At 61.0% G+C, this 115,343-nt stretch carries 80 protein-coding genes (2 of these 80 running past the window's edge); 33 read left to right on the top strand and 47 right to left on the bottom strand.

The window, feature by feature from the left end:
• The 16 genes from rlmF to J4D99_RS03485 all read right to left on the bottom strand — a co-directional run.
• Window positions 1-949, bottom strand: partial view of a 23S rRNA (adenine(1618)-N(6))-methyltransferase RlmF gene (rlmF, locus tag J4D99_RS03560; protein ID WP_208130335.1) — the 5' portion only. Its footprint begins 11 nt before the window's first position; the window shows 949 of its 960 coding nt (coding positions 1-949); the start codon lies at window positions 947-949; its stop codon lies off the left edge, out of view.
• Between the two features lie 119 nt (window positions 950-1,068).
• The gene (locus tag J4D99_RS03555; protein ID WP_208130334.1) at window positions 1,069-1,446 is read right to left on the bottom strand and encodes a heavy-metal-associated domain-containing protein; all 378 of its coding nucleotides are present in this window, start codon (window positions 1,444-1,446) and stop codon (window positions 1,069-1,071) included.
• A gap of 90 nt (window positions 1,447-1,536) precedes the next feature.
• Window positions 1,537-3,858, bottom strand: a complete 2,322-nt coding sequence (locus J4D99_RS03550) for a TonB-dependent receptor (RefSeq protein ID WP_208130333.1) — start codon at window positions 3,856-3,858, stop codon at window positions 1,537-1,539.
• A 76-nt stretch (window positions 3,859-3,934) separates the two neighbouring features.
• Window positions 3,935-4,408, bottom strand: a complete 474-nt coding sequence (locus tag J4D99_RS03545; RefSeq protein WP_208130332.1) for a hypothetical protein — start codon at window positions 4,406-4,408, stop codon at window positions 3,935-3,937.
• A gap of 149 nt (window positions 4,409-4,557) precedes the next feature.
• On the bottom strand, window positions 4,558-5,511 hold the full coding sequence (locus J4D99_RS03540; protein WP_208130331.1) for an SGNH/GDSL hydrolase family protein: 954 nt from the start codon (window positions 5,509-5,511) through the stop codon (window positions 4,558-4,560).
• A gap of 24 nt (window positions 5,512-5,535) precedes the next feature.
• Window positions 5,536-6,231 carry a hypothetical protein gene (locus J4D99_RS03535; RefSeq protein WP_208130330.1) on the bottom strand — a complete coding sequence of 232 codons (696 nt, stop codon included), beginning with the start codon at window positions 6,229-6,231 and terminating at the stop codon, window positions 5,536-5,538.
• Window positions 6,232-6,257: 26 nt separating this feature from the next.
• Window positions 6,258-7,313, bottom strand: coding sequence for an alpha/beta hydrolase (locus J4D99_RS03530; protein WP_208130329.1), 1,056 nt, complete (start codon window positions 7,311-7,313; stop codon window positions 6,258-6,260).
• 135 nt (window positions 7,314-7,448) lie between these two features.
• Window positions 7,449-8,756, bottom strand: a complete 1,308-nt coding sequence (locus J4D99_RS03525) for a glycoside hydrolase family 5 protein (RefSeq protein ID WP_208130328.1) — start codon at window positions 8,754-8,756, stop codon at window positions 7,449-7,451.
• A gap of 181 nt (window positions 8,757-8,937) precedes the next feature.
• Complete coding sequence (locus tag J4D99_RS03520; RefSeq protein WP_208130327.1) at window positions 8,938-10,398, bottom strand: glycoside hydrolase family 30 protein; 1,461 nt, start codon at window positions 10,396-10,398, stop codon at window positions 8,938-8,940.
• A 46-nt stretch (window positions 10,399-10,444) separates the two neighbouring features.
• Window positions 10,445-11,917 carry a glycoside hydrolase family 30 protein gene (locus J4D99_RS03515; protein WP_208130326.1) on the bottom strand — a complete coding sequence of 491 codons (1,473 nt, stop codon included), beginning with the start codon at window positions 11,915-11,917 and terminating at the stop codon, window positions 10,445-10,447.
• Between the two features lie 32 nt (window positions 11,918-11,949).
• Window positions 11,950-13,317, bottom strand: a complete 1,368-nt coding sequence (locus J4D99_RS03510; protein WP_370551399.1) for a glycoside hydrolase family 30 protein — start codon at window positions 13,315-13,317, stop codon at window positions 11,950-11,952.
• Window positions 13,318-13,690: 373 nt separating this feature from the next.
• Window positions 13,691-15,172, bottom strand: a complete 1,482-nt coding sequence (locus J4D99_RS03505; RefSeq protein WP_208130324.1) for a RagB/SusD family nutrient uptake outer membrane protein — start codon at window positions 15,170-15,172, stop codon at window positions 13,691-13,693.
• Between the two features lie 23 nt (window positions 15,173-15,195).
• Window positions 15,196-18,660 (bottom strand): SusC/RagA family TonB-linked outer membrane protein, encoded by a 3,465-nt coding sequence (locus J4D99_RS03500; protein WP_208130323.1) that lies wholly within the window; start codon window positions 18,658-18,660, stop codon window positions 15,196-15,198.
• Window positions 18,661-18,686: 26 nt separating this feature from the next.
• Window positions 18,687-19,691 carry a FecR family protein gene (locus J4D99_RS03495; protein WP_208130322.1) on the bottom strand — a complete coding sequence of 335 codons (1,005 nt, stop codon included), beginning with the start codon at window positions 19,689-19,691 and terminating at the stop codon, window positions 18,687-18,689.
• A gap of 125 nt (window positions 19,692-19,816) precedes the next feature.
• The gene (locus J4D99_RS03490; RefSeq protein WP_208130321.1) at window positions 19,817-21,202 is read right to left on the bottom strand and encodes an SGNH/GDSL hydrolase family protein; all 1,386 of its coding nucleotides are present in this window, start codon (window positions 21,200-21,202) and stop codon (window positions 19,817-19,819) included.
• Between the two features lie 96 nt (window positions 21,203-21,298).
• Complete coding sequence (locus J4D99_RS03485) at window positions 21,299-21,889, bottom strand: RNA polymerase sigma-70 factor (protein WP_208130320.1); 591 nt, start codon at window positions 21,887-21,889, stop codon at window positions 21,299-21,301.
• Window positions 21,890-22,319: 430 nt separating this feature from the next.
• On the opposite strand from J4D99_RS03485, the gene mraZ reads away from it, so the two are divergent.
• The 13 genes from mraZ (at window position 22,320) to ftsZ (ending at window position 39,235) form a co-directional block, all read left to right on the top strand.
• Entirely contained in the window at window positions 22,320-22,790 is a 471-nt protein-coding gene (mraZ, locus tag J4D99_RS03480; protein WP_208130319.1) for a division/cell wall cluster transcriptional repressor MraZ, read from the top strand.
• Window positions 22,787-23,728 carry a 16S rRNA (cytosine(1402)-N(4))-methyltransferase RsmH gene (gene rsmH, locus J4D99_RS03475; protein ID WP_236018514.1) on the top strand — a complete coding sequence of 314 codons (942 nt, stop codon included), beginning with the start codon at window positions 22,787-22,789 and terminating at the stop codon, window positions 23,726-23,728. The genes mraZ and rsmH overlap by 4 nt, the downstream gene beginning before the upstream one ends.
• A gap of 4 nt (window positions 23,729-23,732) precedes the next feature.
• Complete coding sequence (locus J4D99_RS03470) at window positions 23,733-24,695, top strand: FtsL-like putative cell division protein (protein ID WP_208130318.1); 963 nt, start codon at window positions 23,733-23,735, stop codon at window positions 24,693-24,695.
• Window positions 24,679-27,219, top strand: a complete 2,541-nt coding sequence (locus J4D99_RS03465; protein ID WP_208130317.1) for a penicillin-binding transpeptidase domain-containing protein — start codon at window positions 24,679-24,681, stop codon at window positions 27,217-27,219. The genes J4D99_RS03470 and J4D99_RS03465 overlap by 17 nt, the downstream gene beginning before the upstream one ends.
• On the top strand, window positions 27,216-28,697 hold the full coding sequence (locus J4D99_RS03460) for a UDP-N-acetylmuramoyl-L-alanyl-D-glutamate--2,6-diaminopimelate ligase (RefSeq protein WP_208130316.1): 1,482 nt from the start codon (window positions 27,216-27,218) through the stop codon (window positions 28,695-28,697). The genes J4D99_RS03465 and J4D99_RS03460 overlap by 4 nt, the downstream gene beginning before the upstream one ends.
• A 75-nt stretch (window positions 28,698-28,772) precedes the next feature.
• Window positions 28,773-29,993, top strand: coding sequence for a phospho-N-acetylmuramoyl-pentapeptide-transferase (gene mraY, locus J4D99_RS03455; RefSeq protein ID WP_208130315.1), 1,221 nt, complete (start codon window positions 28,773-28,775; stop codon window positions 29,991-29,993).
• 3 nt (window positions 29,994-29,996) lie between these two features.
• Window positions 29,997-31,388: a UDP-N-acetylmuramoyl-L-alanine--D-glutamate ligase gene (gene murD, locus J4D99_RS03450; RefSeq protein ID WP_208130314.1), complete on the top strand. Its 1,392-nt coding sequence runs from the start codon at window positions 29,997-29,999 to the stop codon at window positions 31,386-31,388.
• 21 nt (window positions 31,389-31,409) lie between these two features.
• Complete coding sequence (locus J4D99_RS03445) at window positions 31,410-32,606, top strand: FtsW/RodA/SpoVE family cell cycle protein (RefSeq protein ID WP_208130313.1); 1,197 nt, start codon at window positions 31,410-31,412, stop codon at window positions 32,604-32,606.
• A 105-nt stretch (window positions 32,607-32,711) separates the two neighbouring features.
• Complete coding sequence (gene murG, locus J4D99_RS03440) at window positions 32,712-33,809, top strand: undecaprenyldiphospho-muramoylpentapeptide beta-N-acetylglucosaminyltransferase (RefSeq protein WP_208130312.1); 1,098 nt, start codon at window positions 32,712-32,714, stop codon at window positions 33,807-33,809.
• 50 nt (window positions 33,810-33,859) lie between these two features.
• Window positions 33,860-35,272 (top strand): UDP-N-acetylmuramate--L-alanine ligase, encoded by a 1,413-nt coding sequence (gene murC, locus J4D99_RS03435; RefSeq protein ID WP_208130311.1) that lies wholly within the window; start codon window positions 33,860-33,862, stop codon window positions 35,270-35,272.
• 65 nt (window positions 35,273-35,337) lie between these two features.
• Window positions 35,338-36,096: a cell division protein FtsQ/DivIB gene (locus tag J4D99_RS03430; RefSeq protein ID WP_208130310.1), complete on the top strand. Its 759-nt coding sequence runs from the start codon at window positions 35,338-35,340 to the stop codon at window positions 36,094-36,096.
• A gap of 85 nt (window positions 36,097-36,181) precedes the next feature.
• Entirely contained in the window at window positions 36,182-37,600 is a 1,419-nt protein-coding gene (gene ftsA / locus J4D99_RS03425; protein ID WP_208130309.1) for a cell division protein FtsA, read from the top strand.
• A 108-nt stretch (window positions 37,601-37,708) separates the two neighbouring features.
• Window positions 37,709-39,235, top strand: a complete 1,527-nt coding sequence (ftsZ, locus tag J4D99_RS03420) for a cell division protein FtsZ (RefSeq protein WP_208130308.1) — start codon at window positions 37,709-37,711, stop codon at window positions 39,233-39,235.
• 161 nt (window positions 39,236-39,396) lie between these two features.
• On the opposite strand, the gene J4D99_RS03415 is transcribed toward ftsZ, so the two are convergent.
• The 7 genes from J4D99_RS03415 to J4D99_RS03385 form a co-directional block, all read right to left on the bottom strand.
• Window positions 39,397-40,527 (bottom strand): cytochrome-c peroxidase, encoded by a 1,131-nt coding sequence (locus tag J4D99_RS03415; protein WP_208130307.1) that lies wholly within the window; start codon window positions 40,525-40,527, stop codon window positions 39,397-39,399.
• A 158-nt stretch (window positions 40,528-40,685) separates the two neighbouring features.
• Window positions 40,686-41,777: a cytochrome-c peroxidase gene (locus tag J4D99_RS03410; RefSeq protein ID WP_208130306.1), complete on the bottom strand. Its 1,092-nt coding sequence runs from the start codon at window positions 41,775-41,777 to the stop codon at window positions 40,686-40,688.
• Between the two features lie 9 nt (window positions 41,778-41,786).
• Entirely contained in the window at window positions 41,787-42,566 is a 780-nt protein-coding gene (locus J4D99_RS03405; RefSeq protein ID WP_208130305.1) for an MbnP family protein, read from the bottom strand.
• A gap of 273 nt (window positions 42,567-42,839) precedes the next feature.
• Window positions 42,840-43,367 (bottom strand): NADPH-dependent FMN reductase, encoded by a 528-nt coding sequence (locus tag J4D99_RS03400; protein ID WP_208130304.1) that lies wholly within the window; start codon window positions 43,365-43,367, stop codon window positions 42,840-42,842.
• Between the two features lie 87 nt (window positions 43,368-43,454).
• The gene (locus J4D99_RS03395) at window positions 43,455-44,246 is read right to left on the bottom strand and encodes an SDR family oxidoreductase (RefSeq protein WP_208130303.1); all 792 of its coding nucleotides are present in this window, start codon (window positions 44,244-44,246) and stop codon (window positions 43,455-43,457) included.
• A 37-nt stretch (window positions 44,247-44,283) separates the two neighbouring features.
• Window positions 44,284-44,658, bottom strand: coding sequence for a cupin domain-containing protein (locus J4D99_RS03390; protein WP_208130302.1), 375 nt, complete (start codon window positions 44,656-44,658; stop codon window positions 44,284-44,286).
• A 47-nt stretch (window positions 44,659-44,705) separates the two neighbouring features.
• Window positions 44,706-45,314, bottom strand: a complete 609-nt coding sequence (locus J4D99_RS03385; RefSeq protein ID WP_208130301.1) for a pentapeptide repeat-containing protein — start codon at window positions 45,312-45,314, stop codon at window positions 44,706-44,708.
• A gap of 117 nt (window positions 45,315-45,431) precedes the next feature.
• Here J4D99_RS03385 and J4D99_RS03380 point away from each other — a divergent pair, with 117 nt between their 5' ends.
• Window positions 45,432-45,848, top strand: a complete 417-nt coding sequence (locus tag J4D99_RS03380; protein ID WP_208130300.1) for a hypothetical protein — start codon at window positions 45,432-45,434, stop codon at window positions 45,846-45,848.
• Window positions 45,849-45,950: 102 nt separating this feature from the next.
• Here the strand turns inward: J4D99_RS03380 and lysA are convergent, their stop codons facing one another.
• Together lysA and J4D99_RS03370 are read right to left on the bottom strand one after the other, a co-directional pair.
• Window positions 45,951-47,165, bottom strand: a complete 1,215-nt coding sequence (gene lysA / locus J4D99_RS03375) for a diaminopimelate decarboxylase (RefSeq protein WP_208130299.1) — start codon at window positions 47,163-47,165, stop codon at window positions 45,951-45,953.
• A 73-nt stretch (window positions 47,166-47,238) separates the two neighbouring features.
• Window positions 47,239-50,922, bottom strand: a complete 3,684-nt coding sequence (locus J4D99_RS03370) for a T9SS type B sorting domain-containing protein (protein WP_208130298.1) — start codon at window positions 50,920-50,922, stop codon at window positions 47,239-47,241.
• Window positions 50,923-51,333: 411 nt separating this feature from the next.
• Between J4D99_RS03370 and J4D99_RS03365 the strand changes: the two genes are divergently transcribed.
• Complete coding sequence (locus tag J4D99_RS03365) at window positions 51,334-51,846, top strand: DinB family protein (RefSeq protein WP_208130297.1); 513 nt, start codon at window positions 51,334-51,336, stop codon at window positions 51,844-51,846.
• A 109-nt stretch (window positions 51,847-51,955) separates the two neighbouring features.
• Window positions 51,956-52,975, top strand: a complete 1,020-nt coding sequence (locus tag J4D99_RS03360; protein WP_208130296.1) for a glycosylasparaginase — start codon at window positions 51,956-51,958, stop codon at window positions 52,973-52,975.
• A gap of 150 nt (window positions 52,976-53,125) precedes the next feature.
• Here the strand turns inward: J4D99_RS03360 and J4D99_RS03355 are convergent, their stop codons facing one another.
• Window positions 53,126-54,577: a Gfo/Idh/MocA family protein gene (locus J4D99_RS03355; RefSeq protein ID WP_208130295.1), complete on the bottom strand. Its 1,452-nt coding sequence runs from the start codon at window positions 54,575-54,577 to the stop codon at window positions 53,126-53,128.
• A gap of 385 nt (window positions 54,578-54,962) precedes the next feature.
• Here J4D99_RS03355 and J4D99_RS03350 point away from each other — a divergent pair, with 385 nt between their 5' ends.
• The gene (locus J4D99_RS03350; protein ID WP_208130294.1) at window positions 54,963-56,522 is read left to right on the top strand and encodes a dienelactone hydrolase family protein; all 1,560 of its coding nucleotides are present in this window, start codon (window positions 54,963-54,965) and stop codon (window positions 56,520-56,522) included.
• A 25-nt stretch (window positions 56,523-56,547) separates the two neighbouring features.
• Here the strand turns inward: J4D99_RS03350 and J4D99_RS03345 are convergent, their stop codons facing one another.
• The gene (locus J4D99_RS03345; RefSeq protein ID WP_208130293.1) at window positions 56,548-57,624 is read right to left on the bottom strand and encodes an NADH:flavin oxidoreductase/NADH oxidase; all 1,077 of its coding nucleotides are present in this window, start codon (window positions 57,622-57,624) and stop codon (window positions 56,548-56,550) included.
• 169 nt (window positions 57,625-57,793) lie between these two features.
• Between J4D99_RS03345 and J4D99_RS03340 the strand changes: the two genes are divergently transcribed.
• From J4D99_RS03340 to J4D99_RS03310, 7 genes are all read left to right on the top strand, one after another.
• Window positions 57,794-59,155, top strand: a complete 1,362-nt coding sequence (locus tag J4D99_RS03340) for a Gfo/Idh/MocA family protein (protein WP_208130292.1) — start codon at window positions 57,794-57,796, stop codon at window positions 59,153-59,155.
• Between the two features lie 200 nt (window positions 59,156-59,355).
• A complete protein-coding gene (locus J4D99_RS03335; protein ID WP_208130291.1) occupies window positions 59,356-60,642 on the top strand; it encodes a glycoside hydrolase family 2 TIM barrel-domain containing protein in 1,287 nt (428 codons plus the stop codon).
• Between the two features lie 240 nt (window positions 60,643-60,882).
• Window positions 60,883-61,761, top strand: a complete 879-nt coding sequence (locus J4D99_RS03330; protein WP_208130290.1) for a prephenate dehydratase — start codon at window positions 60,883-60,885, stop codon at window positions 61,759-61,761.
• Between the two features lie 127 nt (window positions 61,762-61,888).
• Window positions 61,889-63,055, top strand: a complete 1,167-nt coding sequence (locus tag J4D99_RS03325; RefSeq protein ID WP_208130289.1) for a pyridoxal phosphate-dependent aminotransferase — start codon at window positions 61,889-61,891, stop codon at window positions 63,053-63,055.
• Between the two features lie 4 nt (window positions 63,056-63,059).
• Window positions 63,060-63,908: a prephenate dehydrogenase gene (locus J4D99_RS03320; RefSeq protein ID WP_208130288.1), complete on the top strand. Its 849-nt coding sequence runs from the start codon at window positions 63,060-63,062 to the stop codon at window positions 63,906-63,908.
• Window positions 63,909-63,984: 76 nt separating this feature from the next.
• The gene (locus tag J4D99_RS03315) at window positions 63,985-65,055 is read left to right on the top strand and encodes a chorismate mutase (protein ID WP_208130287.1); all 1,071 of its coding nucleotides are present in this window, start codon (window positions 63,985-63,987) and stop codon (window positions 65,053-65,055) included.
• 145 nt (window positions 65,056-65,200) lie between these two features.
• Complete coding sequence (locus tag J4D99_RS03310) at window positions 65,201-66,238, top strand: acetamidase/formamidase family protein (protein WP_208130286.1); 1,038 nt, start codon at window positions 65,201-65,203, stop codon at window positions 66,236-66,238.
• A gap of 140 nt (window positions 66,239-66,378) precedes the next feature.
• On the opposite strand, the gene J4D99_RS03305 is transcribed toward J4D99_RS03310, so the two are convergent.
• From J4D99_RS03305 to J4D99_RS03280, 6 genes are all read right to left on the bottom strand, one after another.
• A complete protein-coding gene (locus J4D99_RS03305) occupies window positions 66,379-67,473 on the bottom strand; it encodes an alpha/beta fold hydrolase (protein ID WP_208130285.1) in 1,095 nt (364 codons plus the stop codon).
• Between the two features lie 48 nt (window positions 67,474-67,521).
• A complete protein-coding gene (locus J4D99_RS03300) occupies window positions 67,522-68,523 on the bottom strand; it encodes a DUF1028 domain-containing protein (protein WP_208130284.1) in 1,002 nt (333 codons plus the stop codon).
• Window positions 68,524-68,664: 141 nt separating this feature from the next.
• Window positions 68,665-70,659 carry an endo-1,4-beta-xylanase gene (locus tag J4D99_RS03295; RefSeq protein WP_208130283.1) on the bottom strand — a complete coding sequence of 665 codons (1,995 nt, stop codon included), beginning with the start codon at window positions 70,657-70,659 and terminating at the stop codon, window positions 68,665-68,667.
• A gap of 304 nt (window positions 70,660-70,963) precedes the next feature.
• A complete protein-coding gene (locus J4D99_RS03290; protein WP_208130282.1) occupies window positions 70,964-73,072 on the bottom strand; it encodes a M13 family metallopeptidase in 2,109 nt (702 codons plus the stop codon).
• A gap of 253 nt (window positions 73,073-73,325) precedes the next feature.
• Window positions 73,326-75,668, bottom strand: coding sequence for a translocation and assembly module lipoprotein TamL (tamL, locus tag J4D99_RS03285; RefSeq protein WP_208130281.1), 2,343 nt, complete (start codon window positions 75,666-75,668; stop codon window positions 73,326-73,328).
• Between the two features lie 144 nt (window positions 75,669-75,812).
• Window positions 75,813-81,038: a translocation/assembly module TamB domain-containing protein gene (locus tag J4D99_RS03280; RefSeq protein ID WP_208130280.1), complete on the bottom strand. Its 5,226-nt coding sequence runs from the start codon at window positions 81,036-81,038 to the stop codon at window positions 75,813-75,815.
• Window positions 81,039-81,247: 209 nt separating this feature from the next.
• Between J4D99_RS03280 and J4D99_RS03275 the strand changes: the two genes are divergently transcribed.
• Together J4D99_RS03275 and J4D99_RS03270 are read left to right on the top strand one after the other, a co-directional pair.
• The gene (locus J4D99_RS03275; RefSeq protein WP_208130279.1) at window positions 81,248-82,222 is read left to right on the top strand and encodes an AAA family ATPase; all 975 of its coding nucleotides are present in this window, start codon (window positions 81,248-81,250) and stop codon (window positions 82,220-82,222) included.
• Between the two features lie 175 nt (window positions 82,223-82,397).
• The gene (locus J4D99_RS03270; protein WP_208130278.1) at window positions 82,398-82,673 is read left to right on the top strand and encodes a hypothetical protein; all 276 of its coding nucleotides are present in this window, start codon (window positions 82,398-82,400) and stop codon (window positions 82,671-82,673) included.
• 69 nt (window positions 82,674-82,742) lie between these two features.
• On the opposite strand, the gene J4D99_RS03265 is transcribed toward J4D99_RS03270, so the two are convergent.
• Together J4D99_RS03265 and gldB are read right to left on the bottom strand one after the other, a co-directional pair.
• Window positions 82,743-83,945, bottom strand: coding sequence for a glycosyltransferase family 4 protein (locus tag J4D99_RS03265; RefSeq protein WP_208130277.1), 1,203 nt, complete (start codon window positions 83,943-83,945; stop codon window positions 82,743-82,745).
• An 11-nt stretch (window positions 83,946-83,956) separates the two neighbouring features.
• The gene (gene gldB / locus J4D99_RS03260) at window positions 83,957-84,970 is read right to left on the bottom strand and encodes a gliding motility lipoprotein GldB (protein ID WP_208130276.1); all 1,014 of its coding nucleotides are present in this window, start codon (window positions 84,968-84,970) and stop codon (window positions 83,957-83,959) included.
• 82 nt (window positions 84,971-85,052) lie between these two features.
• Here gldB and J4D99_RS03255 point away from each other — a divergent pair, with 82 nt between their 5' ends.
• Complete coding sequence (locus J4D99_RS03255; RefSeq protein ID WP_208130275.1) at window positions 85,053-85,745, top strand: porin family protein; 693 nt, start codon at window positions 85,053-85,055, stop codon at window positions 85,743-85,745.
• Between the two features lie 181 nt (window positions 85,746-85,926).
• Here J4D99_RS03255 and J4D99_RS03250 read toward each other — a convergent pair whose 3' ends face one another.
• The 3 genes from J4D99_RS03250 to J4D99_RS03240 form a co-directional block, all read right to left on the bottom strand.
• Complete coding sequence (locus J4D99_RS03250; protein ID WP_208130274.1) at window positions 85,927-87,537, bottom strand: Rne/Rng family ribonuclease; 1,611 nt, start codon at window positions 87,535-87,537, stop codon at window positions 85,927-85,929.
• A gap of 443 nt (window positions 87,538-87,980) precedes the next feature.
• Window positions 87,981-88,919, bottom strand: a complete 939-nt coding sequence (locus tag J4D99_RS03245; RefSeq protein ID WP_208130273.1) for a tetratricopeptide repeat protein — start codon at window positions 88,917-88,919, stop codon at window positions 87,981-87,983.
• Window positions 88,920-89,038: 119 nt separating this feature from the next.
• On the bottom strand, window positions 89,039-89,377 hold the full coding sequence (locus tag J4D99_RS03240; protein WP_208130272.1) for an HU family DNA-binding protein: 339 nt from the start codon (window positions 89,375-89,377) through the stop codon (window positions 89,039-89,041).
• 235 nt (window positions 89,378-89,612) lie between these two features.
• Between J4D99_RS03240 and mutY the strand changes: the two genes are divergently transcribed.
• The 4 genes from mutY to recG all read left to right on the top strand — a co-directional run bounded on the left by mutY (window position 89,613) and on the right by recG (window position 94,295).
• On the top strand, window positions 89,613-90,671 hold the full coding sequence (gene mutY / locus J4D99_RS03235; protein ID WP_236018513.1) for an A/G-specific adenine glycosylase: 1,059 nt from the start codon (window positions 89,613-89,615) through the stop codon (window positions 90,669-90,671).
• A 136-nt stretch (window positions 90,672-90,807) separates the two neighbouring features.
• Window positions 90,808-91,230 (top strand): single-stranded DNA-binding protein, encoded by a 423-nt coding sequence (locus J4D99_RS03230; RefSeq protein WP_208130270.1) that lies wholly within the window; start codon window positions 90,808-90,810, stop codon window positions 91,228-91,230.
• A 209-nt stretch (window positions 91,231-91,439) separates the two neighbouring features.
• Window positions 91,440-92,039, top strand: a complete 600-nt coding sequence (gldD, locus tag J4D99_RS03225; RefSeq protein ID WP_208130269.1) for a gliding motility lipoprotein GldD — start codon at window positions 91,440-91,442, stop codon at window positions 92,037-92,039.
• 159 nt (window positions 92,040-92,198) lie between these two features.
• Entirely contained in the window at window positions 92,199-94,295 is a 2,097-nt protein-coding gene (gene recG / locus J4D99_RS03220; RefSeq protein ID WP_208130268.1) for an ATP-dependent DNA helicase RecG, read from the top strand.
• Between the two features lie 54 nt (window positions 94,296-94,349).
• On the opposite strand, the gene J4D99_RS03215 is transcribed toward recG, so the two are convergent.
• Window positions 94,350-94,580, bottom strand: coding sequence for a hypothetical protein (locus tag J4D99_RS03215; RefSeq protein WP_208130267.1), 231 nt, complete (start codon window positions 94,578-94,580; stop codon window positions 94,350-94,352).
• Window positions 94,581-94,924: 344 nt separating this feature from the next.
• Between J4D99_RS03215 and J4D99_RS03210 the strand changes: the two genes are divergently transcribed.
• Window positions 94,925-96,394: a hypothetical protein gene (locus tag J4D99_RS03210; RefSeq protein WP_208130266.1), complete on the top strand. Its 1,470-nt coding sequence runs from the start codon at window positions 94,925-94,927 to the stop codon at window positions 96,392-96,394.
• Between the two features lie 204 nt (window positions 96,395-96,598).
• On the opposite strand, the gene J4D99_RS03205 is transcribed toward J4D99_RS03210, so the two are convergent.
• From J4D99_RS03205 to J4D99_RS03170, 8 genes are all read right to left on the bottom strand, one after another.
• Window positions 96,599-98,386 carry an acyl-CoA dehydrogenase FadE gene (locus J4D99_RS03205; protein WP_208130265.1) on the bottom strand — a complete coding sequence of 596 codons (1,788 nt, stop codon included), beginning with the start codon at window positions 98,384-98,386 and terminating at the stop codon, window positions 96,599-96,601.
• 373 nt (window positions 98,387-98,759) lie between these two features.
• Window positions 98,760-101,180, bottom strand: coding sequence for a glycoside hydrolase family 2 TIM barrel-domain containing protein (locus tag J4D99_RS03200; RefSeq protein WP_208130264.1), 2,421 nt, complete (start codon window positions 101,178-101,180; stop codon window positions 98,760-98,762).
• Between the two features lie 3 nt (window positions 101,181-101,183).
• Window positions 101,184-102,197 (bottom strand): glycoside hydrolase family 43 protein, encoded by a 1,014-nt coding sequence (locus tag J4D99_RS03195; protein WP_370551395.1) that lies wholly within the window; start codon window positions 102,195-102,197, stop codon window positions 101,184-101,186.
• A 36-nt stretch (window positions 102,198-102,233) separates the two neighbouring features.
• Window positions 102,234-103,799 carry a glycoside hydrolase gene (locus J4D99_RS03190; RefSeq protein ID WP_208130263.1) on the bottom strand — a complete coding sequence of 522 codons (1,566 nt, stop codon included), beginning with the start codon at window positions 103,797-103,799 and terminating at the stop codon, window positions 102,234-102,236.
• Window positions 103,800-103,848: 49 nt separating this feature from the next.
• Window positions 103,849-105,330, bottom strand: a complete 1,482-nt coding sequence (locus J4D99_RS03185; RefSeq protein WP_208130262.1) for an RICIN domain-containing protein — start codon at window positions 105,328-105,330, stop codon at window positions 103,849-103,851.
• A gap of 188 nt (window positions 105,331-105,518) precedes the next feature.
• Window positions 105,519-107,063 carry a RagB/SusD family nutrient uptake outer membrane protein gene (locus J4D99_RS03180; protein WP_208130261.1) on the bottom strand — a complete coding sequence of 515 codons (1,545 nt, stop codon included), beginning with the start codon at window positions 107,061-107,063 and terminating at the stop codon, window positions 105,519-105,521.
• Window positions 107,064-107,084: 21 nt separating this feature from the next.
• On the bottom strand, window positions 107,085-110,204 hold the full coding sequence (locus tag J4D99_RS03175) for a SusC/RagA family TonB-linked outer membrane protein (RefSeq protein WP_208130260.1): 3,120 nt from the start codon (window positions 110,202-110,204) through the stop codon (window positions 107,085-107,087).
• A 284-nt stretch (window positions 110,205-110,488) separates the two neighbouring features.
• Entirely contained in the window at window positions 110,489-112,396 is a 1,908-nt protein-coding gene (locus tag J4D99_RS03170; protein WP_208130259.1) for a glycoside hydrolase family 35 protein, read from the bottom strand.
• A gap of 230 nt (window positions 112,397-112,626) precedes the next feature.
• Here J4D99_RS03170 and J4D99_RS03165 point away from each other — a divergent pair, with 230 nt between their 5' ends.
• On the top strand, window positions 112,627-115,343 hold the 5' portion of the coding sequence (locus J4D99_RS03165) for a hybrid sensor histidine kinase/response regulator transcription factor (protein WP_208130258.1). 1,603 nt of this gene lie beyond the right edge of the window; 2,717 of the gene's 4,320 nt are visible here — the first part of the coding sequence; it begins with the start codon at window positions 112,627-112,629; the stop codon falls past the right edge of the window.

Here is a 115,343-nt window from a genome sequence, read left to right as displayed (position 1 = left end):
CTAGCCGGGCCGTTATTTCCTCCTCGGTGAGAAAGGACCAGGCTACGAAACGACTTTTCTTTTGACCCTGCGCCATCTCGATGGTTTTGACCTGCAACGCCTCGGCCTGCTTGAGAAAGTAGTGGGCGCTGATTAGCGACGCTTTTTTAGACACGAGTGAGGTATACCACGTGCTAGCCCGTGGCAATTGCTTGCTCTCGGCAATAAGCTGGCGCAGAAAGGCTTCTTCGCCGCCGGGGTACCATAGCTCATTGCTTTGCCCACCAAAATTGAGGTTGGGCGCCGCCCGGCGGTTGCCGCTGAGGTTGGCCGTTTTGCGCTGGGTGGCCGCCGCCGCTTCTGCGGCCGAGCCGTGGAAGGGTGGGTTGCAAATAGTCGCGTCGAAGACCTCGCCGGACTTCATGACGCCTACCAGCATGTGCTTGGGGTCGGCCTGTAGGCGGCAGTCGATGGCGCCGGTTAGGCCTGAGTTGGCAGCCACTAGCTGCTTAGCGGCGTTCAGAGCTACGGGGTCGGTATCGGCGCCCACAAAGCGCCAGCCGTACTCGCGGTGCCCCAGGATGGGGTAGATGCAGTTGGCGCCCACGCCGATATCGAGCACGCGCACGGTGCGGCCGGTGGGTATTTTGCCGCCGTTGTTCTCGGCCAGCAAGTCGGCCAGGTAGTGCAGGTAATCGGCCCGGCCGGGGATGGGTGGGCACAGGTAGCCCGCCGGAATATCCCAGGTATCGACCCCGTAGAACTCCCGCAACAATGCCTGGTTGAGCGCCTTCACGGCGGCCGGGTCGGCAAAGTCGATGGAGGTATCGCCAAACTCGTTGGTCCGCACAAAGGGGGCTAGCGCGGGGCTGCTTTGCACGAGCTGCGCAAAATCGTAGCGGCCGCGGTGGCGGTTGCGCGGGTGCAGCTGGTCTTTGTCGGCGGGCGAGGCGGGAGGTGTTTTTTTCATGGGATAAGCAAAAAAGCAAGCAGGCCGCCTGGGTGGGCGGCCTGCTAGGGGTAGCAGCCGGCAGCGGTGCCAGCTACAAAAGTCGGTATGAAACGGCTAGGTTGCGCCTAACGCAACGGCTAGTGGGTGCCGGTCGTTTTTTTGCAGCACTCGGGCAGGCGGTCGTAGGCGCGGGCATCGGCCGTCACGTTGTCGGCGTCATAGCCAGTTTTCTGTACGGCGGTGCGCAGCACTTCGGCGCTGGTTTTGGCCGGGTTGTAGGTCACGGTGAGGACTTTGCTAGGCACGTCGAGGGTGGCAGCCTGTACGCCTTTTTCGTAGGCCAGGCTCTTTTCGAGGCGCGCCTTGCACATGTCGCACACAGCCGACGTCTTAAACTGCACCATTTCGGTGCCTTTTTTGGCGGGGCTAGCGGCGGCTACGGGGGCAGTCTGTGCCTGGGCAGCGGTGCCAGCAAAGCTCAACAGCGTGAGCAGAGAAAATGCAAAAGCTTTCATAAGATTGAAAATGAATTAAACGGAAAATAAGTTGCGAAAAAGAGTAGCGCGAAGCTTCTGCTTCGTGCGCGAGCGAAGCAAGCAGGTGGTCTAGTCGATGCGGTAGCGCAGGCCGGCATAGGTGAGGCGGCCATACACGGGGCCCCACACCATGGCCGCATCAAAGCCCGAGCTGAAGGGCGTAGCGGCGTTTTGGATGGGGTCGGGCTGGCGGTAGTTGGTGAGGTTTTCGACGCCCACGTACACCTCCAGGCGCTTAAAGGCGCGGGTGAGCTGGGCGTTGAGCGCCGCGTAGCGCGGGGCGTATTCGAGGCCGGCGGTGCCGGTGCCGTGCGCGTGGCCACCACCCACGCCATCGGCGGGCAGGTGGGCTAGCGGGCGCTCGCCGTACCACTGCACCGTGAGGTCGGCGCGCCACTTATCGAAGGCCGAGGCGTAGCCCAGGTTCAGGAAGGCGCGGTTTTGGGGCGTGAGGGGCTTGGGCAAGAGCTGACCGGCGTAGGTGCTTTGCACATCGAGCCACTTGTAGGCAGCTTTTACTTGCAGGCCTTTGAGGGGCTCGGCCTGTACCTCGGCCTGCGCGCTACGGGCGAAGGAGCGGGTGCCTGGCGTCAGGTTATCCAGAATAATGTACTGCGGCGTGGTGTACATATCGGCCACCAACTGGTTCTGAAAGATGGTGTTGTAGTAGTCGACCACCAGCGTAGCAGGCCGGCCCAGCACCTGGAAATACTGCGTGAGTGAGCCGCCCAGGTTCCATGCCTTTTCGGGCTGAATATTTTGCGCGATGTAGTACTGCCGGGCGCTGGCTAGCATGGCCGCGTTGTCGGCAATGGGGTTGGGCACCCGGAAGCCGCGGCCGGCCGACAATCGCAGCGAGGTAGCCGGGCGCACGTCATACTTGAGGTTGAAGCGCGGCGTGACCTGCCAGCCATAGAGGTTGTGGTAGTCGGTGCGCAGGCCAGCTACCACCGTCAGGTTGCGGGTGTTGGCGTAGGTGTACTCGGCAAAGGCGCCGGGCACGCGCTCGGTGCGCAGCAGGTGCGTGCTGGCGGCCAGCAGTGCCGGCGTGTCGCCGTTGCTGAGCTGCTCGCGGTAGTCGTCGTACAAGAAGCTCAGGCCCGTGCGGTAGGTGTGCCGGGTGTCGCCAATCACGCTTTGGAAAAGCAGCGTGGCCTGGCCGGTATTCTGATGGCCGTTGTAGAGGCGCGGGCCGCTGTCCTGGCGAAAAGAATACGTAGAGGTAAAGTCGTGGCTCGTGCCATTCACCAGCAAGCCCAGGCTTTGGAAGGGCCGGCCGGGCCAGGTGTAGGAGGTGCGCGCCTGGGCCGTGTAGCGGTTGGTGGTTTGGGTGGTGCCGTAGGCCGTGCGGTAGGCGTCGGCCTCGTTTTCGCGGAAGTTCAGCTGGCCGCCCTGGCGCGTTTCGTGGATGGCGCCCACGCCCAATTCGGCCACCAGGCCGGTGCCCGACTTGTACTTCAGCTTGTCGTAGCCGTTGAACTGGGTGGCTAGGGGCAGGTCGAGGAAGCCATCGCCGTTGCGGTCCACGCGGTTGCTGAGGTGGTCGTTGTGGAGCAGCAGCACATTGCTCCACTTCTTGTTGAAGCGCTGCGAGGCCACGGCGTTGAGGTCAAATTTGCCGAGGTCATTCACGTAGGCATTCAGCAAGAGCTGGTCGGTGAGGTCGGGCTCCTTGAGCTGCACGTTCACCTGGCCCGAGATGCCTTCGTAGCCATTCACCACCGAGCCAGTGCCCTTAATGATGTCGATGCTGCCAATCCAGGGGCCCGCCAGGTACCCTAGCCGGTAGGGCGCCGACAGCCCACGCAGGGCCGGCTGGTTGTCAATGGTAAGCAGCGAATACGCCCCGTCGAGCCCTAGTAGCTGAATCTGCTTGGCGCCGCTCACGGCGTCGGCGGTGCTCACCTCCACGGCGGCGTTGGTCTCGAAGCTCTCGGCCAGGTTGCAGCAGGCCGACTTAGTAAGGTCGCGGGCGCTGATGGTTTGCAGGCTGCTCACCGACTTGGCCGAATACGAGAGGGCTTTCGCCGTTACGGTCACTTCGTTCAGTGCCGTGCCGCCGCGCAGGCTCACGCGCAGGTAGGGCGTGCCGGTGGTGGGCACGGCCAGCGTATCGGCGGTGTAGCCCACGGCGCTCACAACGAGGCGCGGTTTGGCCTGGGCCGGGAAGGGGAGGGTGAAGACGCCGGCCCCGTCGGTGGTAGTGGTGGGGCCGCTAGCTCCGCCTGGCAACAGCCAGCGCACGACGGCGCCGGGCACGGGGCTAGCCGAGCCGCCGGTTTCGCGTACCTCGCCGCGCACAGCGGCGCCACTTTGAGCGCGGGCCAGCAGCGGCAAGCTGCCGAGAAGTAACAGGATGAAGCGCGGGCTAATCCCGCTAGGTAAGCTCATGGTGTCTGATAATTAGCTTTTTCGGGAAAACATACGGCCAGGCTTCGCCGCCCGGACTTGCGGTTTTCAGAAAAAGCTAGACTACCAGCGTGCAGTGCCGCGTGAGCAGCACGCGCCCCGCCCGCGGCACGCCGGGCGGCGACGAATTGGCGGCTGTGCCTATGGCCACGCTGGCCGCCAGGGGTGCCAACGCCGGGAAGCCTGCCCACACCGGCTCGGGCAGCAAAGCGGGCGGCAGGTGCGCGGGCGGCTCAGGCAGCCACTTGGCTAGCCCTGCGTCGGCGCTTTGGGCGCTGAGCTTGTGGTGCAGGTGGCTGACATCGCAGCAGCCATCAGCGCGGCGCTTTCCGCAAGGGCGGCCGGGCTTGGTGGAGCTAGTCGCAGCTTCCTCGTCGTGGCTAGCCAGCCCGGGCAGGCTAAGGGCTATGGTGCTGCGCCCACTGATGCGGCAGCGGTGCCGCTCGGCCGTGAGGCCCACCGACGTAGCCAGCACCAGCAGGGCCAGCAAGGCACTCAGCAAACGGTGACGGTAGGGGAGGGGGTGTGGCATAGCTCCACAAAGATACGGCCCGCCGACTTGCTACTTGCGTGCAAATCAGCGGGCCGCAGGGTGTAGGATTTCGCTGTATCGCGGACTTTCCGTCCGCAAACGCCTGCCTAGCTATTGAATCGTTCGCATTCGCGGACTGAAAGTCCGCGCTACTTCTTGGCGGCCTTAACTTGCTCGTAGGCGACTTTTTGGAGCTTTACGGCTACTTCTGGCGCGATGCCGAGGCTAGCGGCGGCTTGCTCTTTGGCGCCGAGCTTGCGGGGGTCGTAGCCGGTTACTTCGGCCAGCACCACACAGGCGTTGAGGTAGGCACCGTAGGCGCTAGGGTGGTAGTGGTCGCGGCCCCAGAGGTCTACTTTGCCGGGCTCGGCGGTGTCGTAAGGGTTAGGGTCAGCTACGCCTTGGCGCACGGCACGCAGCCAGGCATCGCCGGCTGGGGCCACGCCCGCGAAGTTTTTGTCCTGCGCGACTTCCTGGTAGTAGGCGCGGTGCAGGTCGGTGGTCATCGAGTCGAGGGGCAGGCCGGTGTAGGCTTTGTCGGTTGGGTAGGTAAGGTCGGCCCGCGCCCAAGTCTGGTAGAGGTACACCTTGGCGTGGGGGCTAGCGGTGTGCACGGCCTGCTCGAGCTTAGTGGCGTACTCGAAAAAACGCGCTGGCTGGCCGCTATGGCGCGCCGGCACCGGCCCAGTGCTGTAGTCGTGCAGTATCACCTTATCCCACTTCGGCTGCTGAATAACGGCCAGCGCGCTGTCGTAGTGAAACTTCAGCGTTTGCCCGCTAATGGCTTCCAAATGCACTTCGTAGTTCAGCCCCGCCTCATCAGTCAGCTTCTTGAAAATGCCGGGGATGCCGCCCCACGGCCCCTGCTCGTGCTCGTACTGGCGGCGCCGTTGGCCGGTGCGATTGGGTTTAAAGTTCTCGTCGGCGATGGCCGCGGCATTGTAGCTCAGCACTGGCTCGAAGGCGCCGTGGAAAAAGCTGTTGCCTACGAAGAGAATAACGGTCGGCTTCTGGGGCGGCGCTGTGGGGCGTGCTACAAGCGCAATGGTAGCAGCAGGAAGCAAAGCGGCTGCTAGCGTAGCGAAGGAAATACGAAGAAACATTAGCGAGGCAGGAAAAAAACGAGACTAATTGGCAACCTGTAAAACGGTGGCATCAATACCAAGGCTGAAGGTAGTGGCCTTGCGCCAGGTCGTAGTAGGGCTCTGCTGCCAAAATAAAGGTTGGCGGGCAGTGCCGCGGGGCGGAAAATTGCGGTTAGCACCGCTGCCAGGTAGGTCAATAACGTAGAGGGGCCCTGGCACTCTGGCGGCCGAAAACGTGAGCGTGCCAGAGCCTTGCGCGCGCAGTATTTCCAGGGCTACTACCGCATCGCCGCTGAGCCAGACGTGGTAGGGCCGCAGGTCGAGCACCACCCGGTTGGCTAGGCTGGCCCGGGCTAGCCGCACCGCCACCAGCTGGGGTAGCAGCGCAGCGCCGGGAAACCCTTGGGCGAGCGCATACACGTGGATGCGCAAAAAAAGGCTGTCGTAGCTGCACGCCGCCACATGAAACGACACGGCCTCCAGCCAGCCCGGCTGCTTAAGGTGTATGCCCTGGCCAAACTGGTTACCCGGTTCCGTATAATCGGGCCAGAAAAAAGGCTGTTGGGCGTTGCTGGAATTACCCAGTACCCGGTGGCGCAAGTGCGAGGCCATCACCTGCACGGGCCCCAGCGGCACCGGCCGCTCAATGGCGTGGGTAGGCGGCTTGGTTTGGGCCTTGGCAACCGGAGCCGCGCCCATTACCACCGCAACTAGAAAAAGTATCGAGCGATAACGCATGCAGCAAGGTAGCCCCGGCTGCCTGGCTAGGGGCTGAAATCCAAGTGCTTATTAAAAAACGGCAGCACCTGCTGGTACACCCGCCCGGTCGAACCCATGATGCGGCTGCCGTGGGTGCCCTCGTATTCCTCAGCCGTATGCTGGATACCATAGACGGCCAGCAAGTTGCTGAACTGGCGGCAGGTGGGCGGAATGTGCTTTACCTCATCCTGCGCGCCCCAGTCGAAGGCAAACGCCCGCAGCTGGCGCAGCGCCGCCGGGTGGATGGGCAGCGTGTAGAGGGGCGAAGCCAATACCCAGCGAGCCAGCACGGCATCGCGCCGGGCCAGGCTGTCGGCTCCGAGCGAACCCGGGAAATTGGCCCCGAATGGCGTGGCCTTGGGGTTGGGCGAGAAGGCGCGGGCCAGCGAAACTGCCGCTAGGGTAGTATGGACGCGCTGCGCCTCGGCCGCGCTAGTGGCACGCAGAGCCGGGCCCACGCCGGGGCCGGGCAGGTAGCTGGGGTGCGGCCCCAGAAAAGCCGGGCTCAGCGCGTAGACAGCGGCCCAGGTGCCGGGGTAGGCCAGAGCTAGCCGCACCGTGCCTCCGCCGCCCATGGAGTGGCCGGCTAGCCCCCGGCTGCCCGGCTTGGCCAGGGTGCGAAATTGCTTGTCAATGAAAGCAATGAGCTCGCGGGCGGTGAAGTCGGCCCAGGGCCCGTTGGTGGCCGAGTTGGTGTACCAACTGCCGCCGAAGCGGGTTTGCTCGTCGGGCACGACCACGATAAGCGGGCGGATTTGCCCGGCCGCAATAGCTTGGTCGAGCAGAGTCTTCATGCCATCCTGGTTGAAAATCAGGCTGTCATTCCAGGTAAAGCCGTGCAGGTAGTACAGCACCGGGTAATGCTGGCTGGGGCTGGCCTCGTAGCCAGCGGGCAGGTACACGCTCACCCGGCGGCGCGGGTTTTCGCCGCCGGGGTTGCCGTGGAGTAGTTTCGAGTCGAGGTGCGTCACCACTACGTGCCCGGCTGGTGCTGTCTGAGCGGCCAAGCGGAGGCTAGCCAAAAAGACTGCTAATAAGAGCGCTAGTGGCTTGATGTACATAAAATTAACTAGAAACGGCTGTCATGCTGAGCTTGCGAGGCAGCTTATCAGGGTTAAATGAACTCAGGCGTGATAAGCTGCCTCCTCCCTCAGCATGACCGCCGTTTTGGGAATGGTGGACGTCAGTTAGCAGGATTACTTCTTCAACTCTGCTTTCAGCGCTGCAATCACGTCGGGGTTCTGGATGCAGTTCTTAAACTTGATATCTTCCAGAATAACCGGCAGGTCGGCGGCACTCTTGACATCAACGGGGTAGGGCGGCTTGATGCGCAGCAGCGCAGCAATGGGCTTGTCGTTGAAGCGCTTGTAGGTCCAGTTGCACCAGCCGATGCCCACGCTGTTGAGGTTGTGCGCGGCCTCGCCCATCCACTGCGGCGAGTTTTCGCCGGTTTCGCCTACCCACACGGGTACCTGCTGGGCTTCGCGGAATTTTACGAGGTTGGCGATGGCGCCGAGCTGGTTGGCATCGGGGTTGCTGGCGTCCACCGCATTGCTAAGCGGATACTTAGGCAAGATGCTGTAGCGGTGCGAGTTATACACCAGGTTTTCCTGGTGCGTGAAGCTCTTTTTCTCGATGCCGTTGTAGTTGTTGCCAAAGCCGTTGCCCTCCAGTAAGAGCAAATGCTGGTCGCCCTCGGCCCGCACCGTGTTAATGAGCTTCTCAAACATGGCCTGGATGGGCGGGTTGCCGCCGGGCACGTTATTGGGCTCATTGATAAGGTCGTACATGGCAATGCGGCCGTCGTTCTTGTAGCGGCGGGCTAGCGCGGCCCACAGGCCATTGGTTATTTCCTGGTACACCGGCTCCTTCCAGAAGTCGTTGGTTTGCAGGGCGTCGGCGATATTCGAATCGGTGCCCTGCGAGCCTGGGGCGGCGTGCAGGTCGAGCACCACGTAGAGCTTGTTGGCCGCGCACCAGCCCAGCACTCTGTCGATGACGCGGATGGCTTCGAGCCTGGCGGGCTCCTTAAACAGCTCGCCCTTCTGCTGCCACTCTTTGAGCTTGGCCACGTAATCGGCATAGGGCACCGTGCCGCGTATCACGCCGTTGCGCACGGCGCGCTGGCTAGGGGTCAGAAACAGGTCGTAGTGCAGCGGCAGCCGGATGCAGTTAAAGCCTTGCTGGGCAATGAAGTCAATGTCAGCTTTCGTGATGAAGTTGTCGCGGTACTGCTGGTAGAATTTCTCCACCTGGGCATCGCTCAGCCTGGCCTGGTAGAGCACCTTTTTCACCGAGCCCTGGGTGCCGCCGTAACCGGGCTTCATCATGTAGCCTTCCTGTAAGAGCCAGCCGCCGAGGTTCATGCCTTGCAGTAGCACCTCGTGGTGCTGGGCATCCATTATTTTGGGACCTTCGGCGCGGAGTAGGGGGCTAGCGGTGGTTTGGGCTAGGGCAGGCAGGCTAGCCAGCAGGGCGAAAGAAAGTAGCGAACGAAAACGCATGGAAACGCGGTGGGAAAAGGAAGTGTTGGAAGAGGCTAAGTCAGAGATAAGAATCTAAAAAAGAGCGTCATGCTGAGCTTGCCGAAGCATCTCTGCCGCTTTCAGTAGGTTAGTGACCCTAGCGATGCGGTAGAGATGCTTCGGCAAGCTCAGCATGACGTTCTTTTTCTGTCAAGAGGACTTAATTAATCACGTACGTGGCCATCGAGTGGGGCGCGGCGGTAGTGCTGGCAGCCTGGCCCTTTATCCAGAGCTGAAACTCCTGGGGCTTGTCGCTGCTGTTCATCACCACCACGGCCACTTTGCCGTCGGTATTGCGGAAGGAGGTAGCTTGCAGCCAGTCGCGGTTGGTGGTGGTGGCCACGCGCCGGGCACCGGGGCGCACGAACTTCGAGAAGTGTCCGATGTAATAGTAGGCATTGGTATAAATCAGCTTCCCGGTCTTGGTGTCGGCGATGACGGGCGCGAAGCAAAAGTTGCCCACGTGGTTGGGCCCGCCGGTTTCGTCGAGCAGGATGTTCCAGTCAGTCCAGCCCACGGTGCCGGCGTTGAAGTCGTTTATCATCGAGTTGCCGTAGCGCTCGCCCAGCTTCCAGTCGTTCACTTGGTCAAACTTGAAGCTCTCGACGCAGCCCTCCGTGAAGAGGAGGTTGGTGTTGGGGAACGCCTCTTTCACGCGGCGCTCGTTGTCGAAGAGCGGGCCGCTGGTGGTCCAGGTTTCGTACCAGTGGTAGCCGATGCCCCACACGTATTTGGCGGCCGCCGGGTCGTCGAGCACCGTACTGGCGCGCTGATAAAGCAGGTCGCGGTTGTGGTCCCAGGCAATGAGTTTTTTGCCGCCCAGCCCGGCCTTCGCTAGGGTCGGCCCGAGGTATTCCTTGATAAAATCGCGCTCTTCCTCGGCCGTGTAGAGGCACGATTCCCACGTTTGGGTGGCCATCGGCTCATTCTGCACCGACAGGCCCCAGACGGGAATCCCCATCTTCTCATAGGCCTGAATAAACTTCACGTAGTGGTTGGCCCAGGGCTGGCGAAACTCGGGCAGCAGCTTGCCGCCCTTCAGCAGGCTGTGGTTGGTCTTCATCCAGGCCGGTGGGCTCCAGGGGCTCACAAAGAGCGTAAGCTTGCCGCCCGCCGCCGCCGTGGCCTGCTTTATGAGCGGAATCTTGTACTGCTCGTCGTGCTTGACGCTGAACGACTTGAGGCTTGCATCATTATCAGCCACGTAGGTGTAGCTGCCGCTCGAAAAGTCGCAGCTGGCAATGTTGGTGCGCGCCAGCGAGTAGCCGATGCCCTGGCTCGGGCTGTAATACGCTTGCAGCAATTCCTGCTGCTGGGCCTTGGGCAGCTTGGCAAATACCTCGGCCGAGGCATCGGTGAGCGCCCCGCCAATGCCGAGCAGCGTCTGAAACTGGTGGCTAGGGTCGACAAACACGCACACCTGCGTTTCGACCGGCTGCCCGGCGGGCGCGAAGCTGAGCGCCGCACCCGGGGCTAGCCGCTGGTTGGTGCCCTGCGCGGTGGTAAAGACCTGCGCCTTTTTGCCGGCAGCCGAGTAGGAAGAAGTGGAGGTTTGGGCGGCGGCGGGGGCTATCCCGACGGCCGCCGCCAGCAGCGCGGCCGGCAGAAGCTTGGTAGTCATCAACAAGAAAACGGGTGGGAAAAGGGAAAAGCCGGCACCAAAGCGCCTACCAAATATAGGTGGCCACCGCGCCGCCGTAGAGCGAGGTGCTCACTACTTTGCCTTTGTACTGAATATTAAAGTTTTGCAGGGTGGTGCTCGTGTTCAGCACCACGAGGCAGCGCTTGCCATTGGGCGTTTTGTAGGCCACATTTTGGAGGTTGCCGGGCACATTGGTAGCCACGCGCACCGAGCCGGGGCGCACAAACTTACTGGCGTGGGCCACGCTGTAGTAGGCCACGTTGCGCGTCACGGCGTCGCCGTTGATGGTAACAGCCCCCAGGCACTGGTCGCAGCCGCCGGGCGTGTGCGGGTTAAAGTTCTGGTCGCTGGCCAAGTTCCACTCCAGCACGTTGCGGCTCCAGTTGCGCGGCGCCCCGATTTCCAGATTTTGCACATGAAAGGCCAAGTCGCCGCTGAAGCTGCTGGTGCCGGGCGCCTGGGTCCAGAGCTCCGTGAAGTACACGTTCTTGCTCGGAAAGGCGTTGTGCACGCCCGTCAGCGCATCGATATTGCCGCCGTAGAGGTGAAAGGCCGAGCCATCGACAAAGGGGCTAGCCCCGGCATCGCCGAGCACCGTCGACACAAACTGCAGGCCGTTGCTGTCGGGGTTGTGGTCGTAGATTATAATCTTGGTGCTGAGGCCCGCCGCCCGAAAAGCCGGGCCTACGTTGTTCTTAATAAAGGCGGCCTGCTCACTGCCCTGCATCATCATGCTCGGGTTGTTGCCGCCGTAGAGCGGCTCGTTTTGCAGCGTCACCGCGTCGATAGGGATGCCCTGCGCCTGCATGCCCTGAATGTATTTGACAAAATAGCGGGCGTAGGCATCGTAGTACTGTGGCAAGAGGCTGCCGCCCACGCTATTGTTGTTCGATTTCATCCAGAGCGGCGCCGACCAGGGCGAACCCAGAATTTTGATGGCCGGATTCACGGCCAGAATTTCTTTCAGCACCGGAATAAGGGCCGCCTGGTCGGGGGCCAGACTGAAATTAGCCAGCGTGGGGTCGGCCGGGCCGTCGTCGTAGCTGAACACCGACGCATCAAGGTCAGAGGCCCCAATGCTGATGCGCAGGTAGCTCACTCCCAGCGAGGTACTATCGGTAGCAAACAGCTCCTTGATAAGCGCGGCGCGCGCCGGGGCCGACATGCGGCTCATTACCTGGGCGCTGCCCCCGGTGAGGGCGTACCCAAAACCATCCATCGTCTGGTAGGTCTGGGTGGTATCGACTACGATAGTCGGGTTTGAGTTGGTGTTTGCCCCAAACTGCAGATTCACCTTCTGGCGGTAAAACAAGGCCGACTTATCGGGTGTGGTCAGCCACACGGCCATTTGGGAGGCTCCGGTAGTGGGTGTAACGGGTGGCGGTGGGGTTGGGGACGAGCCGCCACTATCGTCTTTTTTGCAGCCAGTGGCCAGCAGGGCCAGCAGGGCTAGCGCCGGCGGCGCTTTCAGCCAGCGCGCAGCGAAGGAAATACTCATACTACAAGGTGGGAATGGCGTACAGCAAAAAGCTACCACACGTAGGTAGCCACGGCGCCGGCCGGCAGGGTGGCGGCCGCCGTCTGGCCCTGGTAGCGCAGGCCGAAGGTTTGGGGGCTAGTCTGGTCATTGACGACCACCAGCACGTGGCCGCCGCTGGGGGTGCGGTAGGCTACATTGGGCAGCACCCCCTGGCTCGTGGAGCCAATGCGCACCGCACCGGGCCGCACAAACTTGCTGCTGTGCGCCACCGTGTAGTAGGCTACGTTGCGGGTGAGCTGCCCATCGGGCCCTAGCGTAATGGCGCCCAGGCACTCAGTGCAGCCGCCCGGTGTGTGCGGGTTCTGGTTGGGGTCGGCGGCCAGGTTCCACTCCAGCACGGCCTTGGCCCAGTTGCGCGGGGCCCCGATTTCGAGCTGCTGCACGTGCCAGTCGAGGTTGCTGGCGAAGGTGGTTTTCGAGCCCGTCCACTGCTCGGTGAAGTACACATTCTTGCTAGGGTAGGCGTCGTGCACCTTGCTCAGCGCCTCGATGGGGCCTGCGTAAAGGTGGAAAGCGGAGCCGTCCACGAAGGGGTTAGCTTGGGCATTACCTAGCACCATGAGCGGATACTCGGGCTTATCGGCGTTGTGGTCGTAGCAGATAATCTTGGTTTTCAGCCCAGCTTTCTGAAAGGCCGGCCCCAGGTGCTGGCCAATGAACTCGGCCTGCTGCTCGGCCAGCATCAGCAAGCTAGGGTTATTGCCGGGGTGCAGCGGCTCATTCTGCACCGTAATGGCGTCGATAGGAATGCCCGCCGCCTTCATGCCCTTGATGTATTTTACAAAATACTGAGCATAAGCGCCGTAGTATTCCGGCTTGAGCGAGCCGCCCTTGCTCGCATCGTTGGTTTTCATCCAGGTCGGCGGGCTCCAGGGCGAGCCTAGCAGCTTAATCTTAGGATTAATGGCCAGAATTTCCTTCAGCACCGGAATCAGGTGCTTTTCGTCGGGCGCCAGACTAAAGTGCGCCAGCGTGGGGTCGGTCTGGCCGGCCGGCAGGTCGTCGTAGCTGAATACTGTCGCGTCGAGGTCCGAGGCGCCAATGCTCAGGCGCAAATAGCTCACGCCAATATCGCCAGGCCCGGTGCCGAATAGCTCACGCAGCAGCTTGGCCCTAGCGGGTGCGCTCAGGGCGTGCAGCAACTCGGCGCTGCCCCCGGTGAGGCAGTAGCCAAAGCCATCCATCGTTTGAAAGCGCTGGCTGTCATTTATCTCAATCACGGCACCGGCCGGGCTGGCCTTGCCAAAGGCTAGTGGGGCCGGCTGCTGGCGTAGCTGCTGGCTTTGGTCGGGGGTGGTGACCCAGGCCGTGATGCCGCCCTTGGCGGGCGGGCGCTGGGCATGGGCCGGCAGCAGCATAAAGGCCGAGCAGGTGGCCAGGCCCAAGCCTACGAGGTGGCGGGCGGTGCGGGTGGGTTTCATGGGCGAAGAATGAGGTGGGGGCAACGGCACCAGCCAGTGGCCGGGCCCGGCACCGTCAAAGCCGGGCCCGGCGTGCCCGAAAGCAGCGCCAGTACCCGGCTAGGTGTCGTTCTGAGGCGGAAAGTATGACTATTTCACTTTTCCCACCCCCGCCTCAAAGCGACAAGAGCAGTAAGGTCTTTGCTTGCTATAAAAGCGCTGGCTGCGAGTTGTGACCCAGGTAAAAGGCTGAAAATGAAAGTTCAAAGTCTGGCATCCGGATTTTTGTTCTGTCATTTCGAGTACTACAAGCTGCACCAGAGTGCCTGGGCTAGTAGCCCGGGTTTTGCTTTATCAGCGGATTGGAATTCAGCTCCGACTGGGGAATGGGGAAAATTAAAAGATGCTGGTCGGGTGCTACCTTCATTTGTTGCATGACGGTGAACGCCGTTACGGGGTGGGTGGCGGTGGGGTCGGCCAGCGTGTGGCGGGCGTAGCGCACCAGGTCCCACCAGCGCTCGCCCTCAAAGGCAAGCTCCAGGCGGCGCTGGCGGTCAATTTCGGCGCGCAGGGTTTCCTTGCTGGCTGCCTGGGGCGAAGCGGCAGTGAGGGCCGCCAGGCCAGCGCGCTGCCGCACTTGGTTGAGCGGCACGAGCGCGGTGGCCGTGGGGCCGCTCAGCTCGTTGCTGGCCTCGGCGGCCGTGAGCAGGGTTTCGGCGTAGCGCAGCACGTAGGTGTTGTCGGCTGAGTTGAAGCCGTTACCGATGCTGCGCCACTTATACACGAACGGGCCCTGGTCGTTGTTGTTGGCGCCCGAGCCGATAATGATGCTCACGTAGCTGCGGCCCACGCGGGCGCCGGTGCTTGAGGTTACTATCCCGTTGTTAATCCAGCGCCGGTCGCCATTGGCAAGGCTGGTATCAGCAAAGGCAATCAGCTCATTGGTCGGAATGTTGAACTTGGGATAGGAGTACGTAGCCAGCGGCGAGGGCAATATCTCGTCGGGATAAAGGTTGCCCCCGTCGGCATTGCCAAAAAACTGCACCTCAAAGAGCGACTCGGTGCTACTTGCCTGATTCTTGGCCGGGAACAAGCCGTTGAACGTAGGCGCCAGCGAGGCACCGGTTACCGAATTGGCGGCGGCCAGGGCAGCGGCCCAGTTGCGGCGCGTCAGCTGCACGCGGGCTAGTAGCGCGCGGGCCGAATTCTTGCTTGCCCGGTTGTTTTGGCTATTGGCCATTTGCTTGATAGCCTGCTGCAAGTCAGTTACCACCTGGTCATACACCTGGTCCTGGGTCGAGGGAGCCGTGTTTACGTCGCTGGGCGCGCCGCTTTCGCTAGGGGCCAGGCGCAGCGGCACCCCGCCATAGGCCCGGGCCAGGTTAAAGTAGTAGAGCGCCCGCAAGAACTTGGCCTCGCCCACAATCTGGCTGCGGCGGGCCGTGTCCATGGCCACCGTGGGCACGTACTTGATAACGATGTTGGCCCGGTTAACCCCCAGGTAGTTAGAACGGTATACGTTGCCTACCTGGCTGGTGGTCGAGTTCCAGATAAGCTTCTCCAAGGCGTTCACGTCGCCATTGGTAGAGGTGCAGTTGTCGGAGGGCATCTCGCCCATCGTCATCAAATCCTGGCCGTACGTGCCATTCTGCTGCAGGCCATCATACGCGGCCGTGAGGCTGGCTTCGGCATCGTTGGCGTTCTGGAAGAAGTTGTTGGGCGTGATGGTATCGAGTGGCTGCTTGTCGAGAAAAGAAGAGCAGCTCGCCAGGAGCGACAGCGCGCCGAGCGCCGGAATAAAATACTTTTTCATGGGAATTCTAGGCTGGCTGAAGCTTAAAAAGTAGCGTTGAGGCCCACCGTGTACGTGCGCGACTGCGGGTACACGCCATAGTCTACACCGGGCTGAGTGGTCGAGAAGGGGTTGGCGCTCACCTCGGGGTCATAGCCCAGGTAGTGCGTCCAGGTTATCAGGTTCTGGCCCGTCACATACACCCGCAGGTTTTGAGTGGCGGCGTGCTTGCTAATGGCGGCCGGAAGCGTGTAGGCCAGCGTTACGTTCTTGAGGCGCACATACGAGCCATCTTCTAGCCAGCGGTTCGAGAAGCGGTTGTTGCCGGCCGGGTCGTAGCGCACGGGCCGCGGAATGTCGGTGTTCGTGTTGGTCGGGGTCCAGTGGTTGAGTACCCGCGTCGTCTGGTTGTTGGGGTCCGACTGCGACTCCAGAATCTGGCGCGTCTGGTTGTATATCTCATTGCCAAACTGGCCCTGGAAGAATACGCTCAGCTCTAGCCCCTTATAGGAGAAGTTGTTGGTCACGCCCGCAAAAGCCTTCGGGTTGGGGTTGCCAATGATGGTTTGGTCTGACCCGTTGATAACCCCGTCGCCATTGAGGTCTGCAAAGTGAATATCACCGGCTTTGGGCTTGGCGCCGTTCTGCGTAGCGTAGCCCTGGCCCTCCGCGTCATTCTGCACAATGCCTAAGGAACGGTACCCGTAGAACGAGCCTAGCGGATGGCCCGCCTGCGAAATCTGGTTACCATTGATGATAGTGCGGTCAGAGCTAACGCCCTTATCATTAGCTTGTTGCCCGAGGTCCTTAATGAGGTTGCGGTTACCGCTCACGTTCAAGCTGGTAGTCCAGCCAAAGCCGCCGTTGCTAGCCTCGACATTGGTAGTAGTCAGCCCAATCTCCAAGCCCCGGTTTTGGATGCTGCCCAGGTTTTGGAGCACCGACAAGGTTTGGGCGCCCGTGCTTTGCGGAATCGGCACGCTCAGCAGCAAGTCGCGGGTCTGCTTGTTATACAAGTCCACGTTCAACGTCAGGCGGTTGTTGAACATCCCGATGTCGATACCTGCGTTGTACTGGTAGGTGGTTTCCCAGCGCAGGTCGTTGTTGCCGATGGTAGTTTGGGTAGTGCCTCCAACAATATTGGTACCGCTGCCGGTGCCTTGGTAGTTATACGAGGGGCCGTACTGCGCAAAGCGCTGGTAGGTATAAATTTCCTGGTTGCCGTTGGCCCCAAAGCTGGCGCGCAGCTTCAGGTCGCTCACGGCGGTGTTCTGCGGGAAGAAGTCTTCCTTGGAAACGCGCCAGGCGGCGCTCACGGCCGGGAAGTAGCCAAAGCGGTATTTGTTGGTGAAGCGGCTCGTGCCGTCAGCCCGGATACTGGCTTGCAGCAGGTACTTGCCATCGTAGTCGTAGTTGGCGCGGGCAAAGTAGCTCAGCAGCGACCACGAGTCGGCGTAGCTATAGGGTAGGTTCAGTATTGAAGAGCCCGCATCCAGATTGGGCACAATGTTGGAAGTGAAGCCTTGCGTGGAAGCGCCCATCGTGTTGCGGAACGACTCCTGCATCGACTCACCCCCTAGCAGGGTCAGGTGGTGCTTGTCGCCAAAAGTTGGGTTCCAGGTAATCGTGTTCTCGTTCAGCCAGATGACCTGCGTGTTGGACGCGGCCCGAGCCTGGCCCTTGGTGGCCGGGGCCGAGTTGCTGGTGCCCGGATAGTTGGTGCTCTGGAAGTAATTCTCGCCCTGGTTGCGCAGGTCAATGCCCAGGTTGGTACGGGCCCGCAGGTTGGGGAGAATGTCAAACTCGCCGTAGATGTTGCCTACCGTCTGGTACACAATAGCTATGTTCCGGGTTTCGAGCAGGTTGCCTACGGGGTTATCCGATTGGTTGAAAGGGTTAGTCCCGTAGATACCGCTAGGCTTGTAAACCGGGATGGTCGGAATCTGTGAGAGGGCGCCCAGTACCGTACCCCCGTTGGCGCCGGCCGCTTCCGAGCGCACCGAGCTGTTGGTGTTTGAGCGGCTCAGGTTAAGGTTGGTGCCTACACGGAAGCGCTTGCTTAGCTCCTGAGTCAGGTTGACTTTGAAGTTGTAGCGGTCGTAGCCCGAGTTAATGTTGATACCCTGCTGATTGAAATAGCCGCCGGATACGTAGTAGCGCGTTTTTTCGGTGCCGCCGCTCACGTTCAGCTGGTAGTTCTGAATGTTGGCCGGGCGGTATATCGCATCCTGCCAGTCGGTATTGTAAGGGCCGGGGGCGGCAGGGTCAGGGTTGACGGGGTTGTTGGGGTCCGTAAACGCCGGGGCTAGGCCCCCACCAGTCAGAATCTGGTTGTACTCCTGCGCAAACTGGTTTGCATTGAGCACATCGAGCTTCTTGCGCAGGTACTGGCGGCCGAAGTACGCCGTGAGGCCTACCTGGGCCTGGCCTACCTTGCCGCGCTTGGTTGTAATAACCACTACGCCGTTGGCGGCCCGCACGCCGTAGATGGCCGCCGCCGCGCCGTCTTTCAGCACATCGATGCTCTCGATGTCGTCGGGGTTAATCGTGTTCAGCGGGTTGATGCGCTGGCTATTGTTCGTGATTTCTTGCTGGTAGTCCGGCAGTATTGGAACCCCGTCCACCACGTACAGCGGCGAAGCGTTGAGGTTAAGCGTAGCCGTGCCGCGTATCCGCACATTGATGCCACCGCCGGGCGCACCCGAGGGCGTCGTCACCTGCACACCGGGCGCCTGGCCCTGCAAGGCCTGGTCGAAGCCAGCTACTGGCTGCCGCGCCAGGGCTGCCGCGCCCACCGAGGCTACCGAAGTCGAAAGGTCCTGGCGGGTCTGGGTGCCGTAGCCTACTACCACAACCTCGTTCAGCGACTGCGCATCGTCGCTCAGCCGAATGGCGATGGTACTGGTAGCGCCGGTTACGGCTAGCTCTTGGTTCTTGTAGCCAATCGAGCTGAATACCAGCGTGCTGTTTTCGGGCACGCTCAGCGAGAAGCTCCCGTCGGCCCCGGTAGAGGTGCCGATGGCGGTGCCCTTCACGAGTACCGTCACGCCCGGCAGGCCTTCGCCCTTGGTATCGGTTACGCGGCCCGACACGGGCACGTTTTGCGGGGCTACGGCGGCGCTACCCGAAGTAGCAGAAGCCGGGCGGCTGGTTACTACAAAGTAATTAGGACGCAGCTCTTTAAACTGCAGGTTGGCCGGGGGCAGCACGGCGGCCAGGCGTTCGGCAAGCGAGGTAGCCGGCTCGCTAGGGACCAGCACCCGCTTGTTATCTACCAGGTTGCTCTCGTAGAAGATGGTAGCATGGTACTCGCCCTCCCACTGCTTGAGCAGTGCTTTGAGCGAAACCGAGCTGGCGGGGGAGGGGGCTGGCGTGCTCTGGGCGGGCAGATTAGCCGCCAGCAGCTGGGCCGAAGCCGGCGTGGCCAGGGCGTGCAAAAGCAGTACCCCTGCGGCTAGTGAAGCGGGCCGGCAGTAGTGCTTACCCACGGGAGTAAGTAGTGAGCGCATAAACGGGTGGGGGAAGAGTTAAAAAACTAGTTTTTTTCGGCTAGCGTCAGGCGGTTGCCCTGGCGCGTAGCCTGGAGTCGGAAGGTTTCTTCCAGGGCTTGTAGCAGAGTAGGGAGGTCGCTCACGGGCACGGTGCCCGTCACGCGGCGGCGGTTGAGCTCGGGGGTGGTTACCTCCACGTCGAGGCCGTAGGTGTCGTGGAGGCGGGTGGCCAGCTCGGCAATGGTAGTTTCGTCGAGCACGAGCTGGGCGTCTTTCCAGGCGGCGTAAGGAGCAGTGTGCACCTTTTTGTGCAGCACCAGGGCCGGCTGGTCGTCGTGGGTTTCCATGAGCTCGCCGGGGCGCAGGATAACGTCGGGCTGCTGGTGGTCATCAAACTCGACCCGCACCTTGCCCTGCAAGAGCACCACGCGCGTCTGGTCGCGGCGGCGGGCCACCACAAACTTGGTCCCCAGCACTTCTACCTGCAGCCCGGCCGTGGTGTGCACCAAAAAGCGCTGGCTGTAGCCCTTGTGCTGCACCGAGAAAAAGCCTTCGCCATCGAGCCACACCTCGCGGGGCTGGTCGGGCTGCCAGCTGGCGGCGTAGCGCAGCGTCGAGTGCCCATTGAGCATGGCCTGCGAGCCATCGGGCAGCGTGATGGTGCGGGTCTGGCCAAAATTGGTGTTCACGGCCAGCGGCGCCGGAGCGCGGTGCGCGGTATAATACACCCAGCCGCCCCCGGCCAGCGTGGCGGCCAGGCCCGCAGCGGCTGCCCAGCGCCGCCAGGCCGGGGGTGCCTGGTGGCGCGGCGCGGCGGGCGTGAGGTGCAGCCGCGTGCGCCGCAGCAGGGCCTCGTAGTCGGGCTCGTCGGCGGTAGGGGCTAGGGCAGGAGCGGCGGCTAACTCCTCCCAGTGCTGCTGCATCCAGTGCTGGGCTAGCAGCTGGTTGGCGGGTTGGGCTAGCCAGGCGCGCACGGCCTCGGCCTGGGCCGCCGTAGCGGTGCCGGCAGCATAGGCCGAAACAAGGGCTTGGGTAATAACTAAAGACATAGGCTGACGCCGGAAGTACTGCTGAGAAAGCCCGCTAGCTGGGGGCAATGAGAAGCCGGAGCTTCCCTCGTTTGCAGTACTACACGGTGCCGGGGCCCTCCCCCTTAGTCGGGGGCTAAAAAAAATTAGCGCGCCACCTTTTTTTTCGGTTTATGGCCAGCCGGCGGCGCGGCGGCCGGGCTAGCCAGGAATCGCAAGTGATTGGTGCTCTGGGCCAGGTTGCGGAGCGAGTCCAACGCGTGCGTGCGGCGGCCATCGAGCGGGGCGTACAGCTCCAGGCTCGACTTGAGCAGCGAGTCGGCGGCCAGCGCGCGCAGTTCATCGGCATTCATGCCAGCCCGGTAAAAAAGCCAGTTGCGGTACTGCGCCCCCCGCGGCGCCCGGGTGCCGCCCAGGCTGAGCTGTCGGGTCAATAGCTGCTCGGGCAGCCGGCCCACCTCGGCACCATCGAGGTAGAGCACCGTTTGGCCCGCGGCGTAGTAGTGGGTGAGGGCTAGCTGATGCCAGCGGTTGTCGTTCACCCGCCGGGGGCTAGCCAGGTGGCCGCCCTTAGCCGAGGTGTAGGTGAGCCCGCCGCTAGCCCCGATGCTGAGGCTACCCGTCGCAGTACTGTCTTGTAAGGTCACAAGCTGCCCCTTGCCGGCCGTGCGAAAGCTGACTACCTGGGTAAAGGGGTGCAGCAGCGTTTCGGGCCGCAGCGTTAGGCCCGTAGCTGCCCCGCGCTGGCTAGGGCCCAGGCGCACGTAAGAGGTGGCGGCATGGTGCGGAACAGCTTTACCAGCCCGCAGGGCATCGAACAGCGAAGGCACGAGGACGTGGGCCATTTCGGCGTGGCCGCGGTCGTTGGGGTGCAGGGCGTCGTCCCAGTAGCCGGGTGCCCAGTGGCCGGCGCCATCGTCTACGGCCCCCAGCGTATTAATACTAGGCACGGCCCAGGCGTGCAGCAGCAGGTTCGTCTGCCGGATGAAGGCGTAGTCTTCCGGCGTGTAGTCGTTGCGGGTGTAGCAATTGGCCACTACGGGCACCAGGCCCTCGGCCCGCGCCCGCTGCACCAGCGCCAGCAGGTTGGTTTTGAATTGCTCGAAAATGGGTTGGCCGCCGCCGTGGATGCCCTCGTTGCCCAGCGAGAGCGCCAGCACCACGTAGCGGCCGTGCTGGGGCCGCAGGTCGCGCGCCCAGCGCGCGGCTACCTTGGTGGTGTTGTCGCCGGGCACCGAAATATTAGCCACCGTCCAGGCCGCGCCCTGACCGCTGGCGGCCCGCTGGGCCAGCAGCGTGGCATAGCGGGCTGGGTAACCATACTTGTTGGTAGCGCCCTGGCCAAACGGCACCGAGGACCCGAAAAATACAATTTTCCAGTCGTTGTGCAGCGTGTCGGCGGGCGCTGGGGCTAGCGAGCAAGCGCCCACCTTCAGGCCAGAGTCAATGCCCGGCCCGAAGCTCGCGGATGAGAAGCCAGTGGCCGCCACCAGCCCAGCCAGCGCCAGGCCCCAAAAAGAAGAATGTTCCATAAACCTAGCGTCTAGCGTGAAAAAGGCCGCCCCGCTTGGCCGCCAAGCTAACTACCCTGCCGCCTACGCAATGCCCTTAGTCTCACTGCCTAAAAATTAGCGTTTGCCCAGCGTGAGCAATAAAAGCAGGCCTAGCACACCGCCCCCGTGCAGGTTAAAATACTTGCGCAGCGTCTTGAGCGCCTGCATAATATGCGCCTCTACTGTCTTCACCGATACGCCCTGGCGCTCGGCAATTTCGGGGTAGGAGAGGCCCTGCTGCCGGCTCAGCACAAATACCTCGCGCTGCTTGGGCGGCAGGCGGTCTAAGGCAGCCAGGTACAAGGCCTCCATCTCCTGATACTCGGCCTCGTTGGCTACGCTGGCGGGGCCGGCGGCGGCCACTTGCCCTTGCAGGCGCAGGTGGTGCTGGTCGCGCCGCAGCTCGTTGAGCACCGCGTGGTGGGCAGTCGTAAACAGGTAGCCCTTCAGCGGCACGTCGTCGCGCAGCTGGTCGCGTTTCTCCCATATTTTGATAAAGCACTCCTGGACAATCTCTTCGGCGGCCGGGCGCGACTTTAAGTAGCTGTACGCAAAGCGATAAACGAGCGCGCTGTAGTGCCGGAACAGGGCATCAAATGCCCGCTCGTCGTCCTGTTTCAGGCGGCGCAGACAGTCCGGTTCCGAAAAGACAGGTGAGGCGGGCAAAGCGATGCGTTGTAAGATTATGCCGAAAATTAACAGAAAAATGATAAACCCGGTTTGCGGCCATCATAGGCTCGCGAAGCAGGACCAGCAAAAGCACTTTTTCAATCACTTAGCAACCTGCAAGAAGCGGGTAAATAAAGAATTTCAAATGAAGGGCTAGCGTAAGGTGGATTGTAAATGCAACTCCGTTGCGCAAAAAATAAAAAATTTCTTCTAGCCAACTGGCTTCTGTTTCGCCTCCCAAAAACCAGCTTAAGCAGTCAGATTATTAGTGCAACTATGATGCATGAGGATATAAAAGCCCGATTCGAGGCTGTCAGAGCACTTTCTGGATTGTGGTAGAAAGTGGTAGAAAGTGGTGAGTTTTTTGAAACCACTCGTACTTTTGTTATCCTAGCCTAGGCTACTGCCGGGCGGGCACTTTCCTTTCATGCATCAGCTCCTGTCCGGCGAATACGACTGCAAGCTCGACCCCAAAGGTCGGCTGGTGCTGCCTGCCAAGGTGAAGGCTAGCCTGCCCGATGCCTACGCCAACCAACTGGTGCTGGTGCGCGGCTTCGAGCCTTGCCTGGTGCTGTATCCGCGCTCGGCTTGGGAGCTGATTCACGCCAAAGTGATGGCTCTGGATGAGTTTAATGAAGAATACCGCCAGTTTCAGCGCAATTTCTTTCGGGGTATGACGGAGGTGGAACTCGACAGCATCGGGCGCTTTGGCCTGCCGGGCTCGATGCGCCGCTACGCCGGCCTCGAAAAGGAAGCCGTGATAGTGGGCCTCGGCAACCGCTGCGAAGTGTGGGACCCCACCCGCTACGACGAATACCTCATCAAGGACCAGCCCACCTTCTCGAAGCTGGCCCAAAAATTCTTATCGGCCACCCCCGAAGCCCCCTTGGCCGCATGAGCATCCGCCCCAACGATACCGCCTACCACCGCCCCGTGATGCTGGCCGAGTGCCTGGCCGGGCTAGTCCTCGTGCCCGGCGGCCGCTACGTCGACGTGACGTTTGGCGGCGGCGGCCACTCGGCGCGCATACTGGAGCAATTGGCTGAGGGCCACCTATACAGCTTCGACCAGGACGAGGCTGCCGAGCGCGAGGCGGCGCAGCTGGCTAGCCCCCAGTTCACCTTTATTCGGGCTAACTTCCGGCACCTGGCCACCGAGCTGACCCAGCGAGATGCCCTGCCCGTGGATGGCCTGCTGGCCGATTTGGGCGTGTCGTCACATCAGTTCGACACCGCCGCGCGCGGCTTCAGCACCCGTTTTGATGGGCCGCTCGACATGCGCATGGACCCACACGATGCCAGCGTGGCTACGGCCGCCGACGTGCTCAACGACTACGACGAGGCCGCGCTGCACCGCATCTTCGGCATGTATGGCGAGGTGACCAATGCGCGCACCCTAGCGGCTACCGTGGTGCAGGCCCGCCGCCAGCGTCCGTTGCGTACCATCGCGGAGCTCAAGCAGGCCATCGCGCCCGTGACGCCGCGCGGCAAAGAGAATAAGTACCTGGCACAAGTGTTTCAGGGGCTGCGCATTGAGGTAAACGATGAGCTCGCTGCTTTGCAGGAAATGCTGGTGCAAACGGCTCAGGTGCTGCGCCCCGGCGGCCGGCTGGTTGTCATGAGTTACCACTCACTGGAAGACCGGCTGGTGAAGAATTTTCTAAGCCAGGGCAAGTTTTTTGGCCAGGCCGAGAAGGATTTGTACGGCCGCGTGAGCCTGCCCTTCGAGGCGCTGACGCGCAAGCCTACCGAGGCCACGGCCGAGGAAATAGCCGAAAACAGCCGCGCCCGCAGTGCCAAGCTGCGTATCGGCGTCCGAACCGATAATCCTGCTTAACTCTATGGCCGGTAATACGATACGTCCCGTTGCGGCTGGTCCGCCCCGCGCCAATACCGTGCGGCCCCCGCGCGTGCCCGACCCGATAAATGAAGTAGCAGAACCCGTAGCGGCGCCCGTTGCTGTGCCAGTGCCTGTTGCCCCGGCGCCCGTAGCTGCGCCGGTAGTGGCCCCCGCACCACCCGCCGAGCCCAAAAAGGCCCGTAAGCCAGCCCCCACGCCGGCCGAGTTTACGGCCCCGGCCTGGGACCGCCACGAAGGCGTGACGGCCACCGGCTGGAGCTTGTTTTCGCTGCTCGACCGGTTTACCGGTCTCGATGGGCTGTTCCGGGAGGGGCTGCCGGTGCGTTACCTGCCCAAGCTGCTTTTTGGCATGCTGCTGGTGCTGCTCTACATCGGCAACACGCACTACGGCAACCGCATGAACCGCAATATCCAGCGGCTCAAACAGGAAACGGAAGACTTGCGCGCCGACTACACCACGCTGAAGTCGGACTACATGGAGGCAAGCAAGCAAAGCGAAGTGGCTCGTAAGGTGGCGGCAATTGGGTTGGTCGAAAGCTCCTCGCCGCCCTTCCGCATTGCTGTGCCTGCCGGCCACCTCGACGAGGCCCAGCTCGAAACCATGCCCGTGCTCACTGCTGACACCCTAGCCGCCCGCGCCGCCCGCGATTCGGTGGCCTCGGCCAAAGCGGACTCTATCCAGGGCCGCGCCCGGCGCCAGCAGCTGGGCCTGCCCATGGATGATGACGCCCTGGAGCTAGGGGCGCCGCCGCCCGGCTTATCGCCCGAAGACTCGGCCGCTGCGCCAGCTAACAGCTTGAGAGCTAACGAGCATAAGCAGGGACGCTCAACGGAGAGAAAGCAAAATAGTATAAAAAAGTACAAACCAGCCCAAGCCGAAAACAGCAGGAAGAGCAAATCGGCCGCTTCTAAAAAGTCTTTGTCCCATGAAAGGCAGCGTTAAGAAATCCATCGTCACGCGGGTGCGGCTCGCGTTTCTGGGGGTGACGCTGTTTTCCGGCGCCGTGGCCTGGAAAATCTCGCACATCCAGTACCAGGAGGGCGCCAGGTGGCGCGCCCTGGAGCAGGAGCGCCGCATCAGCTACCAGCCGGTGCCGGCCACGCGCGGCAACATTTACTCTGATAACGAGAGTATCATGGCCACGTCGCTGCCCTTTTACCGGGTGGCCTGGGACCCCGCGGTGGTGGATGATGAGATGTTTCGGTGCAACGTCGATTCGCTGGCCTGGCACCTGGCACACTTCTTCCAGGACCGCAGCGTGGGCGAATACAGCCGCAAGCTGCAGGATGCCCGCAAGGATGGCGTGCGCTATATCCGGCTGAATTCGCGGCAGATTAATTTTCAGGAAAAGAAGGAGCTAGCCGCCTGGCCCATCTTCCGGGCCAAGCGCAAAGGAGGGGTTATTTTCGAGAAGGTTGACAAGCGTTTCCGGCCGTTTGGGGGGCTAGCCCAGCGCACGGTGGGCTTCGTGAACGAAGACAAGAACGGCGCGGGTCTGGAGTTTACCTTCCAGCAAAAGCTGGCGGGCAAGCCGGGCGAGGCGCTGTTTGAGCGCGTGCCGGGCGGCTTCAAGCCCGTGTACGACGGCACTGAAATCAAGCCCCAGCCAGGCTATGACGTCAAGACTACCCTCGACATCAACTTGCAGGATGGGGCCGAGGACGCGCTGTACAAGGCTCTGGTGGCCAACGACGCCAAGTACGGCTGCGTGATTTTGATGGAGGTAAAAACCGGCGAAATCAAGGCGGTGGCCAACCTGGGTAAGGCCGAGGATGGCACCTATAAGGAGGACTACAACTACGCCTTTGCCGACCAGGGCCGCACCGAGCCGGGCTCGACCTTCAAGCTGGCGTCGATGACGGCCGTGTTTGAGGCCGACCCCAACTTGCAACTCGACGACATGGTCGATACTGGTCCGGGCCGCATGTTTATTGGGGGGGCCGTGAAAACCGACTCGCACGCCAACGGCCGCATCACGGTGCAGCAGGTCTTTGAAAAATCCTCAAACATTGGCGTGGCGCGGCTGGTGCAGGAGCACTTTGCCGGCAACCCCACGCAGTACACCGACTACCTCAAGAAGTTCGGGCTCGACAAGCCGCTGGGCTTCCAGATGAGCGGCGAGGCGCTGCCCTACGTGAAGGACCCCAAGGACCGCAGCTGGAGCCGCACCTCGCTCTCAACCATGAGCATCGGCTACGAGCTCAAGCTAGCCCCCCTGCAAACGCTGGCTTTCTACAACGCCGTGGCCAATGGCGGCGTGAAGGTGGCGCCCATGATAGTGCGCGAAATCAAGCAGGCCGACCAGGTGATTGAGCACTTCGATACGCAGGTGCTGAATCCTAAAATATGCTCCGACGCTACGCTGCGCAAGCTGCACGCCATGCTGGAAGGCGTGGTGCTGGAAGGCACGGCCAAGGCCATCCGGCCCAAAGACTACACCATCGCGGGCAAGACGGGCACGGCCTGGAAGTTCAAGGGTGGCCGCTACACCAAAACGTATTCGACCAGCTTCTGCGGGTTCTTCCCGGCCGACAAGCCCAAGTACAGCTGCATCGTAGTGATTGACTCGCCGAGCAAGGGCCGCATCTACGGCGGCGACGTGGCCGCGCCGGTCTTCCGCGATGTGGCCGACCGCTGCATGGCCCGCGACCAGGCTAGCCAGCGGCCCATGCTGGCCAGGGTGCCCGCCCGCCGCACGCCCGTGCCGCTGGTGCGCGCCGGCCTGCAGCAGGAGATAGCTCTGGTGTGCGACCGCATTGGGCTGCCCGGCCAAACGCACGCCACCGGCGGCGAAGAATGGGTGCGCGCTACGGCGGCGGTCGATACGGCCTTCGTGGCCCGCACCGTGTCGCTGCGCCCCGATGCCAGCGTGGCCCACCCCGGCCGCATGCCTGACGTGCGCGGCCTCACGCTGCGCGACGCCCTGTTCTTGCTCGAAAACCGGGGGCTGAAAGTGCAAACCAGCGGCTCGGGCCGGGTGCGTGAGCAGTCGCTAGCGCCCAGCGAGTTTGCCAAGCGCGGCCTCGTGGTGGGGCTGGTGCTGGCGCCTACGGCCGCGCCCACGGCGGCCCCGCTAGCCCTGCCGGCGCCCGTGCACACCGAGGTTGAAGAAAATACGCTGCTCATTCCGGCCGAAGTGCCTAGCCACGCGAAAGTCGCTAAGCCGATAGCTGCCAAGCCAAGCGCTCCCAAGGTTAAGGCGGCAGATGCTAAACCAACCGCGAAGCCGACTGCCCCAGCCGCCAAGCCTGCTTCGACGCGGCCGGAAGCTTCTACCAGGGCATCTGCTAAGCCAACCAAAAAACCGGCTAGCCCTCCTGCCAAGGACAAACCGGCCAAGACGGAAAATAAGCCGAAAAAGCCAACTCCGGCCAAAGCCGACATTCGAACGACTCAGCGCTCTGCTGCGCCAACCTCGGCGCCCTCTGCGGGAACTTCGCCTGCCAAAACCCGAAAATCTGCATGAGTACGCTGCCCCTTTTTGCGTTGCTTACCGACGTTACTGTGCTAGCCCAGCATGGCGCGGCCGACATGCCCGTGGCGGGCCTGACGCTCGACTCACGCCAGGCCGGGCCCGGGATGCTGTTCTGCGCCCTACGTGGCACTGCCACCGACGGGCATAAGTTTATCGACAAGGCTGTGGGCCAGGGCGCGGCCGTTATTGTCTGCGAAGAGCTGCCGGCCGAGCTGAACCCTGCCACTACCTACGTGCAGGTGGCCGACACTGCCGCCGCGCTAGGGCCAATTGCGAGCGCTTTTTACGGCCACCCCTCGCGCCAGCTCCAGCTGGTGGGCGTGACCGGCACCAATGGCAAAACCACCTGCGCCACCGTGCTGCACAAGCTGCTGCGCGAGCTGGGCTACCACGCCGGCCTGCTAAGCACGGTGCAAAATCAGATTGACGAAACCGTTATTCCGAGCACCCACACCACCCCCGACGCCATCCGGCTCAACGAGCTGCTGGCCCGAATGGTGGCCGCCGGCTGCACCCACGCCTGCATGGAGGTGAGCAGCCACGCCGTGGCCCAGGGCCGTATCGGCGGCCTACGCTTTGTGGGGGGCCTTTTTACTAATCTCACCCACGACCACCTCGACTACCACGGCACGTTCGATAATTACCTGAAGGCGAAAAAAGGCTTTTTCGACGCGCTGCCTAAAGCCGCTTTCGCCCTGACCAACGCCGACGACAAGCGTGGCCCCGTGATGCTGCAAAACACAGCCGCCCGCCGCGCCACGTATTCGTTGCGCTCGGCGGCCGATTTCCGCGCCCGGCTGGTCGATAATAGCCTGGCGGGCTTGTTGCTAGAAATTGATAACCGCGAGGTGCACTTCCGCCTCATCGGCGTCTTCAATGCCTACAACCTGCTAGCCGTGTATGGCGCCGCGGTGCTGCTGGGCGAAGACCCCACCGAGGTACTCACTATCCTGTCGGGACTCACCACCGCGCCCGGGCGCTTCGAGCCGGTTACGGTGCCCGGCCAGGGCGTGTCGGGCCTGGTGGACTACGCCCACACTCCCGACGCCCTCGAAAACGTGCTGCAGACGCTGTTGCAAACACGCCGCCCCGACCAACGCATCATCACGGTAGTGGGCTGCGGGGGCAACCGCGACGCCACCAAGCGCCCCATTATGGCGCGGCTGGCGGCGCAACTCTCCGATGAGGTTATTCTCACTTCGGATAATCCGCGCGATGAAGACCCCCTAGCCATCCTCGACCAGATGCAGGCCGGCCTCACGCCCCCCGCCGACGCCCACACCCAAACCATCGCCGACCGCCGCCAGGCCATCCGGGCCGCCGTAGCCCTGGCCCGCCCCGGCGACCTGGTGCTGGTGGCCGGCAAAGGCCACGAAACTTACCAGGAAATTAAGGGGGTGAAAACCCACTTCGACGATAAGGAAGAGCTGCGGGCTGCCCTTACGGAAATTAAAAATGCTGAATTGTGAAGGTTGAATTGATTGAGCACATAGCCTCAGCGTCTAATTCAAAACTTAAAACTCATAATTCATAATTTAATAAGAATGCTCTACTACCTCTTTCGCTACCTGCACGAGCACTTTCACTTTCCCGGCGCGGGCGTGTTTCAGTACACGACCTTTCGCGCCGCGCTTTCGGTGATTGTGTCGTTGCTCATTGCGCAGCTTTTTGGCGCGCGCCTCATTCGCGTGCTTCAGCGCAAGCAGGTAGGCGAAACCATTCGCGACCTTGGCCTGCAGGGCCAGAATGAGAAAAAGGGTACGCCTACCATGGGCGGTCTTATCATTCTGCTGGCCATCTTGGTGCCGGTGCTGCTGTTTGCCCGCCTGCGCAACATCTACATTATTCTCATGCTGCTCAGCACCGTGTGGCTGGGCCTGATTGGCTTCCTCGACGACTACATCAAGGTTTTTCGCAAAAATAAAGAAGGCCTGAGTGGGCGCTTTAAAGTGCTGGGTCAGATAGGTTTAGGTCTGACGGTGGGCTGGGTGCTCTACTATAGCAATGAGGTAACGGTGCGCGAATACCTGCTGCCCAATGGGCAGTATTCGGCCATCGACGCCACCAAAGTGTGGAAAGACGTGCACCTGACCCTGACGACGGTGCCGTTTATGAAAAACAACGAGTTGAACTACGGCGACTTCTTCTCTAACGCGCAGCTGGTTTTCAAGGACTTCTACGGCCTGCTCTACATCCCGCTGGTTATCGTCATCATCACGGCCGTAAGCAATGGCGCTAATATTACCGATGGCCTCGATGGGCTAGCTGCCGGCACCTCGGCCATTATTGGCATTACGCTGGCCATTTTTGCCTTTGTGAGCGGTAATGCCCTGTTGGCTGATTATCTGGACGTTATGTTTATCCCGGATTCGGGCGAGCTCGTTATTTTCTGTACGGCGTTTGTGGGGGCGTGCATCGGCTTTCTCTGGTATAACTCCTATCCGGCGCAGGTATTTATGGGCGATACCGGCTCGCTGGCGCTGGGCGGCATCATCGCGGTGCTAGCCCTCATCGTGCGCAAAGAGCTGTTGATTCCGGTATTGTGCGGCGTGTTTCTGATTGAGAATCTGTCAGTTATCGTGCAAGTGAGCTGGTTTAAATACACCAAGCGCAAGTATGGCGAGGGCCGCCGGTTGCTGCGCATGTCGCCCTTGCACCACCACTACCAGAAGCTTGGCTACCACGAATCTAAAATCGTGTCGCGCTTCTGGATTGTGGGTATTATGCTGGCAGTCATTACATTGGTCACCTTGAAATTGCGCTAGAAAATGGCTGCGAATACTCAATATATCGTCATCCTCGGAGCTGCCGAAAGCGGTGTGGGCGCGGCCCTGCTAGCCCAGGCCAAAGGCTTCGGCGTGTTCGTGTCCGATAAGGGCGCCATTCAGCCGCAGTACAAGGAAAAGCTGGCGAAAGCCGGCATTGAGTTTGAGGAAAACCAGCATTCGCTCGACCGCATTTTGCAGGCGAGCGAGGTTATTAAAAGCCCCGGTATTCCGGAAAAAGCGCCGGTTATTAAAGCACTGCGCGAGCAGAAAATTCCGATTTATTCCGAAATCGAGTTTGCCAGCCGCTACACCAAGGCACGCTTTGTGGCCATTACGGGCACCAACGGCAAAACCACCACCACGCTGCTCACTTATCACCTGCTGAAAGAAGCGGGCCTGAATGTGGGCCTAGCCGGCAACATCGGCTACTCGCTGGCCGAGCAGGTAATTGAAGATAAGCATGCGTATTACGTGCTGGAATTAAGCAGTTTTCAGCTCGACGATATTGCCGGTTTTCACCCCTGGATTTCCCTGCTGCTCAACATCACGCCCGACCACCTCGACCGCTACGAGTACTCGATGGAGAAATACGCCGAGGCCAAGCTGCGCATTACGGCAAATCAGGGCCTCGACGATTATTTTATTTACAACGCTGACGACGAGAACATCGAGCGCTTTGCCCGCACGGCGTTTATGACGGCGTTTACAATGCCCTTCAGCCTGCACCACCGGCCCGATTATCACTTGGCGGGCTATTACGAAGACGACTGCACGCTGCGCGTGCACCTGCCTATTGAGGACCGGCACCCCGATAAAGTAAGTATCAAAAACTCGCCGCTCATCGGCCAGCACAACCACCAGAATATGGCCGCTGCCATCCTGGCGGCGCGCGTGGCCGGCGTCTCGCCCGCCCAGATTGAGGCCGCACTGGCCTCGTTCAAGAACGCTGCGCACCGCCTGCAGCTGGTGCGCGAGCTGAATGATATTCAGTTTATTGACGACAGCAAGGCTACCAATGTGGAGGCGGCCTGGTATGCCCTCGATGGCATCAAGCGGCCCATCGTCTGGATTGCGGGCGGCACCGATAAAGGCAACGACTACACGAGTATTCAGCCCCTGGCCGAGCAAAAAGTGAAAGCACTTATTTGCCTGGGCGTAGATAATGCCAAGCTGCGCACCGCGTTTGACGGCAAAGTGCCGCACGTGGCCGAAACGCAAAGCATGGTTGAGGCCGTGCGCCAGGCGGCCGCACTGGCTAGCCCCGGCGATGTAGTCCTGCTTTCGCCCTGCTGCGCCAGCTTCGATTTATTTAAAAACTACGAGGACCGGGGCCAGCAGTTTGCCGCCGCCGTGCAGTCGTTAGCCCCGTCCGAATCTGCGAAATCAGTTTAAGCCCCATTAACTCCGCGATTTATGGAAACTCACCGCCTCACCTGGCTTCAGCGCAACCTGAAGGGCGACCCGATTTTGTGGGCCATTGTTATTCTGTTTTCGCTTATCAGCATCGCGGTGGTGTACTCGGCCACCGGCACGCTGGCGTATCGCAACGAGCTGCACGGCCGCACCGGCTCGGTTGAGTTGATTGTGCTCAAGCACAGCAGCTTGATATTCATAGGGTTGGGGCTGGCCTGGCTAGCCCACCGCATCGACTACCGCCACTACTCGCGCTTGTCACTGTACGCGCTGCTGCTGTCGGTGCCGCTGCTACTGTTCACCTACTTCATGGGCGGCGAGCTCAACGGCGCCTCGCGCTGGCTCACCATCCCGGTTATCAACCAAACGTTTCAGCCTTCCGACTTGGCTAAGCTGGCGCTTATCACGCATCTGGCTAGCATGCTGAGTCGGCGCCAGCAGCATTTGCACGATTTCTGGAGCACGCTTTTCCCGGTAATGCTCTGGGTGGGAGTCATTTGTGGCCTGATTGTGCTGTCCAACGCCTCCACGGCACTGCTGCTGTTTCTTACCTGCCTGCTGCTGATGTTTATTGGCCGCGTGCCCATCAAGCAGATGCTGGTGATGGTGGCTATTGGTGGCGTGCTGGGTGGGGCGGGGCTAGCAGCCGGCCAGCGCCTGGGCACGGTGCTTTCGCGCATCTCCACGTTTACCGACCCGAACAAAAAAATGTCTTTTCAGTCGGAGCACGCACACATTGCCATTGCCACGGGCGGCCTCACCGGCAAAGGCCCTGGCAAAAGCACCGAGCGCAATATTATGCCGCACCCGTATTCTGACTTTATCTACGCCATTATTATCGAAGAGTATGGCATGATTGGCGGCCTGTTCGTGCTGTTCCTTTACCTGGCTTTCTTATATCGAGGGCTGAAAACCGTGATGAATAGCCAGGGCGCTTTTGGCGGCTTGCTCTCGGCCGGGCTGTGTTTTAGCCTGGTATTGCAGGCTATGGTGAATATGGGCGTGGCCGTAGGGCTAGGGCCCGTTACGGGCCTGCCGCTGCCCATGCTGAGTATGGGAGGCACCTCGCTTATTTTCACCGGGCTAAGTGTGGGAATTATTCTGGCCGTAAGCCGTGGCGAGCGTGAAACCCGCCCCATGGCTGGCGAACCGGCCGACACGGCCCGCATCCCGAGCAAGCGCGTACAGTATGCGTAGCTTTTGCCGAAAAGCTATTAGCTGTTAGCTAATAGCTTTTCGGCAAATCAAATTATGTTGAACAAAAAGCTATTAGCTAACAGCCAATAGCTAACAGCTAATAATATGAAGTTTATCATCTCCGGCGGCGGTACGGGCGGGCATATTTTCCCGGCGGTGGCAATTGCAAATGAAATTCGACGGCGCCAGTCCGACGCCGAAATTTTATTTGTGGGCGCCAACGGCCGCATGGAAATGACGCGCGTGCCCGAGGCTGGCTATAAGATTGTAGGCCTCGATATTACCGGCTTGCAGCGCCGCCTCACGCCGCAAAATATTTTATTTCCGGTGCGGGTATTTCGCTCGGTGCGTAAGGCGGGAAAATTAATTCAGGAATTTCGGCCCGATGCCGTGGTGGGTGTGGGTGGTTATGCTTCGGCGCCAGTGCTGCTGGCCGCTACATCGCGCGGAATTCCTAGTTTAATTCAGGAGCAGAATTCGTACGCTGGCTTGGTAAATAAATTACTGGCTCGGCGCGTAAATAAAATCTGCGTGGCGTACGAGGGGATGGAAAAATTCTTTCCAGCCGATAAACTCGTGCTAACCGGCAACCCGGTGCGCACCGAAATTGCCCAGGGCAGCCGCGCCGAAGCGCTGCAATTTTTCAACCTCGACCCTGGCAAAAAAACCTTACTTGTAATTGGCGGCAGTCTGGGAGCGCGCACGCTCAACGTAGCTACCGCCGCGGCCTTGCCGCGCCTGCGCGACGCCGGCGTGCAACTGCTCTGGCAAACGGGCAAAATCTATTTTCCCGAAGCTCAGCAGCAGGCCGCTCCCTACGCCACCGACCACCTGCAAGCCCTGGAATTTATCCGGCGCATGGACCTGGCCTACGCGGTGGCCGATGTTGTCATTAGTCGGGCTGGCGCGCTCTCAGTATCAGAGCTTTGCCTGACTGGTAGGGCGAGCGTGCTGGTGCCCTCGCCCAATGTGGCCGAGGACCACCAAACCAAAAATGCGCTAGCCCTCGTGGGCAAGGGGGCTGCCGTGCTTATCACTGACGAGCATGCGCCCACCCGCCTTTACGACGAAGCCCTGCGCCTGCTCGCCGACCCTGGCCGCCAGCAGCAGCTCAGCGAGCGCGTGCGCGAGCTGGCCCGGCCCAATGCTACCACGACTATTGTAGACGAACTATTCAGCCTGCTGAAAAATACTAAAGCCTAAACTGACAAGTCGTGCTGAGCCTAGCGAAGCATGACACGCTGAACTAACAAATGCAGCAATTCCCGTACATATTTTTTCTTGGTATCGGCGGCATTGGCATGTCGGCGCTGGCGCGCTGGTTTGAGGCCAATGGCCACCAGGTCAGTGGTTACGACAAAACCGAAACGCCCCTGACGCAAGCGCTGCAGGCCGAAGGTATTGCCGTGCATTATGCCGATGCGGTCGAAAATATTCCGCAGGAAATTCGGGCGAATAAAGACCAAACGCTCGTCGTGCTTACGCCCGCTATTCCGGCCACCAGCCTCGAATGGGCGTGGCTGCGCGAGCAGGGCTACGATATTCGCAAGCGCAGCCAAGTGCTAGGGGTACTCACCCAGGGCCGGGCCACTATTGCGGTGGCGGGCACCCACGGCAAAACCACTACCAGCAGCATGGTAGCTCACCTGCTGCACCACGCTGGCCTCGATGCAGGCGCATTTTTGGGAGGAATTGCGGTTAACCTCGGCTCCAATTTATTACTGCCCCAAAGCCCCCGTGCACCCGTGGTAGTGGAGGCCGACGAGTACGACCGCAGCTTCCTGACGCTGCACCCCGACGTGGCCATCGTCACGAGCACGGATGCTGACCACCTTGACATTTACGGCGAGCAAAGTGCGCTGGTAGATTCATTCTGCCAGTTCGTTAGCCAAATCAAGCCCGGCGGCACGCTGCTGCTCAACCATACCGCCGATGCGCGGGTGGCGGCGGCGGTGCCGCCTGGCACGCGCGTGCTGCGCTATGGCCTCACCGCCGCGCAGGGCCCCGATTTATTTGCTGAAAATATTACGGCTGAAGGCCACGAATTTCACTTCGATTTGCACGGCCCACTAGGGGTGGTGCCGAGCCTGAAATTGGCTGTACCGGGTTTTCACAACGTCGAAAATATGCTGGCCGCCGCTGCCGCCGCACAATTATTCGGCGTGGCCTCTGCGCAACTGCCTGAGGCCGTGGCGGCCTACCGAGGCGTGAAAAGACGGTTTGAATTTGTTGCAACTACGCCCACCAACGTGTACGTAGACGATTATGCGCACCACCCGCGCGAAATTGAAGCATTTCTGCGTTCCCTACGCGCGCTGTACCCGGAGAAAAGAATACGTGCCGTTTTTCAGCCCCATTTATTTACCCGCACCCGCGACTTTGCTGAGGGCTTTTCGCGCAGCCTGAGTCTGGCCGACGAGGTGGTGCTGCTGGATATTTATCCGGCGCGCGAGCTGCCGCTGCCGGGCATCACGGCCTCTATGCTGCTGGAGAATATTACGGCGCCAGCTAAATCATTGCAAACCAAGGTGCAAGTATTGGAAAATGCCGAAAATACTTCTACATTTGACATCTTAGCTACTGTTGGAGCCGGCGACATCGATACCCTAGTACCGCAGTTGAAAAAGATTCTGGAAACGAAAGGTGCGCCTAGTCATAATGGGTGAGTATAAAATTAGTAGCCAGCTGCAAATCAACGGTTTGCGCTCAACCTTTCTTTTCTGCTTAAAAAATGGATAAATCAGTCCGCAACCTGCTCGTCGCGCTTGCCTGCCTTCTGGGGCTAGGGGGCATGGCCGCGTTTGCGGCGCTGCGACAAGCCCATCGCCCGGTGCAGAATATCGTGGTGAATGTGGCCAATGAATTCGATAATTATTTCATCAGCGAGCGTGGTGTTACGGCGCTGCTCACCAATGGGGGTAAGGAGCCTGTTATTGGCACCGTGCCCGAGGGCCCGCGCCTGCGTGAGCTCGAAAACCGCCTGAAAGCGCATCCCTTTGTGCGCGATGCACAAGTGTACCGCGACCTGGCCGGCAACCTGCATGCCGATGTGCATCAGAACCGCCCTATTGCCCGCCTCGTGCACCCCGACGACCGCCTCGATAGCTACGTCGATGCCAACGGCCAGCGACTGCCCCTATCGCCGCTCTACACGGCTCGGGTGGCCACTGTGAGCCGGGCCGGTGGCGGCACCCTGCCCACGACTTTCTTTCAGGACAGCACTAGCCGCGGCTATCTCGAATTTCTGCGCTACGTCGACGAGCATCCTTTTTGGAAAGCGCAGGTAGCTGAAGTGTTTGTGGAGCCCGGTGGAAAGCTGAGCTTCACGCAGCAGGTGGGCGACCAGCGCATTGAGTTTGGCGCACCGGAGAATATTTCAGAAAAATTCGCGAAATTGATGGTATTTTACCGACAAATTCCTTCGGTACTTGGCTGGGATACGTACCATCGCGTCAACGTAGAATACCAAAACCAAATAATTTGCGAGTAATAACTACTTGGCAATCAAAAGTCTGATTTTCATACTATTTGCTAATTAAATTAGCCACTGCTCTTTCACTGCCCACTCCGTCCCTATGCAACAAGATAAAATCGTCGTCGGTCTCGACATTGGCACCACGAAAATCTGCGCCTTGGTGGGCCGCAAAAACGAGTATGGCAAGCTCGAAATTCTAGGCATGGGCAAGGCTGTGTCGGAAGGCGTGCAGCGGGGCATCGTGCTCAATATCGACAAAACCGTGGATGCCATCAAGCGGGCCATTCGGCAGGCGGAAGAGCAGTCGGGCATTGATATTGGCGTGGTGAACGTCGGCATTGCGGGGCAGCACATTAAGTCGCTGCAACACAATGGCTCGATTACGCGGCCTAGCGGCGACAACGAGATTACGCAGGACGACGTGAACCGCCTCACGGCCGACATGTACCGCTTGGTGACGCCGCCCGGCTCGCAGATTATCCACGTGATGCCGCAAGATTATAAAGTCGACTTTGAAGGTGGGGTGACGGACCCTATCGGTATGGCCGGCGTGCGGTTGGAAGGTAACTTCCACATTATCACGGCGCAGAGCGCGGCTATCAATAATATTAATAAGTGCGTAACCAAGGCTGGCCTGGCTATTGCCGACCTCATTCTGGAGCCGCTGGCGTCGAGCGTATCGGTGCTGAGCGACGAGGAAAAGGAAGCCGGCGTGGCGCTGATTGACATTGGTGGCGGCACCACCGACCTAGCCGTGTTCAAGGACGGAATTATCCGCCACGCGGCGGTGCTGCCGTTTGGGGGCAACATCATCACCCAGGACATTAAGCAAGGCTGCAACGTGACGCCTAACCAGGCCGAGCAATTGAAGGTGAAGTTTGGCAAAGCCATTGCCGAGGAGGCTAGCGACTACGAAATCGTGAGCATTCCGGGCCTGCCCAACCGCCCGCCCAAGGAGGTGTCGCTCAAGAATCTGGCCTATATCATCGAAGCCCGCATGTCGGAGATTATCGAACTGGTGTATGCCGAAATCTACCGCATGGGTCTGCAAGACCACCTCTCGGCTGGCATCGTGCTGACGGGCGGGGGCTCGCAGCTCCAGAACCTGGAGCAGCTCACCGAGTACCTCACCGGCCTTGACACGCGCATCGGCTACCCCAACCAGCACCTGGGTAAGGGCAAAATCGAGGCCGTGAAGTCGCCCATGCACGCTACGGGTGTAGGCCTGGTGCTAGCCGGCTACCAAGGCGAAGACGAGCGCCTGGCCCGCCCCGGCTATGGCGAGGAAGAAATGACGCCCGCTCCCTACAGCTACCAAGCTGCCGCGCCGGTTTCGGCACCGGTGGTGCCTAGCTTCACGTCGGCGCCCACCCCGGCGGTGGCCCCGGCTGCCCCAGTTGCCAGCACCCCCGAGGCACCCAAGCCCCCAAAAGAGCAGCGGGGCCTCAAGTTTTTGGGCGACATCACCCGCAAGCTGAAGGGCATTCTGATTGATGATTTTGACGATAAACAATATTAAACTCATTTAACAATTATCATTTAACATTTAACAGTCGTGCTTTCTGCCGTGACAGCTTGGTTTCAACGAGCTGTTAAATGTTAAATGTTGAATGTTAAATGAAACGTTATGAATTTCACCTTCGACATTCCTGCCCAGAGCCGCTCCATCATTAAGGTGATTGGGGTAGGGGGCGGGGGCTCCAACGCCGTGAAGCACATGCACAAGCAGGGCATCAAGGACGTGGAGTTTATTATCTGTAATACCGACCGACAAGCGCTGGAAAGCTCCACCGTGCCCAATAAACTCCAGATTGGGGTAGACCTGACGGAGGGGCTAGGGGCCGGCGCCAAGCCCGAGCGGGGCCGCCAGGCTGCCCTGGAAAGCCGCGAGCAAATTCGTGAGCTGCTGAGCAATGGCACCAAGATGCTGTTTATCACGGCGGGTATGGGCGGTGGCACCGGCACTGGAGCGGCGCCGGTTATTGCGCAGGTGGCCCAGGAGCTTAATATTTTGACCGTAGGTATCGTGACGGCTCCTTTCCTCTTTGAAGGCAAGAAGAAGCGTGACCAGGCCGAGCAGGGCATTAAGGAGCTGAGCGAGCACTGCGATACGGTGCTGGTAATTCTCAACGACAAGCTGCGTCAGCTCTACGGCAACCTGACGATGGGCCAGGCGTTTGCCAAGGCCGACACCGTGTTGACGACGGCTGCCAAGTCGATTGCCGAGATTATCACGGTGACCAGCGACGTGAACGTGGACTTCGAAGACGTGAAAACGGTGATGAAGGACTCGGGCGCCGCTGTAATGGGTAGCTCTATTACGGAGGGTGAAAACCGCGCCCGCCGCGCCGCCGAGGAGGCCCTGAACTCGCCGCTGCTCAACAACACCGACATTAAGGGTGCCCAGCGTATCCTGCTCAGCATTATGTCGGGCGACCAAGCCGAGCTGGAGATGGATGAGCTCTCGGAAATCACCGAATACATCCAAGACAAGGCTGGCGAAGACGCCGAAATGATTTTCGGCCACGGCACCGACGACACGCTGGGCCAAAGCATTCGGGTCACGGTAATTGCCACCGGCTTTGCCCGCGAGGCGCATACTATCTCGACTAATAGCCGCCCCGCCGAAGCTGCGCCCGAGCTGGCTGCCGCGCCAGTAGCTGAGGCCCAGGCTCCCAGCTTCAGCCAGGACCGGCAGCCCGCGCCTGCGTCGACTGTGCCGGTAGTACCGACGTTTACGACGCCTGCCGCGCCCGAGCCGGCCCGCGTGACGTATGAGCTCAACGGCCCCACGGTTCCGGCAGCCCAAACGGGGCTAGCGGGTGCGCCCATTACCGCGCCCGGCGACCCGGTGCTCGTGACCGGCCAGGGCCAGACGCCGGGGGCTAGCCAGCCCGCGCCAGCCCCGCGCCCGCGCCCAGCCATGCTGGAGGCCCAGGCCGAAGAGCGCCGCCGCCGCTTGCAGCAGCTCAGCCAAAACCAGGGGCTCGCCCCCGATGCCACGGCCCACCTCGACACGCCCGCTTACCTGCGCCGCGGACAGAAGCTGGAGCCCGTGACGCCAAGCAGCGCCCAGAATATCTCGCGCTTCAATCTAAGCGATGACAACGAGCTACTGGGCGACAACCGCTTCTTGCACGACAATGTGGATTAACTTCTGAACCACGGATTCGAACGGATTTTTCGGATTTTGTGGACGTAAAAAAGGCCATTCGGAAGGATGGCCTTTTTTATAACCCTAGCTAGAAACCCGGCCAGCAAATCGTCCACAAAATCCGATTAATCCGAAAAATCCGCTCGAATCCGTGGTTCAGATTAATTCGGGTCTGAAAAGCGCTTATCGGCGATAAATGTTGAGTCGGTCAGGGTTTTCAGGAAGGCGATAACCTGCCGCTTTTCAGTGGCGGTGAGGTCCATGTGGGTGCCGAAGGGCGGGTCGTTGATGCCTAGAATAAGGTTGGGGTCGAGGTTGGGGCTAGCCATCTGCACGTGGTCGGAGTAGTGGTCGAGCACCTCGTCCAGCGTTTTGAAGCGGCCGTCGTGCATATAGGGCGCCGTGAGGGCGATGTTACGCAGCGTGGGCGCGATAAACTTGCCTTGGTCAACGGCCAGCTTGCTGAGGCCACCGCGGCCGGGGTCGGCGAAGGTGAGGTCGAGGCCGTTATTGAAAAACTTACCCTCGTAGTTCGACGACATCAGCGGCTGCGTGTGGCAGTGAAAGCACTCGGCCCCGCGCACCGAGCCCGGCGCAATGTGCGTGGTATAAAGCTGCAAGCCGGCCCGCTCATCGGCCGAGAAGCCGGTGCGCGTCTGCATAAATTTATCGTAGCGCGAATTGCCCGAAACAAGCGTGCGCTCAAACTGCGCCAGCGCCTTGAGCGTCAAATCGGTTGTAATGGTGTTAGTACCAAACGCAGCCTGAAACAGCGGGGGGTAAACCGCACTAGCCTGGAGCTTAGCCACGCTGGTGGCGAGCAGCTGGTGCAGCTCAATAGGGTTTTCGAGCGGCTTCTGGGCCTGCGTTTCGAGCGTAGTGAAGGCACCATCCCAGGTGAGCTGGGTGCTCCAGAGCACGTTGGTGAGCGACATGGTGCCGCGCGGGTTGGCCACGCCATCGACGCCCACCGCCAGGGGCAGGCCATCGGTAAAAGCCTTGCTTTGCTGATGGCACGAGCCACAGCTCATGGTGCCGGTGCTCGATAAAGCCTTCTCGTAGAATAGCTTGCGGCCCAGCGCCACGCCTTCGTTGGTGAGCGGATTATCGGCCGGAACGACAGGCGTCGGAAAGCCCGCCGGCACCGTGAGGGTATAAGCGGTAGGCTTGGCCGGCGTAGGGGTGGGGTCTTCGCCGCCCGAGCCACCTTTGCCACAGCTGACGGCCCCTAGCAGCGCCGCCACGCTCAGCGCTATTCCTAACCAAGATGTAGACGTAGCGCGAAAAGCCATAAGCAGCGGAATAGAACACGTGAAAATACGGGGCTTCGGCCCGACAAGGACGAAGGTCGCCAAGTTGGTTTCTAAGTGGTTGGCTGTTTGCTGCTGGGTACTCGCTGTTTAAGCGAAGCTGACCACCCACAAGTAGCAAGGTATAGTAGCTGAATGACTTAGTGTGGTGGCCCGAGCCGGTTATCAGTCAAAAAGGCCTGGTCGGTCAGCGTGTTCAGAAAGGTGAGCAAGCCGGCTTGCTCTTGGGCAGTGAGCGTGATGCCGAGCTGGCCGTCGGGCTGGCGCAGCAGTGGGTCGAGGGTGGCCGAGGGCTGCACGCCGTGGTTGTAGTGGGCCAGCACCTGGGCTAGGGTAGCAAAGCGCCCATCGTGCATGTAAGGGCCCGTGGCCGCCACGTTGCGCAGGCTCGGCACCCTGAAGCGGCCCCGGTCGGTGGGCCAGCTCGTGATGTGCGCCCGGCCTGAATCACGGGCAAACGTGCGGTCGAGGCCGTTGTTGCGAAAGCTCTCGTCGGTAAATAGGTCGGTGGCGTGGCAGCCGCCGCACTTCGCTTTGAAAACAGCTAAGCCGCTTACTTCCTGGGCAGTAAACTCGCCACCGGCTTCGTGGCGCACATACTTGTCGTAGCGCGAATTGGCCGATGTGAGGCTGGCCGTGAATTGAGCTAACGCGCGCAGAAACTGCGGCGTATCAATTTTGCCGGGCCCGTAAACGGCCGCAAAGTGCTGCTGGTAGTTGGTGTCGGCGTTGAGCCGGGCCAGCGCATCGGCCAGAGGCATGCTCATTTCGTGCGCGTCGGTGAGGGGGGCTAGCGCCTGCAACTCCAGGCCCAGCACGCCGCCGTCGGCCATGAAGCTGCGGCGCCAACGCAGGTTTTGCAGAGCCGGCGCATTGCGGGCGCCGGGCCGGCCACCCACACCTGGGCTAAAGCGAAAGCCCGGCTGCGCAAAAGCCGCCGCGACTTGGTGGCACGACCCGCACGACACCGTGCCATCGTGCGACAGGCGCTTGTCGTAGAAGAGCGCCTTGCCCAGTTCGAAAGCGGCCGCACTGGGCGGATTTTTGGCCAGGTTGTACACCATCGCCGGAAAGTTAGCGGGCTGCTCGGTGCCAGGCACAGCCAGCTCCAGGCTGGCCACCTTGCTACAGCTGGCGCTGGCCACTACCACGCCGCCCAGCGCTAGCAAGGCCGCCAGCCGCCAGTGGGCCAGCGGCTGGCGCAGGGTCCGCAGCAGGTGGGTGGCGCGCATAGTCAGTTGCTAGTTAGCCTGCACGCCGGCCACCGCAAACATGCCGGCTGCGTAGTTTTGGGCCACTTGCACCGACGCCGCACTCGGCATCATGGTAGTTGGGAACGAGCTGAGCGTGAAGCGCGTAGGCCCGTCAAAAATCTTCAGCACATCGGCCGACAGGCGAATCTTCGGGGTTGTGCCACTGCGCACTTGCAGCGTGCTGCCCTTAAATGAAGGTGCCGCCGTGACGAGGGCGCTGTAGGGCTGGCGGTAGCCGCCAATGTGGCACACCAAGGCCTTATTGGGGCTAGCCGAAGTTACGGTGCCTTCTAGCTTTAGAAAAATGTGGCCCGTGGCCCAGGCCCAGTACATAGCATTAGCCGGGTTCAGGTCGCCGGACAGGGCTAGCGGGTCGCCCTTGGTCGTGGTCGAATCAACACCTACTACAAAGCTCACCCCGGTATAGTCGCCGGTCGGCACCTTGCTGACAGTGAAGTTGGTAGAAGCCGACTTGCTGGCGTCGATGAGATGATACTCACCTGGCGCGGCGTAGGTGCTGCCGTCGGCTTTGGCAAAGGTGATGTTGGAGATATAATACTTCAGCGTGCTCACCGTGAAGGTTTCGCCACTGGCCGTGCTGTAGGCTGTGCCATCGAGGGCGAGGGGCTGGGTGCCCACCATATTAGCTAGCTCCAGCGAAACCGTGCCCACGGTGGGTTGGCTGTCAGCGTCTTTCTTGCAGCTATTGAGCACGCCCGCCGCGCCAAATACTACCAGCAGAAAAGGTAAAAGCAGATACTTTTTCATCGTAAAAGGCTGAGTGATACACGGCGTAAGAAGGGATTGAGCGCGATAACCGGCACGGCGCACCACGTCGGAAAGCTTGGCTCAACAGTACCGACGAATGAGAAACGCCCGGCGCCGGCGCTGCTGCCTCGCTAGGGGCGCGCAGCAAGGAAATAAGCGCGCAAACGTGACATAGGCGAAAGAGAAACAGGCGTATTCCAAAGATATTCCCGGCTAGGTAAGCGGCCGATGAGGAAAACGCCCAGTTGGCTGATTCGTTCGCTGAGCCGGCCCTTAGGCGGCCAGGAGCGCCTCAGCCTGCTCGCGCAGCAGTTGCTGAAATAAGGGGCTAGCCAGTTCGCCCGCGGCCGAAAGATGCTGGCTGATGCCGGGCAGGCGCACGCGCTGCGGCAGCACACTGGTGCCTAGGTAAAACAGAATATCGGTGAGGTGGCTCAGGGCCAGGGCGCCGCCCATGCCCCCGCTGCTCAGGCTGATGAGCGCCGCTTTTTTGCCCCGAATGCCACCGGGGTAGGGGAGGGCGTCGATAAACGACTTGAGCGCGCCCGGAATGGAGCAGTTGTACTCGGGCGCGATAATGACGAGTTTATCCGACTGGTTGAGCGGCTCGATAAAGCGGTTGAAATCGGGGTGCTGGCCGGCGTTGTGGTACAGGGCCACGTTGAGAAAGTCGGCCGGTAGCTCCGTCAAATCCAGAAATTGGTGGGGGGCGCCCAGCTCGGTGAGTAGCGTGGCGTAGAAGTCGGCCACAATGCGGGCGCGCGACTGAGGGCGGTTGGTGCCGACGAGAATGGTAATCAACTGCGTACTGGTTAATTGATTAATGGGTAATGATTAATGTTATCACAGCAGAACAGCATTACTCATTAATCAATTAACCATTAACCGTTAAAAAAGTCCTTTGAGCCAGCCGCCATCTACGGCCGTGGAGGTGCCAGTGATGTAGCTAGCCCGCTCGGAGCACAAAAACGCGGCGAGGGCCGCAAACTCGCGGGGCTCGCCGAGGCGGCGCATGGGTATCTCATTGGTCCAGCGCTCGCTGGCCTGGTCGGGGGTAATGCCCTCGCGGGTGGCAGCGGCGCTGGCCAGGCGCTCGACGCGCTCGGTGCGGGTATAGCCGGGCAGAATGTTGTTGACGGTGATGCCGAAGGGCGCCACTTCGTTGGCCAGAGTGCGGGCCAGGCCCGTTACGGCCGCGCGCAGACTATTTGAGAGCAACAGGCCGTCGATGGGCTGCTTCACGGCAATGGAGGTGACGTTGAGAATGCGGCCCCAGCCGCGCTCCTTCATGCCGGGCAGCACGGCACGCGTCAGCTCGACCACACTCGTGAGCAGCAGGCGCGTGGCGGCGTCCCAGGTGGCGGCGTCGTGCTGGGCAAAGGTGCCGGCCGGCGGCCCGCCCGCGTTGGTCACCAGAATATCAATCTGCCCAAACTCGGCTAGGCCGGCCTGCACCAGGCGGGCCACATCGGCGGGGCTAGCCACATCGGCAGCCACGCCCAGCACCCGGGCGCCGGTGGCCGCGCGAATGTCGGCGCAGGTTTGCTGCAAGGTGGCGTCGGTGCGGGCGCACAAAATGAGGCTAGCGCCTTCGGCGGCCAGCTCTTCGGCGGTGGCGCGGCCCAGGCCCTTGCTGGCGGCCGCCACCAGGGCTACTTTTCCTTTTAGTCCAAGGTCCATTGGTAATGACTACGTACTAGTGGTTACTGGCTAATCATTACTTTCTCAAATAGGCGTCGCTGCCATCGAGCCAGTCCTGGCGCGGGGGGCTGAATACGTCCACGTCGAGGGTGTCTTCGAGGGCCTCGGCTTTGTGGGGCAGGTGCGAGGGAATGGTGAGCACCTCACCGGCCCGCACAATAACCTCCTGGCTTTCGTCTTCGCCGAGGTGAAAGCGCAGGGCGCCTTCTAAGATGTAGGTAATCTGCTCGTTGTGGTGCGAGTGCTTGGGCACGATAGCGCCCTTCTTGAGGTACACGTGGGCGAGCATCATCTGGTCGCCAGTGATGAGGCGGCGCGCAATGGTGTCGGAAAGCTCGTCTTTGGGCATATCGTCCCAGCGGTAGAGCGTGGCGGGTGGAATCTCAGACATGGTAATGTGGGTGGATAAGGAGGAATGCAAAAGAACGTCAGCCAGGCTTAGACTTCTACTACCAGCTCGTATTTCGTGAGCAGGCCCGGCAGGCCAGCCAGTGCAAAGCGGGCACCCGTAAGCACGTTGGCCTCGGGGTCGAGGCTGTAACCGGTGGCAGTGGTGAAGTCGGCGCCCCCTAGCCGCGTATCGTGGAAGACGGTGCCCGCGAGGTCGCAGCCCGCAAATACGGCACCCGTGAGGTCGGCGTTGGTAAAGTCGGTTTCGGGCAGCTGGCAGCGCTCGAAGCGCGTACCCGCCAGCTTTTTACCGGCAAAGGAGGCGTAGCGCAGCTGGCAGTCGTCGAAATGCACGCCAAACAGCATATCCTGGCAAGCTGCAAAAGCCACGCCCAGCAGCTTGCAGTCGGCAAAAGCTACATTTTGCAGGGCCGTATTACTGAGCTTGGCCGTGGTGAGGTTGCAGCGCTCAAATAGACAGTCCTCGAAGCGCAAGCCCGCTAGATTAGCCTCGGCCAGCTCGCAGTTCACAAACCGACACTGCTCAAACTCACGGCCCAGCGCCAGCAGCTGCGGCGCGCGGAGGCCAGCGAGCACGTTTTCGGCCGGGAAATAATCGGGTTTGCGCAGGGCAGTAGGTTTGCGGCGGGGCTTCATGCGGGGCGAAATAATGGGCTAGCCCCCTAACCTACGGCGCAGCTCGGTAGTTTAAGATGAGTTAGCCAGGTTTTGGCCGTGCGGCCCAGGCTGGCCAAGCGGGACTGGCCCGTTGATATGACTGCAGCTTCCCGCACTATCTATTTTAAAAACAACGTGGGCTGCCTCTGGGAAGAACCCGGCGGCTACCTGCGCCTCGACTATCACAATGGCCCACGTGAAGAGGCGCAGTTTCGGGCTTTGCTCACGCATGTGCGCCAGGCCATGCAGCGCCACGGCTGGAGCCGCCTGCTCGTCAATCAGCAGCAGATGAATGCCTTAACGCCCAGTGAAGAAAGCTGGATGATAAACGAATGGCTGCCCCAGGCAGTGCTTGAAAATGGCTACCGCTACGGGGCCGTTATTGTGGCCCACGACGTATTTGCCCGCCTAGCCATGACGGGCATCGTGCTAACGAGTCGCAAGCTGGGCCACACCTACCGCAACTTCGAGCACGAAAAGGAAGCCGTAGACTGGCTACTGGCGCAGAAATGAGCCTGATGGACAGGCGCGCTCTAACCGAAGCCGGTAAGCCAGCTGACCGGTTGGGCGCCGGCTAGCCACCGTAGCAGGCAGAACTACTGCACAGCTTATGGCTTATTCGCTGACCTGCCCCGCCAGCAGGTCTTCAAACACCTGGCGGCGGCGGATGAGGCGCGGCGCGTTGTCGCCATCGAGCAGCACCTCGGCCGGGCGCAGGCGCGAGTTGAACGAGCTGCTCATCTCGAAGCCATAGGCGCCGGCGTTGTGAAAGACCAGGATGTCGCCCTCGCGCACCTCGGGTAGCAGGCGGTCCCAGGCAAAGGTGTCGGTTTCGCAGATGTTGCCGACCACCGTGTACAGCCGCTCGGGCCCATTCGGATGCGAGAGGTTGGAGATATAGTGATACGCGTCGTACATCATGGGCCGTATCAGGTGGTTGAAGCCCGAATTGACGCCCGCAAACACCGTGGCGGTGGTGTGCTTCACGGTTGATACCTCCACTAGTAAGAAGCCCGCCTCGCTCACCAGGTACTTGCCGGGCTCAAACCAGGCTTCGAGCGGTCGGCCATACTCTTTTTCAAACTCGGCAAAGGCGGCTGCCACCTGCCGGCCGAGGCTAGCCACGTCGGTTTCGGGGTCGCCGGGCTTGTAGGGCACTTTAAAGCCTGAGCCCAGGTCCAGAAACTCAAGCTGCGGGAAGCGCCGGGCGGCGTCGAACAAGATATCGAGCGCCCGCAGAAACACGCCCACATCTTTGATTTCGGAGCCTGTGTGCATGTGCAGGCCGCGCACGTGCAGGCCAGTGCCCTTCACCACGCGCTCGAGGTGGCGCAGCTGGTGAATGCTAACCCCAAACTTGCTGTCGATGTGGCCGGTCGAGATTTTATAGTTGCCGCCCGCCTCAATGTGCGGGTTCAGGCGCACGCATACCGGGTACGAGCCGCCGAAGGTGGCCCCAAACTGCTCGAGCAGCGACAGGTTGTCGATGTTGAGATTTACGCCCAGCTCCTTGGCCTCTACCAGCTCGCTAAAGGCCACGCTGTTGGGAGTGAAGAGGATATTCTCGGGCTGAAAGCCGGCATGCAGGCCTAGCCGCACTTCGTTGATGCTCACGCAGTCGAGGCCCGCCCCCTCGGCCAGCAGCACTTTCAGAATGGCAACGTTGGTAAGCGCCTTGCAGGCGTAGAAAAAGCGCGTGGGGTGGCCGCTAAAGGCCGCCGTGAGCTTGTGGTACTGCGCCCGAATGGTATCGGCCTGGTACACGTAGAGTGGGGTGCCAAACTGCTCGGCGGCAGCCAGCAGGGCCGAAGTAGGAAGTGCGAAGGACATAGAAAAAGCCAAAGCGGCTGCCTGGCCGCTTCGCAAAGGTAGGGCCAACTTGCTAGGGGCAGCCGGGGCTTGCTTAGTAAACGACCGTAATCGGCCCGGTGAATGATTTGCTATTGCCAAGCGTGATAAGGTAGTAGTAGGTGCCAATCGGCGCAGGCTGGCCGTTGATGGTGCCGTTCCACTCGTTGCCCTGGCGGTAATTCGTGGCTTCAAAAATCTTCGCTCCCCAGCGGTTGAACACGATGACGCGGTTGTTGGCGTACTGGCCGATATTGTCAATTTGCCAAGTGTCGTCGGTATTGTCACCGTTGGGCGAAAAGGCGCTGGGAATACGCACCCGGGGCAACACCGTTATGGTAACGGGGCTGGTACTGCCGCAGTAGCCGGCCCCGGCCGCTAGGGTGTAGGTGGTCGTGACCAGGGGAGCGGCCTCGGGTCGCAGCTGGTTGCCGTTTCTGAACGTCAGGGTTGGGGCCGGCGACCAGACGACCGGGTACGTGCCATCGGCGGTGCCTTCGAGCACCACTTTTTCGCCTTCCGTAATGATTTTATCCGGCCCAGCGCTTATCTGCACGGGCTGGGTAATGGCTACGCGCACGGCCGCCGAAGTAGCCGTGACCGGCTGGCCGCAGGAGTTGGTAGTGCCCAGCACCAGCCGCACGGCCTGGCCATCGCGCAGGGTGGTGCTGGTAAAGGTAGGGCCGGTAGCCCCGGCCACGGCCACCCCATCAACCTGCCACTGGTACTGGTATTGAAGAGCAGGACCAGCATTGGTAGCCTGCCCGAAGCTAAACGTGAGAGGAGAGCCTATGCACACCGGCAGGGCGGTTTGCAGCTGCATAGCCACGACTGGGAGGGGAGTAGACGTCAGGCTTACCCGCGCAGTTGCTACCGCTACTCCGCTGGTGCAGAGGCCGGCCGTGGGGGTCAGTTCAACCTGCACCAGGTCGCCATCGGTGAGCGTACTGCTGGTGTAGCTAGGGGCGGTGCTCACGGGCAAGCCATTCACCAGCCACCGGTAGGTGGGGGCGGTGCCAGCATTGGTGGGCGTGGGGGTAAAGGTTAAGGGGGTGCCCGCGCATTGGGCGGGCAGTGTTGGCAAAGCCACGGCTACCATGCGTAGCGGCTGGGCCGTGATGGCCACCACGTTGGAGTAGACCATGCTGCAGGCGCCCACTACTACGCGCCGCCGGAAGTAGGTAGTGGCAGCCACCGGCCCGGGCGCGTAAGCCGCGCCGGTGGCGCTGGCCAAAGCCGTCCACGTAAGGTTGTCCGGCGACGACTCCCACTGGTAAGCATAGGGACCTATGCCGCCGCTAGCCCCGCTGGTGCTGGTAAGCGGAGCCGGTACAGTGCCCGCGCACACCGTTTGGTCGGCCCCGATGGTGCCCGGCATCACAAGGGGCGTCGCAGTCACGGCAACTGTGCCGCTAGCCTGGCAGCCAGCGGCGTTGGTCACGGTCAGGGTATAGGTTTGGGTAAGGGCCGCGCTGGTGGCATTCGGCAGCGTCACGGTGGGGTTGGCAACTGTGCTACTACTCAGGCCCGTGGCGGGGCTCCAGCTATAGGTGAGGCCGCTAACCGGGGCGGCGCCCAGTTGCGCGCTGCCGCCCTGGCACAGCGTTACTGCCGCACCCGGCACTGGCACCGGCACCGGTGCAATCGTCACGGCAACGGTGCTGCTAGCCTGGCAGCCGGCGGCGTTGGTCACGGTCAGGGTATAGGTTTGGGTAAGGGCCGCGCTGGTGGCATTCAGCAGCGTCACGGTGGGGTTGGCAACTGTGCTACTACTCAGGCCCGTGGCGGGGCTCCAGCTATAAGTGAGGCCGCTAGCCGGGGCGGCGCCTAGCTGCGCGCTGCCACCCGGACAAATGGTAGCCGCAGTGCCTGCACTAGCCACCGGCAGCGGAGCCACGGTAACGGTTACCTGCCCTACGGCGGGGCAGCCGCTGCTTGTCGTGCCCGTTATGGTGTACGTTGTTGTCTGCGTGGGGCTAAGCACGAAGGGCCCGGCTCCACTCACCGGCGTAGCCCCACCTGTAACAGTGTAGGGAGCCGTGCCACCGCTTACGGTAAGGGTGGTGCTACCGCCTTGGCAAATGGGCTGGGTGCCGGCTAGCGTCAGGGTCTGAGCCGGGCTCACCGTTACGTTGCTGGTTACCAGGTCTACCAGGCAGCCATACTTCGAAACGCCCTGGGCCGTGATAGCCCCCGCACCAGCCGTAGCCCAGCGCACCGTTACGGGGTTGTCGGTGGGGCTGCCTACGATGGTGCCACCCGTCACGGCCCAGCGCACGGTGGGGGCGGTGCCTCCGCTAGCCGTGTAAGTTTGAGTAGTGTTGAGGCCACATATAGTTAAGGGGCCCGCAATGGCAGTCGGGCCCGTAGGCAGCACCACCGTGATGCGCAGCACATCGCTCGTGAGCTTGCCGGCACACCCCACATCTTGCAGCACGAGGGCTATATCGTACGGTGCGGCGCGAGCCTGGGCGCAGGTTGGGGTGAAGACAAACGTGCCCGAGACCGTGCCGCCGGTGGTGCCCGTCGCGGTGTAAGCGCCCACAGGGCTGCCCACGTAGGTAGGGCTGCCCGAGCTGCCGGCAAAGGTGGCATTGTAGCCGCTGCCGCCGTCGAGCAGGAGGCTAGTGGCAGTCAGGGTCAGCGGGTGGCCAGCCGGCTGAGTCCCCGTGACCGGAATGCTGAGGGTACTGCCAGCCTCTATGGTGTAGCTGCGGGGTAGCACTGCTGCCGGTGGCAACACGGGCGGAGCTACGGCCGGGCACAAGCCTACCAGAAGTTGAATATCGCGCCGCGTGGTGCCCAGCGATACCTCCACCCCATTGATAGTGCGATACTCTGTTACGTCCACGGCAATGCCGTAGCGGTTGCCGAGCGTGTTGCCCCCCACATACTTCGTAACGCCCGTGCTGGCGTTGAGCTTGGCATAGTAGCCGGCCCCCGTGCCCAGCGGTGTGGCGGCCGAATAGCCGCCCGAGCTGGTGTAGGGCACATAGTTGCCAGGAGGAGTGAAGGCAATGCTGCCGGCCAGCGAGCCATAGGGCTGGCCAAACGTGTACACCAGCCGGTCGCCATCGGCATCCACCGCATTGTTGAGTACAACGGTAGTGTCACCAGCACAAATCAGGCCCACAGCGTTACCCGTAAATACCGGCGAGCTGTTGGGAATAGTGGGTGGGGCTAGGGTTGAGTAGAGCCCCAGCGGATAGGCGCTGCTGGCGCTGCCCCCGCCAGCCAGGTTGTTGATGTTGGCGTTGCGGGCGCCGCTAGGAGAAGTGAGCGCGTAGAAGCCTGCGCTCGAAGCGGGCAGGCAAACAATGCCCACAAACTTTTGCAGTTGGTAGGGTTGCGAAGCGCCCGTAATGGTGCAGCCTGCCGGCACCGCAATGGTAGTGCAGGCACTAATAGAAGTTTGCGTAAGCTCGAAGCTTGAGCCAGCAATATGTGCGTTGCTAGAGCCTAGGTTAGCGGTGCCCATGGCTAGGCGGGCGCCAGTAGCCTTGTTGTAAAAATCAATGTCCAGAAATGATGTCGTGACCGGCGAGTTGCACGCCACGTAAACCGAGGCTGTAAGCTCGTAGCGGTAGGGCGCGGCGGCCGGCCCATTCGCATTGAGGTACTTATAGCTCAACTCGCCCCCTAGCAGGTGGGTAGCCAGCGCGGGCCGCGCCGCGCCCAGCAGCAAGAGCAGCACCAGATAAGGTAGCAGAAAAAAGTAGCGAAGTAGTGTTGTAATCATTGCAGAAAGGAGGAGAGCGAGCAAAAAAAGCCGGGCTGCGCCGCAGCCCGGCGGCAGTACCCCGCGAGAGAAGCAGCAGATAAGAGGATGCACCCTGAAGTACACTCTATGTGCATAGCATTAGTGCGGTAAAGCTAAGCTTCGGTAGCTAGGTAATAAAGCTCTCGGCAGATAATATTTGCAAGGGTACCAATAGCTCGCTGGTTCGCTATACGCAAAATATAAGGGGGCTTAAATGGCTGAACGTATAGAGAGTAGGCCCCTGGCATTCGGTCAGTGGCCCTGCCGTAGAGCTCCGGCTAGCCCCACGGCTTTAGTAGGCTAGCACCTTTGCTTGCCGGCGCATGCTCAGTCATCCTGGCGGGTGCTGCGCCGTAGATAGGTTTCCCCAATTCTGTATTTTTTATTTCTATGTCTACTGCCAGTTTGCCCGAAGTATGGCTGCGCGGCCCTTTGCCCGAAGTGCCACCGCTGCTGCAGCCCGTGGCCCATGCCCTGCTGCAAGCCCGCGAAGAAGTGCGTGAAATCATGGCCGATTTCCCGGCCGATAAGCTGGCCGAGCGCCCGCTGGGGCTGGCCTCGGTGGGCTTTCACCTGCGCCACCTGGCGGGCGTGCTCGACCGCACGTTTACCTACGCCCGGGGGGAGGCACTTAGTGAGGCGCAGCTAGCCTACCTGGCCGCCGAGAGCCAGCCGCCTACCCACGCCGGCGCCGTGCCGGAGCTGGTGCAAAAATTTGCCAGCCAGGTAGATAGGGCGCTTGCGCAGCTAAAAGGTACGCCGGAGAGCAGCTTGCCCGAATGGCGCGGCGTAGGCCGGGCGCAATTGCCAAGCACCGTAGTCGGCTTATTGGTGCATGCCGCCGAGCACACTACCCGCCACGTGGGGCAGCTGCTGGCTACGGCCCGGGTAGTGCGGCAATAGGTACCTGGAAGCTTCGCGCTATGGGTCGCTTTGCAGCAATTTCCGGGTGAGCGTACTAGCTTTGGCCGGGCCTGGGTAGGGCCCGCAGTGCGGCGCACGCGCAACTCTTATGGCGAATCGTAGAAAATTTCTGACATCCTCGGCAGCCGGGCTAGCCCTGCTCGCCGCCCCCACGGCTGGGCTCACGGCCGCCCCGCGCCCCAATGTGCGCGGCAAAGCCCTCGTTATTTCGACCTGGGATGATGGCATTGCTGCCAACCAGGCCGCCTGGGAAATCCTGAAAAAAGGCGGGGCCGCGCTCGACGCCGCCGAGGCCGGCGTGATGGTAACGGAGTCGTCGCAAAACTGCTGCGTGGGCCTGGGCGGCAACCCCGACCGCGACGGCATCGTGACGCTCGACGCCTGCATCATGGACCACCGCTTCAACTGCGGCAGCGTGGCAGCCTTAGAGCGCATCAAGCATCCCATCAGCGTGGCGCGCCGCGTGATGGAAAAAACGCCCCACGTAATGCTAGTGGGCGAGGGCGCCCAGCAGTTTGCCGTGGCCCAGGGCTTTCCTTTGGAGCCTAGCCAGCTCAGCCCCGATGCCGAAAAGGCGTATAAAGAGTGGCTGAAAACCAGTCAGTACAAGCCCGTTATTAACATCGAGAATAGCGGCAACCGCAAAACCGGCCCCGTGGGTGGCCCCCAAAACCACGACACCATTGCGCTGCTAGCCCTCGATGCGACCGGCAACCTCAGCGGCAGCTGCACTACCAGCGGCATGGGCTTTAAGATGCGCGGCCGGGTGGGCGACTCGCCCATTATCGGCGCGGGCCTGTACGTTGATAATGAGGTGGGTGCCGCCGCCGCTACCGGCCAGGGCGAAGACGTCATTCGCATGGCCGGGGCGCACACCGTGGTCGAGCTTATGCGCCAGGGGCTGTCGCCAATGGCCGCCTGCCGGGCGGCGGTCGAGCGGGTGGCGCGCATCAAAGGCGCTCAGGCTAAGGACATCCAAGTCTGCTTTATTGCCGTGAACAACCAGGGCGTGACGGGCGCCTACGCCCTGCAAAAAGGATTCAGCTACGCCCTGTGCAACGCCGCTAACCAGCGCCAGCTGTTCAAAAGCGAGTACCTGCTGAAGTAGGCAATTGATTATTGTGGAGCTGGATGGTGGGTAAAAAGGAACGTCATGCTGCGCTTGTCGAAGCATCTCTACCGCGCCGCTAGGGTGCTGTTCGGTAGAGATGCTTCGACAAGCGCAGCATGACGTTTTATTTTACTTGGTAATCTTACGCTAGGCCAGCTTGAAGCCGGGGCGGTAGGTACGCTTCACAAACTGATTCACCTCATCGAGGTTGGTAATGCGCATCTGCTGATTGTCCCAGAGCAGCTTGCGGCCGCGGCCGGGGTAGTCGAAGCCCTGGCCGCTGGCCCGTGGCTTTTGCAGGTCGTAGCCGCGAATAGCCAGGTTGGCCATTAGCAGAGCCTCGGTGAGCGGGCCGGCCAACTCGAAGGGCGAGCTCACCTTCATTTTGCCGGCGCCGGCCAGGCAGGCTTCTACCCATTGGCCGTAGTGGCCGTTGGCCTGGCCGGGCACCCTAGCCAGGGTCTGGGGCACTTTTACCTCCTGGTTGCGCGAAAGTGGCAGCAGGCGCGGGTCGGCGCCGTAGGTACTGGCCATCATCTTGCCCTTGGTGCCAATGAAAAGCGTGCCGTTGCCGCCATCGCCAAACAGCTCGTTGGGGCCCAGCTCGTCGGGCCGCTCGGGCTGAATGCCGCCGTCCATCCAGTGCACGGTTATGTCGCCCTTGGTTTTAGCGGTTTTCGGGAAAGTGAGTGTAACGTGGCTGCTGGGCGGGCAGCTATCGGGGAAATAGCCGCGCTTAAACTCATCTACATATACACTGCCTACGCTGGCCTGCACGGTGTTAGCATACTGCAAATCGAGCACCCGGAAAGGCGCTTCGAGCAGGTGGCAGCCCATGTCGCCAAGCGCGCCGGTGCCGTAGTCCCACCAGCCGCGCCAGTTGAAGGGCACCAGCTTATCGACGTAGTCGCGCTGGGGCGCGGTGCCTAGCCAGAGGTCCCAATCCAGCTCGGGCGGCACGCTCGCCTTGGTAGTAGGCCAGGCAATGCCCTGGGGCCACACCGGCCGGTCGGTCCAGCAATAAATAGTGTGCACATCGCCGATAACACCGGCATCGTACCACTCCATCAGCTGGCGCACGCCATCGTTGGAGGCGCCCTGGTTGCCCATCTGGGTCACCACTTTGGGGTAGCGCCGGGCGGCTTCGGTGAGGGAGCGGGCCTCGTATATATCGTGGGTTAAAGGTTTTTGCACGTACACGTGCTTGCCGAGCTGCATGGCGGCTAAGGTCGTCACGGCGTGGTTGTGGTCGGGCGTCGATACCGACACAGCATCGAAATGCTTATGCTCCTTGTCGAACAGCTGGCGCCAGTCCTTCACGTATTTAGCCTGCGGAAAGGCCTTGCGCGAGTTGGCAGCGCGGCGGTCGTCTACGTCGCAGAGATAGGCGATGCGGGCCTTGCCGGTTTTGGCAAACATGGCAATGTCGCTCTCGCCCTTGCCGCCCACGCCCACGCCGGCAATGATAAGCTGGTCGCTAGGGGCGGTGTAGCCCTTGCCGCCCAGCACAAAGCGTGGTACTATAAGAATACCGGCCGTGGCGGCCGCACCTTGCTTGAGAAACGAACGCCGGGACGGCTCTTCGGGAAGCTGACTCATAAAGAGGGGGTTGGATGGGGAAAAGGTGGCCGAAAAGGTACGCGTAAATACTGCTTTTTTCGTCCTCTTTTCACAATCTTCACAGTAGTAGCACAGCGTCTGCTAAGCTGACTGAGCTGGAGTAGCTAGGGCAACCACCTAAAAATGGCCGCAAGCGGAAGCAGGCGCCCCTCGTGCGAAGCCTCTGGTTACCGTTTCTGGCTGAAAGTGTTATGGATTGTGTCAGGTGATAAATCGACATTCTAGACGCTTGAGCACAGCTGCTGCGCGTACGCTTTATTGGACAGTACCCTGTGATACAAAGTAGCTGTTGTATTTTTTTATCGCTTCTTTCAGGACTCGCTAGGCCTGGCTGAGCACCCCTAACCTCCTTTTCACTGCACCCATGTTACGCTCGTGGCTTTTGCAAACTGCCTTATGTGTCCTCTTTTGCAGCCTTGGCTATGTGGCCCAGGCAAGTTCTGGCCCGGCCAACCTCACACCCGGTGCCTACGGTGTGGGCTTTAGGGTAGTGCAGCAATATGATTACAGCCGCTCTTATAAGGAAAAGACGGACCTGGTAACGGGCAAAGCGTATGTGGGCGAACGGGCCCGGCCCGTGCAAACGCTGGTGTGGTATCCGGCAGCGAAAGGCGGCACGCCCGTGCGCTACGCCGATTATATGTGCACGCAGGCCACTGATGAGGTATTCGAAAAGACGGAGGCTCAGATTGCGGCGTTTATGGCCGAGCGGCAGCAGGTGGCCGCTAGGGTAGGGCCTAAGCAGGCACAGGCGATACTAGGGCAGCGTATGTGGGCCGTGCCGAACGCCCCGGCCACGGCAGGCAAATTTCCGGTGGTCATTTATGCCCCAGGGGGCGGCGGGGTGGCGCACGAAGCGGCCGACCTCTGCGAGTACCTCGCCAGCCACGGCTACGTGGTGCTGGCCAGCCGCAGCCTCGGCACCCACACCAGCCTCATGAACTTCGACCAGCAGGGGCTAGCCACGCAGGCTGGCGACATCGCCTTTCTGCTGGCCTACGCCCATAGCCTGCCGCAAGCCGACATGAGCCACGTGGCCGCTGCCGGCTGGAGCTGGGGTGGCCTGGCCAATGCCCTGGCAGCCTCGCAAGACTCGCGCATCGACGCGCTGGTCAGCTTCGATGGTACGCAGCACCGCGACGACACCAAGGACGTCGTGCGCACGCGGCTCACCCTGCCCTGGCTGTACGTACAGCGCCGTCCCGAATCGGTGCGCGAGCTCAGCGCCAACGGGATGGAAACCACGTCTATCCTGCTCAATGAGGCCAGATATGCCGACCTCTACCACGTGGTGATGAGCCCGATGGAGCACGTAGACTTTTCGTCGCTAGCCCTGCGGATGGTCTCGCCCGACCACTTCATGGAGTATACCCGCGCCGAAGTGGAGGCCGCTTACCACTGGACCTGCCGCTACACCCTGGAGTTTCTGGACGCCACCCTGAAATCTGCCCCTAGCGGCCGCCAGTTTCTAACTCGCCAGCCTGCCCAAAACGGGGTGCCAGCTCACATAGCTCGCTTTTACCACTTGCCGGCGCAGGCTGGTTCCTTGCCCACGCCGGCCGGCTTTGCGGCGGCGCTGGCGCAGCAGGGCTTTGGCCATGCGCTCGAAGTGTACCGCCAGATGCAGCAGCAAGACGCCACGTTCAGCCTCTCCGAAGGCGCTCTCAATAGCTGGGGCTACCAGCTGATACGTGAGGCGCACGACCTGCCCGCCGCCGTGGCCATCTTCGGCCTCGGCACCGCGCTCTACCCCAACAGCTTCAATCTGTTTGACAGCCTGGGCGAAGCCGATGAGCTCAACCACGATGTAGCCGCCGCCAGCACCCACTACCGGCGCTCGCTGGAGTTGAACCCGCAGAATAGCCATGCGCAGCAACGCCTGCAGGTGCTAAGTGCGCCCACACCGGTCGTACCGGCTAATTAAAACGAGCGGCTAGCCAGGCAGTGGATTAATGCCGCGGCTTGGCGCGCTCATACTGCACGGGCCAGGCTACGTCGGCGCCCAGCGCGTGGGCCGCGTGCAGCGGGAAGTAGGGGTCGCGCAGCTCTTCGCGGGCTAGCAGCACAAGGTCGGCCTGGCCGCTGGCAATGATATTTTCGGCTTCCTCGGGCGTGGTGATGAGGCCCACGGCGCCGGTAGCTAGCCCCGTTTCGCGCTTGATGCGCTCGGCAAACTCGACCTGGTAGCCGGGGCCTACGGGAATTTTAGCGGCCGGTACGTTGCCACCCGTCGAGGCGTCGATAATGTCTACTCCGCTGCCTTTCAGCAGGCTAGCTAGCTGCACCGCCTCGTCGGCCGTCCAGCCGCCCTCGGTCCAGTCGGTGGCCGAGATGCGCACGAACAGCGGCAGCTCGTCGGGCAATACCTGACGCACGGCAGCCACTACTTCGAGCAGCAGGCGGCTGCGGTTTTCAAAGGAGCCGCCATACTTATCGGTGCGCTGGTTGCTGAGCGGCGACAAAAACTGGTGCAGCAGGTAGCCGTGCGCCGCATGAATCTCAATCACTTTGAAGCCAGCGGCCAGCGAGCGCTCGGTGGCGCTGCGAAAATCGGCGATGACCTTCTGAATGCCGGCTGCATCGAGCGCCACCGGCTGCGGGTAGTCATCGGAAAACTTAAGGGCGCTAGGGGCTACAACCTGCCAGCCGCCGTCGGCCTCGGGCACCGCGCCGTGGCCTTTGCCGTGCCAGCTGGTGTAGGTGCTGGCCTTGCGGCCAGCGTGGGCTAGCTGCACGCCCGGTACACTGGCTTGGCTCTCAATGAATTGATTAATGCGCCGCTGGAAATCAATGTGCTCATCCTTCCAGATGCCCAGGTCTTCGGGTGTGATGCGGCCTTCAGGCGACACCGCCGTGGCTTCCTGAATGAGCAGGCTGGCCCCTCCCACGGCGCGGCTGCCCAGGTGCACCAGGTGCCAGTCGTTGGCAAAGCCATCGTGGGCGCTGTACTGGCACATGGGCGATACCACAATGCGATTTTTCAGGGTAAGGCGGCGCAGGGTGAGCGGCGAGAATAGCGTAGACATAAGCAAAAAATGAGGCGCTGGCCACTGGGGCAGCGGGGTTCTAGCCAGTTTAAACCGGCCCGGCCGGCAGAGGTTGCCACAGCCGCGCTTATTGCCCGCGCCAACAACTCTCAGCTGCCTGTGGCACGTACAGACAGGCCAGCTACATCTTTTCCACAAGTTTCATTTTATGTTTCAGGATATTTCCACCGCCGAAACCCTCGACCGCGTCGCGGTCGAAACTGCGGATACGAGCTGCGACGCCTCGCGCCGCCAGTTTATCAACCACGCCGGGCGCGGGCTGCTGGTTGCCGGGCTGGCCACCGCCCTGCCGCTGGCTGCCGCCGAAGCTGCCGACCTCGACGGCTTTGACACGCCCGCGCCGCCCACCGGCCCGCTCGACATTAAGCTGCCGCCACTGGAGGCGCCTACCGACCCCAAGGCTGACCCGCTACCGAACCCCGACGCGCCCGACCAGCGCGTGGGCTACGCCATCGTGGGGCTAGGCCACCTCACGCTGGGCGAAATCCTACCCGCCTTTGGCCAGAGCAAGCACGCCAAACCGGTAGCTCTGGTGAGTGGCGACCCCGACAAAATGGCGAAGGCGGCTAAGCAATACGGCATCAAGCCCAGCAACTGCTACTCGTATCAGAACTACGACAAGCTTAAGGACAACCCCGAGGTGCAGGTGATTTACATTGTGCTGCCCAACTCCATGCACCACGAGTTTACCATTCGGGGTGCGAAGGCCGGTAAGCACATTCTCTGCGAAAAGCCGATGGCTACCTCCGTGAAGGAGTGCGAGGAAATGATAGCGGCGTGCCAAAAAGCCAACGTCAAGCTGATGATAGCCTACCGCATTCAGTACGAGCCGCTCAACCGCCTGGCCATGAAGTCGGTGCGCGACAAGCAGTACGGCAAAGTCAAGCTCCTAAACATGGTGAACACCCAGAACCAGGCCCACGACCAGCAATGGCGCCACAAAAAAGCCCTGGCCGGCGGCGGCGCCCTGCCCGACATCGGCCTCTACTGCCTCAACACGTCGCGCTTCCTGCTAGGGGAGGAGCCCGAGGAAGTGTTTGCTTATACCTACAGTACGCCCGGCGACGACCGCTTTAAGGAAATCGAAGAGAACGTGAGCTTTACGTTGCGCTTTCCGAGCGGGGTTATTTCGCAGTGTCTCAGTGGCTACGGCTCGTTCAATGCCAAGAGCTACGCCGTGCACGCCGAAACCGGCACCATCAAGATGGACCCCGCCTTTTCTTATAAAGGCCTGAAGCAGGAGCGCGTGCACGCCCCCGATGGCAAGCAGCAAACCGAGCAGCCCAGCAACCCCGACAAGCAGCAGTTTGCCCTCGAAATCGACCACATGGCCGAGTGCGTGCGCCAAAACAAGCAGCCTTACACCCCTGGCGAAGAAGGCTTGCAAGACCAGCGCATTATGGAAGCCATCTATAAGTCGGCCAAGGAAGGCAAGCCCGTAAAGCTGACTGCCGGCGTGGGCAAGCTCGACGCCTTCCGTGGCACGCCGCCTACCGAGGAGCAGGCGTAAACCTCACCCCGGCCCCCTGTCCAAAAAAGGGGAGGAGCCACGGCGGCTAGTGAGCTGCTGAAGAAAAAGCGCGTTTAGCATTCGCCAAACGTGCTTTTTTAATCATAAAAAACGTCCGTCTCCCCCTTTTTTTGGATAGGGGGCCGGGGGTAAGGTGCTGCCGCACGGCTACTTTTGCCCGCTCTACCTCTTCCCACCCCATGCAAAACCGCTTTTTTTGCTCCTGTCTGCCACTGGCAGCGCTTACCAGTACGCTAGCGGCAGCTAGCCCCCTCACCGGCCCCGTAAAAGTGACTGTGCGCCAAGCGAATGGCCGCTACGAGCTGCTACGCGGCGGCCAACCCTACTTTGTGAAAGGGGCGGGCGGCAGCCAGTACCCCGAGCGCATTGCGGCCTACGGCGGCAACTCCATCCGCACCTGGGGCACCGGCGATGCGCCCAAGGTGCTGGCCGCGGCCAACCAGAATCACCTTACCGTGATGATGGGCCTCGATGTGGCCCGCGAGCGCCACGGCTTCGATTACAACGATGCGGCGGCCGTGGCTGCGCAGCTGCAAAAGCTTAAGGGCGAAGTGCTTAAATACAAAGATGACCCGGCCGTACTGCTGTGGGGCATCGGTAATGAGCTGAACCTCGACTACACCAACCCCAAGGTGTGGGACGCCGTGAACGACATCGCCAAGATGATTCACGAAGTAGACCCCAACCACCCCACCTCTACGGTGCTGGCGGGGGCTAGCAAAAAGGAAATCGAGTATGTGAAAACGCGCTGCCCGGCCGTGGACATCTTGAGTATCAATACTTACGCCGGACTAGCCACCCTGCCCAAGCAAGTGGCCGATGCTGGCTGGACCGGCCCCTACCTCGTGACGGAGTGGGGGCCCACCGGCCACTGGGAGGGCCCTCAAACGCCTTGGAAAGCGTCGGTAGAAGAAACCAGCAGCCAGAAAGCCGCCGTGTACAAGAGCCGCTACGAGGCCTCTATACTCAAGGACCGGGCACACTGCCTGGGCTCCTATGTATTTCTGTGGGGCCAGAAGCAGGAGCGCACGCCCACCTGGTATGGCCTCTTCACGGAAGACGGTCAGGAGACCGAGGTAATGGACGTGTTGCAATACGAATGGAGCGGCCAGTGGCCGAAGAACCGCGCCCCGCATATCGCTAGCTTTCAGCTAAATGGTAAAGCAGCTACCGATGGTATCTACCTCAAGCCTGGCCAGGCCGTGCCCGTAGCGGCGGCCATAACCGACCCCGAGCACGACGCGCTCACGTATCAATGGGAGCTACTGCCCGAAAGTACCGACCTCAAGCAGGGCGGCGACCGCGAAAGCCGTCCTGGCCCCGTGGCGGGTGCCGTGCCGGCCGGCGCCCAGGGCCAGACCACACTCACCGCGCCCACCCAGCCGGGCGCCTATCGCCTGTTCGTGTACGCCCACGATGGGCACGGCAACGTGGCCACGGGTAATATTCCATTTATGGTGCAGTAGCGCGAAGCTTCTTTCGCACTACTTGTTAATTCAAAAATCCTCCCTACCTTGCCGCCGCAAACAGCACAACTCATGTTCAGCAACCGCTACTTTTTTGGCTTCTATTATTTTACGCCGCCCGCGTAGAACGAGTCGCCATGTAGCTAAGGCCCAGAGATTTTAGCAGCGCCACTCGTTCTTCGAGTGGCGCTTTTTTTATGATTTTTTAGCGGCTAGCCGCCGTAGCCAATTTTATCCATCATGCCACAGCACGTTGCCATCCAGGGGTTCAGAGGAAGTTTTCACGAAGTAGCAGCCCGCCAGTATTTCGGGGCTAGCCCCGAGCTGAATTTCTGCGCCACGTTTGGCGAAGTAGTAGCGCAGGTGGCCGACGGCCGCGCCGATGCCGCCATCATGGCAATGGAAAACTCCTTGGCCGGCAGCATACTACCTAATTATCTGCTGCTTGAGCGCAATGCGCTTACTATTACCGGCGAGGTGTATTTGCCCATTCACCAGCACCTGCTGGCGCTGCCCGGCACTACCCTGGCCGAGGTGCAAGCCGTGCATTCGCACCCCATGGCGTTGCGCCAGTGCGGCGATTTTCTGAGCCAGTACCCGAGCTGGCAGTTGGTCGAAACCGAAGACACCGGCCTGAGCGCCCAGCAGCAAGCCGAGCGCCGCACCCCGGGTGTGGCCGTGGTAGCCGGCTCCCAGGCGGCCGAAGCTTTCGACCTGGAAATTCTGGCCCCCGCCATCAACGACGACCCGAGCAACTACACGCGTTTTCTGGTATTGGAGCGCGCCGCCGAGGCGCAGCCGGTGGCTAGCCCCGACAAGGCCAGCTTGTATTTCTATACCTCGCACGCGCCCGGCATGCTGGCGCGCGTGCTCACGCTGGTAGCCAGCCACGGCCTGAACTTGAGCAAGTTGCAGTCGTGCCCCCGGCCTAGCCAGCCCTGGCACTACGGCTTCCACGCCGATGTGGAGTTTGCCGCCCCGGCCCAGCTAGCCGCCCTGCTGGCCGAGCTGCCGGCCGTGACCGAGGAACTGCGGGTGCTGGGGGCCTACCAGCGCGGCAGCATGGTTTTCGGGCAGGAGGTAGAGTCTAAAGCAGGAGGCTTGTCATTGCGAGCGTAACGAAGTGGAGCGTGGCAATCTTTCCTTATGGCATGCGCCATATGGAGGAAGCGGGCGACAAGGAAAGATTGCCGCGCTCCACTTCGTTACGCTCGCAATGACAACTGATTTTTTATAGTAAGTTGATATGCACCTTTCCACTGCCAGCCGCCTGGCCCACACCGGCGAATACTATTTTTCGCGCAAGCTGCGCGAGTTGGCCGCCCTCAATGCGGCCGGGGCCAATATCATCAGCCTGGGCATTGGGAGCCCCGACCTGCCGCCGCACCCTAGCGTAGTGGCCGCGCTGGCCGACACCGCCAGCCAGCCGGGCACCCACGGCTACCAGAGCTACCAGGGCACGCCGGCCCTGCGCCAGGCCATGGCCGCTTTCTACCACACGCACTACGGCGTGGCCCTCGACCCCGCCACCGAAGTGCTGCCGCTGGCCGGCTCGAAAGAAGGATTGATGCACATCGGCATGACCTTTCTGGAAGCCGGCGATGCCGTGCTCATCCCCAACCCCGGCTACCCCACCTACCGGGCCGTGGCCGAAATCTGCGGGGCCGAGGTGCGCGAGTACGACCTGACGGCTGAAACCGGCTGGCTGCCCGACCTCGAAGCGCTGGCCAAGAGCGACTTGAGCCGCGTAAAGATGATGCTGGTCAACTACCCGCACATGCCCACCGGCACGCCGGCTAGCCCCGAATTTCTGCACCAGCTGGTTGCCTTTGCCACGGCGCACGGTATTATGCTGGTGCACGACAACCCGTATGGCTTCGTGCTCAATGAAACGCCGCCCACTAGCCTGCTCAGCATACCGGGCGCGAAAGAAGTGGCCTTGGAGCTCAACTCGCTCAGCAAGAGCCACAACCTGGCCGGCTGGCGCGTGGGCATGCTGGTAGGCCGCGCCGACTGGCTTACCGAGGTGCTGCGCTTCAAAAGCAACATGGACTCGGGCATGTTCCTGGGCATTCAGCAGGCCGCCGTGGCCGCGCTAGCCCTCGGCGACGACTGGTTTCAGGAGCTGAACGCCACCTACCGCGCCCGCCGCGCGCTGGTGCGCGAGCTGCTGGCTAGCCTGGGCTGCGAGGCCGCGCCGGGCCAGACGGGCCTGTTCATCTGGGCCAAGGTGCCGCCGCCCTACGCCGATGGCTACGCCCTGAGCGACGCTGTGCTGGCCGAGGCCCGCGTGTTTTTGACACCCGGCGGCATCTTCGGCAGCAATGGCAACGGCTATATCCGGGCCAGTCTGTGCCAGCCCGAAAGCGTGCTGCGCGAAGCCTTGGAGCGTGTAAAACTTGTAGCTGCCTAGCGCCATGACTATTACCATCATTGGCCTCGGCCTCATTGGCGGCTCGCTGGCCCTCAGCTTGCGGCAGCATGGGCTAGCGAGCCGGCTCATCGGCGTAGAGGCCAGCCCGGCCTATGCCCGCCGGGCCCTGGAGCTGGGCCTAGTTGATGAAATTGATGCCGACCTGGCATCGGCGGTGGCCCCGGCTAGCCTCATAATCGTGGCCGTGCCGATGGATGCTATGCTAACGGTAATGCCGCAGGTGCTTGATATGGTTTCTGACCGCCAAGTAGTTATCGACGTGGGCTCGACCAAGGGCAACCTGCTGGCGGCCGTGGCAGGCCACCCGCGCCGGGGCCGCTTTGTGGCCGTGCACCCCATGGCCGGCACCGAGTACTCGGGGCCCGACGCGGCCGTGCGGGGCTTGTTTGAGGGCAAAACGCTGGTAGTCTGCGATGCGCAGGCCAGTGACCCCGACGCCGTGGCGACAGTCGAAACGCTGTTTCGGGCGCTGCCTATGCGGGTGCTCCACCTCGGTGCGGCCGACCACGACCTGCACACGGCCTACGTGTCGCACATCTCGCACCTTACGTCGTTTGCGCTGGCGCTCACGGTGTTGGAGAAGGAGCAGCGCGGCGAGCAGCGCATTTTTGACCTGGCCGGCGGCGGCTTTGCCTCCACGGTGCGGCTGGCCAAGAGCGCGCCGGCCACCTGGGTGCCCATCTTCCGCCAAAACCGCGAAAACGTGCTCGATGTGCTCGATGAGCACCTGTTGCAATTGAATAAGCTGCGTGAGCTGCTAACCCGCGAAGACTACGCCGGGCTGACCGAACAGCTCGAACACGCCAACCAAATCCGAAAAATCATCCCCTAACGCCCCGTCACTGATTCGCTTTGCGCGCAATGCTAAACGATTAACATTCAGCACTCAACAACTACCCAATTACCCCATGTTCAACGACCTCTTCAACCGCAAGCCCGAGGATAAGCCCTTCCTCATCTCTGGCCCGTGCTCGGCCGAAACCGAGGCCCAAGTACTCGAAACCTGCCAGCGCCTGGCCGCCACCGGCAAGGTGCAGGCCCTGCGCGCCGGCATCTGGAAGCCCCGCACCAAGCCCGGCGGCTTCGAGGGCGTGGGTGCCAAGGGCTTGCCCTGGCTCAAAAAGGCTAGCGAGCTCACCGGCCTGCCGGTGGCCGTAGAAGTAGCCACCGCCAAGCACGTAGAAGACTGCTTGGCCTTTGGGGTAGACCTGGTCTGGGTGGGGGCGCGCACCACCGGCAACCCCTTTTCGGTGCAGGAAATCGCCAATGCGCTGCGCGGCGTCGATATTCCGGTGCTGGTGAAAAACCCCATCCACCCTGAGCTGGAGCTGTGGGTGGGCGCCCTTGAGCGCTTGCAAAAGGCTGGCCTGAAGCAGGTTGGAATGATTCACCGGGGATTTTCGAGCTACGGCAATACCGACTACCGCAACGCGCCGATGTGGCACCTGCCCATCGAGATGAAGCGCCGGATGCCCGACATGCCCATCCTCAACGACCCTAGCCACATCTGCGGGCGGCGCGATACGCTGTTTGCCGTGGCGCAGCAGGCCCTCGACCTCGACTTCGACGGCACCATGATTGAAAGCCACATCGACCCCGACAACGCCTGGAGCGATGCCAAGCAGCAAATCACGCCCGAGGTGCTCAAGCAGCTTATTATCGACCTGGTGTGGCGCCACGAAACCACTGATAAGCAAGAGTTTGTAACTGCCCTGGCCGGTCTGCGCGAGCAAATCAACAACCTCGACGCCGAAGTGATGCAGCTGCTGGGCCGCCGCATGGCCGTGGCCGAGAAAATCGGCCAATACAAGAAGGAAAACGACATTACCATCCTGCAAACCGCCCGCCTCAACGAGATTCTGGAGCGCAGCAAGCGTCAGGGCGCGCAAGTAGGGCTCACCGAAGAATTTGTGGAGCGCTACATGGAGGCAGTGCACCTGGAGTCGGTGCTGCGCCAGGAGAAGGTGATGAACAGCTAAGCAACTATCTGTCATTGCGAGCGCAACGAAGTGGAGCGCGGCAATCTTTCCTTGTCGTTGGGATTACTACCCTAGCGGTAAGGAAAGATTGCCGCGCTGCGCTCGTAATAATAGATAGTTGAAAGGTAGCGCGTACTTTTCAGCGATGAAAAAAAATACGCGATTCCTTATACTGGCCACTGCGCTGCTTACCAGCCTGGGTGCCCAGGCGCAGCGCCTGCCCAAAGCCCAGCACGAGCTGCTGATTACGCCCGCCACCGCCGCCTGGGGCTACTACGATGCGGCGGCGGCGCCCGTGCTGCGCATCAAGTCGGGCGAAACGGTGCAGGTACATACCTTGCTGACTTCCAGCCCCACGCGCCTCGAAGGCGCGGGCGTAGCGCCGGCGCAGGTCGAGCAATCGCTGCGCGATATCTACGATAAGGTGACCAACAAAGGGCCGGGCGGGCACATCCTGACGGGACCCATTTTTGTGGAAGGCGCCGAGCCGGGCGACGTGCTCGAAGTGCGCATCAAAGGCATTGAGCTCGCCATCCCGTACGCCTACAACGGCTTCGGGCCCAAGAGCGGATTTATTCCCGAAGATTTTGGCTACGCCAAGATGAAAATTATTCCGCTGGATAAGAAGCGGATGGTGGCCAATTTTGCGCCGGGCATTGAGATACCCTTGCACCCGTTTTTTGGCAGCATGGGCGTGGCGCCGCCCTCGGCTATGGGCCGCGTGAACAGCGCGCCGCCCGGCACCTTCGGCGGCAACCTCGACAATAAGGACTTGGTGGCGGGCACTACGCTCTACCTGCCGGTGCACGCGCCGGGCGCCCTCTTCTTCGTGGGCGATGGCCACGCCGGGCAGGGCAATGGCGAGGTCGATATCACCGCCTTGGAAACCTCGCTGATTGGCAACCTGGAGTTTATCGTGCACAAAGACATGCACCTGACCGTGCCCCGCGCCGAAACGCCGACTCACTACATCAGCATGGGCCTCGACGAAGACCTGACCCTGGCGGCCAAGCAGGCGGTGCGCGAAATGATTGACTTTCTGATGAAAACCAAGGGCCTGAGCAAAGACGACGCCTACATGCTGTGCAGCGTAGCCGCCGACCTCAACGTGACGCAGGTGGTAGACGGCACCCGCGGCGCCCACATGCTGCTGCCGAAAAATATTTTCGACAAGAAGAAGTAGCTGATAACTTCTTAAAAAAGAACGTCCTGCTCATCTGGTGTCCGCCTGTCGAAACATCTCTGCCGCGCCGCTAGGGTGTCGTTCGGTAGAGATGCTTCGACAGGCGGACGCCAGATGAGCAGGACGTTTTGCGTGGGCTTTTACTTGCTAGCAGCTAGAAACTTCCCGATGTTGTCGTTCAGAAACTTCGCGTCGGCGGGGTTGCTGGCGGCGCCAGCGGTGTGGCCCCACAAGGATGGAATGGGCAGCAGCTGCACGCCCGGAATAAAGGCCGCCTCGTAGCGCGCGTCGCCCACCGGGAAATACAAATCGGTTTCGGAAGGCATGTAGAGAATTGGCACCTTGATGCTGCGCAGGGCTTTTTCGACATCGCCGCCGAAGCCGGGGCTAGTACCCACGTTGTGGTATTCCCAGGTGCGCATCTGGGCGATGAGGTCGTTGGCATCGGCCCCCGGGATGAAGTGCGTGCGGTAGTTAGTGAGCACCTGCTCGAAAGTGACGCCGGGCTTCTCCTCGCTGCGCCACAGCTCCTTGCGCCACCATTCCTGGGAAAACAGCCAGCCGGTCCACACTGTAGCAAAGGCTTCAATGCCCTTGGTAGGAGGGGTGGTGTAGTCGCCATTCTGGAACGCCGCATCGGCCGTGAGGGCGGCAATCTGGCCTTCGAGGCGCACCACGCCGTGCGGGTAGTTTTTGGCCGTGCCAGAGGTGGCCACGATGCGGTCGGCGAAGGTGGGATAGCTCACGGCCCACTGAAACGCCTGCTGGGCGCCCATTGAAAAGCCGATGAGGGCGCGCAAATGCGTAATTTTCAGCTCTTTCGTGAGTAGCTCGTGCACCGCCTGCACGTTGTCGCGGATGGTCATTACCGGAAAACGCGGGCCGTGAAACGGCTCGGGCGTATTGCTAGGGGACGACGAGTGGCCGTTGCCAAACAGCTCGGTCGTGACCAGAAAAAGCTTGGTGGTATCCAGGCACTTGCCGGGGCCGATAAGCCACTCGTAGCCCCGGTGCCCGGCCATGTAGTGCGAAGGCAGCAGCACCGCGTTGTCGCGCTTGGCGTTGAGGTGGCCATAGGTGCCGTAGCCCACCAGCGCTTTCGGCAGCACCGTGCCACCCTCAGTCTTGAAGTTGGTGAGGGTGAAAAAGTGGTGCGGCACCACGGTGGCCGGCTTGGTTTGGGCCTGCGCGCCTAGGGTGGCTAGCAGGAAGATAAAGGCAAAAAACTGGCGCATAGGAATTAGTAAGCTAGTAGTGGTATAGCCCGAAGCAGAGGCTTCGGGCTACTTCAGCGCCAGAATCTGCTTCAGCTCGGCCGGGCTCACCGTGAGCAGGCCCACCTTGGGCAGGCGCTCGGTGAGCGTGCGCCAGTTGGGTTCCTGTTGAAAAATGGGCCGCAGCAGGGCTAGCGCGGCGGGCACCTGCTGCTTGTTGGCCAGCGTGATGGCGTGCCAATACTTCATTTCCAAGTTGCTGGGAAACATCTTTTCGGCGGCCTGGTACTCGGCGATGGCTTTGGGCATGTCGTTTTTCTCCACGGCCAGGTCGCCGGCGTTCATATGGTCGTAGGCACGGTGCAGCTTCAGCAGGCGGCGCAGCTCTACCAGGGGCTTGTCGGCGTCGTCGACGCGCAGGTCCACGAGGCGGTCGGCCCAGGGGCCTTCGGTGGTGGTGCCGCGCACCACGAGCAGCGCGGCCGACTGCCGGCCCCGGATGTCGCCGCCGGCCGCCTGGGCCGCGTCGAGAGCGGCCAGCACGCGCTCGGCTAGGGGGAGGGTGGCGCTGGCTTCGTAGGCCTTGGCCATGGCGCCCCACACGGTGGCGTTCAGCATCATATTGGCCTGCACCGAAAACTGGTTGCCCTGCTGGTGGCCAGCCATATCCACGCACTTTTTGCCGGTGTGGGTAGCCACGCGGCCCTGGTTGTCGAGGATGGCTACCTGGCGCACGTCGCGGCCTTCGTCGTTGGCCAGCAGCTCGTCGAGCGCCTGTTGGGCGGTTTTGCCACTCTTAAGCAGGGCTAGCCCCCGCAGGCCAAACGACTTATTGGTAAACGACTGCGTGGCCACCACGCCCACACCGGCCTCGCCCCAGCTCACCGAGGTGCCCACCGAAAACCAGTGGCTTTGCACCGCCACGGCCATTTCGCCGGTCTTGGGGTCGCGGGCCACGATGCTGAAGGTGTGGGCCAGCGGGTCGGTAGCCGAGTAGATAGATTGGGCTTGCGCGGCCGGGCTAGCCAGCCAAAGCAGCGCCGCCAGAAAAGGTAGAAATTTGCGTAGCATTAGGAGAAAAAAAAGGAAAACCGAAGGTACTTCCCAGGCCGCGTCTCGGCGCCCGCTAGGGTGCCGCCAGTAGCCAACACGTAACAGCCCTCCGACCACCAAGGCCGAAGGGCTGCGCAGGAAGCAAGCAAGTCTGTTGGGTTAGTCGATGGTGAGACGCTGGCTAAAGGTGCCGGCGCTGGTGCTCAGGCGCATGGTATACAAGCCTTTGGCCACGCCCAGTAGCGGCAGCGAGCGCATGGTTTCGCCCGAAGCCGGCAGGGTTTGGTGCAGCACAGCCTGCCCTAGCGCGTTGAAGAGGGCTAGCTCTACGGGCTGCTGGCCGAGGCTGGCGGGCAGGCTCAGTGCCACGCAGCCGCCACTGGCCGGGTTGGGGTAAAGAAACACGCCGGCGGTGGCCGCGGCCGCGGCTTTGGCGGCTAGGGTAGCGTTTTGCACATAGGTGCGCAGCCACGTCAGGGCCGGGCGCTCGGTGTTGTCGGCGTTGATGAGGTAGGCGCCCTGGGCCGTGCGCCAGTGGCCCACATGAGCCCCCCAAAGGGTCACACCCTTCACGTTGGGGTTTTCCCAAAACAGCGGAAACACGCGCTGGTACTCTGCCAGCTGCACGGCGTCGCTACTATTGCCGTTGGCGTCGAGCGCGTCCGAGTCGTACTCCGTCACGTAGAGCGGCACGCCTGTGGCCGCCAGGGTAGCCAGGTTGGCAGTGATGGTGGCCGCTGGCACACCCGCCGTCGAGAAAGCGTGCCCCTGAATACCTACCCCATCAATCAGGCCCTTGGATTTCAAGAGGTTGATAATGGCGGCATACGTGGCCGCCCGCGTTGCGGAGTTCTCCACGCTGTACTCGTTTAGCATAAGCTTGGAGCTGGGGAAGTACTGCCGCGCCAGCTGAAAGGCCGTCACTATCCAGTCGTAGCCCGTGGTGCCGGCGCCGCCAAGCGCATTGAGGTAGCCGCCGCCGTCGGCCACGGCCGTGCCGGCCGGCGTGCCCGGTACGCCAATGGTCGTAACGCCCGTGGGCGGCGTGTTGATAGGCTCATTTACCACGTCGATGTGGTCGAGGCGCTTGCCCTGAAAGTGCGTAGCCACCGCTGCGTACCATTTCTTGATTTCGCGTAGCTGGGTGGTGTCGGGCAGGCCCTTTATCCAAGTGGGCTGTTGCGCCCCCCAGATGAGGTTGTGCATCCGAAACACGCCATTCACGGCCACGGCCTGGGCGTAGGCCTTGTCGAGGTCGGCCCAGTTAAACGTGCCGCGGGTGCCTTCCACACTGCCCCACTTGCCGGCGTTGCCGGGCGTCACGGCGTTCCAGTATTTGTCAAAATTGACTGCTTCATTGGCGTCGTACTCGCAGCCCAGGTACTTGGATTTGCCGGTGGCCAGGGCCGGGCCGGTGGGCACAAACGTAACGGGCGCCGTGGCCGAGCCTTGGGTGCCGGCATCGAGCTGGGCCACGCTGAAATACAGCCCCGTTTGGCCAAACACGAACTTGTCGAAGTCCAGCCCATCCTCGCGGGCACCAATCTGGAAAGTTTGCGTCAGGGCCCCGGCCGCCACCGTGAAGGTGGTGCCCGCCGCGCCATAGCCGCTGTATTTCGACATATTCACCCACTTCCACACGCCGGTGGCCGCGCCGCCGGCACCATCTACCGGCACGCTGCCCGAGCCCGCGCCGTAGCCTACAGTCGCGAGGCCGTTGGCCGTTATCCAGTCGGCTCCGGTGGTAGCGCTCTTTGTGCCGAAGGTTTTGGCATAGAAGTAACTATCGTCATTGGCGCCACCGGGGCCTACCCGCATACGGGCATACAGGTCGTAGGTGCCGGGCCCCGGAAACGTGACGGTGTAAGTGAGCACGCGCGCATCGGTGGCCGGGGCCACGCCGCCCACCCCGCCGCCGGGCGAGGTCGGTGAGGTGTAGCCCGACACATCGGTGAGCGTGGTCATGTAGGTCACCACCGGGGCTGTGGTGGTGCGCTTGGCCCAGTCGCCGACCGTCGCATTGGCAGAAGTGGCGGGCACCGAGGTGCCGGTTTCAGCCTCTATCACCACCGGCGCGTTCTGAGCCAGCAAAGGGGTGAAGTGGCTGCCGAGTGCAGCCACCAGCGCAATCGTTGTGCGTTGAGGTTTCTTCATAGCGAAGTTTATTTAGGTGGGAAAAGGAGGACCAGCGGCCGGTGCGAGGCTGGCAAAGCCCCTAGCCAATAGCTAAAATTAACCCGCTAACCTGCTCAATAAATGCTTGTTTATGAAGTACATGGGCTATTAAAAGGCTGCAAACGTTTGTGATAGGCTGGCAAACGTTTGTGATAGGCTAAAATGCCCGAATTTTTAGTAAGCGGTATTTTCTAGCCGGGTAGGAACAGCCTCACCAATCACAAAAAAGAAGCCCTAGCAAACGCTAGGGCCTCTTTTAGATGCGAGTAGCAACCTACCTGGCCTACCAGATAACTGCCCGGTCGGCCTGGGTGCGCACCATCTTGTCGCCCTCCTTGCAGCCGAAAGCCGCCTGAAACTGCGGCATGTTCATAATCGGCCCGATGGTGCGGTACTGGCCCGGCGAGTGCGGGTCGGTCTGGATTTGCTGGCGCAGGGCCTCGGGCCGAATATTTTGGCGGCGCAGCTGGGCCCAGCTCAGGAAAAAGCGCTGCTCGGGCGTGAAGCCGTCGTAGAGCGGGCGCGGGCCGTTGCCGTAGCGCTGCTGGAGCTGCTTTTCGAGGGCGCCGTGCACGATGGTGAGGCCCGCAAAGTCGGCCAGGTTTTCGCCCATCGTGAGCTTGCCGTTTACGTGCACCGAGTCGAGGGGCGAGAAGGCGTCGTACTGGCGGCCCACCACGGCGGCGCGCTTCGTAAACTCGGCCGCATCCTGGGGCGTCCACCAGTCGCGCAGGTTGCCCTGGCTGTCGTACTGCCGGCCCTGGTCGTCGAAGCCGTGGGTCATTTCGTGGCCCATCACGCCGCCGATGGCGCCGTAGTTCACGGCATCGTCGGCCTTGGGGTCGAAGAATGGCGGCTGCAGGTAGCCGGCTGGAAATACTATCTCGTTGAGCGCCGGGTTATAATAAGCGTTGATGGTGGGCGGCGTCATGCCCCACTCGGTGTGGTCGACGGGCCCCCCGAAGCGCGCAGCCTCGCGGCGGCTTTCCCAGAGGCGGGCGGCCAGCACGTTTTTCAGGTAGCTCTCGCGGCTGATGGCTAGGGCCGAATAATCCTTCCACTGGTCGGGATAGCCGATTTTTACGCGTAGCGCATTCAGCTTTTTCAGGGCCTCGGCTTTGGTGGGCGCGCTCATCCAGGTGTTGGTTTGGATGTGTTCGGCCATGCTGGCCTTGATGTTGGCCACCATTTCCAGCGCCTTTTGCTTGGCCTCGGGCGAGAAGGCCTTATCAACGTAGAGCTGGCCAAAGGCCTCGCCCAGCGTGGCATCGGTGGCGGCTTGCACCCGCTTCCAGCGGGTAGCTTGCTGCTTGGCGCCGGTCAGCACCTGGTTGTAGCGAAAGTTAGCATCGACGAAAGCGGCCGGCAGGGTAGTGGCTACCGAGCGCACCAGGTGCCAGCGCATATAGGTTTGCAGGTCAGCCAGCGGCTCGGTCCTGAGCACGTTATTTACCTCATCGAAGAACGCGGGTTGGCCCACGATAATCTCTTGGGCTTTAGCTAGCTGCATATCGGCCAGCAGCTTGGGTAGCTGCAGGGCCGGGTAGCGCTGGGCGGCGCTGGCTAGGGCCATCTGGTTGTAGTTAGCCTGCGGGTCGCGCAGCTCCACGCGGGTTTTGCTGGCCTGGGCCAGTCGCTTCTCGATGCGCTCTACGGTGGCGGCGTTGCGCTGGGCCGTGGCCACGTTATCGCCCAGCAGGCCAAATAGCTGCTGCATATAGGCCTGGTAAGCCGCGCGCACTTTCTGCGAGCGCGGGTCATCCTTGAGGTAGTAATCGCGGTCGCCCATGCCCAGCCCGCCCTGGTCGAGGCCGATGACGTAGCGCGTGGTGTTCTTCTCATCGACCTGCACGCCGCCCCGGAAGAAAGTGCCCGTGCCGAGCTCCTGCTCGTGCGCAATGAGGGCGGGCAGCCCGGCGCGGGTTTTGAGCGCCGCGATACGGGCTAGCTCGGGCCGCAGCGGCGCGAGGCCGGCTTTCTCGATAGCCACCGTGTCCATGGCCGAGGCGTAGAAGTCGCCCACTTTCTGGGTGTTCGAGCCCGGCGCGGCGCTGCGGTTGGCAGCGGCCTCTTCGAGTATCTGCTTGAGGGTGGCCTGGGTGCGCAGGCCTAGCAGGTTGCGCGGGCCCCAGCTGGTAGCATAGCTCGGAATAGGGTTGGCTTTGAGCCAATTACCACCCGAAAACTCGTAAAAATCCTGACACGGCGACACCGAGCGGTCGAGGTCAGCCACATCGAGGCCCACACCCTTGAGCATGGGTGGCGCGGGCGGTGCAGGGCTAGCGGTGGTAGTAGCCACGGGGGCAGCCGGGCCACTGCCGGCGCAGCCGGCTAGCCCCAGCAGCCCCGCACCAAGCAGCGTACCGGCTGCGAGCGAAGAAAAAGTGGTCATATCGAAGAGGGTAGGAGGGGAAGGAGAGAAAAGGCGCAGTCGCCAGTTCGGCAAACATAACCGTTGCCTTCCCAATGCCGCTGCGGCCTTTTCCAGTTTCTTCCTGCCTAAGCTAGCTATAGTGCTACGCCGACCAGTTAGGCCTGTAGCCCACACCGCGCACGTTCAATAGCTGTACCAGCGGTGCAGGTGGGGATGAGATGAGAAGCCACATGGCTCCCCATTTCAAGGGCTAGCCCCGCTGGTAGAGCTATTAGAACGGGTAGCCGATGGCCAGGTTCAGGCGGCCGGCCTTGTCGTCGGGGGTGCCGTAGTTGGCGCGCAGCGGAATGGCATAGTCGAAGCGCACAACGAAAAACTGCACGTCGATGCGCAAGCCCACGCCGGTGCCCACGGCCAGCTGCTTCAGGGCCTGGCTGGCCACAAACTGGCCCCCCGGCCGCTGGGGGTCATTGTTCAGGAGCCAGATATTGCCGGCGTCGAGAAATACGGCGCCCTTCACGTAGGGAAACAAATCCTGACGGTACTCGATGTTGCCTTCCAGGCGCAGGTCGCCCACTTGGTCGTAGTAGCTGTTTACGATGTCGGTGCCGGTGGGCTTGTACGAGCCCGGCCCAATCTGGCGGGCGGCAAAAGCCCGGATGGAGTTGGGACCGCCGATACCGTACTGGCGCAGGTAGGGCAACGAGCCGCCCGATGAGTTGCCGTAGGGTAGGCCTATGCCTATCTGCAAGCGCCCCACGATGCGGTTGCCAGAAGTAGTCTTGGGGCTGATGCGGTAGTATTCGCGCAGCTCCAGGTCAAACTTGGCGTACTGCGCAAAGGGCTGACCCGCAACGGTGTACTTTTCGGTAGGCGACTTGCTGCCCACCACAGCGCTGCTGATAGCATTGGCCAGGTTGCCGCTTACCTCGGCCTGCCCCTGGAAGAAAATCTGCTGGCGGCGCTGTTCCAGAACCTGCTGGTTGTATGTATAGCGGTACGAGCTGGCCAAGATAAACTGCGACTGGTAGGCCTGGCGCAGAAAGGGCTTGGCGCGTAGCACCGAATCGAAGGCAGCCGTGCTGGTGAAAGCATTATAGGCTACGTCGATGAGCTTGATTTCCTGCTCGTTGGTAATCTTGGTTTTCCAGCTGTAGCCGTAGTTGAGGTTGTAGCTGGTGGTGCTGAAGTAGCCCGAGCGCGACACGTAGCGCACGCCCGTCCCAAAATTGGTGCGCGGCTGAAAGTCCGAGTTGACCAGGTGAGGGTCCAGAAACGGCAGGTCGGGCGCAATGAGGCGCGGCACAATAACCTGGGCATTAAGCCCAAACTCATTGGAAATAAGGCCCGTATTGCTGCGACTCTCGGCGCCGGCCGGGGCGCGGGTCGAGGTTTCGGTAGAGGCCACGCCGTTGATAATGAGCTGCTCAGCGCCCCGAAAGGCCGAGCGGTTGCGGTAGCTAATGGTAAGGCCCGGCCCCGTAAAGCCATTACTCTTGCTGATAAGCTGCAGCTCGGCGCGCAAACTTTTCTTCTTGAGCTGGGTCATGAGCACGTCGGAGTCAAGGCGGGCGCGGCCGGCCGAGTCGCCCGCTGCCGAGGGCCGAAACTTGATTTCAACGAAGCGAAACGTGCCCAGGCTCATGAGGCGCGACAGCGTCTGGTCGCGCCGCCGCTGCCGAAACAAGCTGTCGGGGCGCAGAAAAACGGCCCTGGTAATGGCCCGCGCCCGAAACACGCTCTCGTCGGGGAAATAGCGGTACTTCTCAAACATCACTGGCTGGCGGCTCGTGGTGTCGGTCAGTACGTAGTTGGTATTCAAGGTGATGGTCTTGAGCCAGTAAGGCCGCAGGGCCTTGGCCGGCGCGTCGTTCTTCACCTTATAATACACGTTTACCTTGCCCTGCAGCGTGCTATCGACCTGAAATAGAAGGTAGTTCGGGTTGAAGTAATAATACCCTTCGTTTTTGAGCGCCAGGTCGATGCGCACCCGCTCGTTGGTGAGCACGTCGAGGTCGTAGGGGTCGCCTGCTTTGAGCAGGCTAGCCGCCTGCGTGCCCCGGATGGCTTTGTCAATCAAGGTGTCGCGGCCTGGGAAGTGAATTTCCTGGATGGTGTACTGCTGGCCGGGGCGGGCCGTGTAGTCTACCTGGGCCGTGTTGGCTTTCGTCTTTACCTCACTCGTCACGGCCCCGTGAAAGTAGCCCCGGTTTTGGAGGCGGTTCACCATCAGGTCGCGGGTTTGCTTGGCTTTTACCTGGCTCAGCAGCACGGGGGCTTCACCAAACTTATCGGCCAGAAGGTGCCCTAGCCCTTTCTCCTTGCCCACGCCCAAGTGCCAGAAAAACAGCTTGGGCCGCATGCCCAGAAACGAGAAATTGGGCTTGGGCCGCACCAGGGTAGCCAGCTCCGTTTGCAGCGCCGATTGGTTTTTGAGCTTGGTCGGCGAGTCGATGGTCACTTTGCTGCCCGTGTACAGCTTCTGGCCCTCGGGCACGTAGCGCAGGCCCGAGCAGGAGCCCAGCAGCAGCGCTGCAGCCAGGCCGAAGGCTAATGTAAAATGAGCGCGCCGGAAATAGTTGATAAACAGAAGGGTAGTGAAAAAACGCGTCATATGGAGCTTGCCGAAGTAGCTAGCCCGCGCCGCTGGAGTAATACTCCAACGGGGCGAACTGGCTGCTTCGACAAGCGCCGCATGATGTGCTTTTAAAACAGGTTTCATCAATTTATCCGGTTTCAAGTGCCTCATTCCCAATACTTATTTCTTCTTGATGCTATCCGCGCGCATGGCGCCGTTGGCGGCGGCCGTCGAGTCGGTCAGGTGCTGGTCGCGCCGCTTTTCTTCTTCCTTCTCCAGCTTGTCTTGCTTGCGCGTCTGGCGGCGCTCCTTCTTCACGTCGCGGCTCACTTTCTCAAATAAGTCCTTGAAATTGCTGTAGTCGCGCTGAAAGACCAGCGAAGCGCCCGTGCGTACGATGGCCCCGTCGATGTCTTCGTAGCTGTTTTGGCGGAAGGCGCGCAGGCGCAGGCGGCCGTCGGCCAGCAGCGTGTACTCGATGCTCACATCGCCGGCGAAGTTGCTGGCGGCGCTGCTGCCCTGGGTGGCCTGGGTGCCGGTATTGCCGCTCAGCGGCACGTCGGTACCCAGCCGCACGGTGAGGCGGTTATTGAGCAGCTGGCGGCGCACGGCCACGTTGAGGTCGGTGCGGCCCTGGGCCGAGCCACTGCTGTAGTCGGCCTGGTTGGTCACGCCCAGGTCGAGGCCCAGGCCGGCCAGGTACTTGCCGGTCAGGTTCTGGAGCTGGTCGGTGAGCACCTGGCTCACCGAGCCGCGCAGCTGGCTGGCCACAACGCCCTCGCCAGCCGTGGTCTGGAAGGGGTTTTGCTGAATAAACCGGCCTAGCACAAGCAGCGAAAACACCTGCTTGCTTAGCTCCGACGTCTGGCTGGGCTGGCGCAGGTTGCCGAGCACGGCTTCTACCTCCGCCCCCACCGGGCTGCTGGTCGAGCTAGGGGGCTGCGTTATGTCAAAGCTGATAGTGGGCTTGCTTAGCTGGTCGGTAGCCTTAATTAAGACGTTAAACGGCATCAGGTTGCGCGATACCGTGCTCGCCGTGGGGTCGAGGGTGCCCTGGGCGGCTAGCAGGTCGGCCGGGGCAGCCTTCACCCGGTAAGCCGCCGTGATGTTGAGGTCGGCATTATAAGGGTCGCCGTTCCACACCAGGTACGAGCCCCGGGTGATGATAAACTCGCGCGTGGCCAGGCCATAGAGCGAGAGCCGGTATTTGCCCCGGGTCACGTCGAGGCGGCCGGTCAGGGTGAGGTTGCCGCTCGGGTCGAGCGTAGTGGTGAGCGTGCCCGCCGCCCGCACGCGCAGGTTATCACCGCTCACCGGGTCAACGACAAAGGTGAAGGGCGTATTATCGGTAATGGTAATCGTGGCCGTGAGGTCGTAGCCAATGGCACTGGTGTTAGTTGAATCGGGGTCGGTAAGCACCACCAGGTGCGGCTTGGGCCGCATCTTCAAATCCACAAACTGCACAATGCCTTCGCGGGCTACCACGCTAGGGTCGGCCGAAGGGTTTTCTACCGTCAGGTCCGAGCCCTTCACTACCGTAGCGCGGGTATCTATTTTGATAAGTGACAGCGGCCCTGTCAGGCGCGTTTCCGAGTCCACTACCAGGCGGCCGTAGTAAAGCGTGTTTTTTTCGGTGCGCTTGCTGCGCACGGCCATAAAGTCGTTGGTGGTCACGCGCAGGTCAAAGGCGTAGTCAAGCAGGTTCTTGGTCAGCAAGTACCCATTGGCCACCGCTTTATTGCCAGCCGAGTCGAGCACCGTGAAGTTGTTGAAGGCGATGCCTTTATCATCAAACGTGACGGGCTGGCTCACTAGGCGGAACGGTGACCCTAGCTGCGGCACCACAAAGCTGGCATCGGGCGAGGTAGTGAGCTGGCCGCGCACCTGCGGCGCACTCGGGGTGCCGGCTATGTTCAGCTGCCCCGTCAGGAAGCCCGTGCTCTGGCTGATTTGCCCGGCCGAGAACGGCTCGGCGGTCTTCACGTTGAGGCGGGCCACGTCGAGCACGAAGGCCAGCGGCGTGGCATTGGGCGCCGTGTTGTACGTGCCGTGCAGGGTGGCGTCGTTGCCCCCGCCGCCGGTCAGGCGGGCATTCACGTCGTAGCGGTCGGCCACTGGGTTGCTGGCCTGCAAGGCCAGGTCGCCGAGCACTACCTTATTGTACAGCAAGTCCTTGATGGTCAAATTAGCCGTAAAGGCTTGCTTCTTGGTGCCCAGCCCCCGCGCCACGGCCTCGCCATTGAGCGTGCCCCCTAGCGTAGAGTCGCGCTGGCCGATGGCCCTGCTCACAATGCCCAGGTTAAATTGCTCGAAGCGCAGGGCTAGCGGCGAGGTGTTCACGGCCGGGTTCTGGCTCTGCACTACCAGGGTCGAGGTGCCATTGCTCAGGCGCAGGTTGTTGGCCACAATGGTGCCGTCGGCGTTGTAGCGCACGTAGTTGCCGGCACCGGCCGTCCAGGTATCGTAGTTGATAATCTGCTCGGGAGCGGCCACAAACTCGTAGGCGTCGTGCCCATGCTGTTCGAGTGCCTCTACGGTGCCTGCCAAGGCTAGCCGCTCGCGGTTGCTGCTGTCGCCCAGGATGGCCACGCGAGTATTTATTTTATTGTCGGCCAGATTGCCTACTATGCTGGGCCGGCGCAGCGACAGCGTCGTATCCTGGCGGGCGCGGGCTAGCCGCACGGCGTAGTCGAGCTTCTGCGGGTCCGAGCCTACGTCGAGCTTCACCGAGTCGAGCCGGTAGTTCTGGTAGCGAATAAAGCGAATGGTTGATTTTGCCGTGAGGCGGGCTGCCGCACGGCTGTAGTCGCCGGCCAGCGTAAAGGGCGAAATCCGCTTCAGGCCGCTCACAAACTGCGTCAGAATGCGGGGCCGCTTCACCCGCAGCAGGTAGGTGAACTGGCGGTTGGCACTAGGGTCGCGGAAGGGCGTTACGCCGTCGAGGTGGAAGTAGCGGTTGACGTGCTTTTGCAGCTCCGTGGCCAGGTCGCCCAGGTGCACGTTGCCGTCGAGGTTGATGGCCGCCACATTCGAGTTGAAGTCAATCGCCGTGCGCGAGGCATTCTGCACAATGCGGCCCTGCACCGAATCGAGGGCGAAGGGCTGCTTATCCTTCACCAGCACAATATGATTGCCGCTGAATGTGCCGTTGATTGTGTTCAGGCTCGACCCGCGCAGGTTGGCTTTCAGGTCGCCCTTCACTTGCAGGTTGCCGCCGGTATAGAAGCCCAGCGCCGTGAGGTTGGCGCCGCGCAGGTTCAGCGAGGTCACTTCGTAGCTCGGGTTCTTGGCGTCGCGCAGGTTCACCACGGCCTTCAGGTCGAGGTCAAGGTTGGGGTCGTCGTGGCTGCTGGCCGCGATGGTGTATTTGCCCCGGTCAATATCCACGGCCGTGCTCACGCCGTGGTAGGTGTAGCCGTTGTAGCGGGCACTCTGGATGTTAGCCGTCAGCTTGCCCACCAGCGTGTTAGGGTCCTGCAAATTGCCGGTAGCATTAATACGCCCGGTGCCCGTAATCGGCCCAATGGCGGGATCTTTCAGCAGCTTGCCGGCATCGAAGTTCTGCACCGCGAAGGTGCCCACCAGCGGCTGCTGGCCATTGGCCTGCTTGGCCCCTAGCCGCCCGCTGAACGCCACGTTGCCATAGGTCGAGCGCAGCTTCAGGTTGGTGTCGAAGGCCAGCGTAGTGGGCCGCCCTCGAAAAGTGCCGCTCACCGAAAGGCTAGGGGGGAGGCTGATGTTGGAAGGCACCGTGCCCTTGGGCAACACGCTCAGCAGGTCGGCGCGCGTGGTGCTGAAGCGCTGAATGTCAAGGTCTACAAACAAACGGCTATCCACGTTGGGCAGGCCCACAATGTGCGCCCGCCGGGCCTGCACCACCGTGTTGCGCAGCCCCACAAAATCAAGGTTGCGCACCAGCAAGTCGCCCAGCCGGCCCGTCACCAGCCCGCTCAGCAAGATGCTTTGGTTGGGGCCGGTGGTGAAGGGCGGCGTATCGGCCAGGCTCGGCACCAGGTAGAGCACGTCGCGGAAGCCCAGCCGGGTGGTGCGCAGGTCGCCGCTCAGGCCCAGGTTGGGCAGGTCGGCGGCGATGGCGCCCAGGCTCTTATAGCGTATAGCCAGGCTGCGCCGAATGTGCGAATTGGGCGTCACCAGATTGAGGCTGTCGAGCTTGATTTCGACCGAGTCGTACACCGCGTTGGCCCTGGCCGAAGTAATAGCAAAGCCGCTCTGGTCGCGGCCCGCCAGGTTGTCGATGCGGCCGGCGGTGCGGTTGGGCGTGGCCACCAGGTCGCGCGTATTCAGCACGAGGTCAGTAAAATGCAGGTGGCTGTAGTCGAGCGCCGGATAGCGGCTCCGCAGTTTGGGGTCGTTGAAGTTATCGAAGTTCACCGCTAGCCCGCTGATGTCGCTCTGGCCTAGCGTCACGCGCCAGCGAATGGGGTTGGGGTTGGCCTTCTCCGCAGCCTCGTTCACCTTGCGCACCGCTTTGGCGGGGTTAATGGGTGCTTTTTCGGGCGTAATGTTCTTGTTCTGGGCGTAGGCGAAGGTGGTGTTTTTCAGCGTCAGCTTGTTCAGGTCGATGTGCTCGCGCAGCAGGTCAATATTCTTAGCCGTGACGTCGGCTAGGCCCACTTTGCTGTCGATATACTGCGCCGCCGGCTCGTTTTTATACGTGAAGGCCACGTCTTCCAGCGTCGCCCGGTTTAGCCCGAATGTTAAGTCGAGCGGCTTGGTAGGCTTCTTATTGTCCAGCTCGGGCGCCGTTTTGGTTTGCTCCATCCGGATGGCGGCGTGGCGCAGCGCCACGTTATCCACCTTATACACCGACTTATCCACATCCACCTCGTCCATGTTCACGAGCAGGTCGCCGAGCCGGGCCCGCAGGTCGGAGCCGGCCACCTGGTCTTGCTGCGTAAACAGAATGTTGGCCAGGTGCACCCGCCCAATGTCGTACTTCAACCCCGCGCTGGTCGTATCGACCGGCGCCGTAGGGGTGCTAAAAGCCTTAACAATAAAGCCGTAGTTGGTGACGCTGTCGGGCTCGGTGCGCGTAAGGCGCACGCGGCCGTTTTCCAGCTCTACGTCTTTAATATTCACCTGCTTGTGCAGCAAGGCCCAGATGTCGAGGCTCACGCCCAGGTGGCCTACGCTCAGCAGCGTGTCGCGCTGCTGGTCGGCCAGGTACACATTGTCAAAGTTGATAGCGTGCCGGAGGTCGGTGCGGAAGGTGCCTAGTCGCACCTCGGTCTTGAGCTTGTCGCGCAGGTAGCCTTCGGCGCGGCGCGCTACAAAATCCTGGCCCGCCGGGAATTGCAGGAACACAACGACGCCTATCACTAGCAGCAATACCAGTGCAATCAACCCGAAGACCACGTACAGAAAGCGCCGTAGATATACTGACACAGGCAGATAAAAGGAAAGCGAAGCCGCGCCCGGCTTCAGGAGAGACAGAATCGAAGCTTTCCAAACGGCAAACCATCGGCCGGGGTTGGGTATTTGCGTTGGAAGTGTGTCCAACCTGGACCATACAGTTGCGTTTAGCACGTCTCCCACGCCCCGCAAGGAGGCCATGTGCCGCGCCGCTATCCGGGGCACCGCCGTTACTTTGCCCTATGCAGCCTACTTCCGCCCCCGATTACCGACCGCTTATTCGCCAGGCCTTCGCCGAAATGGAAAAAGTGGTGGTGGGCCAGCGCGCCCTCGTCAACCGTTTGCTTATCGGCGTCTTCACCGGCGGCCACATTTTGCTTGAAGGCGTGCCGGGCCTAGCCAAAACCCTCACCGTAAGTACCCTGGCCCAGGTGCTGCACCTGCATTTTCAGCGCGTGCAGTTCACGCCCGACCTGCTGCCCTCCGACCTCGTGGGCACCATGATTTACAACCAGAACCAATCGGTTTTTGAGGTGAAGAAAGGACCCATCTTCGCCAACCTCGTGCTGGCCGACGAGATAAACCGCTCGCCGGCCAAGGTGCAGAGCGCTCTGCTCGAAGCCATGCAGGAAAACCAAGTCACCATCGGCGAAACGACCTATGCCCTCGACCGGCCTTTTTTGGTGCTAGCCACCCAAAACCCCGTGGAGCAAGAGGGTACCTACCCGCTGCCCGAGGCGCAGGTCGACCGCTTCATGCTGAAAGTGCACGTCGATTACCTCAAAAAAGCCGATGAGCTGGAGGTGATGCGCCGCATGGCCAACCTAGGCTTTCAGGGTGATGTGCGGCCGGTGCTAACCAAGGAAGATATTTTTGGTATCCGCGACCAGATAAACCAGGTCACGATTTCCGATACGCTGGAAAAGTATTTAATTGAACTGGTATTTGCTACGCGCCGCCCGGCCGACTACGACCTGCCCGAGTTTGCGCAAGCCGTGCAGTTTGGGGCTAGCCCGCGCGCCAGCATTGCCCTGCACCGCGCTGCCCGCGCCGTGGCCTATCTCGACGGCCGCGACTACGTGCTGCCCGAAGACATCAAGGATGTGGCCGAAGATGTGCTCAACCACCGCATTCTGATGACCTACGAGGCCGAAGCCGATGGGATTCGCACCCACGACCTGATTGAGGCTATTCTGCGCAAGGTGCCGATTTCGTAGGCTGCTTAGGCTGAGATAGACCTTTGATTGTCAGTAGAATGCTGCCGGCGATATGCCTGAGCTAGCCCGCTGTCACGGCCTGCATTTAACCTTTTAGTTTGGGTAGCGTTAAAGGCGAACGATTTCTGACTTCTGCGTGAAGTCAGCTCTTCCTTCCACCGAAAATACTACTCTTATGAAAAAGCTGCTTGTTCTCGCCGCGCTATTAACCGCTGGCGCTTATTCGGCTAACGCCCAGACTGGTACCACGACCACGACGACCCGTCAGACCACCACGACGCCTACTACCACGACCACGACGCCCATGACGGGCACCATGCAAACTACGACCCCGTCATCAACCACGGTAGAGTCGACCACTACCACTGCCCAGCCCACCAGCCCCAATACGATGACCGTACCGGCCGGCACGCGCATCAAGGCTAACCGCAAAAAAGTAAAAGTTAAGTAGTCGCTACTTAGCGTAAGTAAAAAGGCTCGGCTGCAAGCACTTGCAGCCGGGCCTTTTTTGCTAAAGGGGCTAGCCCGCGGCGTTTTCCAAAATGCGGCGCATCTGGGCCGCCAGCGCTACCCGGTCAAACTCGGCCTGGGCCAGTGCTCGGCCGCGCTCACCCGCCGCGGCTAGGGCCACGGGGTCGGCCAGTGCGGCATGCAGGCAAGTAGCCAGGGCTGGCGCATCGCCGGCCGGCGTGTACCAGCCGCAGCGGTGCGTTTCGACGAGCTGCTTTGTCCAGCCGGCGTTAGTTACCACCACGGGCGTGCCTACCGCCAGCGCATCGTAGAGCTTAGCCGGCGAGTTGGCATCGAGCACCGGCAAGCCCAGAAAGGACACAATAGCCACATCGGCCAGCGCAAACCAGCTGAACACCGCGTGGCGTGGCTGCCCGCCCACCAGCCGAATGCGGCCGGGCCAGCGCGCCGCTGCGGCTGCCACCAGCGGCGCATAGTAGCCATGACCAAGAAACAGAAACGTCACCGCCGGGTCGGCTGCCACTAGGGCCTCCGCGGCTGCCACCACCGTCGGCATGTCGTTGGCCCGCCCGAAGGTGCCGGCGTAGAGCACCACCCGCTGCCCGGCCAGGCCCTGGGCCTGACGTAAGACCGCCACGGCGGCTGGGGTAGCGCGGGCCGCCAGGTCGAGGTCGGTGCCATTGAGCAGCGTAGTGATTTTGCTTTCAGCAATGCCTAGCCCGGCCACGTAGCGGCTCATATCGGGTGAAAGCGGCACAATGTGCGCCGCGCTTTCATACAGCCTTTTCTCTAGCGCAAAGAGCTGCTGCCGGGCTAGCGCGGTAGGTACCGCGCCCATTGCCACCGGAAAAGAAGGCCATAAATCCTGTACTTCAAAGACCCACGGCGCCCGCCAATGCCGCGCCACCCGCGCCGCCGCCCAGGCCGCCGTGAGCGGCGTGCTGATGCCCCACACCACATCGGGCTGCGCAATGCGCCGGCCGGCACGCACCGCCCACGCCGCATACTGCGCAAAGGCTAGTGCCCGCCGCGCCGGCCCCATCTTGTTGTCATATGGGATATTAGCTTCCAGCAGTTCCACGCCGGGCGGCACCCAGGGCCACTCGTGCGTGAGCTGCTGGCTGCGCCAGGCGGGCGTGGTGAGTAGCGTAACGCGGTGGTGCCGGGCTACTTCGGCCAGCAGCGTGTAGTGCCGGCTAGTAGCTGGGCAGTCGGGGCTGGTGTGGTACTGGCTGAAAACGGCAATGTGCATACGGTCACTACCTACTGCTTCTTCGGCCGGTAGTGCGACTCATTCAAAATGCGCTGGGCATCTTTCTCGGCCATAAGCTGGGCTAGCGTCACGCCCGAGTGCTCGGTCATGTATTTGCGCACTATTTGCAGGCCTACCCACTGGCCGACCCGGCCGGGACAGGTACGGTCTATTTCGGGCACATTGGGCCGCTCACCTACGTATTTCTGAATTACAAACGGCGTGGTGCTGAAGAGCAGGTTGTTTTCGAGAAAGTGCCCCCAGATGCGGGCTTCGTTGAATTTGACATTTGCCAAATCTTTAGCTGAGTAGCCGATGAGCAGCGAGTCGGACGTGCAAGGCAGTACCGCACCGGCAAAGTAGAGGCGCTTGCCCTGGTCTACCATCTGGTCCAGCATCGAGGTGGCCGTCAGCTGGTGGCGGTTGTATTTGCTCGACACCGCTAGGGCCAGCGTGGGCAGCACAAACGCCGGGCGGTAGCGCCGCAGCATGTAGTGCGGCAAGTCGGGCCGGTACTTGGCTTTCGGCCCCGCAAACCAGTCGAGGCTGATAACGAGCAGGCTGTCATTTACATAAACATCCTTGCCCATCAGCCCACTCACGTAGGTGGCCGCCACGGCTGGGGCCTTGAAGTCAGGAAAATAATACTTCACTCGCCCAAACATGCTCGCCAGCTCTTGGCGCAGGCTAGCCGAGTCGGCAAAGGCGGTGGCGGTTTGCTGGCTGAGCTGCTGCAGGTCGGGGTTGGTGGCCAGCTGCGCCAGCGCTTTGGCTAGGGTATCGGGTGGCGCCTGCCCGGCTTGCAGGTAGTAGCGGGCAAAAACGGGATTGGCGCGCATAAACTGCAACCCTTCGGCCGGATTCTTAATCTGGAAGAAGGCCCGCTCCAGGTGTTTTAGCTGTAGGGAGGCGGCCGGCGCATTGGCGGCTGGGTCGGGGCGGCAGCCATCGGCGCCCTGGCGGCAGCCGGCTAGCAGCCCCACCACTGCCAGCAGCACTATCGAAGTAAGCGAAGAGAGTTTCAAGCTCGGAGTATTTTTGTGCAAAATTACACTTTCCCAACGCCCTATCCCGTTTGGTAGTGCTAAACACTACCTGCATCACTGTATGAAAAAACTATTTCTTACGCTGGCAGCTCTGGCTGTAGCTCCGGCCGCCTTTGCCCAAGTCGAGATTGGGCTTAAAGTATCGCCGTCCATCTCTTACCTGCGCACTAGCTCCACTTCGGCTACCTCCTTTCAGAGTGAGAGCAGCAAATTCAGCTTCGGCGGGGGCATATTCATGGACTACTTCTTCGGCGAGAACTACGCCTTTAATACTGGCTTATTCTTGACAGGTAAAGGCGGCACTATCTCTTACCTCGACCGCAATCCGCTTTCCATGTCCCAGCTTCCGGGCACCCGGGTTGAGCAAAAAATAGCCATCCAATACCTAGAGCTGCCGCTCACGCTTAAACTCTTTACCAATGAAGTGGCCCCCGCCACGCGCATCTACTTCCAGGTAGGGGGCTCGCTGGCCGTGCCGGTGCAGTCGCGCATCAATGGCGAGAAATATTATACCGACCCCTACGACAACAATAACCAGACGTCGGCCAGCAGTCACGTACTTCCCGTCGATGCCAACCTGATTGGCGCAGTAGGCGCTGAGTATCAGCTTGGCAAGAGCACGAAGTTCCTGGCCGGGCTCAGTTATCACCACGGGCTGGTTGACTTCGACCGGTACTTCGAGCGCACCCGCAACTTCTCCGATGTAAGTATTAAAAACAGCGTTTTCTCGCTGGATTTAGGTCTTAAATTCTAGACCACGGATTCGGATGGATTTTACGGATGAATCGGATTTTGTAGACGACTGTTCAAAAGCCTATTTTGCTAGTTCTTTGCAATAGCTGGAAATAAGAAAGGCCACCCTACTGGGTGGCCTTTCTTTATTGTAATCGTCTACAAAATCCGATTAATCCGAAAAATCCGTCCGAATCCGTGGTCTAGACATCCTCCACCACTACCTCACGGTCTTGGGCCCTAGCCATGGCCGCGGCGGCCGAGTGCAATTCAATCTGCTCGCCGTGTTCATCTTCGATGCGGAAGTCAGTGAGGCCTAGCGCAGTGTCTTTCATCACCTTCACCCACTTATAGTATTTCAAATACCACTTCATCTGCCGGCTCACTAGCCCCTTGGTATAGTAAGCGTGCAGGAAGGGGTGCACGTAGAGCGTGATACCCGCCTGATTCTGATTGACTAGCAAGTCGTCGATGCTGTTATCAATCTCATCGGTAACCTGGATAGAAGCCGAAATCTTGCCGGTGCCCCCGCAGGTGGGGCACACCTCGCCGGTCACGATGGTTTCGGCTGGGCGAACTCGTTGCCGGGTTATCTGCATCAAGCCAAACTTGGTAATGGGCAGGATGGTAAACTTGGCCTTGTCCTGCTTCATGATGTGGTACACCGCGTCTTCCACTTTCTTGCGGCTCTCGGCGGCCCGCATGTCGATGAAGTCTACTACGATGATACCACCCATGTCGCGCAGGCGCAGCTGGCGCGCTACCTCCTTCGCAGCCAGTAGATTAATCATGAGGGCTGTGGCCTCCTGGTCGTTTTCCTGGTTGCTTTTCGAGCCCGAGTTTACGTCTACCACGTGCAGCGCCTCGGTGTGCTCTATCACGAGGTAGCCGCCGCCCGGCACGCTCACCGTTTTGCCAAACAAGGTTTTGAGCTGCTTTTCAATGCCTAGCTGCTCAAAAACCTTCACCTTGCTATTGTGCAGCTTCACCAGCCCGAGCTTGTCGGGCGCGATTTTCTGCACGTAATCTTTCATCTCCTCATAGCGGGCCGGCGTATCTACCACAATCGAGTCGAACGACTCGTTGAGCATGTCGCGCAGCATCGAGGAAGTACGGCCCAGCTCACCCAGCATCTTGTCGCGGGGCTGGCCCTTGCGCAGGTTTTGGTAGAGCGTGTTCCAGTTATCGACCATGCTCTGCATGTCGCGGTCGAGCTCGGCTACCTCGTGGCCTTCGGCCACGGTACGGATAATAACGCCAAAGCCCTCGGGTTTAATACTGGCAATGAGGCGCTTGAGTCGGTCGCGCTCGGCCTTACTCACGATTTTCTTCGATACCGAAATGGTATTGGTGAACGGCATGAGCACCAAGTAGCGGCCCGCCATCGAAATATCGGTGCTGACACGCGGCCCTTTGGTCGAGATGGGTTCTTTTACCACCTGCACCAGCAGGTTCTGGCCTTTCTTGAAGACACTGTCGGCCTTGCCAACCTTTTCGAGCGGCGCCTCTAGTTTAAAGTGCTCCAGGCCAGGCGATTGTGCTTGGTGCTTGAGCACGCTACCCACCCATTTATTAAGGGATGGGAATTGCTCGCCCAGGTCGCCGTAGTGCAAAAAGGCATCCTTTTCGGAGCCAATATCGACGAAGGCCGCATTAAGGCCGGGCATCACCTTGCGCACGGTGCCCAGGAAGATATCACCTACCGCGTAGTTGGTGTCGTTGCGGTCGAAGTGGTACTCAATCAGCCGCTTATCCTGGAGCAAGGCAATCCGCTCCCCCTCGGGGGTGGAATTGATAATTAATTCATTGCTCAACGTAGTAGGTTAGTTAAAGTAGCCCGCCCGGCCCCGAAGGCCAAAGTGGCTTGCCCCGAAACCGGCAAAAGGGAAGCCAGGACCAGTAGTGTCCCAGCTTCCCCTCGCGAGCCACGGCCCTGCCCCGCTAGGGCAGTCCGGCACACCACGGTAGTCGTCCGCGTGGCGGAGGCTACGTGAGAGATAGGCAGACAATGGGCGCTTCTGCAGCCCACTGTCCACCCCTTACCCCGCACTAAGTCAGAAGATTACTTCTTCTTGTGGCGGTTCTTGCGCAGGCGCTTCTTACGCTTGTGGGTGGCAATCTTATGGCGTTTACGTTTCTTACCGCAGGGCATTGTACTGGGAGTTTAAAGGGTATTGTATAAATGAGTTCCGGTTTCGGGTAGCTGAAGCTGGGTTGCAAAAGTAGCACCTTTGCGCCGAGTAGCCCGAGGCCGGGGTTAGTTTCGGAGTTTAGCTAGTTCTTCATCGACGGAAGCGGCTAGCGCCGGGTCGTCGCTGAGGCTTTTGGCTTTTTGGAAAGCGGCGCGAGCTGCCGGGCCGCGATTGGTGCGGGCTAGCGAAACGCCGAGGTAAAACTGGCCTTCCACGTTCTTGGGATTCACTTGCACCAGCTGCGAAAAGCGTTCTACGGCCTTATCGTACTGGTTGCTTTGAATAGCGAGAATACCTAAGTTGTAGAGAACCTTCTCATTTTTAGGGTCTTGCTCTAGCACCTCACGCAGCAGGCCAATCCCTTTCACGGGGTTGTCGCTGCTCATGTAGGCCATGCCCAAGTTAGTCTTGGCATCCAGGTTATCAGGGTTGGCAGCCAATACTTTATCGTACAGCTCCCGCGCCTTGTCGCCCAGCATTTTCTTGCGCTCGGCAGAGGCCGCGAAGCTATACGCCTGAAAATAAGCATCGGCCGCTTGCTGCCAGGCTTTCTCGCTTGGCTGCGTAGCGGCCAGGCCAGCCAGATAATACCCCGCACTGTCGAAGCGCTGCACCGTGGCATAGCGCGCAGCTAGCGTAGTAGCCACCTGGCGGCGGCTTGCGGCCGGGGCAGTCCGGTATTGGGCCAGCAGTGTGTTTAGTTCTTGGCGCTGGGCCGATGTAGCTTGGGTGTGAGGCGCGTTAGCGGACGGGTTGCTAGGCTCACCGGCTACTGTGCCGGCCTCGGCCGGGCGTGGCCCCGAAGAAGCCTCGGTTTTCGAGCCGTTGGTGGCCATGCCACCGCCGTCGCGGTTGGCCGTGCGGGCCGCATCCTGATTGAGTGCAGCCTTGCCTTCCTTAGGCTTCACGATGCCCTTGGGCAGCGCATACAGCCCACCCGCCAGCGCCAGGGCGCCGACTAGTAGCAGCAGTTGGTGCGTACTGGTGGAGGAAGTAGAAGCCATAACCTAAAAAGAGGGCTAGCAAGCAATGAGGTGATAAGGAGGGAACCCGTGGCCTACCTCGCGGCTGGCCCGTCCGCCCTTATCACCCCATCACTTCTTTACCGCAAACTACTTATAACTTAAGCTTTTGCCTTTTTGGTGCTTTTGGCCGGCTTATCCGAGTTTTCGCCGGTGATTTTCTTGCTGGCTTTGATTTTGGCCACGAAAGTCTTGCTCGGCTTGAAGCTCGGGATATAGTGCTCGTCGATGATGAGCGAGGTGTTTTTCGAGATGTTACGGGCTACTTTGCGCGCACGCTTCTTGTTTACGAACGAGCCGAAGCCACGCACGTAAATGTTGTTGCCCTCGGTCATCGAATCCTTCACTACTTTGAAGAAGGCTTCTACGGTCGTCAGCACATCGGCTTTCTCAATGCCGGTTTTTTGCGAGATTTCGGAAATTACCTCAGCTTTGGTCACGTTGGTAAGGGGGGGTACTAGAAGTGAAAAAAAATATCGGGCGGATAATCAACCGGTTTCGACGTAATTCCTTGCCCGGTAGGAGGTTCGCTATTCGAAACGGAGCGCAAAGGTACTCTCTAAATTTTGTACGGCCAATGGAAACTTCCAAGTTTCTCTTTTGGCCAAAATATTCTGCCTCATTATTTTGCTTAAAACTGCATCTGCTACGGCACCGGTTCCATCCCATTCATTCTTGGCGCAGGAGCTACTGGCCTGGTACCCGCGGCATCGCCGCGACTTGCCGTGGCGACACACCCGCGACCCCTACGCCATTTGGCTTTCGGAGGTTATCCTGCAGCAAACCCGGGTAGCCCAGGGGCTGCCCTACTACCTTGACTTTCTGACGTCTTACCCTACTGTGCACGACCTGGCTGCTGCCCCCGAGCAGGAGGTACTGCGCCACTGGCAGGGGCTAGGCTACTACTCTCGGGCCCGCAACATGCACCACACCGCCCAGCAGGTAGTGCGCGAGTTTGGCGGCCAATTTCCAGGCTCCTACGCGGGGCTGCGCCAGTTGAAGGGCGTGGGTCCCTACACGGCGGCGGCCATCGCTTCATTTGCCTTCGATGAGGCTGTTGCAGTGCTCGATGGCAACGTATTTCGAGTGCTGGCGCGGGTTTTTGGCCTGCACGCCGACATTGCGGCCCCTAGCTCGCGCAAGGAGTTTCAGGCCCTGGCCGACCAGCATCTGCCGCCGGCTCACGCCGCCGATTTCAACCAGGCTATTATGGAATTTGGAGCGCTGCAATGCACGCCCGCCAAGCCCGACTGCCTGTTTTGCCCCTTGCAAAGCCAGTGCTGGGCCTTTCAGCATGGGCAAGTGGCGCTATTGCCCGTCAAGAGCAAAGCCAAGGCTAGCCGCACGCGCTACTTCCATTACTTGGTACTGCGGCACGGCGAGCAGCTTTATTTAAAGGAGCGCCTGGCTGGTGACATCTGGCAGGGTCTCTATGACTTTGCCCTGGCCGAAACCGATAGCGCTGACCTGCCTGCCACCGAGGTATTGCGCCACGTAGAGGCGCTGGGCGGGCACCCCGACACCAGCCGAGTGGCCGAAGACCAGCCGGCGCCCACGCTTCGCCACGTGCTGAGCCACCAGAAGCTCGAAGCGCGATTCCATGCTGTGGCGCTGGCCGCTGCCCTGCCGGCCGCTACGCTGCGCACTACTGGTTTGCGCGCTTATTCGGCCGCCGAAATTGAGAATTTGCCCAAGCCCGTGCTCATCAGTAATTACCTCGCTAAGGTAAGCTAGGAGCAGCAAACTGCTGGCTATTATTAGTAGCTTTATTTGCTAATAATATTTGCAATAGTGCTAATCGTTTCGTACCTTTAACTCGTCAATGACAGCTGTGGTTGGCTGTTGCTTTACGGTATTACAGGAAAGAGTTATGGCAGGAGTGAATAAGGTGATTCTGGTAGGCAACCTCGGCAAAGACCCGGAGGTTCGTCACTTAGAAGGCGGCAACAGCGTGGCGCATTTTACGCTGGCTACCAACGAATATTACAAGGATAAGCAGGGCACCCGCGTGGAGCGCACCGAGTGGCACAACATCTCGGCTTGGCGGGGCTTGGCGGAGCTGGCTGCCAAGTACCTTAAAAAAGGCACACAAGTGTACATTGAAGGCAAGCTGCGCACCCGCCAGTATCAGGATAAAGACCAACAGACGCGCTATATCACCGAGATTATCGCCGATGAGATTTCGCTGCTCGGCGGCCGGCCGGGTGGCGCTGGCAATGGCGCCGCTAGCCCCAGTACCGACGAAAGTGTGAGCCTGCGCCAGGAGCCTGAGCTCGACCAGTTACCTTTTTAACCCACGGATTCGAACGAATTTTTCAGATTCCACGGATTTTTTGGACCATTCAAATTTAAAAGGCCATCCGCTAGGGTGGCTTTTTTGCTAGATAGATTTTGCGTACTACATAGCAAAAAGAAGCGTTGGCAAGCGTCCACAACATCCGTGGAATCCGAAAAATCCGTCCGAATCCGTGGTTCAGACTAAGGCGCTAACTTTGTAGACCTATGACTTCTTCCCGATTCTGGGGTTTGGCGCTGCTGGCAGCTAGCGCGGCCGGGTTGCTGGCGGCTTGCTCCTCGGCGCCCGATTTTACGCCCAAGCCCAAGGGCTACAACCGCATCGACCTGCCGCCGCACCGCTATCGCACGCTCGGGCCGGGGCACCCTTACACATTCGAGTACTCGCAGTATGCCAAGGTGTTGCGCGATTCATCCTACCTCGCCCAGCCCGACTGGCTGAACGTGTATTACCCGCAGCTGCACGCTAATATTCAGATAACCTATACCAATGTGGTGCGCAACCGTCAGCTTTATAATAAGATGATGGAAGACGCCCGCAAGCTCACGGGCAAGCATCAGATTAAGGCTACTTCCATTGAGGAAAAGATATTGCGCACGCCCAATGGTATGCGCGCCTCGGTGTTTGAACTGGAAGGCGAGGTGCCGAGTCAGTTTCAGTTTTATACCACCGACAGCACCAAGCACTTTTTTAGGGCGGCGCTCTACTTCCGCACGGCTACGGCCAACGACTCGCTAGCCCCAGTAATCGAGTATGTGAAGTATGACATGATACAGATGCTCAATTCGCTAAAATACAATAAATAAGGCGCTGGGAAAGAATATCATGCTCATCTGGCGCCCGCTTGTCGAAGCATCTCTGCCGCGCCGCTAGGGTGCCGAGTAAAGGGAAATCTTTAACAAGCGGCCGTCAGATGAGCATGGCATTCTGTTTTAAGCTATGGATACTCTCGTGCGACTCCAGAAATGAGTAATTTCTTTCAAACTAAGCTCGAATACCTGCGCGGCGTGGGGGCGCAGCGGGGGCAGCTGTTGGGTAAGGAGCTAGGAATATTTACCTACGGCGACCTCATTCAGCGCTACCCGTTTCGGTATCTCGACCGTACCCAGTTTTATAATATTGTAGACCTGCACGATGACTTGCCCTATGTGCAGGTGAAAGGTGTGCTGCGTGGCCGCGAAGTGATAGGGGAGGGGCCTAAAAAGCGCCTGGTAGCCAAAGTAGGCGATGCCAGCGGCGAGCTCGAAGTAGTGTGGTTTAAGGGCGTGAATTTTCTGGAGAAAGTCATCAAAAACCACCAGGAGTACATCGTTTTTGGCAAGCCAACCATGTTCAACGGCCGGCCCCAGATGGCCCACCCCGAACTGGAAGAAGTGACCGAGCAGAAGGCCGGCCAGAGCTTTTTGCAGCCGGTATACAACACCAGCGAGAAGCTCAAGAACTACCACCGCATCGACAGCAAGGCGATAATGCGGATGGTGAGCGACTTGCTCAAGATTGCCCTGCCGCAGGTCACCGAAACGCTCTCGCCGGCCCTCATTCAGCACTATGCACTGCTTGATAAGGCCACGGCGTTGCAGCAGATTCACTTTCCGCAAACGCCGGAGCTGCTGGAGAAGGCGCGGTTTCGGCTCAAGTTTGAGGAGCTGTTTTACGTGCAGCTTAAGCTGCTGCGCCAGAAAGACCAGCGTAAGGTGGCCCTAGCCGGGCAGATTTTCAACGAGGTGCCGACGCTGACGCACTTCTACAAAAATATTATGCCCTTCGACCTGACGGGCGCGCAGAAGCGGGTTATCCACGAGATTTACAAAGACTTCCTGGCCGGCAAGCAGATGAACCGGCTCTTGCAGGGCGACGTGGGCTCGGGCAAAACCATCGTGGCGTTCATCTCCATGCTGATGGCTGCCGACAACGGTGCCCAAAGCTGCCTGATGGCGCCCACCGAAATTCTGGCCGACCAGCACTACCAGGGCCTTAAAGGCTACGCCGACATGCTAGGCCTCAACATTGGCAAGCTTACGGGCAGCACCCGCACCAGCGAGCGTCGTGTGCTACACGAGCAGCTGCGCAACGGCGAGATGCAGATGCTGGTGGGTACCCACGCGCTGCTCGAAGACGTGGTGCAGTTTCGCAACCTGGGCTTGACTATCATGGACGAGCAGCACCGCTTTGGGGTGGCGCAGCGCTCGAAGCTGTGGCAGAAAAACCCCTACGTTATTCCGCACGTGCTCGTGATGACGGCCACGCCCATTCCGCGTACCCTAGCCATGACGCTCTACGGCGACCTCGACGTGAGTGTGATTGACGAGCTGCCGGCCGGCCGCAAGCCCATCGTGACGGTGCACCGCTACGATGCGAATCGGCTGAAAGTATTTCAGTTTATTCGCGACCAGGTGGCGCTGGGCCGGCAGGTGTACATCGTGTATCCGCTCATTGAGGAAAGCGAAACGCTGGATTATAAGGACCTGACCGACGGCTACGAAAGCGTGCAGCGAGCTTTCCCCGATTTGCAAATCAGCATCGTGCACGGCCGCATGAAGGCCGAAGAGAAGGACTACGAGATGGCCCGCTTCGTGAAAAAGGAAACCCAGATAATGGTGGCGACCACCGTTATCGAGGTAGGTGTGAACGTGCCCAACGCCTCGGTAATGGTGATAGAGAGCGCCGAGCGCTTTGGCCTGAGCCAGCTGCACCAGCTACGCGGCCGCGTGGGCCGGGGCGCCGACCAGAGTTATTGCATCCTGATGACAGGCTATAAGCTGAGCAAGGATAGTCGCACCCGCCTCGAAACAATGGTGCGGACCAACAACGGCTTCGAAATAGCCGACATCGACCTGAAGCTGCGCGGCCCCGGCGACCTCATGGGCACCCAGCAAAGCGGCGTGCTTGACCTTCTTATTGCCGACTTGGCCAAGGATGGCCGCATCCTTACTGAAAGCCGGGCCGCCGCCCAGGCTATCCTAAATGAGGACCCAGAACTGGCGCGACCCGAGCACGGCAACATTCGGCGGCACATCGAAAGCCTGCCCGCCACGGCCGTCAACTGGAGCCGCATCAGCTAGTTGCCGGCCGGGCTAGGCATAAAAAAAGCGGTTTCAATTGAAACCGCTTAGCTATTAAAACCAAGTGAGAGGCTGCTCCTGCTTTCGTTGGTTGACCGGTGTGATAGTCGCCGCCGGCTCTGCTTTGGTGTAGTTTGTCAAGGTCACGCCATTGGCGCTATCGGGCAGGAAAAGGGTAACAGGCGCTTTGGCAAGGCCGGCCGAAGCGGCTGGCTGCGCCAGCTGCATGTAGCGGCCAGCAATGATAAGAGCGAATAAAGAGCCGAGTTTGAGCAATGATTTCATAAGATGTGGATAGCGGCACATACCATCCCAAAATTGGTGCCATTTAGTAGATTTTGTATTGACTATCAGAAAATTAAAAGTTGGGTGGGGAAAGAGAAGTGATTGGTAGACCAACTGCTACCATCCTTAGCGCGCGCCGATTAAACGTCCGCGGGCTGGAAGAGTTGCCTTTTGCTGTAATAAAGTTCTGTTAAGAGCTTCCATCGGCAAAGGTACGCCCGCCGGGCTGGCCGCCCGGAGTGCTTAATGACCAGATTTGCTTAGCGAAAGGCAAGCGACTTGCGCTAGCGGGGGTATTTTTGAGCCGGCAGACTGTATCTGCGACCTTTTTACCGAGTATTTTCATGCGCTTTCTTTTTGGTATTACCACGCTCGCAGTATGCGGCCTGCTAGGGGTGGCTCACCCTGGGCAGGCCCAGAAAACCAAGTCGGCTCCCTTTAGCTACGTGCCCGAGGAGGGCGAGGACCGCTACAATCAGCGCGTGCCGCAAAAGACCTTGGCCCTGGCCGATGGCAGTGGTTTCGTCATTCTGGCCCACCAAAGCGGCAGCGCCTACGCTGTGGAGCGCTACGACGCGAACCTTAAAAAGCAGTGGAGCACTACTATGCCTGTGGCGCCGGGCGAAACCGTAGAAGCCTTCGGCCGCAATGCCGAGCAGGTGTGGGTCGTGCTGCACCACGCCGACGAAAGCACCCAAAACCTGACGGTGCAGCCCTTTGGCCTGGCCGGCGGCCAAAAGGGCGCGCCGGTGATAGTAGTGACGGCCCCGGCCCAGGACCGCCGCCCCGTGGTGCGCCTCTCGCCCGATGGCAACCGCCTGCTGGCGTACCGCTACCAAACCCGCGAGGCACAAGTGCGCACGCTGGAAGGCACCCTCTACGACCAGAAGCTGAGCAAGATTCTGGACCGCACGTATGATTTTCGCGACCAGGGTGACTTCTTTTCGCCCAACATTTTGCTGGCTAACGACGGCACGCAGTACGTGACGCTGCTCGGCGACGGCATGAAGAAGCTGACTGTGCGCCGCTACCCCGCCACCGCCGACCGCATTGGAGTGGCCACGGCCATTCAGGTGATGGGCGTGCCGGTAGGTGGCACGTTTGGCGGCCAGCCCATCACTATCCGCGACGCCAAGTTTACGCTGCAGCCCGACGGTCAGCTCTACGGTGCCGCGCTATGCGCTAACGACCGCACCGGCCAGCTCAGCAGCCTGAAGCTGGTGCGCTTCGACTTTGCCGAGAGCAAGCTCAAGCTAGCCGACGAGCTGCCATTCGCGCCCGCTTTTCTGGCCGAGATAAGTAAGGCTACTGGCACCGAGGTGAAGGCTCTGACCGACATCTATCTAGCCGATATGCTGCTTACTGAGGGGAAGAACTTGGTAATCATTGCCGAGCGCCACTTCGAGGAGGGCGGCCCCGAACTGCCGGTGCACGCCCGCGAGCTGTACCTGTTTGGCTATAGCCCATTCCTCACCCCCACCTGGCATACCATCATTGCCAAAGACCAGGTGGCTCCCGCTATTGATAGTTACACGGGCATTGGCTACCGCGCGGCCGTATTTGGCGAAGAGGTGGAGCTGGTAACCCTCGAAACCATTGAGGGTAAGTCGGACCTGTATCTGCGTAAAATACAGACTCCTACTGGCGTTATTAGTGCCCCGCAGCGCCTCAAGCTCAACGTGGCCAACGACCAGCAGCTCGCCTACGTGAAGGATTTTACCACTTGGCTAGGCCCGAAAACCATCATTGGCATCAGCCGCCCCAATAAAAAGTCGGCCGCCTTGCAACTGAACGAGGTGAAGCTCAAACAATAACCGCAGATTCAAACGGATTTCGCAGATACGGCTGCTGAAGCGGCCTGGCTAGCCCTTCTTCCTTATGCACAAAAAAGGCCACCCATCCGGGTGGCCTTTTTTGTGGTTTGGTTTTTCTATTGGGGTAGACCAGATAAACGAACTGGTAGTCAGGCCGCTTCAGCGGCCGTATCTGCAAAATCCGTTTGAATCTGCGGTCTAGGCTTAGTAGCAGTATTCGTTAGCTTCGATGAGGCCGGCGGCCACGCGGCGGCGGGCTTCCTTCACGTTGAAGAGGTCGGGCTTGGTGAAGCGCTTGAGGCCCATGCTGAGCAGGCGCTGCTCGTCGCCTTCGGCCATGCTGGCGATGGCTTCGCGGCCCGACTTCTCCACCAGGTCGATGGCGTCGGAGAGGTACACGCGGGCCATATCGAGCTGGCGGCTCAGGGCCTCTTCGCCTTTGCTGGCGATTTCCTTCTCTACGCGCAGCAGTACGCTTTCGGCGGTGTAGGTCTTGATGGCCATGTCGGCGATGTTCATCAGCACTTCCTGCTCCTTGGCGAGCGAGTTCATGTACTTCTGTACGGCCGTGCCAGCCACCATCAGCACGGCTTTCTTCATGTTGGCGATGGCTTTCTTCTCGCTGGCGAAAGCAGTGTCGTCGCTCTCACCCATGCTCGGAATGCTCATCAGCTCCTGCTGCACGGCCTGCGCCGGGCCCATGAGGTCGATTTCGCCTTTCAGACCCTTTTTCAGAATCATATCGACGGCCAGCATCCGGTTGATTTCGTTGGTGCCTTCAAAAATCCGGTTGATGCGCGAGTCGCGATACGCGCGGTCCATGGGGTAGTCGGCCGAGAAGCCGTAGCCGCCGTACACCTGCACGCCTTCATCTACTACGTAGTCAAGTACTTCCGAGCCTTCTACCTTCAGGATGGCGCACTCCACGGCAAACTCGCGGGCGGCCCCTAGCAGGGCTTCGTTGTGGCCCATGCCACTAGCCAGTAGCTCCTGCTCCTTGCGGTAGATATCCTCGCCAGCGCGGTAAATGGCCGACTCAACGGCGTACATGCGGATGGCCTGCTGGGCCAGCTTGAAACGAATGGCGCCAAACTTCGAGATGGGCAGCTTGAACTGCACGCGCTCATTAGCATATTTCACCGTTTGGGTAGCCGCGGCTTTGGCGCCGCCCAGGCAGGCCGCCGCCAGTTTAATACGGCCGATATTCAGCACGTTGAACGCGATGAGGTGGCCTTTGCCAATCTCACCCAGCACGTTTTCCTTGGGCACCAGTGCGTCGCTCAGGAATACCTGGCGCGTCGATGAGCCCTTAATGCCCATCTTGTGCTCCTCGTTGCCGAGGCTTAGGCCGGGGGTATTCTTTTCAACGATAAAGCCGGTAAACTGCTCGCCGTCAATCTTGGCGAATACGATAAACACGTCGGCAAAGCCGGCATTGGTAATCCACATTTTCTGGCCGTTCAGCACGTAGTGGGTGCCTTCGGCATTGAGTACCGCCTTGGTTTTAGCCCCTAGCGCATCAGAACCTGAACCGGGCTCGGTGAGGCAGTAGGCGCCCATCAGGGTGCCATCGGTGAGGCCCGGGATGTATTTCTGCTTCTGCTCGTCGGTGCCGAAATACAGAATTGGCAGCAGCGCAATGCCCGTGTGTGCTGCAAAAGCTACCGGGAACGAGTGCCCGCCACCTACACCTTCCGTCACGCGCAGGGCAGTGGCGAAGTCCATGTCGAGGCCGCCAAACTGCTCTGGCACGCTCACCCCAAACAGGCCGAGGTTACCGGCTTTCTCCATCAGGCCGCGCATCAGCCCTTCCTCGTGGTTGTCGAGGCGCTCCAGCAGCGGCGATACCTCGGTAGCCACGAAGTCCAGGCAGGTCTGGTACATCATGTTCTGCTCTTCGGTAAAGTCGGCGGGCGTGAAAACGTCCTGGGCTTCAGTAGGCTTAATAATAAATTCGCCGCCTTTTGGAGCGGTTTTGTTCGATATTTCCATGACGCTGATTGGGTGAGAGTTGAAAAGTAAAGTGTTAGGCTAGCCGAGTATTTAGGGGACACCTAGCTGCGGTTTTGATGCTGCAAGATAAACAGAAAATGTTAGGCGTGCCGACTAGTTATTAAAAAGGTAATCTAAATTTTCAGCCCAGGTTGTCCCGCTATTTTTCAAGAGATGCAGTGACTGATAAAGTAGCCCAAGCACAAAAGGCCGTCGTGCAGAACGCAGCAAACCGTCCCGCTCAGGCCGCTAGGGGTACTAACCAAGGCTATTCAAGCGAAAAGCATTCCTGTGCTCAGCCTGAGGGACTGACTGGCTCGGGAACAGTGCCCATTAAAAAAGCCCGACCAAGTTGGCCGGGCTTTCTAAAAAGCTAGTCTGCACGCAGCTCGGTGGTTTGAGGGGCTAACCCCGGCGCGGTAAGCGCAACCCGGATGGGTCCCGGCCCGGTAGCCTGTATATAGAGCAGCAGCCGACCTTGATAGGCTTTGTGCTGAGGCGCGGCGTAGGATTCGTGGCTCGCCAGGTCGCCGCTCTCTATGCCTAGCAGGCGCGCGGGGCCGGTGAGCGTGACGCTTACTTCGTTGGCCGCATCGGGTACGGGGTTTCCAGCTTTATCCACTACCTGCACTTCGACCTGGGCTAGGCCCTGGTTTTTGGCTGATAAGCGAGTGAGGTCGGGCTTGAGCTGTAAGGCGGCAGGGGCGTCGGCGGTACGCAGTAGGGTTTCGCTTACCACCTGGCCGTTGCGGTAGCCCTTGGCGCGCAGCTCGCCGGCGGCATAGGGCACGTCCCAGGTAGGTTGGCGACCGGGGAGCTTGCCGAGCGACTGGCCATTGAGGAAAAGCTCAGTAGACTCATTGTTGGTGAGGGCCATCACGCGCACCTGGGTGGCGGCGGACCAGTTCCAGGTGGGCGGCGTGCGGGGCATGCGCCCAGCGCGGGCGCCGGCGGCCAGTACCTCGGAAGTAGCCAGCGACAGCATGGGCGCAGTGGTCCATAGGCTTTGGCGGAAATAATACTCGGGCTTGGGGAAGCCAGCCATATCGAGCAGGCCCGCGCCGTTGCTGCGTTGCGGCCACTTGCCGGCCTCGCCCAGGTAGTCGATGCCCGTCCAGAGGTATTGGGCCGATACGTAGGCGTTGGAATCGACGGCCGCCCAGGCGCTGGGGGCCATGCCGTTTTCGCTGCCGTAGATAATGCGCTGGGGGTATTGCTTGTGGTCTTCGGGGTAGCGAAACTCCTGGTAGTTATAGCCTACCACATCCAGTGCCGCGGGGTAGTCGGTGAAGTTTGACATGACCACCCCAGCCAGGGCGGCCGTGATGGGGCGCGAGGCATCGGCCTGCTTGGCCACGGCCACGAGGCGCCTAGCGAGCGGGCCCATCTCGCTGGCGGGCGGGTGGGTAGGCAGGTAGCCTTTACCATATATCTGGGGGTTGCGGCCGGTATTGAGCACCTCGTGGGTGTAGGGGTCGTTGGGGTAGTCGATTTCGTTGCCGATGCTCCACATGATAATGCTGGGCCGGTTGCGATTGCGGCGTATCATGTCGCGTAGGTCGCGGTCGCCCCACTCTTTGAAGTACTCGTGCGTGCCGTTTTGGCTGGGAGTGCCCACGTTCCAGCCGGCTACCCACTTGTTTTTGCCGCGCTCCCACTCATCAAAGGCCTCGTCCATCACCAGGAAGCCTAGCCGGTCGCAGAGGTGGTAGAGGTAGTCGGCGTGCGGATTATGGCTCATACGCAGCGAGTTGCAGCCCACGACTTTCAGGGCTTTGAGGCGGCGCTCCCACACTTCGGGCGGCACGGCCACGCCGAGCGCGCCCGCATCGTCGTGAATGCAGACGCCCTTGAGCTTGGTCGGCTGCTCGTTGAGGAAGAAGCCCTGGTTGGCATCGAAGCGCAGGCTGCGCACGCCTACTTCCTCGGTCACCTCATCGGTGGGCTGGCCTTGCACGGCCAGGCTCACCCGCAGCCGGTACAGGTTGGGCTGGTCGGCCGACCACAGGGCGGGATTTTTAATAGGTAGGGTAACGCTAGCGGTGCCGTCGGCTTTAGGCTTCACGGTCACCAGTTGCCGGGCCGTGGCTACGGCCTGGCCCCGCGCATCGAGCAGCGTGCCCGTGACGGTAACGGCTGCCGCTGCGGCGCTGGCATTGGTCAGGGCAATGGCCACCTTGCCCGTAGCGGCGCTCTTCGACACCTGCGGCGTGGTGAAGCCCACGCCCCATTGCTGAATGTGGACCGGCGCAGTCGCCAGCAGATACACGTTGCGGTAGATGCCGGAGCCCGTGTACCAGCGCGAGTCAGCCACTTCGCTGTGGTTGACTTTCACGGCCAGCACGTTGCGGCCCTTGGCTACTAAATAAGGCGTGAGCTCGTACTGGAAGGAAGCAAAGCCGCTGGGCCGCTTGCCCAAGAAATGGCCGTTGAGCCAGACCTCGCTGTTTTTATACACCCCGTCGAAGTAGATGAACACCTTTTTGCCCTGGTAGCCGGCGGGCAGCGCAAACGTTTTGCGGTACCAGCCCACGCCGCCCGGCAGGTAGCCCGTGGCGCTGGCCCACTCCTCACTGAATGGGCCTTCAATGCTCCAGTCGTGGGGTAGGGAGAGGGTGCGCCATGCGTGGTCATCGGCTGCCGGGCGCTCGGCGCCGGGCGCGTCGCCACGGTGAAATTTCCAGTCGGCGTTGAAGAGTTGCTGTTGGCGCTGGGCCTGAGCCGGCCGGCAGATGGCTAGCCAGCAAACGCTCAGCAAGGCCAGGTGCTTGCGAAGCGATAAGAAAATAGTCATCGCTCAGGGAGTATAAGGCTTGCCAATTACCAGCTTGTCACCCGACAAGTCGGCCTCGAATAGGTGCGGCACACGGTGGTAATCGCCCTTAATGTCTTGGTGGCTGTGCAGCACCAGAAAGTCCTTGCCTTCGAAGGTGCGAAACAGCATGCCATGCCCATAATTGGGCGGCGTGATGGGGGTAGGCTCTTGCTGCCAGGGGCCAGCTAGGGTGCCGCTGGCCGAGTAAGCCACGCCCTGGGTATATACGTCATATACCCAACTGGTCCAGAGCATGCCCAGCCGCCCGGTTTTGGTGCGAAACACCCAGGGGCCGTCGGTAACCTTATTGGGGCGCACCGGGCCGGTGCGCGGGTTTTCGCGGCTCCAGGGCGAGTCGCTGGCCCGAAAAAGCACCTGGCCAGTGCCTACAGTGCCGCTCAGGTCGGGCTTGAGGGCGATTTTCTCCACCGTGCCGTTCTGGTTCTGTACCCATTCGTGGCAGTACAGTAGGTAGGGCTTACCATCTTTATCAACCCAAAACGTGCCATCGAGCGTCGATTTATTGGCTGGCAAATACGTTTCGTCCTTCATGGGCCGGTAGGGGCCGGCGGCCTGGTCGCTCACCAGCACGTGGGTAGCCCGGCGTTCGAGCGTGCCGCCCTTGTCGGCGTCAATCTTGAGGGCGCGGTTGGTGAAGGTGGCGAAGTAGTAATACTTGCCTTTGTACGGGTGGATTTCGGCGGCCCAAATCATGGGCGTCGGTCCCATCCAGGAAGCCGGGTCGGGTTGGGCTACCTGGCTAGGGCCATCCCAGCGCTTCAGGTCTTTGCTTTGCCAAAGCAGCCCGCCCGTGCCAGTCATGTAATAAGTGTGGGTGCGTTGGTCGGCCAAGATGAACGGGTCACTCAGCCGGATGGAGTCCAGCGGCACGTTTTTGCGGCTAGGGGGTAGGGGCCTCTGCTGAGCTAGCGCGGGCGAGCTGCTCAGTAGTAGCCCACCGGCCAAAATCACCAAGAAGCGATGCATAGTGCGCATAGGTTAAAAAAGGAACGTTTGCTGAGAAAACAGGGGCTAGCGTAGCGCACTCACCAGGGTGGTAATGGAGCGCGGCGCCACGGGCACTGCCTGCCCCGCCGCCACGGCCGGGCCCGGCTGCAAGTCGCCAGCCGCCGAAGTAGCGTAGGGCTGGCTAGCCCCTATTTTTCGCCCAGTAAGCTCCAGTCGCAGGCTAGCCGGCGCGTCCGAGCCGTTGACTACCACCGTGATGAGGTGCTTGCCGTCGGCGCTGCGGTAGGCCGATACCAGCGGGCCGGTAGGGCTAGCCGCGCCGTCGAGATGGGCGGCGAGGCGCACGGCGCCGGGTCGCACAAAGCGGCTGTAGTTGCCCAGCGCCCACAGCATTTTGCTAGGGTAATACTGGCCGTCGGTCTTGCTTTTGTCGATGTACACTAGGCCGTCCTTGTAGTCGTAGGGCGAGATGGCCAGCCACCACTGCCAGGCGGCGGCATTGGCCACCGTTAAATCGGTGTGGATGACGCGGGCCAGGTACAGCGCCGGGGCCATGCCCAGGTCGCGCGGCCCGCCGTTGATTTCGCCCGCGTTATCGCCCAAGATGCAGTATTCCGACTGCCAGTAGGCTAGCCTTGGCACGCTTGCTACGCGGGATGCCAGCTGCTGGCGGGTAGCTACGGCCTGCGCCTGGGGCGAAGTAGTGAAGTAGCTGTGCCCGGCCATGATGGGTGCCACGTGGAGCGTGCTGCCGAGGTAAGTCGGCGCGGCTTTGTTTGCGAAAAAAGCACCTATCTGGTCGCCGCGCCCGGGCTTGTCGGCGGCGGTAAACAGGTAGTCGAGCTTGCCAGCTTCCGCTAATAGAATTTGGGTGGAGAGCTTGTTGGCCGTTAGGCTTGCACCCAGCGCTTTGGCAATGCCAGCGATGTCGTCATTCTGAAACGGGGTGCCTTCCTGGCCACCATCGCTCCAGTCCCACTGCGGCTCGTTTACGGGGCTGAGGTAGTCGAACGTGATGCCGGTTTTTTGGCGCACCCCGGCTACTATGCGGGCGCAGTAGTCAGCAAGGGCCCCAAATTTCTCCGGGGCCAGGTTAGGCTGCTTGGCGGTGGCGTAGGCCTTGCCGTTGCGCGTCAGCGACACCGGTGGGCTATTCAGAAAGCCCAAAAATTGCGTTACGCCCCGCTTGCGGGCGGCGGCCATAAACCAGCGCTGGCCGGCCAGGCGTTCCCAATCGTAGGTGCCGGCCGGCGTCAAAAACGACTCGGCGCGGCGCCACTCGTCCTTGATGCCGCTGGCCTCGCCCTGCTCGGCGCTACCCGCGCCCAGGTTTACGCGCCACATCGAAAGGCCAATGCCTTTGGGCTGGCCACCGGGGCCGGCCTCGGTGCTGAAGAGTAGGTCGGCAATGGCTTCCTTTTTGGCCGCCGGCCAATTGCCCACAAACTGACAGGCCCAGGCATCGGAGGCCGCGAAGTTGGCAATAGTCTGGTAGGTCTTGGTGGCGTCGATGTGGACCGTAACAACCGCTGGCGTGGCCGTCTGGGCCTGCGCTAGATTGCTGATGGCCAGTAAGCTGACCAGGCCCAGCCAATGGCGCAAGGGAAGAGAATCGAGTTTTTTAAGCATAGTTCGAGGAAGCGAAAAACTGGCGGCTACCCTAGCGGCGTGGCCGGGCTTATTGCTGCCAAACCAGCCATTGCTGGTTGGTGCCATTGTTGGAAGGGTATTGAATGAGGCCAGTGGCGGCGGTTGTTGAAGCCCCGTTCACATCAAGCACCTGACCACTGTTGCGGTTGGTTAGCTTGTAATAGCCGTCGGCATTGGCCGTGAGCAGCCACTGCTGGTTGAGGCCGCCATTGCTGGGGTACTGAATAATGGGTGCGGCATTGGCCGTGGAGGCGCCATTCACATCAAGGACCTGGCTGCTATTGCGGTTGGTGAGCTGGTAGTAGCCGCCACTGGTAGCCGCAAGTTGCCACTGCTGGTTAGTGGCCCCGTTCTGGTAGTACTGGATAACGGGCGCAGCCGAGGCCGTAGAGGCGTTGTTGACGTCGGCCACCTGGCCGCTGTTGCGGTTGATGAGGCGGTAATAAGCGGTGGGGTAAAACGTTTCGGTGCCGCCCGTGCCCACGCCCCAGGCAAAGCGCACGCGGCCCAGCCCCGAAGCATTATTCACGGTCATGTTGGTGCCGTCAAACTGCAGCAGGCTATACTGGTCGCCGGTGCGCAGGCCGGGCCAATACACGCTGGCGATGCCCGCCTGCCGGCAGTAGTTGCTGATGCCCAGCGCGTACGATTTCTTCACATCGTTGGCAATGGCCTCGTTGTAGTTGACGCCGGTGGTCATGAAAGCGCCCCATTCGGTGAGCACGGCGCGGCTGGCGTAGCTGCCCAGGTTGCTGGCAAATGCGTTTTCCCAGCTGGCGGCCGTGGTGGTGGGGCTGCTATAAAAGAAGTCGTAGAGGTGGATGGAGAGCAGGCAATTGCCAAAGCGGCTGTCGGCGCCGATGCCGGTGATATTCTGGGCGTAGCCAGTGCCATCGAGCAGCACGCGGCCGCGGGGCACGTTGGGGAAGGTAGCCAGCCAGGTGGCGTAGAGGCTGCCCAGGTCGGCCTGGCTGTAGCCGTGCGGCTCATTAAACACCTCAAAATACACGTTGGCATTCCCCCCGTAGGCCCCCACCGTCTGCCACATGGCGTAAAACTGACTGGTGTTGTCCACTAGGCCATTGCGCGACGAATTGCTTTCCCAGCAGCAGAGTATCACCTTCATGCCCTTGCTCAGGGCCTTGTCGATGGCCCCGGTGTAGCTGGTCCAGGTGGTGCCCGTGGCGGTGGTGGGGTTGATGGGCATCCGCACCGTATTGGCGCCAGTGGCAGTCTGAAAGCCGCTGATGATGCGGTCGGCCTTGGTTTGCACGGTGGCGTAGCTGTCGCCGGCCGCTAGCCCCGATAGCACGAGGGCGTCGTCCACGAAGTTATCGCGCGGGTCGGCCCAGTTCAGGCCCGCGATGCCGGCCGCGCCCACGGCACTGGTCTCGACGGCTAGCGGAGCAGGGGCCAGCGAGGCATCTTGTTTGGCGCAGCCCGCCAAGGCGAGCGCTAGCCCCACCAGCGCCATGCCGATAAGGGAGGGGAGTAAGAGCTTGTGGCTCATAGGGAAAAGGAAAGTGGGTGGGAGAAAAAGTCCCCGCGCACGGGGAAAGCGTAAGGTGCAAAAACAGGCTAGCGGCCGGTCGCGTGGCTCCTGCCGCAGGAGTAACATCACGCGGCCGGCCGCTAGCTTGGGTTTTGGAGCAGTACGGGCAGGGCCTGAGCCTGCTAAGTCACTGCCAGGGGCTAGCCCTAGTACCCCGGGTTTTGGGTAACAACGCCGCCCGAGAGCTGAATCTGGTTGGTCGGAATGGGGAACAGGTTGTTCTTATCCGAAATCTGGTCTTTCACCTTGCCCTTGTCGTAGGGGTCGGTGCTGGTCAGCTGGTCAGCATTAAAAGCTTGCATCACTGGTACTAAGCGCTTTTGCCGAACGAGGTCGTAGTAGCGGTGGCCTTCCATGGCGAGCTCGAGGCGGCGCTCCAGCCAGATGTCGGCCAGCAGCTGCGCGCCGGTGGAGGTGCGGGGGAGCACGGTGCCGGGGCTCAGGCGGTTGGCGCGGGCGCGCACCATATTGAGCGATACCAGCGCCTTGGCGTCCTGGCCCAGCTTATTCGAGGCCTCGGCGTGCATGAGCAGCAGGTCGGGGTAGCGCAGCTCGATGCGGTTGAGCGGCGAGTGGTTGCCCTCGTTGGCGGGGCGGTCGGCGAGGGGCAGGAACATCTTGCGGCTGATGCGGCCCGACTCGTTTTCCGAGAGCTTGGTGTCGTAGTTTGAGTAGTCGAAGTTGGCCGTTTTGGGCCCCACATTGTCGCCTTGCTTGATGATGGTCCACTGGCGGCGCGGGTCGTTGCCGAAGGCCTGCTCGAGGTTGCTGGTGGGCGTGTTGAAGCCCCACCCACCGTCGGCGCGGCTGCGCATCACCACCGTGAGGTAGGTGCCGAGGCTAAAAGTCTGGTTGGCGTTGTAGTTGAGCTCAAACAGCGACTCGTTGCCGTTGGGGTTGTTCACGTTCCACACGCGGCTGAACTCGTCGTTCAGATTGTACTCGCCCGAGTTGATAACCGTTTCGGCGGTTTGCTGGCACAATGCCCACTGCTCGGTAAAGAGGTAGGCCTTAGCCAGGTAGCCATTGGCAGCGCCTTTGGTGGCGCGGCCTTTGTCGCTGCTGGCGCGCGCGCTTTTCTCGGGTAGCACGGCGGCGGCTTCCTGCAGGTCCTTAATAATCTGGGCGTAGCAAGCGGCCGTGGAAGCGCGCGGAATGGTAAGCGACTCGGATGGCGACACGGGCGTGAGCACCAGGGGCACGCCGCCGTAGCCTTTCACGAGCTCGAAGTAGTTGTACGCCCGGATAAACTTCAGCTCGCCAAGCAGCTGCGCCTTTAGCGCCGGGTCGATGGGCGCCTTATCGATGCCGACGAGGGCGGCATTGCAGTTGCCAATAGCCTGGTAAATAAACGTGTAGCGGTTGTCGAACCACTCGTTATTGGGCAGCCAGAAGAAGCGGGCGAAGTCGCCAAACTCGCGCTGGTCGCCGGCAATGGAGTTGCCCTTCCAGGCATCGTCCGAGCCGGCATCGCCAAACATGCGGCTGCGGTCGATTTTCCACCAGTCGTCCTGGTCCGAAAGGGCGTAGCAGCCCATTACGGCAGCCTTGCACTCGTCGGCGGTAGTGTAGTAGTTATCAGTAGTTTGCTGCCCTTGGGGCGACACATCGAGGAAGGTCTTGCACGACTGCACGCCCAGGCTCAAGCTCAGGCCCAGCGCCAGGGTAAAAATGCGGGGAAACGTTTTCATGATACGAGCGGGTGGGAGAAATTAGAAGGCGATGTTGGCGCCGACCAGGTAGGTGCGCATAGTGGGGTAGTTGCCCAGGTCAACGCCCCGGTTGAGGGCCGACGAGCCGTCGGTGTACGAGCGACCGTAGCCGATTTCGGGGTCCACGCCGCTGTATTTGGTGAAGGTGAACAGGTTCTGGCCGCTCACGTAGAGGCGCAGGCTAGCCATGTGCAGGGCGCTGGCTATCTCCTTGCGGAAGGTGTAGCCGACTTGCAGGTTGCGCACGCGGGCATACGAGCCATCTTCCACGTAGAAGTTGGAGAAGCGCGTCAGGTTCTGGTTGTTGTCGTTGGCCGTGATGCGGGGCACCGAGTTGGAAGTGCCGGCGCCGTGCCAGGCCAAGTCTTCGAGGCCGGCTATTTTGTTGTAGTTATAGCTGCCAGAGTACCACCAGCCTTTGTTGGCATTCACCACGTCGTTGCCGAGGCTGCCTACCAGCGAGGCCTGTAGGTCGAAGCCGCGGTAGCCCAGGTTCAGGTTTACGCCGAAGGTCATGGCCGGCGTGGGGTTGCCGATGTACTGCTGGTCTTTGGCATCAATCACGCCATCGCCGTTGAGGTCGGCAAACTTGAAGTCGCCGGGCTTGGCGTTGGGCTGAATGAGCGCGCCGGCCGCCGATTTATAGGCGTCAATGTCGCCCTGGGTCTGGAAGATGCCCTGGGTCTGGTAGCCATAGAAGGCGCCCACTAGGCCCCCTTCCTCGGTTTTGGAAGGCCGCCCGAAGATAGGCGTATTGCCCGAGTACAGCGCCTGGCCGTTGGCTAGGGTGCCGATGCGGCTCACGGCGCGGGTCGCGTTCACGCTCAGGCCGTAGGTGAAGTCGCCCTTGTTTTCGGCGTAGCCCACCGTGAAGTCAAGGCCATTGGTTTTCATGCTGCCGATGTTGGTTACCGGGCTGGTGTAGCCGTAGCCGGCGTGCGCCGGAATGGCCTGGAACATCAGCATGTCGGTGGTGTTGCGGCGGAACACGTCGAAGGTGGCCGTCAGCTTATTCTGGAAAAAGCCGAAGTCCAGGCCGAGGTCGTAGTCTTCTACCGTTTCCCACTTCACGTTGGGGTTCGGCACGTTGCTCTGAATCACCGCTACTTGGGCGCTGCGGTCGTCGCCAGTCACGTAGTAAGTTTTGGCAAAGGTGCCGGTGTAAGCCGCATTGGTGAGGCTGCTGATGTTCTGGTTGCCCACGCGGCCCCAGCTGGCGCGCAGCTTCAGGAAGTTCATGGCCTCAAACGACTTCATGAAGCTCTCGTCGGTGATGAGCCAGCCTACCGATAGCGACGGGAAGGTGCCGTAGCGGTTGTTGGTCGGGAATACGGAGGCGCCGTCGCGGCGCACGCTGGCCGACAGCAGGTAGCGGCCTTTGTAGTCGTAGGTAACGCGGCCGATGAGCGAGGCAATGGTGTTCTCGTAGGTGCGGCCGCTGGCGTTGAAGGCGGCCGTGGCGGCATCGGGGTAGCGCAGGCTAGGGTCGTTGCTGGGGATAGACTGCCCCGAGCCCGATAGCGGCCGGTTGCTGAACTTCTCGAACGTAGCCGCCGCCAGGGCCGTAAAGTTGTGGTCGCCGATTGACTTGTTATAAGTCAGTGTGTTAGTGTTGTTCCAATACAGGTTGATGTTGTGCTCGGTCGTTATCGAGTTTACCTGGTTGCGCTCGTTGGCGTCGATGGTGTAGAACGGCGAAAACGCGTTGCGCTCGTAAAAATTGGTGTTCGTACCAAAGCGCGTTTCGGCCACTAGGCCCGGAATAACCTCGTAGTTGGCGTACACCGTGCCCACCAAAAAGTACTGGTTGCGCTTGTCGTCGTTGCGCTCCACAAAGGCCAGCGGATTACCGATATCGGTAGGCGAGGCACCGTAGTAGTCGTAGGGGTTGCCCGAAGTGCCTGGCACGCGGGGCGACGTGATGGGGTCGTCGTTGAACGCATCCCGAAACAGGCTGCCGCTGTTGAGGTAGCTCTGCTTGGTCATCGACAGGTTCAGGTCTTGGCCTATCTTCAGGTGCTTGGCAGCCTGGTACTGGCTTTTCACGCGCAGCACGAGGCGGTCGAAGTCGGAGCCGCGCACCAGGCCGCGCTCCTTAAAGTAGCTCAGGCCCGTGGAGTACAGCACCTTATCGGAGCCGCCCGAGAGGCCTAGCGAATAGTTCTGCGTGATGCCGCGCTGCTTAATCTGGTCCCACCAGTTGGTAGTCTGGGTAAACTGGTCGGGGTTGGCGTACACGGCGGGCTTGCCCGAGTTGGTGGCGGCCAGGTTCATGATGCGGGCGTACTCGCTGGCCGAAGCCATGTTGGGTACCCGGGTGGGGTTCGACACGCCGTAGGTGGCATCGACCGTGATAACCGGCGCGCTAATGGTGCCGGCTTTGGTCGTGATGAGCACTACCCCATTGGCCGCCCGCGAGCCGTAAATAGCCGCCGAAGCCGCATCTTTCAGCACCGTGAGGGTGGCTACATCCTTTGGGTTGAGGTAGTTGATGTCATTCACTGGTAGGCCATCCACCACGTAGAGGGGGCTGTTGCCGTTGATGGTCGAGATGCCGCGGATAAGAATCTGGGGCGTAGTGCCCGGCTCCGAGCCTGCCCCGATAACCGTGACGCCGGCGGCCTTGCCTTGCAGGGCCGAGCCTACGTCGGCCACTGTCAGCTTGGCGAGCTCGGCGCCCTGCACAGTGGTTACGGCGTTGGTAACGGTGCGCTTCTCCTGCGAGCCGTAGCCGATAACCACGGCTTCGTCGAGGGCCTGGGCGCTGGGGGCTAGCTGAATGCTCAGCGTGGTTTGCTCGCCCACGGCTACCTCTTGGCGGTTGTAGCCCACCGATGAGATGACCAGCGTAGCGCCCGTGGTGCCACTCGGGATACGCAGCGCAAAGTGGCCTTCCCCATCGGTAGTAGCACCCACGCTGGTGCCTTTTAAGATGACCGTGACGCCGGGCAACCCTACGCCTTTCTCATCAAGCACGGTGCCCGTGATGGGCGTGTCGGCCGCGGCCGAGCGCCGGGCAGAAACAGACTGGGCCAAGGGGCCAGCCTCGGAGGCCACAGGCGCGGCCACAACGGCCAGCGGCAGCAGGGCTCCACAAAGGAGTATCGATTTAGCCTGCATCAGCAAGTAAAATGGGGCAAGCCGAAGCCTGCCTGGGTGGGGGAAAAGTGAAATCAGCGCGGGGAGCCAGCCAAGGTGGGCTAGCCTCAAGCAGCGACAAAGGCGCGCTCGGAAGTGGTGTAAAATTACTGGCTTTGGTTAGCCGCCGGGGGCTCCTTTTCGAGCGAAAAGGGGAGCAAAACCGGTCGTTAAAGTCAATAAGCGAGGGTCTGCTGGATATCCTGCATCATTGATAATATATTGATTATCAATGATGCAGGATGCTGATGACCCAATTGCCGAATCTAGAGGGCGCTAATGGGGCGCAACTCGCTCAGGATGGCGTGGTCGAGGAAGGCGAGGCCGGTTTGCTGGGGCTTAAGAAGCTCCAGTACGGTGATGGTATTGCTGCCTTTCTTAAGCCACTCGGCCGGCACATAAAGGGTTTGCTGCGGGCCGATGGCCCAGTAGCGGCCCAGGTTATGGCCATTCACCCACACTACCCCTTTGCCCCACTGCCGCATGTCGAGGTAGGTGTCGGTGGGACTGGCCACGCTGAAAGTGGCGGTGCGCACGGCCGGGCCGCTGCCGGCAGTGGCAGCCGTGGCCTGGCTTACCGTCGGGGCTTGGTCGAAGGGCAGGCCGTATTGCTTCCAGCCCGTCAGCTCCTTGCCGCCGAGCGTCACGCGCTTGGTGATGCCCTTCGTGTTTTGCAGCAGGTATTCGCCGAAGTTGACGCGACCGAGGTTCTCCACTAATATGTCGAGCTGCACCTGCCCGGCGGGGAGCTTCACCAGCAGGCTGTCCTGGCGCTGGCGGCGGTCGAGGGTGCCCACGCGCTGGCCATTAACCAGCACCACGGCGTAGTCGCGCAAGTCGGTCAGCTTCAGGGTTTGGGCGCTGCCACCGGCCACAGTAGTGCGGTAGAGCACGAAGCCGTACGCTTGTTTGAGGTTTTCGAATGTCAGCGGCTTTTGGCTGGCTACGGGGGCAGGAAGCTGGGCTAGCAGGCTGGCGCTTTTGGTGAGCTGCACGGCGGGTAGCGCCACGCTAGGCTTGGCCGCGGGCACGGGCGGCAGGGGCTGGCCGGCGGGCCGATATTTAGCAATCACCTCGCGGAAGGCGCGGAATTTGGCGGTAGGGTTGCCGGCCTCGTCGAGCGGCGCGTCGTAGTCGTAGCTGCTTACCTGGGGCTCGTAGTGCGAGGTATCTCCTTTATAATTAGCCCCATTCATGAAGGCTCGTGTGGTGCCGCCGTGAAACATGTACATGTTGATGCTCATGCCGGCCTTCAGCACCGAGTCGAGGCCCGGCGTGTACTTGGCAGCCGGCACGGTGTGGTGCGGCGTGCCCCACCAGTCAAACCACGCCGGGTACCACTCGGCCACGTAGTAGGGGCCTTTACCGCCGTGGTTGGTGTTGACGAGCTTGCGAATCTGGCTAGGTTGGTCGGTGCCGTTTACGGCGGGCAGCAGGCCGGGCAAGTGCCCCTTGGCTACATCGGCCACCGGGTCGCAGGTATAAAGCAGGCCATCAAAACCCGCGTTGATAAAGAGCTGCTTGTTTTGCGCCAAGTACTGTTTGTCAGCGCCATAGCTGCCGTATTCATTCTCGACCTGCACCATGAGGATGGGGCCGCCGTGGTTGACTTGCAGCGGGGCGAGCTGCTTGCCCACGGCCTGCAGGTAGCGGGTGTAGGCGGCGATATACTGCGGCTCCTGGCTGCGCACCTTCAGGCCGGGCACATTCTGCAGCCAGTAGGGGTAGCCGCCGAACTCCCACTCGGCGCACACGTAGGGGCTGGGGCGCAAAATCACCCACAGGCCTTCCTCCTGGGCCATCTTCACGAAGGCCGCCACGTCGTTATTCCCCGTGAAATCGTACTGGCCCGGCTGGGGCTCGTGTACGTTCCAGAACACGTAGGTGCCGATGGTATTCAGCCCCATCGCCTTGGCCATTTTGAGGCGGCTGCGCCACGCCTCGCGCGGAATGCGCGGGTAATGCAATTCGCCCGATATCATTTGAAGCGGCTGACCATCGAGCAAAAATTGATTGGTGCCCAGCGCAAACGTGTGGCGGGGAGCCGGGGCAAGGTGGCGGCTAGCCTTTGCTTTTGCGGGCGGCTGGGGAGCAGTGAAGCCAGCCAGGCCGCCGGCGAGGCCAGCCGCGGCCAGCAGGTGCGGCAAGCGCCGGGAGTACCAATTTTTTTGCATGAGCGGGGAGGGGTGGGAAGGGCCGGCCGGAGGGCAGCGCCGCCGCAGCCGGGCTGGTGGCTGCCGCGCCGGAATGCGCGGACAACAGCCTGTTGTGCAGGGCAAAATTAGAGTTGGCCCTAGCGGGGGAGGGGGTGTTTTTTCGGCATAAAACACCCTCTAATCCTCATAACTGCGCTACAGATGCCCAGCTAGGCGCTGCCAGCTTGCTCGCTTTTAACTTAGCTTTAGTGAATGGCTACCACCACTTCGGGTGGGCCTTATTCCTTTTTTACGTGCGGCAGCTAGCAGCTTTTCGGGGGGCATTGTGGTGGGTAGCCCTGGTGTGGGCAGCCCTGCTAGCCCCCGCAGCCCGGGGCCAAAATGCGGCACCCAGCGAGTTTCGGTTTGAGCATATTTCGGTCGATGAAGGCCTCTCGCACAGCGATGCCATGGCCGTGGCCCAGGACCGCGCCGGCTTCATCTGGATAGGAACCAACCGAGGCCTGAACCGCTACGATGGCTATGCCCTGCGGCAATACATGCTGCCGGTGAACCCCCGCAATGGCTTATCGAGCAACCGCATTACGGCGCTGCTCCTAGCCCCCGACCAGCGCCTCTGGGCCGGCGCCGAGGGTTCGGGGCTGAGTTTTTATGATGCTGCCCACGATGCCTTCGCCCGCCTCGATGACCAAGCCCTCCCCGCCGCCTACCGCGCCGCTGCCCGGCAGCTGGCTAAGAGCGCCGTGACTGCCCTCGTGGCCGATGGCCAGCGCCGCCTCTGGGTAGGCACCGTCCAGGATGGCCTGTTTGTGCTGAGCTTCGGCGCGCAAGGCCAGGTAGTAAGTCTGTTCCAACTGCCTGCCAGTGCGCCGGGGCGGCCGTCGCTAGCCCGTATTTCGAGCCTGGCCTACGATGCAGAGGGTACCCTCTGGGTGGGCTCCCTGGAAACCGGCCTGCTGGTGGTGCGCCCCGACGTGGCCGGTTGGCCGGTGCTTGCTACGGCGCTGGCTAGCCACGTAAGTGCGCTGCACCTCGACCGCCGGGGCGATTTGTGGGTAGGGGCTGAGCGCACGCTGTTTTGGGTGTCGGCCGCTAGCCGCCGCACCCGGCAGGCGCTGGTGCCGCACGCGCTGCCGCACCGCTACTCACGCATTCAGGCGCTGCGGCTCGACTCGTTTGGGCGGCTCTGGGCGGGCACGCTCCAGGGCTTGTATGTGTGGGAGGCCGGCGCTGTGACACCCGATGCCCCGCCGCTGCAAGGCACACCCACCCGGTTTTTACCCCGCGATGGTCAGCCCTACAGCATTAATTCGGAGCGCATCCACCAGCTGTTTGAGGATGGCCACCAGGTGATGTGGCTAGGCGCCTCGGCAGGCGGCCTAAATAAAGTAGACCTGCGGCAACGGGCTTTCGGGCGCCTGCGCCACCAGCTCACCGGGCAGTCGGCGCTCAATAATGCCAATAACTACGTCAACGCCATTTACAAGGAAGAAGCCACCAACACGCTGTGGTTTGGTACGCGCAATGGCCTGAGTGCCTACGACCTCACCCGCAAAACCTACCGCACTTACTTCAGCCAGCCCGCCGATACGGTGCGCGGCGTCGATGCGGCTACCATATTCCCGGCCGCCGATGGCACACTCTGGATTGGTACCCGCGACCACGGTCTGCTAGCCCTGCGGCGCGATGGTGGCCGCGAAAAATTCACCACTTATCGCCAGCTGCCAGGCGGCTTCGACCTCACCAGCACCAGCCTCGAACACCTGGCCCAGGACGGCCAGGGCACACTTTGGGTCGCCACTTTTTCGAAGGGCCTGCTGCGCCTCAGCGCCGATGGCCAGCGCCTGCTGGGCCACTACGACAAGGCCACCGCCCACTTACCTACCAGCCAGTTTACTTACTTACTCTACGACGCGACGCGCAACGTGCTGTGGGCTAGTACCCGCGATGCAGGTCTGCTCAAGCTGCGGCCCACCGCCGACTCCTTGCTGCTGCTGGGTCAGTTTAAGTATGCGCCCGGCCAGCCCAACAGTCTGCTCGTCAACTACGTGTGGCCATTGCTGCTGGGCGAGCAGGGTGCCCTTTGGATAGGCACCATTGGCGGCGGCCTGCACCAGCTCACCACCGATGCCCAGGGCCACGACCACGTGCGGTCGTTCAGCCGAGAGCTGCCCGAAACGGACGTGGAGGGCCTGCTCGCCGACGATGCCGGCAACCTGTGGGTGGGCGGCACCGGCCTCTACCGCTTCACGCCCGCCACCCGCCGCTACCTGCGCTATGATGTGGCCGATGGCTTGCAAAGCAACGCGTTTAAGATAGGCGCGGCTGCCCGCGGGGCCGATGGCACGCTCTACTTCGGCGGCATCAATGGCATTACGTACTTCCAGCCGGCGGCTATTCAAGCCAATCCGTACCCGCCGGTGGTGCAGCTTACGGGCCTGCGCATTGCCAACCAGCCAGTGGCCGTGGGCCAGCGCTTCAACGGGCGCCTGGTGCTGGCTAGGCCCCTCTCGCAGCCCCAAACTGTCACCATCAAGCCATCCGAGAATGACTTTTCGGTTGATTTCGTGGCCCTTAACTATACCAATCCGCAGAAGGACCACTACGCCTACCGGCTGCTGGGCTATAACGACGACTGGGTATATCCGGGGCCTGGGCAGCGCACCGCCAGCTTTACCAACCTACCACCCGGCCGCTATACGCTGCAAGTAAAAGCCGATAACGGTGAAGGCGTGTGGGCCAAAACCCCTGCCACGATGGAGTTTGTGGTGCTAGCCCCCTGGTACAAGACCTGGTGGGCCTACCTGCTCTACGCCGCCGTGCTGCTAGGGGCAGTGGCGCTGTACCGGCGCTTCGAAATGGCTCAGCAGGAGCTGCGTAACAAGCTGACCCTGGAGCAATTCCAGACTGAAAAGGAAAAGGAATTGACCAATCTCAAGCTGGGTTTCTTCACCAATGTGAGCCA

This window comes from Hymenobacter sp. BT559 (genome assembly GCF_017571525.1).
In the GTDB taxonomy this organism is placed as follows: domain Bacteria; phylum Bacteroidota; class Bacteroidia; order Cytophagales; family Hymenobacteraceae; genus Hymenobacter; species Hymenobacter ginsengisoli.
Note: the sequence above shows the minus strand (reverse complement) of the source record. Positions and strands in the feature narration are given on the sequence as shown.

Bases quoted from the DNA above. Each gene is read 5' to 3' on its own strand.
- J4D99_RS03555 (WP_208130334.1), bottom strand. From the start codon at position 1,446: ATGAAAGCTTTTGCATTTTCTCTGCTCACGCTGTTGAGCTTTGCTGGC.
- J4D99_RS03550 (WP_208130333.1), bottom strand. From the start codon at position 3,858: ATGAGCTTACCTAGCGGGATTAGCCCGCGCTTCATCCTGTTACTTCTC.
- J4D99_RS03545 (WP_208130332.1), bottom strand. From the start codon at position 4,408: ATGCCACACCCCCTCCCCTACCGTCACCGTTTGCTGAGTGCCTTGCTG.
- J4D99_RS03540 (WP_208130331.1), bottom strand. From the start codon at position 5,511: ATGTTTCTTCGTATTTCCTTCGCTACGCTAGCAGCCGCTTTGCTTCCT.
- J4D99_RS03535 (WP_208130330.1), bottom strand. From the start codon at position 6,231: ATGCGTTATCGCTCGATACTTTTTCTAGTTGCGGTGGTAATGGGCGCG.
- J4D99_RS03530 (WP_208130329.1), bottom strand. From the start codon at position 7,313: ATGTACATCAAGCCACTAGCGCTCTTATTAGCAGTCTTTTTGGCTAGC.
- J4D99_RS03525 (WP_208130328.1), bottom strand. From the start codon at position 8,756: ATGCGTTTTCGTTCGCTACTTTCTTTCGCCCTGCTGGCTAGCCTGCCT.
- J4D99_RS03520 (WP_208130327.1), bottom strand. From the start codon at position 10,398: ATGACTACCAAGCTTCTGCCGGCCGCGCTGCTGGCGGCGGCCGTCGGG.
- J4D99_RS03515 (WP_208130326.1), bottom strand. From the start codon at position 11,917: ATGAGTATTTCCTTCGCTGCGCGCTGGCTGAAAGCGCCGCCGGCGCTA.
- J4D99_RS03510 (WP_370551399.1), bottom strand. From the start codon at position 13,317: ATGCTGCTGCCGGCCCATGCCCAGCGCCCGCCCGCCAAGGGCGGCATC.
- J4D99_RS03505 (WP_208130324.1), bottom strand. From the start codon at position 15,172: ATGAAAAAGTATTTTATTCCGGCGCTCGGCGCGCTGTCGCTCCTGGCG.
- J4D99_RS03500 (WP_208130323.1), bottom strand. From the start codon at position 18,660: ATGCGCTCACTACTTACTCCCGTGGGTAAGCACTACTGCCGGCCCGCT.
- J4D99_RS03495 (WP_208130322.1), bottom strand. From the start codon at position 19,691: ATGTCTTTAGTTATTACCCAAGCCCTTGTTTCGGCCTATGCTGCCGGC.
- J4D99_RS03490 (WP_208130321.1), bottom strand. From the start codon at position 21,202: ATGGAACATTCTTCTTTTTGGGGCCTGGCGCTGGCTGGGCTGGTGGCG.
- mraZ (WP_208130319.1), top strand. From the start codon at position 22,320: ATGCATCAGCTCCTGTCCGGCGAATACGACTGCAAGCTCGACCCCAAA.
- rsmH (WP_236018514.1), top strand. From the start codon at position 22,787: ATGAGCATCCGCCCCAACGATACCGCCTACCACCGCCCCGTGATGCTG.
- J4D99_RS03470 (WP_208130318.1), top strand. From the start codon at position 23,733: ATGGCCGGTAATACGATACGTCCCGTTGCGGCTGGTCCGCCCCGCGCC.
- J4D99_RS03465 (WP_208130317.1), top strand. From the start codon at position 24,679: ATGAAAGGCAGCGTTAAGAAATCCATCGTCACGCGGGTGCGGCTCGCG.
- J4D99_RS03460 (WP_208130316.1), top strand. From the start codon at position 27,216: ATGAGTACGCTGCCCCTTTTTGCGTTGCTTACCGACGTTACTGTGCTA.
- mraY (WP_208130315.1), top strand. From the start codon at position 28,773: ATGCTCTACTACCTCTTTCGCTACCTGCACGAGCACTTTCACTTTCCC.
- murD (WP_208130314.1), top strand. From the start codon at position 29,997: ATGGCTGCGAATACTCAATATATCGTCATCCTCGGAGCTGCCGAAAGC.
- J4D99_RS03445 (WP_208130313.1), top strand. From the start codon at position 31,410: ATGGAAACTCACCGCCTCACCTGGCTTCAGCGCAACCTGAAGGGCGAC.
- murG (WP_208130312.1), top strand. From the start codon at position 32,712: ATGAAGTTTATCATCTCCGGCGGCGGTACGGGCGGGCATATTTTCCCG.
- murC (WP_208130311.1), top strand. From the start codon at position 33,860: ATGCAGCAATTCCCGTACATATTTTTTCTTGGTATCGGCGGCATTGGC.
- J4D99_RS03430 (WP_208130310.1), top strand. From the start codon at position 35,338: ATGGATAAATCAGTCCGCAACCTGCTCGTCGCGCTTGCCTGCCTTCTG.
- ftsA (WP_208130309.1), top strand. From the start codon at position 36,182: ATGCAACAAGATAAAATCGTCGTCGGTCTCGACATTGGCACCACGAAA.
- ftsZ (WP_208130308.1), top strand. From the start codon at position 37,709: ATGAATTTCACCTTCGACATTCCTGCCCAGAGCCGCTCCATCATTAAG.
- J4D99_RS03415 (WP_208130307.1), bottom strand. From the start codon at position 40,527: ATGGCTTTTCGCGCTACGTCTACATCTTGGTTAGGAATAGCGCTGAGC.
- J4D99_RS03410 (WP_208130306.1), bottom strand. From the start codon at position 41,777: ATGCGCGCCACCCACCTGCTGCGGACCCTGCGCCAGCCGCTGGCCCAC.
- J4D99_RS03405 (WP_208130305.1), bottom strand. From the start codon at position 42,566: ATGAAAAAGTATCTGCTTTTACCTTTTCTGCTGGTAGTATTTGGCGCG.
- J4D99_RS03395 (WP_208130303.1), bottom strand. From the start codon at position 44,246: ATGGACCTTGGACTAAAAGGAAAAGTAGCCCTGGTGGCGGCCGCCAGC.
- J4D99_RS03390 (WP_208130302.1), bottom strand. From the start codon at position 44,658: ATGTCTGAGATTCCACCCGCCACGCTCTACCGCTGGGACGATATGCCC.
- J4D99_RS03385 (WP_208130301.1), bottom strand. From the start codon at position 45,314: ATGAAGCCCCGCCGCAAACCTACTGCCCTGCGCAAACCCGATTATTTC.
- J4D99_RS03380 (WP_208130300.1), top strand. From the start codon at position 45,432: ATGACTGCAGCTTCCCGCACTATCTATTTTAAAAACAACGTGGGCTGC.
- lysA (WP_208130299.1), bottom strand. From the start codon at position 47,165: ATGTCCTTCGCACTTCCTACTTCGGCCCTGCTGGCTGCCGCCGAGCAG.
- J4D99_RS03370 (WP_208130298.1), bottom strand. From the start codon at position 50,922: ATGATTACAACACTACTTCGCTACTTTTTTCTGCTACCTTATCTGGTG.
- J4D99_RS03365 (WP_208130297.1), top strand. From the start codon at position 51,334: ATGTCTACTGCCAGTTTGCCCGAAGTATGGCTGCGCGGCCCTTTGCCC.
- J4D99_RS03360 (WP_208130296.1), top strand. From the start codon at position 51,956: ATGGCGAATCGTAGAAAATTTCTGACATCCTCGGCAGCCGGGCTAGCC.
- J4D99_RS03355 (WP_208130295.1), bottom strand. From the start codon at position 54,577: ATGAGTCAGCTTCCCGAAGAGCCGTCCCGGCGTTCGTTTCTCAAGCAA.
- J4D99_RS03350 (WP_208130294.1), top strand. From the start codon at position 54,963: ATGTTACGCTCGTGGCTTTTGCAAACTGCCTTATGTGTCCTCTTTTGC.
- J4D99_RS03345 (WP_208130293.1), bottom strand. From the start codon at position 57,624: ATGTCTACGCTATTCTCGCCGCTCACCCTGCGCCGCCTTACCCTGAAA.
- J4D99_RS03340 (WP_208130292.1), top strand. From the start codon at position 57,794: ATGTTTCAGGATATTTCCACCGCCGAAACCCTCGACCGCGTCGCGGTC.
- J4D99_RS03335 (WP_208130291.1), top strand. From the start codon at position 59,356: ATGCAAAACCGCTTTTTTTGCTCCTGTCTGCCACTGGCAGCGCTTACC.
- J4D99_RS03330 (WP_208130290.1), top strand. From the start codon at position 60,883: ATGCCACAGCACGTTGCCATCCAGGGGTTCAGAGGAAGTTTTCACGAA.
- J4D99_RS03325 (WP_208130289.1), top strand. From the start codon at position 61,889: ATGCACCTTTCCACTGCCAGCCGCCTGGCCCACACCGGCGAATACTAT.
- J4D99_RS03320 (WP_208130288.1), top strand. From the start codon at position 63,060: ATGACTATTACCATCATTGGCCTCGGCCTCATTGGCGGCTCGCTGGCC.
- J4D99_RS03315 (WP_208130287.1), top strand. From the start codon at position 63,985: ATGTTCAACGACCTCTTCAACCGCAAGCCCGAGGATAAGCCCTTCCTC.
- J4D99_RS03310 (WP_208130286.1), top strand. From the start codon at position 65,201: ATGAAAAAAAATACGCGATTCCTTATACTGGCCACTGCGCTGCTTACC.
- J4D99_RS03305 (WP_208130285.1), bottom strand. From the start codon at position 67,473: ATGCGCCAGTTTTTTGCCTTTATCTTCCTGCTAGCCACCCTAGGCGCG.
- J4D99_RS03300 (WP_208130284.1), bottom strand. From the start codon at position 68,523: ATGCTACGCAAATTTCTACCTTTTCTGGCGGCGCTGCTTTGGCTGGCT.
- J4D99_RS03295 (WP_208130283.1), bottom strand. From the start codon at position 70,659: ATGAAGAAACCTCAACGCACAACGATTGCGCTGGTGGCTGCACTCGGC.
- J4D99_RS03290 (WP_208130282.1), bottom strand. From the start codon at position 73,072: ATGACCACTTTTTCTTCGCTCGCAGCCGGTACGCTGCTTGGTGCGGGG.
- tamL (WP_208130281.1), bottom strand. From the start codon at position 75,668: ATGACGCGTTTTTTCACTACCCTTCTGTTTATCAACTATTTCCGGCGC.
- J4D99_RS03275 (WP_208130279.1), top strand. From the start codon at position 81,248: ATGCAGCCTACTTCCGCCCCCGATTACCGACCGCTTATTCGCCAGGCC.
- J4D99_RS03270 (WP_208130278.1), top strand. From the start codon at position 82,398: ATGAAAAAGCTGCTTGTTCTCGCCGCGCTATTAACCGCTGGCGCTTAT.
- J4D99_RS03265 (WP_208130277.1), bottom strand. From the start codon at position 83,945: ATGCACATTGCCGTTTTCAGCCAGTACCACACCAGCCCCGACTGCCCA.
- J4D99_RS03255 (WP_208130275.1), top strand. From the start codon at position 85,053: ATGAAAAAACTATTTCTTACGCTGGCAGCTCTGGCTGTAGCTCCGGCC.
- J4D99_RS03245 (WP_208130273.1), bottom strand. From the start codon at position 88,919: ATGGCTTCTACTTCCTCCACCAGTACGCACCAACTGCTGCTACTAGTC.
- J4D99_RS03230 (WP_208130270.1), top strand. From the start codon at position 90,808: ATGGCAGGAGTGAATAAGGTGATTCTGGTAGGCAACCTCGGCAAAGAC.
- gldD (WP_208130269.1), top strand. From the start codon at position 91,440: ATGACTTCTTCCCGATTCTGGGGTTTGGCGCTGCTGGCAGCTAGCGCG.
- recG (WP_208130268.1), top strand. From the start codon at position 92,199: ATGAGTAATTTCTTTCAAACTAAGCTCGAATACCTGCGCGGCGTGGGG.
- J4D99_RS03215 (WP_208130267.1), bottom strand. From the start codon at position 94,580: ATGAAATCATTGCTCAAACTCGGCTCTTTATTCGCTCTTATCATTGCT.
- J4D99_RS03210 (WP_208130266.1), top strand. From the start codon at position 94,925: ATGCGCTTTCTTTTTGGTATTACCACGCTCGCAGTATGCGGCCTGCTA.
- J4D99_RS03205 (WP_208130265.1), bottom strand. From the start codon at position 98,386: ATGGAAATATCGAACAAAACCGCTCCAAAAGGCGGCGAATTTATTATT.
- J4D99_RS03200 (WP_208130264.1), bottom strand. From the start codon at position 101,180: ATGACTATTTTCTTATCGCTTCGCAAGCACCTGGCCTTGCTGAGCGTT.
- J4D99_RS03195 (WP_370551395.1), bottom strand. From the start codon at position 102,197: ATGCGCACTATGCATCGCTTCTTGGTGATTTTGGCCGGTGGGCTACTA.
- J4D99_RS03190 (WP_208130263.1), bottom strand. From the start codon at position 103,799: ATGCTTAAAAAACTCGATTCTCTTCCCTTGCGCCATTGGCTGGGCCTG.
- J4D99_RS03185 (WP_208130262.1), bottom strand. From the start codon at position 105,330: ATGAGCCACAAGCTCTTACTCCCCTCCCTTATCGGCATGGCGCTGGTG.
- J4D99_RS03180 (WP_208130261.1), bottom strand. From the start codon at position 107,063: ATGAAAACGTTTCCCCGCATTTTTACCCTGGCGCTGGGCCTGAGCTTG.
- J4D99_RS03175 (WP_208130260.1), bottom strand. From the start codon at position 110,204: ATGCAGGCTAAATCGATACTCCTTTGTGGAGCCCTGCTGCCGCTGGCC.
- J4D99_RS03170 (WP_208130259.1), bottom strand. From the start codon at position 112,396: ATGCAAAAAAATTGGTACTCCCGGCGCTTGCCGCACCTGCTGGCCGCG.